97 protein-coding genes, 2 pseudogenes and 1 riboswitch are annotated in these 96,290 nt (G+C 73.3%); of the genes and pseudogenes, 55 read left to right on the plus strand and 44 right to left on the minus strand.

Features of this window, described 5'->3' with window-relative positions; translation table 11 throughout:
* Window positions 1–716, plus strand: a 716-nt coding sequence (locus tag IEY37_RS18645) for an integrase core domain-containing protein (protein ID WP_188944320.1), incomplete at its 5' end; no start/stop codon positions are given.
* On the opposite strand, the gene IEY37_RS18650 is transcribed toward IEY37_RS18645, so the two are convergent.
* Both IEY37_RS18650 and IEY37_RS18655 read right to left on the minus strand, forming a co-directional pair.
* A complete protein-coding gene (locus IEY37_RS18650; RefSeq protein WP_188944322.1) occupies window positions 705–878 on the minus strand; it encodes a LexA family protein in 174 nt (57 codons plus the stop codon). The two genes, IEY37_RS18645 and IEY37_RS18650, sit on opposite strands and share 12 nt — an antisense overlap.
* A gap of 77 nt (window positions 879–955) precedes the next feature.
* Entirely contained in the window at window positions 956–1,660 is a 705-nt protein-coding gene (locus IEY37_RS18655; RefSeq protein WP_229674639.1) for a tyrosine-type recombinase/integrase, read from the minus strand.
* A gap of 12 nt (window positions 1,661–1,672) precedes the next feature.
* Between IEY37_RS18655 and IEY37_RS18660 the strand changes: the two genes are divergently transcribed.
* The 5 genes from IEY37_RS18660 (at window position 1,673) to IEY37_RS18680 (ending at window position 4,786) form a co-directional block, all read left to right on the plus strand.
* Window positions 1,673–1,978, plus strand: coding sequence for an ATP dependent DNA ligase (locus IEY37_RS18660; protein WP_188944326.1), 306 nt, complete (start codon window positions 1,673–1,675; stop codon window positions 1,976–1,978).
* A gap of 316 nt (window positions 1,979–2,294) precedes the next feature.
* Window positions 2,295–2,498, plus strand: a complete 204-nt coding sequence (locus tag IEY37_RS18665; protein ID WP_188944327.1) for a hypothetical protein — start codon at window positions 2,295–2,297, stop codon at window positions 2,496–2,498.
* 73 nt (window positions 2,499–2,571) lie between these two features.
* Window positions 2,572–3,054 carry a hypothetical protein gene (locus IEY37_RS18670; RefSeq protein ID WP_188944328.1) on the plus strand — a complete coding sequence of 161 codons (483 nt, stop codon included), beginning with the start codon at window positions 2,572–2,574 and terminating at the stop codon, window positions 3,052–3,054.
* Between the two features lie 128 nt (window positions 3,055–3,182).
* Complete coding sequence (locus IEY37_RS18675) at window positions 3,183–4,322, plus strand: helix-turn-helix domain-containing protein (RefSeq protein ID WP_188944330.1); 1,140 nt, start codon at window positions 3,183–3,185, stop codon at window positions 4,320–4,322.
* A complete protein-coding gene (locus IEY37_RS18680; RefSeq protein ID WP_268238034.1) occupies window positions 4,319–4,786 on the plus strand; it encodes a DUF4411 family protein in 468 nt (155 codons plus the stop codon). Before IEY37_RS18675 ends, IEY37_RS18680 begins: the two co-directional genes overlap by 4 nt.
* Before the next feature lie 39 nt (window positions 4,787–4,825).
* On the opposite strand, the gene IEY37_RS18685 is transcribed toward IEY37_RS18680, so the two are convergent.
* Window positions 4,826–5,584 carry a hypothetical protein gene (locus tag IEY37_RS18685; protein WP_188944334.1) on the minus strand — a complete coding sequence of 253 codons (759 nt, stop codon included), beginning with the start codon at window positions 5,582–5,584 and terminating at the stop codon, window positions 4,826–4,828.
* A 179-nt stretch (window positions 5,585–5,763) separates the two neighbouring features.
* Between IEY37_RS18685 and IEY37_RS18690 the strand changes: the two genes are divergently transcribed.
* The 4 genes from IEY37_RS18690 to IEY37_RS18700 all read left to right on the plus strand — a co-directional run bounded on the left by IEY37_RS18690 (window position 5,764) and on the right by IEY37_RS18700 (window position 7,991).
* Entirely contained in the window at window positions 5,764–5,964 is a 201-nt protein-coding gene (locus IEY37_RS18690) for a hypothetical protein (RefSeq protein ID WP_188944336.1), read from the plus strand.
* Between the two features lie 91 nt (window positions 5,965–6,055).
* A complete protein-coding gene (locus IEY37_RS18695) occupies window positions 6,056–7,147 on the plus strand; it encodes a hypothetical protein (RefSeq protein ID WP_188944338.1) in 1,092 nt (363 codons plus the stop codon).
* Complete coding sequence (locus IEY37_RS22585) at window positions 7,144–7,269, plus strand: hypothetical protein (RefSeq protein ID WP_268238020.1); 126 nt, start codon at window positions 7,144–7,146, stop codon at window positions 7,267–7,269. Before IEY37_RS18695 ends, IEY37_RS22585 begins: the two co-directional genes overlap by 4 nt.
* Window positions 7,266–7,991, plus strand: coding sequence for a hypothetical protein (locus IEY37_RS18700; RefSeq protein WP_188944340.1), 726 nt, complete (start codon window positions 7,266–7,268; stop codon window positions 7,989–7,991). Before IEY37_RS22585 ends, IEY37_RS18700 begins: the two co-directional genes overlap by 4 nt.
* A 438-nt stretch (window positions 7,992–8,429) precedes the next feature.
* On the opposite strand, the gene IEY37_RS18710 is transcribed toward IEY37_RS18700, so the two are convergent.
* The 7 genes and pseudogenes from IEY37_RS18710 to dnaK form a co-directional block, all read right to left on the minus strand.
* The gene (locus IEY37_RS18710; protein WP_188944344.1) at window positions 8,430–9,458 is read right to left on the minus strand and encodes a toprim domain-containing protein; all 1,029 of its coding nucleotides are present in this window, start codon (window positions 9,456–9,458) and stop codon (window positions 8,430–8,432) included.
* Window positions 9,459–9,535: 77 nt separating this feature from the next.
* Window positions 9,536–9,628 (minus strand): annotated as a pseudogene (locus IEY37_RS22875) (hypothetical protein); the annotation flags it as partial.
* 121 nt (window positions 9,629–9,749) lie between these two features.
* The gene (locus IEY37_RS18720; RefSeq protein ID WP_188944347.1) at window positions 9,750–9,923 is read right to left on the minus strand and encodes a hypothetical protein; all 174 of its coding nucleotides are present in this window, start codon (window positions 9,921–9,923) and stop codon (window positions 9,750–9,752) included.
* An 80-nt stretch (window positions 9,924–10,003) separates the two neighbouring features.
* The gene (locus IEY37_RS18725) at window positions 10,004–10,498 is read right to left on the minus strand and encodes a heat shock protein transcriptional repressor HspR (protein ID WP_188944349.1); all 495 of its coding nucleotides are present in this window, start codon (window positions 10,496–10,498) and stop codon (window positions 10,004–10,006) included.
* Entirely contained in the window at window positions 10,495–11,697 is a 1,203-nt protein-coding gene (dnaJ, locus tag IEY37_RS18730; protein ID WP_188944351.1) for a molecular chaperone DnaJ, read from the minus strand. Before dnaJ ends, IEY37_RS18725 begins: the two co-directional genes overlap by 4 nt.
* A gap of 166 nt (window positions 11,698–11,863) precedes the next feature.
* On the minus strand, window positions 11,864–12,592 hold the full coding sequence (gene grpE, locus IEY37_RS18735) for a nucleotide exchange factor GrpE (RefSeq protein ID WP_229674640.1): 729 nt from the start codon (window positions 12,590–12,592) through the stop codon (window positions 11,864–11,866).
* 32 nt (window positions 12,593–12,624) lie between these two features.
* Window positions 12,625–14,493 carry a molecular chaperone DnaK gene (gene dnaK / locus IEY37_RS18740; RefSeq protein WP_188944353.1) on the minus strand — a complete coding sequence of 623 codons (1,869 nt, stop codon included), beginning with the start codon at window positions 14,491–14,493 and terminating at the stop codon, window positions 12,625–12,627.
* A 278-nt stretch (window positions 14,494–14,771) separates the two neighbouring features.
* On the opposite strand from dnaK, the gene IEY37_RS18745 reads away from it, so the two are divergent.
* Window positions 14,772–16,412: a TIGR03767 family metallophosphoesterase gene (locus tag IEY37_RS18745; protein WP_188944355.1), complete on the plus strand. Its 1,641-nt coding sequence runs from the start codon at window positions 14,772–14,774 to the stop codon at window positions 16,410–16,412.
* Between the two features lie 25 nt (window positions 16,413–16,437).
* Here IEY37_RS18745 and IEY37_RS18750 read toward each other — a convergent pair whose 3' ends face one another.
* The gene (locus IEY37_RS18750; RefSeq protein WP_188944357.1) at window positions 16,438–17,232 is read right to left on the minus strand and encodes an LLM class flavin-dependent oxidoreductase; all 795 of its coding nucleotides are present in this window, start codon (window positions 17,230–17,232) and stop codon (window positions 16,438–16,440) included.
* Window positions 17,233–17,551: 319 nt separating this feature from the next.
* Between IEY37_RS18750 and IEY37_RS18755 the strand changes: the two genes are divergently transcribed.
* Both IEY37_RS18755 and IEY37_RS18760 read left to right on the plus strand, forming a co-directional pair.
* Window positions 17,552–18,763: a Fic family protein gene (locus IEY37_RS18755; protein ID WP_188944359.1), complete on the plus strand. Its 1,212-nt coding sequence runs from the start codon at window positions 17,552–17,554 to the stop codon at window positions 18,761–18,763.
* 21 nt (window positions 18,764–18,784) lie between these two features.
* Window positions 18,785–19,489, plus strand: a complete 705-nt coding sequence (locus IEY37_RS18760) for a TIGR00266 family protein (RefSeq protein WP_188944361.1) — start codon at window positions 18,785–18,787, stop codon at window positions 19,487–19,489.
* Between the two features lie 15 nt (window positions 19,490–19,504).
* On the opposite strand, the gene IEY37_RS18765 is transcribed toward IEY37_RS18760, so the two are convergent.
* Genes IEY37_RS18765 through IEY37_RS18775 form a run of 3 tightly spaced genes read right to left on the minus strand, consistent with a single transcriptional unit; the run spans window position 19,505 to window position 21,309 of the window.
* Window positions 19,505–20,428, minus strand: a complete 924-nt coding sequence (locus IEY37_RS18765) for an oxidoreductase (protein ID WP_188944363.1) — start codon at window positions 20,426–20,428, stop codon at window positions 19,505–19,507.
* Window positions 20,429–20,461: 33 nt separating this feature from the next.
* Window positions 20,462–21,022, minus strand: a complete 561-nt coding sequence (locus tag IEY37_RS18770) for a DUF1697 domain-containing protein (RefSeq protein WP_188944365.1) — start codon at window positions 21,020–21,022, stop codon at window positions 20,462–20,464.
* Window positions 21,019–21,309 carry a hypothetical protein gene (locus tag IEY37_RS18775; RefSeq protein WP_188944367.1) on the minus strand — a complete coding sequence of 97 codons (291 nt, stop codon included), beginning with the start codon at window positions 21,307–21,309 and terminating at the stop codon, window positions 21,019–21,021. Before IEY37_RS18775 ends, IEY37_RS18770 begins: the two co-directional genes overlap by 4 nt.
* Window positions 21,310–21,391: 82 nt before the next feature.
* Here IEY37_RS18775 and IEY37_RS18780 point away from each other — a divergent pair, with 82 nt between their 5' ends.
* Both IEY37_RS18780 and IEY37_RS18785 read left to right on the plus strand, forming a co-directional pair.
* On the plus strand, window positions 21,392–23,449 hold the full coding sequence (locus IEY37_RS18780; protein ID WP_188944369.1) for a glycoside hydrolase family 15 protein: 2,058 nt from the start codon (window positions 21,392–21,394) through the stop codon (window positions 23,447–23,449).
* Between the two features lie 8 nt (window positions 23,450–23,457).
* The gene (locus tag IEY37_RS18785; RefSeq protein ID WP_188944371.1) at window positions 23,458–23,835 is read left to right on the plus strand and encodes a VOC family protein; all 378 of its coding nucleotides are present in this window, start codon (window positions 23,458–23,460) and stop codon (window positions 23,833–23,835) included.
* 4 nt (window positions 23,836–23,839) lie between these two features.
* On the opposite strand, the gene IEY37_RS18790 is transcribed toward IEY37_RS18785, so the two are convergent.
* Window positions 23,840–24,223, minus strand: a complete 384-nt coding sequence (locus tag IEY37_RS18790) for an ArsR/SmtB family transcription factor (RefSeq protein WP_188944374.1) — start codon at window positions 24,221–24,223, stop codon at window positions 23,840–23,842.
* A gap of 86 nt (window positions 24,224–24,309) precedes the next feature.
* Here IEY37_RS18790 and arsM point away from each other — a divergent pair, with 86 nt between their 5' ends.
* Together arsM and IEY37_RS18800 are read left to right on the plus strand one after the other, a co-directional pair.
* On the plus strand, window positions 24,310–25,101 hold the full coding sequence (gene arsM, locus IEY37_RS18795; RefSeq protein WP_188944376.1) for an arsenite methyltransferase: 792 nt from the start codon (window positions 24,310–24,312) through the stop codon (window positions 25,099–25,101).
* Between the two features lie 3 nt (window positions 25,102–25,104).
* Window positions 25,105–25,533 carry an arsenate reductase ArsC gene (locus IEY37_RS18800; protein ID WP_188944378.1) on the plus strand — a complete coding sequence of 143 codons (429 nt, stop codon included), beginning with the start codon at window positions 25,105–25,107 and terminating at the stop codon, window positions 25,531–25,533.
* Window positions 25,534–25,597: 64 nt separating this feature from the next.
* Here the strand turns inward: IEY37_RS18800 and IEY37_RS18805 are convergent, their stop codons facing one another.
* Window positions 25,598–26,428, minus strand: a complete 831-nt coding sequence (locus tag IEY37_RS18805; protein WP_188944380.1) for an ArsR/SmtB family transcription factor — start codon at window positions 26,426–26,428, stop codon at window positions 25,598–25,600.
* 126 nt (window positions 26,429–26,554) lie between these two features.
* Window positions 26,555–27,004: an Rrf2 family transcriptional regulator gene (locus IEY37_RS18810; RefSeq protein ID WP_188944382.1), complete on the minus strand. Its 450-nt coding sequence runs from the start codon at window positions 27,002–27,004 to the stop codon at window positions 26,555–26,557.
* 82 nt (window positions 27,005–27,086) lie between these two features.
* Between IEY37_RS18810 and IEY37_RS18815 the strand changes: the two genes are divergently transcribed.
* The 9 genes from IEY37_RS18815 (at window position 27,087) to IEY37_RS18855 (ending at window position 35,863) form a co-directional block, all read left to right on the plus strand.
* A complete protein-coding gene (locus IEY37_RS18815) occupies window positions 27,087–27,932 on the plus strand; it encodes an NAD(P)H-binding protein (protein ID WP_188944385.1) in 846 nt (281 codons plus the stop codon).
* A 94-nt stretch (window positions 27,933–28,026) separates the two neighbouring features.
* A complete protein-coding gene (locus tag IEY37_RS18820; protein WP_188944387.1) occupies window positions 28,027–29,022 on the plus strand; it encodes an NADPH:quinone reductase in 996 nt (331 codons plus the stop codon).
* Window positions 29,023–29,382: 360 nt separating this feature from the next.
* The gene (locus IEY37_RS18825) at window positions 29,383–30,462 is read left to right on the plus strand and encodes an ABC transporter substrate-binding protein (protein ID WP_188944389.1); all 1,080 of its coding nucleotides are present in this window, start codon (window positions 29,383–29,385) and stop codon (window positions 30,460–30,462) included.
* A 14-nt stretch (window positions 30,463–30,476) separates the two neighbouring features.
* Window positions 30,477–31,394, plus strand: a complete 918-nt coding sequence (locus IEY37_RS18830) for an amino acid ABC transporter permease (RefSeq protein WP_188944391.1) — start codon at window positions 30,477–30,479, stop codon at window positions 31,392–31,394.
* A complete protein-coding gene (locus tag IEY37_RS18835) occupies window positions 31,394–32,206 on the plus strand; it encodes an amino acid ABC transporter ATP-binding protein (RefSeq protein WP_188944393.1) in 813 nt (270 codons plus the stop codon). The genes IEY37_RS18830 and IEY37_RS18835 overlap by 1 nt, the downstream gene beginning before the upstream one ends.
* A 2-nt stretch (window positions 32,207–32,208) precedes the next feature.
* Complete coding sequence (locus IEY37_RS18840) at window positions 32,209–33,330, plus strand: L-tyrosine/L-tryptophan isonitrile synthase family protein (RefSeq protein WP_188944395.1); 1,122 nt, start codon at window positions 32,209–32,211, stop codon at window positions 33,328–33,330.
* The gene (locus IEY37_RS18845) at window positions 33,327–34,196 is read left to right on the plus strand and encodes an ROK family protein (RefSeq protein WP_188944397.1); all 870 of its coding nucleotides are present in this window, start codon (window positions 33,327–33,329) and stop codon (window positions 34,194–34,196) included. The genes IEY37_RS18840 and IEY37_RS18845 overlap by 4 nt, the downstream gene beginning before the upstream one ends.
* Window positions 34,193–34,990 carry a FadR/GntR family transcriptional regulator gene (locus IEY37_RS18850; RefSeq protein ID WP_188944399.1) on the plus strand — a complete coding sequence of 266 codons (798 nt, stop codon included), beginning with the start codon at window positions 34,193–34,195 and terminating at the stop codon, window positions 34,988–34,990. The genes IEY37_RS18845 and IEY37_RS18850 overlap by 4 nt, the downstream gene beginning before the upstream one ends.
* A gap of 111 nt (window positions 34,991–35,101) precedes the next feature.
* The gene (locus tag IEY37_RS18855) at window positions 35,102–35,863 is read left to right on the plus strand and encodes a 6-phosphogluconolactonase (protein ID WP_188944401.1); all 762 of its coding nucleotides are present in this window, start codon (window positions 35,102–35,104) and stop codon (window positions 35,861–35,863) included.
* A gap of 81 nt (window positions 35,864–35,944) precedes the next feature.
* On the opposite strand, the gene IEY37_RS18860 is transcribed toward IEY37_RS18855, so the two are convergent.
* On the minus strand, window positions 35,945–37,336 hold the full coding sequence (locus IEY37_RS18860) for a serine hydrolase domain-containing protein (RefSeq protein WP_188944403.1): 1,392 nt from the start codon (window positions 37,334–37,336) through the stop codon (window positions 35,945–35,947).
* Between the two features lie 230 nt (window positions 37,337–37,566).
* On the opposite strand from IEY37_RS18860, the gene IEY37_RS18865 reads away from it, so the two are divergent.
* From IEY37_RS18865 to IEY37_RS18925, 13 genes are all read left to right on the plus strand, one after another.
* A complete protein-coding gene (locus tag IEY37_RS18865) occupies window positions 37,567–38,328 on the plus strand; it encodes a FadR/GntR family transcriptional regulator (RefSeq protein ID WP_188944405.1) in 762 nt (253 codons plus the stop codon).
* Between the two features lie 79 nt (window positions 38,329–38,407).
* Complete coding sequence (locus tag IEY37_RS18870; RefSeq protein ID WP_188944407.1) at window positions 38,408–39,148, plus strand: SDR family NAD(P)-dependent oxidoreductase; 741 nt, start codon at window positions 38,408–38,410, stop codon at window positions 39,146–39,148.
* Window positions 39,145–40,215 (plus strand): ABC transporter permease, encoded by a 1,071-nt coding sequence (locus IEY37_RS18875; RefSeq protein ID WP_188944409.1) that lies wholly within the window; start codon window positions 39,145–39,147, stop codon window positions 40,213–40,215. Before IEY37_RS18870 ends, IEY37_RS18875 begins: the two co-directional genes overlap by 4 nt.
* A gap of 95 nt (window positions 40,216–40,310) precedes the next feature.
* Window positions 40,311–41,459, plus strand: a complete 1,149-nt coding sequence (locus tag IEY37_RS18880) for a sugar ABC transporter substrate-binding protein (RefSeq protein ID WP_229674642.1) — start codon at window positions 40,311–40,313, stop codon at window positions 41,457–41,459.
* A gap of 92 nt (window positions 41,460–41,551) precedes the next feature.
* Window positions 41,552–43,084: a sugar ABC transporter ATP-binding protein gene (locus tag IEY37_RS18885; protein ID WP_188944412.1), complete on the plus strand. Its 1,533-nt coding sequence runs from the start codon at window positions 41,552–41,554 to the stop codon at window positions 43,082–43,084.
* The gene (locus IEY37_RS18890) at window positions 43,081–43,821 is read left to right on the plus strand and encodes an SDR family NAD(P)-dependent oxidoreductase (protein WP_188944414.1); all 741 of its coding nucleotides are present in this window, start codon (window positions 43,081–43,083) and stop codon (window positions 43,819–43,821) included. Before IEY37_RS18885 ends, IEY37_RS18890 begins: the two co-directional genes overlap by 4 nt.
* A gap of 15 nt (window positions 43,822–43,836) precedes the next feature.
* Complete coding sequence (locus tag IEY37_RS18895) at window positions 43,837–44,595, plus strand: MBL fold metallo-hydrolase (protein ID WP_188944416.1); 759 nt, start codon at window positions 43,837–43,839, stop codon at window positions 44,593–44,595.
* Window positions 44,592–45,485 (plus strand): aldose epimerase family protein, encoded by an 894-nt coding sequence (locus IEY37_RS18900; RefSeq protein ID WP_188944418.1) that lies wholly within the window; start codon window positions 44,592–44,594, stop codon window positions 45,483–45,485. The genes IEY37_RS18895 and IEY37_RS18900 overlap by 4 nt, the downstream gene beginning before the upstream one ends.
* Window positions 45,482–46,453 (plus strand): 2-hydroxyacid dehydrogenase, encoded by a 972-nt coding sequence (locus IEY37_RS18905; protein ID WP_188944420.1) that lies wholly within the window; start codon window positions 45,482–45,484, stop codon window positions 46,451–46,453. The genes IEY37_RS18900 and IEY37_RS18905 overlap by 4 nt, the downstream gene beginning before the upstream one ends.
* Before the next feature lies 1 nt (window position 46,454).
* On the plus strand, window positions 46,455–47,480 hold the full coding sequence (locus tag IEY37_RS18910) for a thiamine pyrophosphate-dependent dehydrogenase E1 component subunit alpha (protein WP_229674643.1): 1,026 nt from the start codon (window positions 46,455–46,457) through the stop codon (window positions 47,478–47,480).
* Window positions 47,477–48,439: an alpha-ketoacid dehydrogenase subunit beta gene (locus IEY37_RS18915; protein WP_188944422.1), complete on the plus strand. Its 963-nt coding sequence runs from the start codon at window positions 47,477–47,479 to the stop codon at window positions 48,437–48,439. The genes IEY37_RS18910 and IEY37_RS18915 overlap by 4 nt, the downstream gene beginning before the upstream one ends.
* The gene (locus IEY37_RS18920; RefSeq protein WP_188944424.1) at window positions 48,436–48,675 is read left to right on the plus strand and encodes a biotin/lipoyl-containing protein; all 240 of its coding nucleotides are present in this window, start codon (window positions 48,436–48,438) and stop codon (window positions 48,673–48,675) included. The genes IEY37_RS18915 and IEY37_RS18920 overlap by 4 nt, the downstream gene beginning before the upstream one ends.
* A gap of 10 nt (window positions 48,676–48,685) precedes the next feature.
* On the plus strand, window positions 48,686–49,543 hold the full coding sequence (locus IEY37_RS18925) for a fumarylacetoacetate hydrolase family protein (RefSeq protein WP_188944426.1): 858 nt from the start codon (window positions 48,686–48,688) through the stop codon (window positions 49,541–49,543).
* 64 nt (window positions 49,544–49,607) lie between these two features.
* Here IEY37_RS18925 and IEY37_RS18930 read toward each other — a convergent pair whose 3' ends face one another.
* The gene (locus tag IEY37_RS18930) at window positions 49,608–50,306 is read right to left on the minus strand and encodes an alpha/beta fold hydrolase (RefSeq protein ID WP_188944428.1); all 699 of its coding nucleotides are present in this window, start codon (window positions 50,304–50,306) and stop codon (window positions 49,608–49,610) included.
* Between the two features lie 70 nt (window positions 50,307–50,376).
* Here IEY37_RS18930 and IEY37_RS18935 point away from each other — a divergent pair, with 70 nt between their 5' ends.
* Window positions 50,377–50,955, plus strand: coding sequence for a TetR/AcrR family transcriptional regulator (locus IEY37_RS18935; protein ID WP_188944430.1), 579 nt, complete (start codon window positions 50,377–50,379; stop codon window positions 50,953–50,955).
* A gap of 73 nt (window positions 50,956–51,028) precedes the next feature.
* Window positions 51,029–51,697, plus strand: coding sequence for a class I SAM-dependent methyltransferase (locus IEY37_RS18940; RefSeq protein ID WP_188944432.1), 669 nt, complete (start codon window positions 51,029–51,031; stop codon window positions 51,695–51,697).
* Window positions 51,698–51,713: 16 nt separating this feature from the next.
* Here the strand turns inward: IEY37_RS18940 and IEY37_RS18945 are convergent, their stop codons facing one another.
* The 3 genes from IEY37_RS18945 to IEY37_RS18955 all read right to left on the minus strand — a co-directional run bounded on the left by IEY37_RS18945 (window position 51,714) and on the right by IEY37_RS18955 (window position 53,713).
* Entirely contained in the window at window positions 51,714–52,271 is a 558-nt protein-coding gene (locus IEY37_RS18945) for a DinB family protein (RefSeq protein WP_188944434.1), read from the minus strand.
* A 91-nt stretch (window positions 52,272–52,362) separates the two neighbouring features.
* The gene (locus IEY37_RS18950; RefSeq protein ID WP_188944436.1) at window positions 52,363–52,956 is read right to left on the minus strand and encodes a GNAT family N-acetyltransferase; all 594 of its coding nucleotides are present in this window, start codon (window positions 52,954–52,956) and stop codon (window positions 52,363–52,365) included.
* Between the two features lie 82 nt (window positions 52,957–53,038).
* Entirely contained in the window at window positions 53,039–53,713 is a 675-nt protein-coding gene (locus IEY37_RS18955) for a Type 1 glutamine amidotransferase-like domain-containing protein (protein ID WP_188944438.1), read from the minus strand.
* A gap of 183 nt (window positions 53,714–53,896) precedes the next feature.
* Here IEY37_RS18955 and IEY37_RS18960 point away from each other — a divergent pair, with 183 nt between their 5' ends.
* Window positions 53,897–54,493 (plus strand): RBBP9/YdeN family alpha/beta hydrolase, encoded by a 597-nt coding sequence (locus tag IEY37_RS18960; RefSeq protein WP_188944440.1) that lies wholly within the window; start codon window positions 53,897–53,899, stop codon window positions 54,491–54,493.
* Between the two features lie 157 nt (window positions 54,494–54,650).
* Here IEY37_RS18960 and IEY37_RS18965 read toward each other — a convergent pair whose 3' ends face one another.
* A complete protein-coding gene (locus IEY37_RS18965) occupies window positions 54,651–54,905 on the minus strand; it encodes a CBU_0592 family membrane protein (protein WP_188944442.1) in 255 nt (84 codons plus the stop codon).
* Window positions 54,906–54,922: 17 nt separating this feature from the next.
* Window positions 54,923–54,990: riboswitch (guanidine-III (ykkC-III) riboswitch) on the minus strand.
* A 61-nt stretch (window positions 54,991–55,051) separates the two neighbouring features.
* Window positions 55,052–56,056 (minus strand): TetR/AcrR family transcriptional regulator, encoded by a 1,005-nt coding sequence (locus IEY37_RS18970; RefSeq protein WP_229674644.1) that lies wholly within the window; start codon window positions 56,054–56,056, stop codon window positions 55,052–55,054.
* A gap of 194 nt (window positions 56,057–56,250) precedes the next feature.
* On the opposite strand from IEY37_RS18970, the gene IEY37_RS18975 reads away from it, so the two are divergent.
* The 3 genes from IEY37_RS18975 (at window position 56,251) to IEY37_RS18985 (ending at window position 60,243) form a co-directional block, all read left to right on the plus strand.
* Entirely contained in the window at window positions 56,251–57,213 is a 963-nt protein-coding gene (locus tag IEY37_RS18975; RefSeq protein ID WP_188944444.1) for an ABC transporter ATP-binding protein, read from the plus strand.
* Window positions 57,214–57,246: 33 nt separating this feature from the next.
* Complete coding sequence (locus IEY37_RS18980; protein WP_188944447.1) at window positions 57,247–58,119, plus strand: ABC transporter permease; 873 nt, start codon at window positions 57,247–57,249, stop codon at window positions 58,117–58,119.
* A gap of 192 nt (window positions 58,120–58,311) precedes the next feature.
* Window positions 58,312–60,243 (plus strand): ABC1 kinase family protein, encoded by a 1,932-nt coding sequence (locus IEY37_RS18985; protein ID WP_188944449.1) that lies wholly within the window; start codon window positions 58,312–58,314, stop codon window positions 60,241–60,243.
* 160 nt (window positions 60,244–60,403) lie between these two features.
* On the opposite strand, the gene IEY37_RS18990 is transcribed toward IEY37_RS18985, so the two are convergent.
* The 10 genes and pseudogenes from IEY37_RS18990 to IEY37_RS19030 form a co-directional block, all read right to left on the minus strand.
* Window positions 60,404–61,306, minus strand: coding sequence for a substrate-binding domain-containing protein (locus IEY37_RS18990; protein WP_188944451.1), 903 nt, complete (start codon window positions 61,304–61,306; stop codon window positions 60,404–60,406).
* Window positions 61,212–61,526 (minus strand): annotated as a pseudogene (locus IEY37_RS22880) (LacI family DNA-binding transcriptional regulator); the annotation flags it as partial. The pseudogene IEY37_RS22880 and the gene IEY37_RS18990, both read right to left, overlap by 95 nt.
* Before the next feature lie 104 nt (window positions 61,527–61,630).
* Window positions 61,631–64,102 (minus strand): alpha-ketoacid dehydrogenase subunit alpha/beta, encoded by a 2,472-nt coding sequence (locus IEY37_RS18995; RefSeq protein WP_188944453.1) that lies wholly within the window; start codon window positions 64,100–64,102, stop codon window positions 61,631–61,633.
* An 11-nt stretch (window positions 64,103–64,113) separates the two neighbouring features.
* Window positions 64,114–65,517, minus strand: coding sequence for a dihydrolipoamide acetyltransferase family protein (locus IEY37_RS19000; RefSeq protein WP_188944456.1), 1,404 nt, complete (start codon window positions 65,515–65,517; stop codon window positions 64,114–64,116).
* Window positions 65,514–66,170 (minus strand): beta/alpha barrel domain-containing protein, encoded by a 657-nt coding sequence (locus tag IEY37_RS19005; RefSeq protein WP_188944458.1) that lies wholly within the window; start codon window positions 66,168–66,170, stop codon window positions 65,514–65,516. The genes IEY37_RS19000 and IEY37_RS19005 overlap by 4 nt, the downstream gene beginning before the upstream one ends.
* A 5-nt stretch (window positions 66,171–66,175) precedes the next feature.
* Entirely contained in the window at window positions 66,176–67,792 is a 1,617-nt protein-coding gene (locus IEY37_RS19010; protein WP_188944460.1) for a sugar ABC transporter ATP-binding protein, read from the minus strand.
* A 41-nt stretch (window positions 67,793–67,833) separates the two neighbouring features.
* Window positions 67,834–68,982 (minus strand): substrate-binding domain-containing protein, encoded by a 1,149-nt coding sequence (locus IEY37_RS19015; protein WP_229674645.1) that lies wholly within the window; start codon window positions 68,980–68,982, stop codon window positions 67,834–67,836.
* A gap of 162 nt (window positions 68,983–69,144) precedes the next feature.
* Window positions 69,145–70,251, minus strand: coding sequence for an ABC transporter permease (locus tag IEY37_RS19020; RefSeq protein ID WP_188944462.1), 1,107 nt, complete (start codon window positions 70,249–70,251; stop codon window positions 69,145–69,147).
* Window positions 70,226–71,695: a xylulokinase gene (xylB, locus tag IEY37_RS19025; protein WP_188944464.1), complete on the minus strand. Its 1,470-nt coding sequence runs from the start codon at window positions 71,693–71,695 to the stop codon at window positions 70,226–70,228. Before xylB ends, IEY37_RS19020 begins: the two co-directional genes overlap by 26 nt.
* Window positions 71,692–72,336 (minus strand): SIS domain-containing protein, encoded by a 645-nt coding sequence (locus tag IEY37_RS19030; protein ID WP_188944466.1) that lies wholly within the window; start codon window positions 72,334–72,336, stop codon window positions 71,692–71,694. The genes xylB and IEY37_RS19030 overlap by 4 nt, the downstream gene beginning before the upstream one ends.
* Before the next feature lie 102 nt (window positions 72,337–72,438).
* On the opposite strand from IEY37_RS19030, the gene IEY37_RS19035 reads away from it, so the two are divergent.
* The 4 genes from IEY37_RS19035 (at window position 72,439) to IEY37_RS19050 (ending at window position 75,928) form a co-directional block, all read left to right on the plus strand.
* Entirely contained in the window at window positions 72,439–73,380 is a 942-nt protein-coding gene (locus IEY37_RS19035; RefSeq protein ID WP_188944468.1) for a sugar-binding transcriptional regulator, read from the plus strand.
* Window positions 73,381–73,401: 21 nt separating this feature from the next.
* Window positions 73,402–73,872: a DUF1579 domain-containing protein gene (locus IEY37_RS19040; protein ID WP_188944470.1), complete on the plus strand. Its 471-nt coding sequence runs from the start codon at window positions 73,402–73,404 to the stop codon at window positions 73,870–73,872.
* 1 nt (window position 73,873) lies between these two features.
* The gene (locus IEY37_RS19045; protein ID WP_188944472.1) at window positions 73,874–74,611 is read left to right on the plus strand and encodes a copper homeostasis protein CutC; all 738 of its coding nucleotides are present in this window, start codon (window positions 73,874–73,876) and stop codon (window positions 74,609–74,611) included.
* A 99-nt stretch (window positions 74,612–74,710) separates the two neighbouring features.
* Window positions 74,711–75,928 (plus strand): enolase C-terminal domain-like protein, encoded by a 1,218-nt coding sequence (locus IEY37_RS19050; RefSeq protein ID WP_229674652.1) that lies wholly within the window; start codon window positions 74,711–74,713, stop codon window positions 75,926–75,928.
* A 99-nt stretch (window positions 75,929–76,027) separates the two neighbouring features.
* On the opposite strand, the gene IEY37_RS19055 is transcribed toward IEY37_RS19050, so the two are convergent.
* From IEY37_RS19055 to IEY37_RS19080, 6 genes are all read right to left on the minus strand, one after another.
* Complete coding sequence (locus tag IEY37_RS19055) at window positions 76,028–78,586, minus strand: sensor histidine kinase (protein ID WP_188944476.1); 2,559 nt, start codon at window positions 78,584–78,586, stop codon at window positions 76,028–76,030.
* The gene (gene kdpC / locus IEY37_RS19060) at window positions 78,583–79,185 is read right to left on the minus strand and encodes a potassium-transporting ATPase subunit KdpC (protein ID WP_188944509.1); all 603 of its coding nucleotides are present in this window, start codon (window positions 79,183–79,185) and stop codon (window positions 78,583–78,585) included. Before kdpC ends, IEY37_RS19055 begins: the two co-directional genes overlap by 4 nt.
* A 97-nt stretch (window positions 79,186–79,282) precedes the next feature.
* Window positions 79,283–81,370 carry a potassium-transporting ATPase subunit KdpB gene (kdpB, locus tag IEY37_RS19065; RefSeq protein WP_188944478.1) on the minus strand — a complete coding sequence of 696 codons (2,088 nt, stop codon included), beginning with the start codon at window positions 81,368–81,370 and terminating at the stop codon, window positions 79,283–79,285.
* The gene (gene kdpA, locus IEY37_RS19070) at window positions 81,367–83,031 is read right to left on the minus strand and encodes a potassium-transporting ATPase subunit KdpA (RefSeq protein ID WP_188944480.1); all 1,665 of its coding nucleotides are present in this window, start codon (window positions 83,029–83,031) and stop codon (window positions 81,367–81,369) included. The genes kdpB and kdpA overlap by 4 nt, the downstream gene beginning before the upstream one ends.
* A complete protein-coding gene (gene kdpF / locus IEY37_RS19075; protein ID WP_194510800.1) occupies window positions 83,028–83,123 on the minus strand; it encodes a K(+)-transporting ATPase subunit F in 96 nt (31 codons plus the stop codon). The genes kdpA and kdpF overlap by 4 nt, the downstream gene beginning before the upstream one ends.
* 243 nt (window positions 83,124–83,366) lie before the next feature.
* The gene (locus IEY37_RS19080; RefSeq protein WP_229674647.1) at window positions 83,367–84,089 is read right to left on the minus strand and encodes a FadR/GntR family transcriptional regulator; all 723 of its coding nucleotides are present in this window, start codon (window positions 84,087–84,089) and stop codon (window positions 83,367–83,369) included.
* 121 nt (window positions 84,090–84,210) lie between these two features.
* Here IEY37_RS19080 and IEY37_RS19085 point away from each other — a divergent pair, with 121 nt between their 5' ends.
* From IEY37_RS19085 to IEY37_RS19105, 5 genes are all read left to right on the plus strand, one after another.
* Window positions 84,211–85,794 carry an MFS transporter gene (locus IEY37_RS19085; protein WP_188944482.1) on the plus strand — a complete coding sequence of 528 codons (1,584 nt, stop codon included), beginning with the start codon at window positions 84,211–84,213 and terminating at the stop codon, window positions 85,792–85,794.
* Window positions 85,791–86,726 carry a dihydrodipicolinate synthase family protein gene (locus IEY37_RS19090; RefSeq protein WP_229674648.1) on the plus strand — a complete coding sequence of 312 codons (936 nt, stop codon included), beginning with the start codon at window positions 85,791–85,793 and terminating at the stop codon, window positions 86,724–86,726. The genes IEY37_RS19085 and IEY37_RS19090 overlap by 4 nt, the downstream gene beginning before the upstream one ends.
* On the plus strand, window positions 86,723–87,871 hold the full coding sequence (locus IEY37_RS19095; RefSeq protein ID WP_188944484.1) for an ROK family protein: 1,149 nt from the start codon (window positions 86,723–86,725) through the stop codon (window positions 87,869–87,871). The genes IEY37_RS19090 and IEY37_RS19095 overlap by 4 nt, the downstream gene beginning before the upstream one ends.
* On the plus strand, window positions 87,868–88,566 hold the full coding sequence (locus tag IEY37_RS19100) for an N-acetylmannosamine-6-phosphate 2-epimerase (protein WP_188944486.1): 699 nt from the start codon (window positions 87,868–87,870) through the stop codon (window positions 88,564–88,566). Before IEY37_RS19095 ends, IEY37_RS19100 begins: the two co-directional genes overlap by 4 nt.
* Window positions 88,567–88,657: 91 nt before the next feature.
* Complete coding sequence (locus tag IEY37_RS19105; RefSeq protein WP_188944488.1) at window positions 88,658–89,266, plus strand: hypothetical protein; 609 nt, start codon at window positions 88,658–88,660, stop codon at window positions 89,264–89,266.
* 49 nt (window positions 89,267–89,315) lie between these two features.
* Here the strand turns inward: IEY37_RS19105 and rox are convergent, their stop codons facing one another.
* The 4 genes from rox to IEY37_RS19125 form a co-directional block, all read right to left on the minus strand.
* A complete protein-coding gene (gene rox / locus IEY37_RS19110) occupies window positions 89,316–90,761 on the minus strand; it encodes a rifampin monooxygenase (protein ID WP_188944490.1) in 1,446 nt (481 codons plus the stop codon).
* A 196-nt stretch (window positions 90,762–90,957) separates the two neighbouring features.
* Complete coding sequence (locus tag IEY37_RS19115) at window positions 90,958–92,493, minus strand: class I adenylate-forming enzyme family protein (RefSeq protein WP_229674649.1); 1,536 nt, start codon at window positions 92,491–92,493, stop codon at window positions 90,958–90,960.
* A gap of 124 nt (window positions 92,494–92,617) precedes the next feature.
* Complete coding sequence (locus IEY37_RS19120) at window positions 92,618–93,394, minus strand: hypothetical protein (protein ID WP_188944494.1); 777 nt, start codon at window positions 93,392–93,394, stop codon at window positions 92,618–92,620.
* On the minus strand, window positions 93,391–93,798 hold the full coding sequence (locus tag IEY37_RS19125; RefSeq protein WP_229674650.1) for a hypothetical protein: 408 nt from the start codon (window positions 93,796–93,798) through the stop codon (window positions 93,391–93,393). Before IEY37_RS19125 ends, IEY37_RS19120 begins: the two co-directional genes overlap by 4 nt.
* A gap of 313 nt (window positions 93,799–94,111) precedes the next feature.
* On the opposite strand from IEY37_RS19125, the gene IEY37_RS19130 reads away from it, so the two are divergent.
* A complete protein-coding gene (locus tag IEY37_RS19130; protein WP_188944496.1) occupies window positions 94,112–96,229 on the plus strand; it encodes a TPM domain-containing protein in 2,118 nt (705 codons plus the stop codon).
* Window positions 96,230–96,290: the final 61 nt, after the last annotated feature.

The raw sequence follows: 96,290 nt of genomic DNA on the forward strand, positions 1-96,290 counted from the left end.
TGTCGGTGCGCACCGTCGGGCGGTGGTTGGCCCGGCTGGGCATCAACCACCGCCGCCACCTGGACATCGACGGCACTGACCTGCGCCGACCGGGCAGGATCGTGGCCCGGTTCCCCGGCCACATGATCCATCTGGACGTCAAGAAGGTCGGCCGGATCCCCGACGGCGGCGGCTGGCGCGCCCACGGCCGCGGCTCGGCCCAGCACCGGGCCACCGGCCGAGCCAAGACCGCCAAGAACGGCGGCGCCCGCGCCGGCTACACGTATCTGCACTCGGCGGTCGACGGGTTCTCCCGCCTGGCCTACACCGAACCCCTGGACGACGAGACCGCCGCGACCACCATCGCGTTCTTCGCCCGCGCCCGGGCGTTCTTTGCCGCCCACGGCATCGGCCGGATCGTGCGGGTCATCACCGACAACGGCCCCAACTACCGCTCCACCGCCTTCACCCGCACCGCCACCGCGCTGGCCGCCCGGCACCAGCGGACCCGCCCCTACACACCACGGCACAACGGAAAAGTGGAGCGCTACCAGCGGATCCTGGCCGACGAACTTCTCTACGCCCGCACCTGGACCTCCGAAGCCCAACGAGCACGAGCACTCTCGATCTGGAACATCCACTACAACTACCATCGACCCCACACCACAGCCGGCGGCCGACCCCCAGCCTCACGCCTCCGCGCCGGCGTCACCAACGTCATGGCCTCAAACAACTAGTGCGTGGTCGGCGGCCAGTGCGGTCAGGTGGTCGGCAACCGCGTCGGCGGGGACGCCGGATCGGCGTGCGAGCTCAGCGATCGATGGAGCTCGTCCCTGATGGTGCAGGGTGTCGTAGACCAGGTCGCGGATCAGGCGTTGGGTGGTCGGGCTGGAGGTCATCGCCCGATTGTCTCGTCGATTACCGTGGCCGCCCCGGTCGGGGACCCTCTTACCGGGCCCATCTGCCTGCGGGCGGATCAGACGCTTTGTTGCAGCTTGGATGTCATCTCACGTTGCCGACGGTGTAGGTGTTCTAGCGATTGCTCGAGGGCTGAGACCTCACCGAGCCAGTTCCGTTCTCGGGCTTCGACGAGCCTGGCTTGGGCGTTGACGGTCATGTCCTCGACCCGGCCGAGCTGGGCGGGATCGACGACCAGGAACGGGCAACGGGTGCAGGCGTGTTCGTGCACGCACGGGGTGCCGTAGGGGCGGTGGCAGTCGCCGAGTGCGACCTTGCGGAGCAGGAAGTGGTTCTCGAACTCGGTCCACTCGGTGTCGGTCGCCGGCCGGAGTTCACCGGCCGGCCGCTTGGTTCGGCGTCGTTCGATGAAGTGCTGGTGGGCGGTCAGGACCTGGTCGGGGAAGACGGCGGTGTAACCGCGGGTGGTTTCCAGGCTGAGGTGCCCGAGCAGGGTGGCCGCGATGTGCAGGGGTAGGCCGGCACCGACGATGTCGGTGGAGAACAGGCGCCGGAAGTCGTGTGGGGTGAAGCGGATGGGTTGGCCGGCGTCGGTCAGGGCGGCGCTGTCGGCGACCTGGTTGACCGGCCCGCGGGCATCGAGGGCATCGTCGCCAAGGCAGCCCACGGCACCTACGCACCCGGCGAGCGGGCCTGGATCAAGGTCAAGCAGCGGGAGACCGTCGAGGTCATCGTCGGCGCCGTCATCGGCCACATCGAGCACCCCGCCGCCCTCGTGGCCGGCCTCTACGTCGACGGCGAGCTGACCATCGTCGGCCGCACCGGCCAGCTCACCGACCGGCACGCCCGCGCCCTGGCCACCCACCTCACCCCCGCCGCACCCGGGCACCCGTGGCCCGACCGGATGCTGGCCAACCGATTCAGCCCTGGCCGCGACCGCGTCACCCTCACCAAGGTGCAACCGACCCTGGTCGTCGAGGTTGCCGCCGACTCAGCGCGTCAGGGCAACGGCTGGCGTCACGGGCTGCGCTACCTACGGGTCCGCACCGACCTCGCTCTGGAGGACCTCCCGGGCAGCTGACCATCGTCGGGACTCGGGCGTGTCGAACGTGTGTTCGACTAAGCTCCCGAGTTGCGATGCTGGGGGAGTGGCGGGACGGGCGGTGGGTCGAGCCGGGCCTGACCGGCTGTCCGAGCGGGCACCCGTTCGGGCCGCAGCGGGTCCTCGTCGGGTGGCGGGCGTGCCTGTGCCAGGGCGAGGCAGGGGTGTCCGGGCACCGCCTGTACTACTGCCGGACCTGCGCCGAGACGGTCTCAGTGCCGGAGTGCGTGACGCCGGAGGAGACGACGGTGGACCAGCAGGGGCTCCGCTCGCCCGGCGCGCGCGGCGGACCGCCGTGAGCTGGGAGCGAACCAAGCAGGTGACGTGCCGCGGCTGCGGGACGCTCATCGACGTGTCGGTGAGAGCCCGGCCGCGGGAGTTCTACTGCTCGGAGGACTGCCGGCCGACCTGCAAGCTGCCCGGGTGTTCGACGACGGCCAGGCCGATGAGCGACTGGTGCTGGCACCACCAGCCCTACATCCCCGGCTCCGGCGCCTGACGTCACCGAGCACGACGAGGTTGGCTCCCACCGAACCTAGGTCGCTGTCGGACCCCGACCCTAGGCTCAGACCATGATGAACCAGGAGGCGTTCACCGCAGCACACTCCGACGCGCTCCGGGAGTGGGCCCGCGGCCTGTACCCGCTCGAGGCGGCCACCGAGCTGCTGATCCGGGCCTGCGGCGGCCGCTTCGCCGCACCCGGCAACCCATGGGTGCACGTCGAGGACTCCGGTCGGGCCTGGATCGACTTCGACGAGTTGAGCCAGGCGGTCACGGCCGGCGGACCCTGGTCCGGCGGCGAGCGGCGCATCCTCGCACTGGCCGCGTCCTTCGGGTCGGACGACGGCCTGCTCAACGACAACCTGCCGGGCCTGGACCGCGACAACCTCGCCCTGGTCCTGGCCGCGGCCACGCCGGCGGCAGCCACGAGCACCAGCCCGAGGCGATCCTGTGGGACGAGAGCAACCGGCCCTACCGCAACCCCGAGACCGAGCGTCCCGGACCGCTGTACCCGTGGCCGGGGAGGACCCACTGAACCGGACAAACCCCCCTAACCTTGACATAACGTCCGTTATCGGCCTTCGCTGAACCAGTTTCCGTAGGCCCACCCGGCGGGACCCTCGCGTCACCTGATGTGATCCGAACAGTCCGAATCCCGTCAACCGCACCCGAAGGGAGGCCCGTGGCGGCAAGAGCACCGATCAACGGGTCGACCCTCCAGTGGGCACGGTCGGCCAGCCGCGTTCAACGCGAAGAACTGGCCAGGGCGGCCGGAGTGTCTGCTGATCGGATCAGTGAGTTCGAGGCCGAGCAGGCCGCTCCGACGTTTCGTCAACTCACCCTCATCGCCGCCCGACTGGATCGCCCGTTGGGCTTCTTCTTCGCACCACCTCCCGACAGGTCCGATGTTCCCGAAACCGCGGACTTCCGCGGACGCGATGGGACTGTGGACGTGCCAGCAGCGCTCGCACGAGAGATGAAGCGCGCCGAGCAGCACCGAGCGGCGATGCTCGACCTGGCGGACGCGCCCACCCGTGAGTGGCAGCTGACACCGATCACCTACGACTCTGCCCCCCAGGCAGCGGCTGAGCTCCGAGCAACTTTCGGTCTGACTGATCGATTCACTCCCCCGGAGGCGGCCCTCAATCAGGTTCTCAACTTCTGGCGCGGCTTAGTAGAGAGTCAGTCTTTCTTGGTTTTCCAAGCCACCGGGATTACTCTAGCCAGCTTCCGGGGCCTGTCGATCTATCACGAGACGCTACCCATCATAATATTAAACGGGGCCGATTCCCCCACCGCGCGGGTATTCACCCTGTTCCACGAACTCGCGCATCTTGCCAACCGGACCAGTGGACTATGCGGGCTTGACGACGACGTCAGCGAGGAAGCTGTTGCTAACAGGTTCGCGGCGAATTTCCTTATGCCTGAGGCCCTGGTCCGGCAGCACGTTGATCCTGAGACCTTCGCGGATCCGATTGAGCAAGCGGAGGCAATCGCTAACGCGCTAAAAGTGAGCCTGCTCGCGGCCGGAGTTCGACTCCGCACCCTCGGTCTTATCAGTCCGACAGACTTCGAGGCTATCAGGCAGCGCAGTGCGGAGCTTTGGCAAGCCGTGCGAGATCGGCAGAAGCAGTCGGAGGGCTTCGTACCGCCGTGGCGGCTGCGGTTCCGTGATCTCGGCAGCACTTACATCGGGACTATTGCGCACGCACTGGAGGACCAACGCATTGATGCGGTCGATGCGACCTACCTGTTAAATGCCCGCTGGCCGATGGTCGAACAGATGTTGCAGGAGTACTACAGAACCGGGGTAGCTGAGTGAGCAGCTCCTTTACCCTGGACACGAATATCCTTATAAACCTGATGCGCCTCTACCCTCGGGACATCTTCGCAACACTGTGGGACTCCATCGAAGCAGCGGCCGGCGCCAATGAAATATGTATCTGCGCGGCCGTTCTTTTAGAGGTCAAGCGTGGAGGCGACGACCTGCACGCCTGGGCGAAGGCCATCGACGGGTTCACTTGCGACGTAACGGACGAGGAGCTGCTGACCGTCGCCGAGATCGGCGCGATCCATCCGGACTGGGTGCGTGGCCAGGTGAACGAGGCCGACCCGTTCGTCATCGCGCACGCCAAGGCCGAGCGGTCGGTCATCGTGACCGAGGAAGTACGCAAGGGGCCAGGTACCTCGGAACACAACTTGAAGATCCCCAATGTGGCCGATGAACACGCGGTGCGTTGCATCAAGTTCTTCGACTTCGTCCGCGCTCACGGTTGGAGCTTCTAGCTCTCAGCTCACCGTGTCACCGTCAGCGGGCACGTTGGCTCAGGGGAGCTCGCGAGTGATTTCCTCGGCCTCGGCGATTTGCGCCTCCCAGTAGGAGTTGCTTTCGGTGGGCCAAGTCGGATGTCCCAGTTGCACTGCAATTTCTCGCGCATAGTTGAGGTTAAGCACCACCGAGTCTGCCAGCGTCCAGAGGTGGCCGCCCGGCGGCTGCCGATTCATGGCCTGAACGAGGACACCCCCGTCGACGGCATGGCCATCATGGCGCAGCAGCAATTGCGCTACGTGCTCGAGTTGCCACTGACTGGCGAGTAACAGCGCCCAGGTCTCGATGTATCTGGTGGCCGTCCACGTAGCCTTTTCATCGGTTGTGAGCCCGTAGAGCTGCGGTTCCCACATAGCCCGGTCCTGGCGGGTGTCGTGGTGCAGCTCATCCTCATCAATGGACCCGCCGGTCAATGCAGCTAGCAGCAGCTGGGCGACACCTCCAGCGTGTCGCACGACCCAGTCCTTCACCTCCGCGGACGATCCCGCGCCGAGCGGTTCCCATGGCCTGGCCGCCTTGACGATCTTCGGTTCCGCCTTCTCGGATTCCAGCTCCGGAAAGGTGAACTTCGTGTAGCCGCTTGGCTCGCCGGAGTCCTCGTCCGGCAGCAGGGCTGCCTCGAGGACGTTGGCACCGAGTTGGTAGGCGGCGACGACGTGACCGGCTTCGTGGAACGCATGGGACCAGTTCCGCGTGCTGTCGCTCGCGCATTCCGACTTGGTCAGATGGACGAAGGCTGGATCGACGTTGGCCATGGGTCGATCTTGCAACGGCGGCCCGGGCGACCTTCCTGCCGGCCGAGGTGCTGATCGTCGAGGCGGGCACCGCGGCCTTGACCGGCGACCGCCTTGCCGGGCGGCCCGCGGTTTGGCACCGTCGAGTGGGATAAGGGCAGGTCACGCCGACTGTCGGTGCATGGCGGTAGACCAGATCCATGCGTACGCAGCAGCTGCCGGCGGGCAGTCTTCGGATCGGTCAGCGGGTGGTCCGGGAGGGCCGTCCGTTGGTGGTCGCCTCGGTCCGCTTCGAGGGTGCTGGGGGCGGTGTGGTGTCGGTGCTGTTCGCCGGCGAGGCGGTCCGGGCGACGTTCGCGCCGGGCGAGGTGCTGGTCGTCGAGGTCGGCACTGCGGCCTGACCGGCGACCGCCTTGCTGCGCGGCCGGCGGTTTGGCACCGTCGAGCGGGGAACCGGCGCGGACGCCGGCCCGTGTGGAGATGGAGGCGGCCGTGACGTCGCTGGAGGGCGGACCGGAGCCGGTCGTCGGCCTGTTCGCGTTGCGGACGTTCCGGGTGTCGGCCAACGGCTACCTGCTGCCGCTGTCGTTCACCGGCGCGGACTGGGCGAGGGGGACGTGCATCGCCCGGTGCGGCCGCGGTCACGCGGCGCCGGCGGACGGCTGCACCTGCGGCATCTACTCGCTGCGGGACCTGCGGGATCTGCGGCTGCAGTACTGGTCGGCTCGCCGCCTGGTGACGGTCGTCGCCCTGGAAGGCCAGACCGTCGAGGGCTCTAAGGGCTGGCGCTCTCAGGCCGGCCGGGTCGTCGACGTCTGGACCGCCGACGGTCGTCACGGTCTGCCGACGGAGCAGGTCGAGCTGCTGCGGCAGCACCTGCCCGGCGTGCGCTTCCACACCGACCTGGACCGGATGCTGGCCGCCTACCCCGAGCTCGTCCCGGCGCGACGGCCGCGGTCGGCGGCGTTCGCGCGGGCCACCCGCTCGTGGTGGTCGAGCCTGACCCGCCCGCGCCTGCCGGGAGCTCGCCGAGCCGGGCTGTGGGCCGCCGCGGTGGCGGTGCTGACCGCGGTGCTGTGCGTCCTGGCCGCCGGGGCCGCTGCGGTGTCGGCGGCGGTCGTGATGGCGCAGCTGGCCGCGGTGCTGTTGGTCCTGGCCGTGGTGGTGATGCTGTGCGAGTCCCCGACGCACATGATCGCGCTGCTGGCCACGGGAGCCAGTCCCCCACTGCTGATCACTCCCCGCCGGCCGGCGCTCCGCCTGTGGCGGCCCGCCAGCGCCCTCCTGGCCGCCGGCACCGCCGCATCCGCGCTGATGGGCCAGTCGATCCCCGCCGCGGGCATCTCCACGTCGGTGGCGCTGTGGGCGCTGCTGCTGGGCATCGAGCGCTTCATGCTGGCCCTCGCCCCCTCGAGCGCGCCGACCCCGCTCGGAGCCGCCCGGGGCGCGCACCCGGGCCTGAGCGACCGGCGAGACTGGACACCTGAACGGCTGACCTCCGGCGAGCGCCGCCGCGGCCGCCGCGGTGTCGTGCCCGTCCTGATCACTCCCCCGCCTCCCCCCTCCCCGACGACTGGAGCGTGACCATGGCCGACATCGGCGAACCGCAGCGACGCATCGAGGTGCTGCCGACCACTGCACCGGTGCTGCCCGCCGAACCGGCCCCAGCCCCCGCCCCGGCGCCGGCGGAGCCGGCGCGGACGTGACGGCGCAGGACTCGCTGCGCGAACCGCTGACCGCCGCCCGCGGCGCCGGCCCGATCGAGGCCGCCCGGATCGGGTGGCGGCGAGCTCGGTCGTTCAACCTGCTCAACCGCGGGGCGCGCTCATGGACCGGGGCGCTGATCGCAGCGTGGCTGTGGCCGTTCGAGACGATGATCGTCGCGCTGAACTGGGGGCGTCTGCGCCGGCTGGACGGGGCGTCGATGACGCTGACCGACGGCACGTCGCCGCGGATGAGCCGGCCGGTGGTGCTGACGGCCGTCGCGCTGCTGCTGGCCCAGCTGGCCGTGGTCGTAGCCGTCGCGCTCCCGCTGACGGCGGCGTTGCTGGGTCCGCTGTCCGCGGGCTGGGCGACCGTCGCGGCCCTGGTGATCGTCACCGCCCCGCTGCTGCTCGAGCTGGGCGTGCGCCTGGTCCGTCTGGCGCGCAGCCCCGAAGTCCGGTCGTTGTCCGCCCGGCAGCGCCAGCTGGCCGCAGCCTCCGGGGCGCCGGTGTTGGTGATGTCGGCGTTCGTCCGGGCGCGGGCCGGTGAGGGCAGCCGGCTGCTGCGCGCGCTGCAGGAGGAGTGGCAGCGCACGGGCGCGGTGGTGCTGTTCAACCCGGCGAACGAGGCGGTGGCCGCCTACTACGAGCGCCACGGCGCCGTCGCCGACAGCCCGAGCCGGGCCGTCATGCGCTTCGACTACCGGGCCGGCGTCGCGGCGTAGCCCGGCCGCGGCGGCGTCGGACGGGTGACGTGGTTGTCGCTGCGACGGCCGCGAGCCGCCCGCGTCGAGTGGCGGCCGTGTGCAGCCGGGTCGTCCCTCAGCTCGGCCGCTGCCCACCACCGTGAGGCGTGCCAGCATCACCGCTGCGCGTGATCGGTTGGCTGGACGTGTCGGGAGGACAGCTCGGTGAGTGGCGGTGACCGGACAGGTCAGGGCGGCAGTGAGGGACCGGGTGGCTCCGTCGGCGGAGCCAGACGCGCGGGACGGGCGTGGCATCACTGGCCGACCAAGGGCGACCGCTACGCGGCGCTCGCGGAGCTGCGCTGGTCCGGTCACCTGACGCACGAGCGGTTCTCGGCGCTGCGGCAGGCGGTCGCCGCACTGCCTGCTGACCCGACGGCGCGCTGACCAGACCGCGGTCGGGACTGCGCCACGCGACTACCAGTCGGTGTCGGCGCCGCGGTCGACCTCGGCGCCGCGGTCCTCGTCGCGGCCGTCGTCGACGAACCGGCGACGGCGAGCCGCCTGCGTCGCGTCGCGGCGAGAGCCGATCGCGTTGAGGCGGGCCGCGTTGTCGGCCAACAGCTGTGCCCGCTGCCGCATCGCGCGGGGCGGCTTGGGCAGGCCCAGCGGCCCCTGCGGCTTGGGGTCGTAGGGGACGTGCGACTGGATGCTGTCCAGGACCTGGAACGAGTCCAGGTCGAGCGCGCGGGCCACCCGCACGGCCTGGCGCGCCCGTTGTTCGGACGGCATCCGGCCGACGACTCGGGCGGCCCTGCTGAGCGCCCACAGGCGCCCCTCGGCGCTGTGGTCACCGGGTCGCAGCGCGGCGGTCAGGACCTGGTCGACGACGAGGTCGGCCAGCGGTCGGCGTCGACCGATCGCGGTGGCCAAGGCGTCGACGCCGGCGGTGGCCAGGACGTCGGCGGGGTCCTGCCCAGCGGGCAGGTTCGGGATGCGCGGAACGGTGACCCCGGCCGCGAGCAGCAGGTCGTGGGCGGCAGCCGCCGCGCGTTGACCGGCCGGGTCGTTGTCGAGCGCGACGACGACCCCGCGGTCGGCCAGCGGGGCGATTCGGTCCAGAGTGGCCAACTGCGCCGCGGTCAGCGCGGTGCCCAGCGGGGCGACGGCCACCAGCTCCCGGCCGGCGTGCCGCGCCGCGGCGTTCACGGCTAGGGCGTCCATCGGCCCTTCGACGATGGCCAGACTCGCGCTACGGCGCAGCTTGTCGATGGTGTCGGGGGTCATCCCGTAGGGCAGGTCGGTCTTGCTGAACAGGTCGGTGGTGGCGCTGCCCTGGTACTTCGGGGTGCGCTCGTCGACCTCGCGGGGGTGCGCCCGGCCGATGAAAGCAACGAGGCGACCCGACTCATCGTGGATGGGCAGCATGAGGCGGTTGCGGAAAGGGTCGATGAGGTTGCCGCGGCTGGTCTGCCGGGCCAGGCCGGCGGCCAGCAGCTCCTCCACTCCGGGTGCGCGTCCTTGTGCGTCCGGCTGATGTGGTGGACGAGCTTGTCCAGGGTGTCGGTGTCCACCTGGTGCAGCGCGTCGTGCAGCTCCTCGGCGGCGGAGGCCTGCGGGGCCAGGCCGACGACGTGGCCGCCGCTGCACTGCCAGGCGCGGGCCAGGACGCCCATCACGGTGGTCTGCCGGTGCCCGCGGGCGCCAAGGCCATGTGCACTCGGCGGCCGCTGGTGGCGACCTCGTTGACCAAGGCGGCTGCCCGTGGTTGAGGGTGCGGCCCTCGTGGTTCGCCGACTACTCGAGCATCGCCACCTGCACGTCGGCGGCGGTGATGCGCCGGCCGTCGGTGCGGCCGGAGGCCTGCACCAGCCGGCGTTCGGCGTCCAGCACCGCCGGTGAGGTGTACCGCTGGCCCTTGGCCACCCGGTACACCGACGTGCCGTCCGAGCGACGCAGCGCCGTCGGCACCTGCCCATCGCGGGGCAATGCCGGTCTTAGGTCAACCGGCGGGATGCCGGAACAGCGCCGAGCCGGGTCGACAACCCGCTTCAGCGCGGCCGTCGGGCCGCCGGGAACGCGACCAGCGCGGTCGCCGTCTGCTGCCACGGCACCAGGTCGCGTCGCATCCCGGCGATGGCGTTCGCGGCCGCGTTGGCGGCATCCGACCGGGACTCGACCAGGTCGGCCTGCAGCTGGGCGACCTGCTCGGTGAGCTCGCCGATCCGCGAACGCAGCGCGTCGACCTGCGCCTCCAGCTCGATGATCCGGCGGATGCCGGCCCGGTTGACACCCTCGTCCTGGGACAGCTTCTGCACCTCGCGCAGCAGCTCGATGTCCCGCTGCGAGTAGCGCCGGCCGCCGCCCGAGGTGCGGCCGGGCGACACCAGACCCTCACGGTCGTAGGACCGCAAGGTCTGCGCGTGCATGCCGGCCAGCTGCGCCGCGACCGAGATGACGAACACCGGCGTGTCGATCTCGAACGCCGGGCGCGGCTGCTCCGGCGAGCGGCCGGACCGCCCGGCCGAGTCCCGGGGCGAGGTCATGACGTCTGCTCCGCGGGCTGCGACCGGGCGACCGCCCGGATGATCGCGGGCCGCGGGTCGGCCTGCTGCGCCGCCGCATAGGCGCGCAGAGCCTCCTGCGCCTCCGCCGACAGCTTCTGGGGCACGGCCACCTCCACGGTGACGATCAGGTCGCCGGTGCTGTCCTTCTTCTTCACCCCGCCGCCCTTGACCCGCAGCTTGCGGCCGGACGCGGTGCCCGGGGCCACCCGCAGGGTGACCGGGGCGCCGAGGGTCGGCACGGTCAGCGACGTGCCCAGCGCCAGCTCGTCGAAGGTCACCGGCACGGTCAGCGTCAGGTTGTCGCCGCTGCGCCCGAACAGCTCGTCGGGCGTGACGTGCACCAGCACGAACAGGTCGCCGGCCGGCCCGCCGTTCTGACCGGCCGCGCCGCGGCCGGCGAGCCGGATCCGCTGGCCGTCGGCGACCCCGGCGGGGATCCGGGTGGTCAGGGTGCGGGTGGCGAGCACGGTGCGCTCGCCGTGGCAGGTCGGGCAGGGGTCGTCGATGATCGAGCCGGTGCCGCCGCAGTTGGTGCACGGCTCGGAGAAGGCGAAGCTGCCCTGGTTCCGGGTGACCAGGCCGCTGCCGTGGCACACCGGGCAGTCGTGCGGGCTGGTGCCCGGCCGGGCGCCGGTCCCGTGGCAGGTGCCACAGGTCGTCCGCTCGGTCACCCGCAGCGGCAGCGTCACGCCGGCGATGGACTCGCCGAAGGAGATCCGCACCTCGGTCTCGACGTCCGCGCCGCGCCGGGCGCGCGGCGCCCGGGTGCCGCCGGAGCGGTTGAACAGCCCGCCCAGGTTGCCGAACAGGTCCGAGAACCCGCCGCTGCCCCCGGCCGCGCCGCCACCTCCGCCGGCCTGGCGGAACAGGTCGCTCATGTCGAACGTCTGGCCACCGCCGGGCGCGGAGCCCTGGCCGCCGAAGCCGCGGAACGCGCCGGACGCGGCGAGGCTCTGCGCCTCGTCGTACTCCTTGCGCTTGGTGTCGTCGGACAACACGTCGTACGCCTCGGAGACGTCCTTGAAACGCTCCTCGGCCTTGCGGTCACCGGGGTTCTTGTCCGGGTGCAGGTCCCGGGCCAACTTCCGGTACGCCTTCTTGATCTCCGCCGCCGTCGCCGTCTTCGGCACGCCGAGCGCGGCGTAGTAGTCCTTCTCGTAGTAGTCCTTGGCGCTCATTCGGAACCTCCTCCCGGAGCAGTGCTGGGGCGCACCGGGCCCGCCGGGGCTCCGGCGGCGGTGCGCGGGTGGGTCGGTCGGTCGGCCACGCGGCCCGTCTCGCTAGACCGGGCCGCACAGCCGGCCGACCCGGGCGCCGTAGCGCCCGGGTCGGCTCGGTGGGTCATCAGGCGCTGCCGCCCGCGGCCGCCGGACGGTCGCCGCCGCCGGCCGCCTGGTCGACGTCCTCGACCGCGGCGGAGGCCTCGGCCCGTACCGCATCCTCGTCGACGACCTCCTGGGCCGCCACGGCGTCGTCCGCACCGGGCTCGTCACCCGGGCCGACGACAGCCACGACCGCGACCCGCACCACCCGGTCGCCGACGCGGTAGCCGTGCCGCAGCACGGCCGCCACCGACTGCTCGGTCGCCGCCGGCGAGGTGGCGAAGTGCACCGCCTCGTGCAGCGCCGGGTCGAACGGCTCGCCCTCGGCGCCGAAGCGCTGCAGGCCCAGCCGCTGCGCGGTGGCCAGCAGCTTGTCGGCCACCGCCTTGAACGCGCCGGTGACGTCGCCATGGCTGTCCGCCCGGTCGATGTCGTCCAGCACCGGCAGCAGCTCGGTCAGCACGCGCTCGCGCGCGGAGGCCGACACCTGCTCCCGGTCGCGGTCCACCCGCTTGCGGTAGTTGGCGTACTCGGCGCTCACCCGCTGCAGGTCCGCGGTGCGCTCCGCGGCCTCCTGGCGGGCGGCCTCGAGTTCGGCCGACGGCTCCGGCGTGACGCTCAACGGCTGCGACGCCGCGAACGGATCACCCGGGTCGCCACCCGGCCCCGCACCGGGGCCGCCCGGGAAGGGACCCTCCCCGCGCAGCTGCCCGGTGGCCGGGTCGATGCGCCGCTTGTCGTTCACCACCACTCGCGGCTCTTCCTGGTGGTCGTTGCGCCCGATCACTTGTTCAGGTCCGGCTTCTCGTCGACGATCTCGGCGTCCACGATCTCGTCCTCACCGGCGGTGGTGCCGGCCGAGGTCGCCTGCTGCTCACCGGCCGCCGCACCGGCCGCGTCACCGGCGGCGCGCGACTGCTCGTACAGCGCGGCACCGAGGGTCTGCGACTCGGTGGCCAAGGTCTCGACCGCCGACTTGATCGCGGCCAGGTCGCTGCCCTTGAGCGACTCGGTCACCGCCGACATCGCGTCGCGGACGCGGGTCTTCGGCTCCTCCGGCAGCTTCTCGTCGTTCTCCTTCAGGAACTTCTCCGTCTGGAAGACGAGAGCCTCGGCCTGGTTGCGGACCTCGGCCTCCTCGCGGCGGGCGCGGTCCTCCTCGGCGTGCGCCTCGGCGTCCTTCATCATCCGGTCGATCTCGTCCTTGGACAGCGCGGAGCCGCCCGTCAGCTTGATCGACTGCTCCTTGCCGGTGCCCAGGTCCTTGGCGGTGACGTGGACGATGCCGTTGGCGTCGATGTCGAAGGTGACCTCGATCTGCGGGATGTTCCGCGGTGCCGGCGGCAGCCCGGTCAGCTCGAACATGGCCAGCTTCTTGTTGTACGCAGCCACCTCTCGCTCACCCTGGTAGACCTGGATCTGCACCGACGGCTGGTTGTCCTCGGCCGTGGTGAAGATCTCGGACCGCTTGGTCGGGATCGTGGTGTTGCGCTCGATCAGCTTGGTCATGATGCCGCCCTTGGTCTCGATGCCCAGGGACAGCGGCGTGACGTCCAGCAGCAGCACGTCCTTGACCTCGCCGCGGAGCACACCGGCCTGCAGCGCGGCGCCGACGGCCACGACCTCGTCCGGGTTGACGCCCTTGTTGGGCTCCTTGCCGCCGGTCAGCTCCTTGACCAGGTCGGTGACGGCGGGCATCCGGGTGGAGCCGCCGACCAGCACGACGTGGTCGATGGCCGACACGCTCACGCCGGCATCCTTGATCACCTGGTGGAACGGCGTCCGGGTGCGGTCGAGCAGGTCGGAGGTGATCCGCTGGAACTCGGCGCGGGAGAGCGACTCGTCCAGGAACAACGGGTTCTTGTCGGCGTCGACCGTGATGTACGGCAGGTTGATCGACGTCTGCTGCGAGCTGGACAGCTCGATCTTGGCCTTCTCCGCGGATTCGCGGATCCGCTGCATGGCCATCTTGTCCTTGGTCAGGTCGATGCCGTGCGCGGACTTGAACTTGTCGACCAGCCAGGTCACGACCCGCTCGTCCCAGTCGTCGCCGCCCAGCCGGTTGTCACCGGCGGTGGCCTTGACCTCGACGACCCCGTCGCCGATCTCCAGCAGCGACACGTCGAACGTGCCACCACCGAGGTCGAAGACCAGGATGGTCTGCTCCTTCTCGCCCTTGTCCAGGCCGTAGGCCAGGGCGGCCGCGGTCGGCTCGTTGACGATGCGGAGCACGTTCAGACCGGCGATCTCGCCGGCCTCCTTGGTGGCCTGGCGCTGCGCGTCGTTGAAGTACGCCGGGACCGTGATCACCGCGTCGGTGACGGCCTCGCCCAGGTAGGACTCGGCGTCCCGCTTCAGCTTGCCCAGGATCCGGGCGCTGATCTCCTGCGGGGTGTAGGACTTGCCGTCGATGGCGACGGTCCACTTGGTGCCCATGTGGCGCTTGACCGACCGGATGGTGCGGTCGACGTTGGTCACCGCCTGACGCTTGGCCACCTCACCGACCAGCACCTCGCCGTTCTTGGCGAAGGCGACGATGGACGGGGTGGTACGGGCACCCTCGGCGTTGGCGATGACGGTCGGCTCCCCGCCCTCCAGCACGGAGACGACGGAGTTGGTGGTACCGAGATCGATACCGACGGCACGCGACATGCGTTCCTCCTGCTTGCGGTTCTCCGCACGGTCGGGACGGCCGCGCGGCTCTGGGTTCGAGTCAAGGGTTGAGCGTCCTCGGCTCAAGCTGCTGCCAGCATGCCCACCGGGTGGTGGTCCTGTCAACTCGGCTTGAGCCGGAGCGGCTCAGGTTTACTGATGGAGAGAACGCACGGTGCACAGCACTATTCCTGGGCGCACCCGTCCTCCGGCCGTGCCCGTCCGGCCACCGGGGCGCGGCCGTTCCCGGTGGTGGGAGCGGCTGCGACAATCCCGGCGTGACCACCACGGACCGGTCGGAGATCGTCGGCGGCGCACCGGGACCGCAGGGCTACTGGCCGCTGGCCGCCGGGCCTGGCCGGCCGCACGCGCACCGGACCGACCTGCACCCCGCGCCCGACGTCCCGGGGACGCCGGTGTGCACCATCGCCCACCTGTCCGACCTGCACGTCTGCGACGCGCAGTCCCCGGCCCGCGCCGAGTTCCTGGACCGCTGGGCCGACCCGGACTCGCCGCTCAAGCACCTGATCGACGCCATCGGCAGCTACCGCGCGCAGGAGATGCTGACCGTCCAGGTCGCGGACGCCATGATCCGGGCGGTCAACCAGGTCGAGTCCGGACCGGTCGGCGGGCGACCGGTCGACTGGGCCGTGGTGACCGGCGACGTCACGGACAACGCGCAGACCAACGAGCTGGAGTGGTACATCGGCCTGCTCGACGGCGGTCGGGTGCTGCCGGACTCCGGCACGCCCGCCCGGTACGAGGGAGTGGCCGACCACGACCACTGGGACGAGTACTTCTGGCATCCCGAACCCGGCGAGTCCGTGCAGTCGGCCGACCCGCAGACCCGGGAGGCGGTCGACCGGCCGCGACGGCTGCACGGGTTCCCGGACGCCCCCGGACTGCTCGACGCCTGCCGCCGACCGGTGGTGGCCTCCGGCCTGTCCATGCCATGGCTGGCGGTGCACGGCAACCACGACCAGATGATCCAGGGCACCATCCCGGCCACCGAGGACTGGCCGCGCGCCGGCCTCGAACGCCTCAAGGCCATCGGCCTGCCGCCGTCCTGGTCGCTGGAGGAGGTGGCCCGGTTCTGCCAGCAGATCGACGCCAACGCCCCGGACGCGCTGGACCGGTGGCCGGAACTGGTGGTCCGCGCGGTGACGCCGGACCTCGGCCGCACGACGATCACCCGCACCCAGTTCCTGGCCGCGCACCAGCATCCCGGCGCCCGGCCACCCGGCCACGGCTTCGGGACGGTCGGCCCCGGTTCCGGGCGCGCCTGGTACCGCTTCGATCACCTGGACCTGGACGTGCCGGTCACCAGCCTGGTGCTCGACACCGTCAACCACTACGGCGGCTGGCAGGGCTGCCTGGATCCGGTGCAGCTGGCCTGGCTGGACGTGGAGCTGGCGGCGGCCGACCGCGAGGGCCGGTACGTCGTGCTGGCCAGCCACCACACCTTGGCGGACCTGGTCAACGGCACCGCGCCGGAGGGCGCCGCGCCGCGGGTGCTCGCCGACGAGGTCGCGGCGGTGGTCGACGCCCACCCGAGCGTGGTGGCGTGGCTCAACGGCCACCGGCACGTCACCGCGGTCGTCCCGCACACCGGCGAGCCCGGCGGGCACCCGTGGTGGGAGGTGACGGCACCGTCGCTCATCGACCACCCGCAGCAGGCCCGGATCGTCGAGCTGCTGCGCGGCGCCGGCACGCTCACCGTCGCGGTCACGATGGTCGACCACTGCGGCGAGCTGCCCTGGTCGGGCACCGTCACCACGGTCGACGCCATGGCCGGGCTGTCCCGGCAGCTGGCGGCGAACGCCTGGCAGGCGCGGGTGTCGGACCTGGACGGGCACCCGCGCGCGGGCGCGCCCGACAGCCGCAACGTGCTGCTGCACCTGCCGGACCCGTTCCTCTAGTCCGCGCGGCGGTCAGCCCTCGGAGTCATCCGAGCAGCGGCAGCACCTCGCGCCCGAGCGTCGCGACGAACCCGTCCACCGGGCTGTCGTCGCCGGGCATCAGCGCGACCCGGGTGGCGCCGGCGGCCGCGTGCTGCCGGACCAGGGCGGCGATGCCCGCGGCGTCGGTCCCGCCGGGCACGTCCACGAACACCACGACGTCGGCGTCGCCCTCGCGGCCGGCCGCCGCGCGGCCCTCGCGGTGCAGCCGCGCGGCCTCGGCGACCTGCTCGGGCGGCGTCCCGCCGGTGAGGATCACCCCGTCGCCCAGCTCGGCAGCCACCTGCATCGTGCGCTCTCGGATCGCCCCGACCAGCAGCGGCGGAGCCGGGGTGGGCGGCCAGTCCAGGGCGACCTCGCTCAGCTGCACATAGCGGCCCTGCACGGTGACCGTCGCGCCGTGCAGCAGGTCGCGCAGCGCCGAGGCGTACTCGCGTAGCAAGGTCACCGGCGACGCGGCGCGGGCGCCGACCTGCGCCATCCAGTCCAGGACGCCGTGACCGATGCCCGGCAGCAGGCGCCCGGGGAACATCCTGGCCAGCGTGGCGAGCTCCATGGCGGTCAGCGCCACGTTGCGCAGCGGCACCGGCAGCAGACCGATGCCGACGACGAGCCGCTGCGTCCGGGCGAGGATCGCGGCCGCCGGGGCGATGCCGCTCTCCTTGAAACAGTCCTCCCACAGCCAGACCTCGGCCAGGCCGGCCTGCTCTGCGGCCTCCGCGGCGGCCAGCAGGTCCTCGGGCGACAGGGTGGGCGGCAGGATGGCGGCGACGGTCGGCATCGGGCCATCCTGGCGGACCGGTGCACGCTCCGCCCGGAACGTGGGACACGCCAGAGTGGAGCCTCACCGTTGCCGCAGTTCGCGGCTCCGGGAGGTAGCTGCGGGCGTCACCGGCTTCGGCGGGTCCCCAGGGGCGGGATGCACGTCGCCAAGCGTTCTCCTCAAGGAGCACTTCGTGTCCACAATGTCCATGGGCAGGCGTTCGAGTTTCATTGCGATGGTGCCGTCCTCGCCGTCACGCCATCTGGATCGCCTCGCTGTTGTCGTGAACGAGCGATCTGAGCCCACAATGATCCTGATCAACCCATAGAGTTGCATTGTGGATCCGCAACTGTTCGGGGAGGGGACCGCCACCGGCATCCTTGTCCCCATCACCGGGACGGATCCGGAGCGCGGCCCGTGGGACCACCGTGCGTTCCTTCCAGATCCACTGCCGGACACCGCGCCGGACTCGCTGACCGGGACCACGTACCGGGCGGTCGCCAACGCTCGAGCGGCACTCGCAGCACTGGACAGCACTGCTCGCCACCTTCCCAACCTCCGACTGCTGCGCCGGCCGACCCTCCGATCCGAAGCACAGTCCACCTCGGCACTCGAAGGGACCTGCGAGCCGTTGGAGCGGGTGCTCACCGCGGCCGACGACCCCGCCGAGCCTCGGATGCGGGAGGTCATCAACTACGAGACCATGGCGGAGGAGGCGTTCGAATGGGCCGGTCAGGGTCGGACACTGACTGTTCCTGCACTAGCAGAACTGCAGTTGATCCTCGTGCGCGGCACCGCACTGGAGAAGTCGACTTCTGGAATGGTCCGGCCAGTCCAAGTAGTGATCGGTCGACGACCAGGGATATCCGACACCGAATTCCCGGTACGCGCCGCGCGATTTGTTCCGCCGCCGCCTGGTGTCGATCTCGAAGCTCGGTTGAGAGATCTGCTCACGTGGATCGCCGAGAGCGACGTGACAATGGTGGACCCGGTCGTGGCGGCGGCCATGGCTCACTACCAGTTCGAGACGCTTCACCCCTTCCACGACGGCAACGGACGTATCGGGCGCATGCTGATCGTGCTCCATCTGCTGGGCATGAAGACGCTCCACGAACCCACTCTCACCGTCTCGCCGTGGTTCGAGGCCCGGCGTGACGCCTACCAGGACGGCCTCCTTCGAGTCTCGACGCACGGTGACTGGAACAGCTGGATCCACTTCTTCGCCTTGGGTCTGGAGTCCTCCGCGAACGCCACTCAGCGCAGGATGCTCGGGCTCGTGGACACGCAGGCGGAACTCAAGGAGCGCGTCCGGAAGTCCCCCCTGCGCGCGGACAGTGCGCATTCGCTCGTCGATCTTGCGGTCTCGAGGATCACTTTCACGGTCCGGCAGGCAGCGGCAGAGCTCGGCGTGTCCTACCCGCGAGCGAACAAGTTGGTCACCGCCCTGATCGGACTCGATATCCTGTCGCAGCTCGGTGACCAGCCGTACAACCGTCGCTTCTTCGCCCCGCAGGTCCTCCGCGTCCTGGTCGACCGCGCGGGCGACTGACGTCCTCACTAGATTGTCGCCATGCAGGTCCAGCTCCGGCACAGCCCGTCGTTCACCGTCGCCCGGGCGTTCCTGTCCCCCGGCGAGTCGGTCCGCGTGGAGTCCGGCGCGATGATCGCCCACAGCTACGGCGTGCAGCTGTCCTCCCGGGTGGAGGGCGGGCTGATGGCCGGGCTGAAGCGGTCCGTGCTGGGCGGCGAGTCGCTGTTCGTCTCGACCTACACCGCGCCCGCCGAGGGCGGCTGGGTGGACATGGCCGGGGTGCTGCCCGGCGACGTGATGAGCATCGACATCACCCCGGATCGGCCGTTCTACCTGGCCCGCGGCAACTGGATCGCCAACTCCTCGGGCGTGCAGATCGACTCGCAGTGGGGCGGCATGGCCAACCTGTTCGGCGGCGAGGGCGGCTTCGGAATCCGCGCGACCGGCCACGGCCAGGCCCTGGTCAGCGTGTACGGCGCCATCGACGTCTTCGACCTCCTGCCGGGGCAGCCGGTGGTGATCGACACCGGCCACGTCGTGGCCTACGACCTGGGCATCAACTTCCGGATGCGCCGGGCCGTGGAGGGCCGCTCCATCCAGTCGCTCAAGTCCGGCGAGGGTTTCGTCTTCGACTTCACCGGCCCCGGCCGGGTGCTGCTGCAGACCCGCAACCCCGAATCGTTCGCCGAGTGGGCCCGCTCCCCCGCCGCCGGCAAGAACCCGCGCAGCGGCATCTTCGGCTGATCCGCACCGCGCCGCTCAGCGCGGCAGGTCGTAGCGGACCCCGGTGAGTTCCTCGCTGACGTCGAACAGCCGGACGGCCGCGGCACCGTCCCGGGCAGCAGCGGACGTGCCGACGCGGACGGGCGCGCCGCGGGTCTCGCGGAGGCCTCGCGGCCCGAAGTAGTCGTCCGGCGCGACGTCGGGCATGGTCGCGGCGTACAGGATCGGCAGCGCGCCGGCCGAGTCCGGTTGCGACATCAGCCGGCTCACCGGGGCGACCAGGGCGCCCAGCAGCGGATTGCCGCCGGTGAAGCCCTGGAGCAGCGCGGTGTCGGCGGTGCCGGGATGGGCCGCGGCGGCGATCACCCGGGACCCGGCCAGCACCAGCCGCCGGGACAGCTCGCGGACGAACAGCAGGTTGGCGAGCTTGCTCTGCCCGTAGGCGCGCCAGCGGTGGTACCGGCGAGTCGACTGCAGGTCGTCGAAGTCGATCCGGCCGAAGCGGTGCGCGTTGCTGGACACGGAGACCACGCGGCCGCGCGCCGCCTCCTGCAGCCGCGGCAGCAGGCCGCCGACGAGCGCGAAGTGCCCGAGGTGGTTGACGCCGAGCTGCCGCTCGAAGCCGTCCGCCGTGGTGCCGCGCGGCACGGCCATGATCCCGGCGTTCGCCACCAGGATGTCCAGCGGACCCTCCCAGCTCTGCGCGAACCGGCGCACCGACGACAGGTCCGCCAGGTCGAGCAGCGCGAGATGCGCGGATCCGCCGTCCGTCTCGCGACGCACGCGGTCGACCGCGGCGGTGCCGCGGGCCTCGTCCCGGCAGGCCAGGGTCACCCACGCACCGTGCCGCGAGAGCTCCAGGGCCGTCTGCAGCCCGAGGCCGCTGTTGGCTCCGGTCACCACGGCCCGCAGACCGGTCAGGTCGGGGATGCGGTCGGCGGTCCAGTCGGCTGCGCTCACCCGTCCCACGGTAGGCGCACCGGCGGTACGGGGTCAGCCGGCCAGCAGGTCGCGCAGCTTGGCGGCCGTGCCCCAGTTCCGCATCGTCACGGTCACGCCCAGCAGCCGGTCCCAGTCGACGGTGGCGAAGACCGACTCGTGCACCGAGGACGCGCACCACAGGTGCACGTGGTCGCCGACCATCACGTAGCGGTCGTCGCTGTCCTTGCCGCCGCGGGCCTGCCGGCGGCGTACCGCCTCGTCCAGTGCCGCCACTGCCGCCGCGGCGGGCGTGGCGGACAGGAAGCCCAGCAGGTGGCGGGCCGGATCGGTGGCGACCTCGCCCAGCGGGTCCTCGTCCATCGCGGCCGCGAACCGGTCACCGGTGCGCACCACCACCGGGACGTCGACACCCGCGGCGGCCAGCCCGCGACGTACCCCGTCGCACAGCTCGGCCCCGGACAGCGAACTGTCCAGCACCGCGTTGCCGCTCTGCAGCACGGTCGTCACCCGCTCCGCTCCGAGATCGGCCAGCAGCGATCGGAAGTCGGCCATCTTGATGCGGTTGGCCCGGCCCACGTTGACGCCCTTGAGCAGGACCACCCAGCGCGTCACGACCAGGACGCCGAGGACGGCGGCGGCTCCACCCGCGGCGCGGCCGGCTGGGCGGGGCCGGACCGGCGGTCGACCGTCTCGGCCGCCCGCTCGAGGTCCTGCTGCGCCCGCAGTGCCAGACCGCGGGCCGTCCACGCCTCGTCGGCCACGCCCCCGGCATCCCCCTCGGCAGCCCTGGCCGCGGCCCGGTCCGCGTGTTCGGCCGCGTCGCGCAGCACCTCGGCGGCCGCGCGCAGGGCGTCGACCAGCGGCGACAGGTCGGTGCTCGGGGCGGGATCGGTGGCCACGGGCACAGCGTGCCATCCGTCGCGGCCGCGCGCCGGGCCGGGCCGGGCGGGTGTGCGCCGCTCGTCGTCGTCGCAGGTGACAATGACCGGCGTGATCGACACCACCCCGCAGGTACCCGCACCGCCCTGCGGCGACGGCGCCTTGTCGCCGCAGGGCGGCCCCGCGTCGCAGCCCGCCGAGCAGCTCGATAGTCCGCACGCCTCGCAGGAGACGGTTTCCAGCGCGGCGACCGGCGGGGTGCCGCTGCAGGTGGGTTGGTCGACGGCGACCTTCCCCAACATCGCCGACTACGCCTTCCTGTCCGACTGCGAGACCAACTGCCTGGTGGCGCCGTCCGGCTCCGTCGAGTGGTTGTGCCTGCCGCGGCCGGACTCGCCGAGCGTCTTCGCCGCGCTGCTCGACCGGGCCGGTGGCTGCTTCCGGCTCAACCCGTTCGGTGTGTCCGTGCCCGCCGCCCGCCGCTACCTGCCGGGCACCCTGGTGCTGGAGACCACCTGGCAGACCCCGACCGGCTGGCTCATCGTGCGGGACTCGCTGGTGATGGGTCCGTGGCACAACATCGAGGAGCGGTCCAGGACGCACCGCCGGGCGCCCACCGACGTCGACGCCCGGCACGTGCTGCTGCGGACGGTCAAGTGCATCTCGGGCAGCGTCGACCTGTCCGTGGACTGCGAGCCCCTGTTCGACTACGCCCGGGTCGGCCCGACGTGGTCCTACGTCGGGGACGGCTACGGCGAGGTGACGGCCACCGCTCCGGGACAACCGGCGCTCCGGCTGACCAGCTCGCTGCGCATCGGGCTCGAGGGCCGCTCCGCGGTGGCCCGCACCAAGATGTCGCTCGGCGACTCGCACTTCGTCGCGCTGAGCTTCTCCGAGCTGCCGCCGCCGCAGACCATGGCGGAGGCCGAGGACGCGATGTGGCGCACCGGTGAGTACTGGCGGGAGTGGCTGACCCGCGGCACCTTCCCGGACCACCCGTGGCGGACCTACCTGCAGTCCTCGGCACTGGCCCTCAAAGGGCTCTCGTACGCCCCGACCGGAGCCCTGCTGGCGGCGGCCACGACGTCGCTGCCGGAGACGCCGCGTGGCGCGCGCAACTGGGACTACCGGTTCTCGTGGATCCGCGACTCCACCTTCGCGCTGTGGGGCCTGTACACGCTCGGCTTCGACCGGGAGGCCAACGACTTCTTCTACTTCATCAGCGACGTCTGCCGGGACAACCCTGGCGACCTGCAGATCATGTACGGCATCGGCGGCGAGCGGACGCTCACCGAGTCGGTGCTGGACCACCTGTCCGGCTACGACGACGCCAGCCCGGTGCGCGTCGGCAACGACGCCTACGACCAGCGCCAGCACGACGTCTGGGGCGCCCTGCTCGACTCGATCTACCTGCACGCCCGGTCGAGGGACCAGATGCCCGAGGATCTCTGGCCGATCGTCAAGGCGCAGGTCGAGCAGGCGGCGGCCCGCTGGCGGGAGCCCGACCAGGGCATGTGGGAGGTCCGCGGCCCGGCACAGCACTTCGTCTCGTCCAAGATCATGTGCTGGGTGGCGCTGGATCGCGGGGCGCGGCTGGCCCGGCTGCACGACTCGGACGCGACCGCCGACAAGTGGCAGGCCGTGGCGGACGAGATCCACGCCGACATCCTGGCCCACGGCGTCGACGAGCGCGGCGTGCTGGTGCAGCGGTACGGGAGCACCGCCCTGGACGCCTCGCTGCTGCTGGCCCCGCTGCTGCGGTTCCTGCCGTCGGACGATCCGCGGATCCGCGCCACGGTGCTCACCATCGCGGACGAGCTGTCGCACAACGGGTTCGTGCTCCGGTACCGGGTCGACGAGACCGATGACGGCATGTCGGGCGAGGAGGGCACCTTCACGATCTGCTCGTTCTGGCTCGTCTCTGCCCTGGTGGAGATCGGCGAGGTGGACCGCGCGCACGCGCTGTGCGAGCGGCTGCTCTCGCACGCCTCCCCGCTCGGGCTGTACGCGGAGGAGCTGGATCCGCAGACCGGCCGACACCTGGGCAACTTCCCGCAGGCCTTCACCCACCTGGCACTGATCAACGCTGTCACGCACGTGATCCGGGCCCGGGAGCAGACCACCGCCTTCGGGTTCACCCCCGCGAACCGGGCAGGCTAGGAGCGAGCGTGCACCGGGTGCTGTTGCGGGAGACGGTGATCGACGTCCCGGCCGCGGAACTGACCGAGGCGGCCCGGTTCTGGGCCGAGGCGCTGGCGGCGCAGGCGCGGCCGGTGGCCGCGCACCGCGAGTTCGTCGCGCTCGACCATCCGGCCGCCCTGTCCGTCATCGGGCTCCAGGGCCTGGCCTCGGGTCCGGCCCGGCTGCACCTGGACCTGGAGACCGACGACGTCGAGGCGGAGGTGCGGCGGCTGGTCGGGCTCGGCGCCCGCGAGCTGCGGCGGCACCGCAGCTGGGTGGTGCTCGGCGACCCGTCGGGCATCGAGTTCTGCGTCGTGCCGGCCGAGTCGCCCGACTTCGCCGAGCGCGCCCGCACGGTGAGCTGACCGGTCAGCCGGTCGACCGTGCGACGCCCGCCGGCGCCGCGCTGCTGCCGAGCACGGCGGCCAGCGCGTCCAGTGCCCCCGGCACCAAGGCGTAGTACGACCAGATGCCACGCCTGTCCCGGGTCAGCAGACCGGCGTCCACGAGCACCTTGAGGTGGTGCGAGACGGTCGGTTGACTCAGGCCGAGGGGCTCGGTCAGGTCGCAGACACAGGCTTCCCCGCCGTCGTGGGCGGCGACCATCGACAGCAGGCGGAGCCGCGCAGGATCGGCGATCGCCTTGAAGGCGTGGGCGAGTTCCGCGGCCGTGTCGGCGTCCAGCGGCGCCCGGACCAGTGGCGGGCAGCACGCGGCATCCAGCAGCGGCAGGGATTTCGGGACAGCGACCATGGACTCCATCGTGCGCTTCTCATTGACATGTGTCTATGCGTGCGTCAGGGTGAGGCATCGACATCCGTCTATGAGAGGTGGGCACCGTGGCACCGACCGATGCCGTGCGGGATGAGGTTCGTGACCGGTACGCCGCGGCGGCCCGTGCCGTCGGCTCGAACCCGGGCGCCGGCTGCTGCGGCCCCGGCGACGCCCTGAGCGCGGTCGGCGACCGGGACGAGTCCGAGATCTTCGGCGCCGCGCTCTACCGTCCCGGCGACACCGGGGACCTTCCGGCCGAGGCGGTACTGGCCAGCCTGGGCTGCGGCAACCCCCTGGCGGTCGCCGAGCTGCGGCCCGGTGACCGCGTCCTGGACCTGGGCTCGGGCGGCGGCATCGACGTCCTGCTGTCCGCGCGGCGCGTCGGCCCGACAGGTCGGGCGTACGGCCTGGACATGACCCCCGAGATGCTCGAGCTGGCCCGGGCGAACGCCGCGCGGGCCGGAGCCGCGAACGTCGAGTTCCTGCAGGGGCAGATCGAGGCGGTACCCCTCCCGGACGCGTCGATCGACGTGGTGATCTCGAACTGCGTGGTCAACCTGTCGACCGACAAGGCGGCGGTGCTGGCCGAGATGTTCCGGGTCCTGGTGCCCGGCGGGCGGGTCGGAGTCTCCGATGTGGTGGCGGAGGACGACGTCTCGCCCGAGGAGCGAGCGCGGCGGGGGTCGTTCGTCGGCTGCATCGCCGGCGCCCTGTCCCGCGCCGAGTACCTGGCGGGTCTCGCGGCGGTCGGCTTCACCGACATCGAGGTGGTCTTCACCCACGAGGTCGCACCCGGCATGCACGGCGCCGTCGTCCGTGCCACCAAGCCGGGCGACGCGCGAACTGCGGGACGGTGACCGATGCCCGACACGCCCAGCGTCCTGTTCGTCTGTGTCCACAACGCCGGCCGCTCGCAGATGGCCGCGGGGTTCCTGGCCGCCCTCGCCGGTGACGCCATCCGGGTCCGCTCGGCGGGGTCCCTTCCCGCCGAGCGGATCAACCCGGTCGCCGTCGCCGCGATGGCCGAGGTCGGCATCGACATCACCGGACGGGTCCCGGCGCAGCTGTCCGCCGACGCCGTGCACGCCGCCGACGTGGTCGTCACCATGGGCTGCGGCGACGCCTGTCCCGTCTTCCCCGGCAAGCGCTACGAGGACTGGCAGCTCGACGATCCCGCCGGCAAGGATCTGGACCGCGTCCGTGCCATCCGGGACGAGATCCGCACTCGCGTCGCCCATCTCGTCGCCGAGCTGACCACCGCACCGACCGTCGCCCCCCACGGAGGGTAGGACGACGGGGAGACGCCGCCGGCGGCTGCCGGATGACGCGGCCCGCGGCGGTCCCCACCCGCGGTCAGCGATGCACCGGGTCCATCTCCCACGGCGCCTGCGGGAGCACGTCCCCGGTCTCCAGCAGGCTCTTCAGGTTGGCCAGCACCGCCGGCCAGCCGTGCGAGATCTCACCGAGAGCGGTTGCATCCGCGAGGTTCTCGTGAGTGACGGTGAGCCGCACGATGTCCGCGTGCGGCTCGACGAGGAAGGTCACCACCGACGGGCCGCCGGGTCCGCCCGTGTCGCCGAAGGTGACGACGAGCCGGGTCGGCGGTTGCACCTCCAGGACGCGCCCGACCAGGTCGACCTCCCCGGATCCGTCGGTGCGCCGGTGTTCCCAGACGGATCCGGGCTGCCAGTCGGAGACGTTGGCGTGTCCCCAGTACCGGGCGGTGAGGTCGGCGTCGGTCAGCGCGCGCCACACCTGTTCCGCGTCGGCCCGGATGTAGGTGACGTAGACGTAGGTCGGCACAGGGGTCGACCCAGGGGTCGGCTCGGCAGTGGTGGGTACGGCGGTCCCGGTCATGGCATCCCTCTCAGCAGTGCGGCGGATGGTGGCGAGTGCGTGCAGGCGGGCCTGTTCGAAGTCGGCGATCCAGCGCTCCTGGATCCGGTGGATCGGCACCGGGTTCAAGTAGTGCAGTCGCTCCCGTCCCCGGCGCAGGACGGTGACCAGCTCCGCCCGCACGAGGACGTCGACGTGCTGCGTGACCGACTGTCGGGCCATGGCCAGGTCGGCGCACAGCTCGCCGAGCGTCTGCCCGTTGCGCTGCCGGAGCCGGTCGAGCAGTCGGCGCCGGGTCGGGTCGGCCAGGGCACGGAAGGCCGGGTCGAGGGCTTCGTCGTCCGGCACCGCCCAATCATGCAGGCATTTACCTGCCTATGTCAACGGGACGGGACGCGATGCGACAGCGGGACGCCGGGGTGAATGCAGCAGACGCGCGCCGGTGCCGGTGACGGCCGATCGGGTCCGGTCCGGTCAGCCGGTCGGGATCGGCGCGGCGACGCCGGCGGCGCTCTCGTCGAGGACGTCCTGCACCGTGCGGCGGCCGAGCGTGGCCTCCACCGCCGCCGCCACCTCGCGTTCGTACCCGGACAGTGCCGCCCCGATCCGCCGGCCGATCGGGCACCGCGGGTCCGGTCCGTGCAACCCGAGCACCGGGTCGTCGCCCTGCAGCAGTCGCCAGACCTGACCGAGCGTCACGTCCGCGGGACGGCCGCGGAGCACCCACCCGCCGTGGACACCCGGTCGGGACGCCACCAGACCGGCCCGCCGCAACGGACCGAGGACCCGGCGGACGTGCACCGGGGTGACCCGGGTGCTCGCGGCGAGTTCCGTGGCGCCCACCGCCCGGCCGTCGCCCGTGGCCGCCAGGTAGGTGAGCACGTGGACAGCCACCGCGAACCGGGTCTTCAGGGGCGTGGCCATGACCCCATGGTCCCACGACCGTCATCGGTGTGGTTATGGTTGGTCCGAACCGCAATCAGCATGATGACGGATGGAGACGGGCATGACCTACGCAATCACCGGGGCGTCCGGCCAGCTCGCCGGCCTGGCGGCCGAGCGGCTGGTGCAGGCCGTGGACCCCGCACAGGTGGTGCTCATCAGCCGCGATCCGGCCGGTCTCGACCGCTTCGCCGGCACCGACCGCCGTCACGGGGACTTCTCCAGGCCCGACACGCTGCCCGCCGCCTTCGCCGGGGTGGACACCCTGCTGCTGGTCTCGACGGACGCGGTCGGCGTGCGGCTCGCGGACCAGCAGGCCGCCATCGCCGCGGCGGCAGCGGCCGGGGTCTCCAGGATCCTCTACACCTCGGTGCCCCGACCCAGCGCCGACAACCCCGCGGGCGTCGTCCCGGACCACGCCGGCACCGAGTTGGCGCTGCGGGAGAGCGGCGTCGCCTGGACGTTCCTGCGCAACAACCTCTACGCCGACATGCAGGTCGACGCGGTCCGGCAGGCGGCTGCCGCCGGGCGGCTGGTCACCAACGCCGGCGCGGGACGGACCGCGTACGTCACCCGCGCCGACTGCGCCGCCGCCGCCGTGGCCGCCATGGTGCAGGACGGGCACGCGAACCGGGCCTACGACATCACCGGTCCGGAGGCGGTGTCGGCGGCGGACCTCGCCGCATTCGCGGCCCGGGTGTCCGGTGCCGAGGTCTCCGTCGTCGACCTGGACGACGCCGCATACATCGCCGGTCTCGTCTCGGCGGGTCTGCCCGAGCCGGTCGCCGACCTGCTGGCATCCTTCGGCGCAGCCACCCGCGGCGGCTACCTGGCCGAGGTCAGCACCGCCGTCCACGATCTGACCGGACAGGCCCCCACGTCGCTGCGGACGGTGCTCCAGCCGGCCTGACCACCCTCGGCTCCGGCGGGGACGCCGGCCCGGGAACCGCACGACGACGGATGCCAGGACGGCAGCCGCACCCCGCTCGGCAGGAGGTACAGGCATGCGCGCCGTCTGGTACGACCGGCAGGGTCCGGCCGGAGAGGTCCTGCAGGTGGGCGAGCTGCCCGAGCCGCAGCCGGGCCCCGGCGAGATCCGGGTCCGGGTGCGGTTCTCCGGCATCAACCCGGGCGACACCAAGAAGCGCCGGGGCTGGCTGGGCAGCACCATGCCCTACCCGCGGGTCGTCCCGCACAGCGACGCGTCGGGCGTCGTGGACGCGATCGGGGACGGCGTCGGCGGGGACCGGGTGGGGCGCCGGGTCTGGGTCCACGGCGCGCAGTCGTACCGGCCGTTCGGCACGGCGGCGGAGTACGTGGTCGTGCCGCAGGCACTGGCCGTCGACCTGCCCGACGACGTGCCCGACGCGCTGGGCGCCTGCCTGGGGATCCCCGGTATCACCGCGCACCGCGCGGTCTTCGGGGACGGGTCGGTCCGCGGCGCCACGGTTCTGGTGCAGGGCGTGCTCGGCGCGGTGGGATCGCTGGCCGCACAGCTCGCGCGCTGGGGCGGCGCGACGGTGATCGGCACCGTCCGGCGCTCCGGAGACCTCGACGGCGTCCCGGCGGTGTCGCCGGATCACGTCGTCGGGCTGGACGGGCCGGACCCGGCGGCCGCCATCCGCGAGATCGCGCCGGCCGGCGTCGACCGTATCGTCGAGGTGGCGTTCTCCGACAACATCGACCTGGACGCCGCCGTGGTGCGCAACGGCAGTGTCGTCGCCGCCTACGCGACCCGGCAGGACCGGCCCGACCTCCCGTTCTGGCCGCTGTTGTTCGACAACGTCACCATCCGTCTGCTGGGCAGCGACGACTTCCCCGCCGAGGCGAAACTCCAGGCGGCGCAGGACCTGACGGCTGCGGCGGCCGCCGGAGCGCTGGCCGTCCCGATCGGCGATCCGCTGCCGCTGGAGCAGGCCGCCGAGGCGCACGACCGTGTCGACGCCGGGGCGAAGGCACGGGTGCTGCTGGCCGTCCCGGCGGACCTGCCCACTTCTTAGCGCCGCCGGCCGCTTCGTCCGGTCCAGCCGGCCGGGCAGGGTGCCGTCGTCTTGCTCCGTGCTGCCCGCCGGGACCGCCGCCGCGCAGGGTGGTGCGGGCGGGCACGAACCATGCCCGACCCGTGAACCGCCGCCCGTCGACGCGCACCGTCCGGCGTGCGCCTCGGTGCCGGATGCGGCCCGCCCGTCCCGTCTCCGGCACCGCCGACGCGCAGGCACCGCCGCGCACCCACATCGGCTGGTCGGAAGCGAGGGCTTGACCAGAAGGGAAAAAGAGTTACTGTTTTGCCGTTCAACCAGCGCGCGACTCCGTCGATCGGCTCTTCCGGTTCCCCTCACCCGGCCTAGGAGGCCCTCCGCATGATCCGGACCACCCGTGTCCGTGCCGCACTCGCGGCCGGAATCTGCTGTACCGCACTTGTTCTCGCCGGCTGCGGCTCGTCCGGCTCGGCCGGTTCGTCCACCTCGGCCAGCTCGTCGACCACCGGCGCACCCGCGACCTCGGCCGCAGCGAGCAGCAGCTCGGCCGCCCCGTCCTCGTCCACCTCCGCCGGCAGCGGAGCCTCGTCGTCCGCGGCGAGCGGCGCGGGATCCGCGAGCGGTACGGCCACCAGCTCGTCGGCCATCGAGGACGTCGCCAGCGCGCCTGCTGCACCGTCGCAGACCGCCTCGCTGCCCGCCGACATCAAGAGCAAGGGCTCCATCACGGCCGCGACGACCGACGGCAACGCGCCGTGGTCGTTCTACAAGACCGGCAGCAACACCCCGAGCGGCGTCGACTACGACCTGATCACCGAGGCCGCCAAGCGGCTCGGGCTGACCGTGGACTGGCAGAACGTCCAGTTCACCGCCGGCATCCCCGGCGTCCAGAGCGGCCGGTTCGACCTCTACGTGAGCGCGATGGCCGACTCCAAGGCCCGCGAGAAGGTCGTCAGCTTCATCGGTTACAGCAAGGAGGGTTCCGGGGTCATCGTCAAGAAGGGCAACCCCGAGAACATCCAGACGATGGCCGACCTGTGCGGCAAGAAGGTCAGCATCGTCACCGGGTCGATCTTCCCGGACCTGGTCAAGGACCTGAACGCCACCACCTGCAACGGCAAGGACGTCCAGCTGTCGGAGACGGCCGACCAGACGGCGCCGTACCTCGCCGTCGCGTCCGGGCAGGCGGACGCCTCGATGAACACGTTCGGCGTCAGCAACTACGCCTTCAAGACCGCCACCAACGGTGTGCAGGCCCAGCTGGAGCTCTCGCCCGTGCCGCTGTTCGCCCCGGCCATCCAGGGCATCGCGTTCGACAAGAACAAGTCCGCGCTGATGCAGGCCCTCGGCGGTGCCCTGCAGTCGATGGTCGCCGACGGCACCTACCAGAAGATCATGGACACCTGGTCGGTGGGCGACGGTGCACTGACCGCGATCCTCTACAACGCCCCGACCTTCTGAGCGCGATGCCGACGATGACCGAACCGAGCGCGGTGTCCGCGATCCGCAGCCGCCTGGCGGCGGACTCCGACATCCAGCTGCACAAGCGGTGGAGTCCCAGGATCCTCACCGGTGCCGCCGCCGCGGTGGTCGTCCTGGTGGTGGGCATCCTCGCCTACACGGTGATCGCGGGCGGGACCCTGCACTGGGACGTGGTGCTGCAGTACTTCTTCTCCGGCGAGGTGATCAAGGGCGTCGGGGTGACGCTGCTGCTGACCGGCGTCTCGCTGGTCGGCTCCGCGATCCTCGGATCGGTGCTGGCCACCATGCGGGTCTCGCACAACGTCGTGCTCAAGGTCATCGCGTCGGCGTACGTCTGGTTCTTCCGCGGGACGCCGGTGCTGGTGCAGGTGGTGTTCTGGTTCAACCTGGCGCTCTTCCTGCCCCGGATCGCGGGCTGGGACACCAACCAGCTCATCACGCCGATGACCGCGGCATTGCTGGCGCTGCTGCTGAACGTCAGCGCCTTCATGTGCGAGGTCATCCGTGGCGGGCTGCTGTCCGTCGATCCGGGGCAGGTCGAGGCCGCGCTCTCGATCGGCATGACGCCGCGGCAGTCGCTGCTGCGGATCGTCATGCCGCAGGCGATCCGGGTGATCCTGCCGGCCGCCGGCAACCTGGCGATCGACCTGCTCAAGGCCACCTCGCTGGTCTACGTCATCGGCACCAGGGAGCTGCTGGGCACGGTGCAGTCGATCTCGTCGCAGACCTTCTACGTGATCGAGATGCTGATCGTCGCCTCGCTCTGGTACCTGCTGCTGGTCAGCGTGGCGTCGTTCCTGCAGGCGCGGCTGGAGGCGCACTTCGGTCGCGGTGCGGGCCGGCAGGCCCTGTCCCGACGCGAGCGGCTGCGTCGCCGCGCCATCGCCCACACCGAGGAGAAGGTGATCTGATGACCGCCCCAGCAGTGGACGGGGTCGCGGACGTCCCGGTCGTCAGCCTGCGCGGCGTGCGGAAGAACTTCGGCGACCTCCAGGTTCTCGACGGCATCGACCTCGACGTGCACGCCGGCGAGGCGGCGTTCGTGATCGGCCCGTCGGGATCCGGCAAGAGCACCATGCTCCGGTGCGTCAACAGCCTGGAGACGTACCAGGGCGGCCAGATCTGGGTCGGTGACTACCTGGTCGGCGCCGAGCGGAAGGGCGACCGGTGGGTCGAGGCGGCGCCCAAGGTGACCGCCGCCCGCCGGGCCGACATCGGGATGGTGTTCCAGCGCTTCAATCTGTTCCCGATGATGACCGCGCTGGACAACGTGGTCTCCGGGATGCGGATGGTCGGGGGTGTGCGGAAGCAGGCGGCCGAGCGGCGGGGCATGGAACTGCTGGACCGGGTCGGGCTGTCCGCCCGGGCCGGCTTCTACCCCTCCCAGCTCTCCGGCGGCCAGCAGCAGCGGGTGGCCATCGCCCGCGCCATCGCCGCCAACCCCCGGTTGGTCCTGTTCGACGAGCCGACGTCGGCGCTCGACCCCGAGCTGGTGGGTGAGGTTCTCGACGTCATGCGGGATCTCACCCGCGAGGGCATGACCATGATGGTGGTCACGCACGAGATCGCCTTCGCGCTCGAGGTCGCCGACTCCGTCTACTTCATCGACCACGGCGTCGTCGTGGAATCCGGGCCACCCAGCCAGGTCATCCGCGACCCGCAGCACGCCAGGACCCGGGAGTTCCTGACCCGGGTCCGCAACGATCCCCACGAGGAGCCGTGACAGTGCCCACCACCAGCACGCCCACCAGTCCGTACATCTACGTGAACGCCCAGCTGCCCACCGTCTGGGCGCCGCCGGTCGTCACCGACCGCGCGGAGCTCGACCCCGCCGAGCTGCACGGCTTGCTGGCCGGCAACGACGTGACGATCACCCCGCCGTCGGCGGGATCGGTCGAGGAGCGGCTGCTCGCCGTCTTCACCGACCCCGAGGTGCTGTTCGGCGACCCGGACTTCATCCCGGCCCACACCGCCGAGTGGATCGAACGGTTCTCCCGGTTCACCGCGGTCGGCGAGCCGATCGAGTTCGTGACCATGGCCTTCCCCTACAAGGTGCCCAACCCGCTGAAGACCGACCGCCGGGCACCGGATCTCGGCGAGGCGCTCATGCTGCGCCGCTTCCAGGCGGTGCTCGACGCCGTCGGGCAGGTCTACCGCCCCGGCGCCCGGCTCACCATCCTGGAGGAGGGCATCCTGGGTCGCTGCCAGGGTGTCGACCCGCGGCGGATCGCCGCCTACCGCGTCGGCATCGACGCCATCACCGAGCTGTCGGGCGTGGACCGCGACCGGGTCGGTTTCCACAGCCTGGACGACATGGCCGAGCTCGTCCCGAACTTCGAGGCGCGCTGGATCTTCGAGCAGGAGCGGCTGCGCGAGCTGTGGGACACCGGCGACCCGGTGGTGCGGGCGGCCTACGCGACGACCAACGCGGCGCAGCGCACCTCCGTCCCGACCTGGGACTACGACCCGGCCGTGCTGGCCCGCGCCTACGACCCCGACCAGACGGGCTCGGAGCTGCGGTACGCCCGCGACTACATCGACAAGGTGTCGCACCGGCAGTTCTTCGCCTACCGGGCGGCGCTGGGGCTGCGGGACGCGGGCTACCTGGAGCAGATCGCGCCGGGCGCGCTGAAGCTGACGGTCTCGCCGAAGCCGGAGAACCTGGCGGTCGTCCCGGTGAACCGGGTCTCCAGGGTGCTCCCCTACCACGGTGTCCCGGTGCTGTTCCCGGACGGCCGCTGGGAGGTCCGGTATCTCGGCGGCCTGGGCGAGCTCGGGCCGGTGCAGGCCCTGCACCTGGCGGCCGACCCGGATCCGGCCCCGATCGGGTACCGGGTGACCGGGTGAGCCGAGCGCTCGGCATCGACATCGGCGGGACGAAGATCGCGGTGTGCCGGCTGGACGACGACCTGGCGCCGACGGCCACGGAGAAGGTCCCGACCGCCCTGCTGCGGCGCGGGACGGTGCGGTTCGCCGACGACCTGGCCGTGCTCATCCGCTCCCGTCTCACCCCGGGCGTCGCAGCCGTCGGGGTCAGCCTCAACGGCGTGCTGTCCGGTCAGCAGGTGGTGTGGAGCTCGCTGATGGGTGGCCGGGTCGACTTCCCGTTCGGCGACTACCTGTCCCAGCACGTCGGTCTGCCCGTGCACGTCGACGACGACATCCATGCGATGACCGTCGCCGAGGCCGAGCTCGGTGCCGGTCGCGACGGCCGCCCGTTCGCGATGCTGAACCTCGGCACCGGGATCGGGGTGGGCTGCTACGACGGCGGCGTGCTCCGCGGCGCGTTCGCCGCCGGGCTGATCGCCGAGTTGCCCGTGTCGGTGCCCGCGATGGGTGGGTGGCGTTCGCTCGACCGGACGGTGTGCGGCCGGGGCATCCGGGAGATGTACCTCGAACGCACCGGCCGCGCGGTCGACGCGGTCGGGGTGTTCCGCCGCGCGGATGCGGGGGAGGAAGCGGCGGCGGCGGTGGTCGACATCTTCGCGCAGCAGCTGGGTGCCGTGCTGCAGATGGTGTCGAAGTTCTACCACCCGGTCCGGATCGTGCTGAACGGGTCGATCGCGCTGGCGGCGTCCCAGTTCCTGCCCCGGGCGCTGTCCGTCTACCGTTCCGGATTGGACGAGATCTTCCTCGGCGAGGTCACGGTGTCCACCGTGGCGCACGCCGCGGAGCGGGGGACGGTCCTGCAGTCGGCGGGCCGTCGGGGATGACGGGGGCGGTGGCGATGGCCGAGCCGGCCAACGAGCGTGGGACCTGGTCGTCGCACGTCACGTTCGACGAGATCAAGGCGCACCGGACCTTCGAGTCGGTGATCGAGCAGATCACCGACCAGATCGATGCGAACGGGTTGGGGGCCGGGAGCCGGCTCCCGCACGAGTCCGTGATGGCGGAGAAGATGTCCGTGTCGCGGCCGACCGTGCGACAGGCGCTCAAGATCCTGCAGGCGTCCGGCGTCCTGGAGATCCGGGCCGGCAAGTCCGGCGGGGTGTTCGTCGCCAGCGACATGATCCCGGTGAACCTCTTGGCGCAGAACATCGCCCACGAGGTCGACCACGTCAGCGAGCTGGTCGCCACCCGGCGGCTGGTCGAACCGATCGTGGTGCACCTGGCGGCCGAGAACGCGTCCGCGGACGAGCTCGACCGCATCGAGGCCACCATCGGGATGATGGGGCGGCACGCCGACAACCCGGTGATGGTCGAACGTGCCGACGGGATGTTCCACCGCCGGATCGCGCACGCGGCCGGCAACAAGATCCTGCTGCGCACCATCAGCAACATCTACAAGCAGCTGATCCCGATGCGCCACTCGCTGTCCTACGAGGTCGGCGACGCCGAGCGGATGATCGCCGTCCACGGGCGGCAGATGGACGCCCTCCGGGCACGCGACCACGTGCGACTCGACGAGGTCCTGGGCGACAGCTTCGTGACCATGGAGGAGGAGCTCGGCGTGCAGGTGCACCACAGCCTGCGCTGGGTCACCGAACGGGGACCCACCGGCAGCTGAGGACACGCGGCACCGGGACCTCCCGGTCGTCGTCCCGATGGTCTGTTCCACCGACCGCGACCCGCGGCCGGTCGTTGAAGCGACGGCGGAGTGGTCCGCCGCGGAGAGGAAATGATGCAGGAGCGCACGTACGGCGAGTTGGCGGTCTCGATCGCCGACACGCACACCGAACTGGGTGAGGCGGCGGCGGCCCAGTTCGCTGCCGCGGTCCGGGCCGAGCTCGCCGAGAAGGACGAGATCGGCGTCATCCTCGCCCTGGGCGCGGCCCAGGACGCGTTCTTCGGCGCGCTGAAGCGGCGCACCGACATCGAGTGGGGGCGCATCACCGTCCTGCACGTCGACACCTACATGGGCATCGGCTGGGACAGCCCGGCCAGTGGCGCCCAGCGGATGCGCAAGCACCTGTTGGACGAGGTCGGGCCCAAGGAGTTCCTGCCGATGGACGGCGCGGCGGAACCGGTCGAGGACGAGCTCGCGCGATACACCGAGATCTACAACCGGTTCCAGCCGGAGGTCTGCATCGTCGGCATCGGCGAGAGCGGCCACCTGGCCTTCAACGACCCGCCGGCCGACTTCGACACCCGGGACATCACCCGGGTGGTGCTGCTCGACCAGACCACCCGGGGTCAGATCAGCAAGAACGGCATCTTCCCGTCCATCGACGAGGTGCCCACCTACGGCATCTCGCTGACGATGCACGCGCTGCTCAAGCCGAAGACGGTGATCGCCCTGGTGCACGAGGTCGACAAGGCGCCGGTGGTCAAGAAGATCCTGGAGGGGCCGGTGACCTTCATGGTGCCGGCGTCGATCCTGCAGCAGCACCCGAACGCCCACCTGTACCTGAGCCAGGAGACGGCGTCGCTGCTGGACTGATCGGTGCGCAGCGGCCGGCGCGGGTGGGCGACCGCCTCTCGCGCCGGCCGCTTCCCGGTGTCGGGACCGGGTGGTGGAGGCTCAGGCGCCGTCGAGCGCCATGCACACCGCCGCCAGCTCCGCCCGCTGCAGGCCGGTGAACACCGCCGCGTCCTGATCCTGCGACTTGTCCGTCCGTTGCAGGTTGATCGACACCGTGGCCGACCGGGTGCCGTCCGGGGACGCCGCGATGAACTGCGTGTACCCGACGGTGTTGCCGGTGTGGCCGTACACCGTCCCGCACTCGGTCTGGTAGCGGAACAGGGCCATGCTGGCCGAGTTGAACCCCGGCCCTGGCGGTCCGGACTCACCGGCCGGGATGAACAGGTCCTGCTGGGCGGCGCGGACCTTGCTGCCGAACAGCTTGCCGCCGACGTAGGCGCGGACGAACGTGGTCAGGTCCGCGGGGGTCGAGACGACACCGCCGGAGGCCCAGGCCCACCCGGGAGCCAGACCGCCGGTGACGTCCTCCAGCGGGGCCGGCGGTGCCCAGTCGTACCCGTGGATGTAGGGCGCGGGCAGTTCGATCGCGCTCGGCAGTGACGTGTGCGCCAGGCCCAGCGGCCGCAGCACCCAGGTCGAGAGCGCCTGTGCGTACGGCTGTCCGGTGACCCGCTCGATCATCAGCCCGACCAGGATGTTGTCGCTGTTGGAGTAGGCGTACCGGGTGCCGGCCGGGAACGCCAGCGGCTGGTCGGCGATCGTGGCGATCAGTGCGGCCGGCTTGGCGGGGTGGTCCGGGTCGCGCTGGTAGAGCTCGGCGAACTTCGGCGACCCGAGGAAGTCCGGCACGCCGCTGGTGTGGCTCAGCAGCTGGCGCAGGGTGACCGCGGACCAGGCTTTCGGCTGCTGGGGCAGGACGCGGCCGAGGGTGCTGTCCAGCGAGAGCTTGCCCGCCTGCACGAGGGCGAGAGCGGTGGCCCCGCTGAAGGCCTTCGCCACGCTGGCGATCCGCATGCTGTCGTCGGCGGTCGGCCGGGTCTTCTTCGCGACATCGGCGTAGCCGGCGGTGTGCACGGTGCGCCGGTCACCGACCTGGACGACGGCGATGGCGCCGGGCGGGCCGCCCGGCATGGCCACCAGTTCCGCCAGCGCCTGGTCGAGACGCGCTGCGCGGTCCGGCCCCTGCGACGGCGGAGTGCCGGCCGAGGACGCCGGGGTGGACGAGGACGCCGGGGTCGACGACGGCGTGGTGGCCGACGACGGAGAAGTGCCCGACGAGGCAACGGCCGGCGAGGAGGCCGGAGCCGAGGACGCCGCCGACGAGGAGACCGTGACGGACGCCGAGGATGCCGTCGACGACGATGCGGTCGTGGTGGCGGCGCCGCTGTCCTGGGTGCACCCGGAGACGAGGCCGAGGACGGCCGCGGTGGCGAGCGCCGCCGCGGCCCGGCGACCCGGGCGGCGGGCGGACCTGGTTCGACCTGCCTGCACGGCGACTCCTGCTCCCTCGACGTCCCTCTACCAGAGCCGAACGGCGCCAGGATGACGCCTCCGGCAGGTCCGGCGACATAGACCTAGGTCGTCAGCCCGGCGGCCGACGCACGGCCCGGCCGGGCCCGGCGACGACGGAGATGCGCAAAGCTGTCTGACAGGTACAGTGCCGAGCAACAGGCGCGGGCCGTGCCAGCGGTCCGGCACGATGTCAGGTCACGGGAGTAGCGATGACGGAACGACGCCTGACCCGGGTGACCCTGCTCGACGGCCTGGTGGACGCACTGACCCGACAGATCCAGGACGGCGAGCTACCGCCGGGCACCCAGCTCCCGGGCGAGGCGGCCCTCGGGGAGCAGTGGGGCGTCAGCCGTCCGGTGGTGCGGGAAGCACTGGCACTGCTGCGGGACCGCGGGTACCTGCATACGGTCAACGGCAGCGGCACCTTCGTCCGGCATCCGGATGTCGGCCACGTGTCCGCGGCGCTGGAGCGGCACATGAGCCTCACGGAGCGCGAGGTCCTCACCGTCGACCATCTCTACGAGGCTCGGGAAGCCATCGAATCGGCAGCGGCGCGGCTGGCCGCCCTGCGGTCGGACGAGCAGGACCACCTGTTGCTGTCCCGGTATCTCGAGGACATGGGTCGGAGCCGTGGCGACAAGGCCGCCTATGCCGCTGCGGACGTCGGCTTCCACGTAGAGCTGGCCAGGGCGAGCAAGAACCCCATGCTGCCGGCGCTGCTGCTACCGCTGGTGCGGACCATCGTCGAAGGTGTGATGGAGAGCCATCGGTCACCGCGGGGTGTTCCGCTCGGCCTCGAGGGCCACGGAATGATCCTCACGGCCGTCGTGGAGCGGGACGCCGAACGTGCGGCGGCGGCCATGGCCGCCCATCTGGCCGACAGCCGGAAGCTCTTCCCACCAGATGTGTTGCTGCGCAATTTCAGTCATCCGACGCTCGGCGGCGCGACCACCCCCTCGACCCGCCACTGATCCGGCCTTGACACCACCGCGCCGATGACTGATAGTCGCTACCTGTCAGGCAGCTAGGCAGCAGCGGAGCGGAGCGGACGTGCAACGAGGCGCGGTCTTGATCACCGGGGCGACGGGCGGCATCGGTCGTGCCGTGGCGCGGGCGGTGCACGGCACCGGTCAGGACGTGAGCCTGCTCGACCGGGAGGACTCCCGGTTGCAGGACCTGGCCGCCGATCTGGCCGCCATCGGGTCCGGTCGGGTCACCGTCAGCGCCGGCGACGCCGCGGACCAGGCCGATGTCACCGCCTGGGTGCAGCAGGCCCGAGCCGACCACGGTCAGGTCGTCGGCCTGGTGAACGTGGCGGGCCTCTGGCGGTCGACCGCCTTCGACGAGCTCGACATGTCGGAGGTGGACGACGTGATCACCGCCAACCTGCGGACGGCGATCGTCTGCTGCCGGGTCGTCGCGGACGTCATGCTGGCGCAGGGCTTCGGCAGCATCGTCAACTTCGCCTCGACGGCCGGGGAGTACGGCTCCATCTCACCGGCTGCCCACTATGCCGCGGCGAAGGGCGGGGTCATCGCGCTGACGAAGTCGCTGGCACGCGAGCTGACCCCCAGGGGGGTCCGGGTCAACGCCATCTCGCCGGGGCCGATCGACACCGCGGGCCTGGCCGCCGGCAGCTCCGCCACGGCGGACCAGGTGGCCTCGCGCACCCTGCTGGGTCGACTGGGCACCCCGGAGGAGATCGCCGACTGCGTGCTCTTCCTGCTGGGCACCGGATCATCCTTCGTCACCGGACACGTGTTGCGCGCCAACGGAGGTAGCCTGCTGTGAGCACCGCACGCTCCCGTGGCCGCGGCACCCGCCACCGCGTCCTGCGGGTCCTGGCGGCCGGGGAGGCCGGCGTCATCCTGGCGCTGGTCATCCTGTGCGTGACGTTCCAGCTGATCCAGCCGGCCTTCGGGTCCGCGGCCGACGTCCGGGCCATCCTCTCCGCCCTGTCCTACCTCGGCATCATCTCCGTCGGCCAGATCATCCTGCTGATCGGCGGGGAGTTCGACCTGTCGGTGGGCTCCACGGCCGGTCTGAGCGCCATCGTCGCCGCCGATCTGATGGCGCACCACGACATCCCGGTCGCCGTGGCCGTGCTCGGCGGGCTGCTGGTCGGCGCGCTCATCGGGCTGGTGAACGGCGTCGTCGTCGTCCGGCTGCGCATCCCCGCCTTCATCGCCACCCTCGGCATGCTGTTCGTCGCCCAGGGCGCGACCCAGGTCATCACCGACGGTCAGCCGATCTATCCCCTGCCGCAGGTCGTCTCGGACATCGGCCAGGCCACGCCGCTGTTCGGGCTCGGTTGGTCGTTCGCCTTCTTCGTCGTCGTGGCGATCCTCGGCGACCTGTTCCTGAGGGTCACCGTGCCGGGCCGGACGATGTACGCGGTCGGCGGCAACCCGGTGGTCGCCCGGCTGTCCGGGGTGCGGGTCGAGCGGTACAAGATCGGCGCCTTCGTGCTCTCGGGGACGCTCGCCGCCGCCGGCGGACTGTTCCTGATGGGCAACCTCGGCTCCGGCACCACCTCGATCGGCCAGGGGTGGGAGCTGCTGGTGATCGCCGGTGTTGTCGTCGGCGGCGTCAGCCTCTTCGGTGGCGTCGGTTCGGTCGTCGGTGGCGCCGTCGGCATGTTGCTCCTGCAGGTCGTCCAAAGCGGCCTGGTGGTCGTGGGTATCAGCCCCAACTGGCAGACCATCGCCGTCGGTTCGATCATGGTCCTGGCCGTCGGGCTCGACGTGTGGCGACGGCGGCTCCCCGACACCGAGCCCACGGAGCAACCCACGGCCACCGCGGCCGCTTCCGCACCCGCCCCCGAAGCAGCCGACCGAGCGGCGACCGGCGAGACCTGACCGTCCCGCCCGTCGCAGCACGACGGACGGCGCTCCACCCCCATCTGTGCCCATCGCTGTGATCCCGCGTGTCCTGTCCAGAGGAGGACAAAGCAATGAAGCTCTGTATCGCAGGTCCGTTGGCAGCGGCGGCCGCCGTCGTCGTGCTCGCCGGGTGCGGCTCGAGCACCGCCTCGTCGGGAGCGTCGAGCTCCGCGTCCTCGGCGTCCTCGGCGTCCTCGGCGTCGTCGACGACGTCGGAGGTGGCCACCTCCGGCTCGACCGCGTCGGCGACCGGCGGGAGCTCGGCCGCCACGGCCTCCGGCGGCGGCGGCGGCGGATCAGCGGCGTCGTCCGGCAGCGACACGGCCACGGCCTCCGGCAAGCCCGTGTCGATCCTCTGGGTGCAACCGCTGTTCACCCACCCCGTGCACAAGATCATGCAGGCCGGCTTCACCGACGCCTGCAACCAGCGTCACTACACCTGCACGCTGGTCGGCAATCCCAGTGCCACCAACTACGACATCTCCGCGACCGTCGCCCTGGCCGAGGCGGCGATGGTCAAGACCAAGTTCGACGCGATCGCGGTGTACGACGCGGATCCCGGCATCGACAGCTTCATCGCCAAGCTCGGCAAGGACGGCTACCCGGTGGTGACCTGGCACGTCATCCCGCCGGAGGGGTCGGTGCCCGGCCTGAAGGCCGCGGCGGCTGAAGACATCCCGACCGCCGGCGCAAATGCCGCGGACGCCATCGGCGCCAAGATCAACGGCACCGGCACGGTGGCGGTCAGCGAGGGCAGCTCGAACACGGCCGAGAACTTGATGGCCAAGTCCTTCACCGACGAGATGAAGAAGAAGTACCCGAACGTCAAGGTGCTGGACCCGGTGCTGGAAGGCTTCGACCCGGCCGCCGCGCAGGCCAAGGCGGTCGGCGTGATCCAGGCGAACCCGGACGTGGTGGCGGCCTTCTCGACGACCGGCGGCGGACCGGCCACCTGGGCCGGCGCGCAACGGACGGCCGGCAAGAACCTGTCGATCATCGGCATGGACTACACCCGCCAGAACCTCGACCTGGTCAAGGCCGGTCAGGTCTACGGGCTGGTCGCCCAACCGCTGTTCGCGGAGGCGCAGAAGGACGTCGAGCTGGCGGGCGCGCTGGCCGACGGGCAGTCCGTGCCCTACGCCAACGTGCTCCCGTCCCCAGTGATCACCAAGGACGGCCTGGCCCCGTACTACGAGATCCTCGACAAGGCCGGCGTCTGACCGGGTCCGGGACGGGCCCGGCCGGGTCCGTCCCGGGCCCTTGATCCGCAGTACCGAGCGCCGATGCGCACCGATGCGAGAAAGGAGGGGTGATGACCGACCGTCCGGCGCTGCGGGTGACCGACGTCGTGAAGTCGTTCGGATCCACCACCGTCCTCAAGGGCGTCTCGCTGGAGCTGGAGCCAGGGTCCATCCACGGTCTGCTGGGTCAGAACGGCGCCGGCAAGTCGACGCTGGTCAAGATCATGACCGGCGTCCACGGTGCCGGCAGTTTCACCGGTGTGGTGCAGGTCGACGGCTCGACGGTACAGCTGACCCGCCCGCAGGATGCCCGACAGCTGGGCATCGGGTACGTCCCGCAGGAGATCGACGTGGTCGAACACCTGACGGTGACCGAGAACGTGCTGGTCGGTGATCTCGGCAGCGGGCTCCGCTTCGACCGTCGGGCCGCCGACCGGCGATGCCGGACGCTGCTCGACCAGCTGGGCATGACCATCGCGCCCCGCACCCGGGTGTCGGTGCTGTCGGCCGCCCAACGGCAACTCCTGATGATCGCCAGGGCGCTCGCCCTGACGCCGAAGGTGCTCATCCTCGACGAGCCGACCACGTCCTTGACGGACACCGAGGCCGTGGCGCTCGGGCACATCCTGCGCCGGCTCGCCGCGACCGGCCTCGGCATCCTGTACATCACGCACCGGGTGCGTGAGGTGCTCGATCTCTGCGACGGGGCCACCGTGCTGCGCGACGGGCGCGTGGTGGAACAACTCTCGCGCAGCGACCTGACCGCCGACCGGATCGTCACCGCCATGGCCGGCCGCCAGGTCAGGGACCTGTTCCCGGGCCGCCGGTATCCGGGCGGCCGTACGGCACTGTCCGTCCGCAACCTCGGCGTCCGCCCCGCGCGCGGGTCGTCCGCCCGGGTCGAGGACGTCTCCTTCGACGTCCACCAGGGCGAGATCCTCGGCATCGCCGGGCTCCTGGGCGCCGGCCGGAGCGAGCTGCTCGCCGGCGTCTTCGGGGCCGTGCCGCGCACCGGCACCGTGACGGTGGGCGGCCGGGAGGTGCGGCCGGGCCATCCGCGGCACGCGAGGTCTGCGGGCATCGGCATGCTCACCGAGGAGCGCAAGCGGACCGGCCTGCTGTTCAACATGTCGGCACTGCGCAACATCACCATCGGGTCGCTCGGGTCGGTCTCGCACCGCGGCTTCCTCGACTTCGCCGGAGAGCGCCGGGTGGGTCGGCGGGTCATCGGCGACCTGGAGGTCAAGACCCCGGGCATCCACAGCAGCGTCGAGCACCTCAGCGGCGGGAACCAGCAGAAGCTGTTGATCGGCCGGACGCTGCTGCCCGAGCCGTCGGTCATCCTGCTCGACGAACCCACCAAGGGCGTGGACGTCGGCACCCGGGCGCAGATCTACCGACTGGTCAACACCCTCGCCGAGCGCGGCGCCGCTCTCGTCGTCGTCTCCAGCGAGCTGGACGAGCTGCTGGGCATGTGCGACCGCTTCCTGGTCCTGGCGGCCGGTCGGCTGGTGGACGAGTTCACCAAGGGCGACGGCAGCGAGCAACGCATCCTCGCCTCCATCGCCCGGGTGACCCCGGCCGACGAAGCGATCACCACGTGAGCCGGCCGCACGTCCTGGTCACCGGCGCAGCCACCGGCATCGGCGCAGCGGTGACGCGCACCCTGGTCGGTCGTGGGACCACCGTCACCGGTGTCGGCCTGGACGCCGCCGACGGGCACCGCCTGGCGGCGGAACTGGGCGGCGCGCTGGACTACATCGAGTGCGACGTGACGGACGAGGGCTCCGTCGGGGCCGCCGTCGCCACCCTCGACCAGCTCGACGGCGTCGTCGCCTGCGCCGGCATCTATCCCCCGGACCGCCGCCTGGAGGACGTGTCGCTGCAGGACTTCCGCCGGGTGCTCGACGTGAACCTGGTGGGCGCGTTCCTGACGCTGCGGGCCACCCTGCCCCTCGTCCGCGCCGCCGGCGGCGGTGCCGTGGTGACCGTCTCGTCGGTGCACGCCGTGGCGGGCGCACCCGGACAGGGCGCCTACGCCGCGAGCAAGGCCGGCATCGCGGGTCTCACCCGCCAGGTCGCCGTCGACTACGCACGCGACCGCATCCGGGCCAATGCCGTCCTGGTGGGATCGGTGGACACCCGGATCACCCGGGACGCCCTGGCTGCGGCCGGCTCCCCGGATGCGTTGGGACTGACCGACGACCTCACCCGGCTGGGCCGGATCGCCGCTGCCGACGAGGTCGCCGAGGTGGTCGCCTTCCTGCTCGAGGCGCGGTCGTCCTTCGTGACCGGCGCCGCCCTGCTCGCCGACGGCGGCCTGACCGCCCGGATCCTCTGAGCCGAGGAGTGGACAGTGTCCGACCTCTTGTCACCCACGCTGCACTGGCTGGGCCAGGCTGGTTTCGCCCTTCGCTCGGGGGAGACCTGCGTGCTGTTCGACCCGTACCTGAGCGACCTGTGCCTGCGCGTCCACGGTCTGCACCGGACGGTCGAGGCGCCGGTCCGTCCGGCACAGCTCGGCGCCGACCTGGTACTGGTCTCGCACTGGCACGAGGACCACCTCGACCTGGACTCGGCCGCGGAGTTCGTGGCGGCCGGTGCCCGGTACCTCGTCCCGCCGTCGTGCGCAGCGCGGCTGATCGGCGCCGGCATCGATCCCGCCGCGGTAGGGGCGATCCGTGCCGGGGAAAGCGTGCGTCACGGCGACGTTTCGGTGATCGCCGTGCCGGCCCGGCATGCCGTGCCGGGCTTCCTGACCGAGGACGCCGTCGGGTTCCTCGTCGACCTGGCCGGCACCCGCACCTATCACAGCGGCGACACGGACTACGACCGGTCGGTGGTCGCCGCCGCCGGTGGCGAGCCGATCGATGTCGCGCTGCTGTGCGTGAACGGTACGGGCGGCAACATGAACGCCTGGGAGGCTGCTGCCCTCGCCGCCCAGCTGGCACCGCGACGAGCCGTACCGATGCACTTCGGCATGTGGTCCGCGAGCGCGTACGGGCCGGGGTCGACGCTGGACCCGGAAGTGTTCGCGGACCTCTACCGGCGGCTGCGGCCGGGCGCCGACGTCGTGGTCCCCCGTCTCGGGCACGAGTTCGCGGTGCGCGGATGACTCCCGACGGCACCGCGACGGTGCTCGACAACGGCCGGTTGCGCGTCGAGGTCGCCCGCACCGGAGCGCGGATCACCGACGTCCGGGATCCCGAGGGGACGCACTGGCTGGTCCGGACGGACCGCCACGAGCCCGATCTCGAGGAGTTGCCGCCCGACCGGATCCGGTTCACCGCCGGCACCCGGGGCGGCTGGGACGAATGCCTGCCGTCCGTCGCCGCCACCCCGGTCACCGCGGACCACGGCGACTTCTGGTTCCGGCCATGGACGCGGCTCGAGGCGGGCCCCACCGCCGCCACCTGGACCTGCGCACCGGACGGTCATCCGCTGCGGGCGAGGAAGACCGTCCGTCTCGCACCCGACCGCGCCGCGGTCCGCGTCGACGTCGAGGTGCATCACGGCGGCGGCGCACCGACCCCGGTGCTCTACAGCGCCCACCCGCTGTGGCGGTGGCCGGCGACGGCACGGATCGGACTCCGCGACGGCAGCGACGTCCGCGGCGCGTTCGGGGACCGGTGGACGCCGGACACCTCGGGTCGGTGGCCCCGGCTGGGCGGTGCGGACCTGAGTCGTGTCGACCGGACCGGCCCACCGGAGAACTTCAAGGTCTTCGTGCGCTGGGGCGGCTGCGCCACGCTGACCTTCGACGGCCTCGGCCGCGAGGTGGTCGTTCGGCGCGTCGGCGGACCGCTGGAGTGGCTGGGCATATGCGTCAACCGGGACGCGTGGCCCGCCGACGGGCCCGGTGACCCGTGGATCGCCCTGGAACCCACCACCGCGCCGACCGACTCGGTGGACGACGCCGTGCGGGCGGGGACGGCAGCCGTACTGGCGGCGGGCGAGACGCTGCAGTGGTCGACCGAGACCGAGATCCGGGAGGTGGGCGGGTGAACGCCGACGTGCTGTGGGCCGACGCCGACCGGTTCCCGCCGTCGGACGACGACGTGCGCCGCGTCCGCGAGGCCGGGTTCGGCTTCGTCCCGGTCGACGGCCACGAGGTGGCCACGTTCCGCCGCTGCGGGCGGGACGCGGAGGCGGTCGTCGCCTGGGGCGGCCGGTACGACGCAGCGGTCTTCGACGAGCTGCCCCGGTTGCGGGTGCTGGCCCGCTGCGGCGCCGGCTACGACAACCTGGACCTGGCCGAGCTGGCGGCCCGGCACGTGGTCGCCACCTACGTACCGGGCGGCTCCGACGACGAGGTCGCCGAGCACACCATCGGCCTGCTGTTCGCCGTGGCCCGCAAGGTCGTCGCCAGCGACCGTGCGGTGCGGACCGGAGCGTGGCCCAGTAGCAGGGACCTGGCACCGATGGCGCGGGTGCGCGGGTCACGGCTGGGGCTCATCGGCCTGGGCCGGATCGCCAGAGCCGTGGCCTGGCGCGCCCGCGCCCTGGGCATGCAGGTCGCCGCGGTCGACCCGTTCCAGGATGCGGAGGTGTTCGAGACCGCCGGCGTACAGCGGCATTCGGACCTGCCGAGCCTGCTCGAGTGGTCGGACTGGGTGTCGCTGCACGTGCCTGGCGTCCCGGGCGGACCACCGGTGCTGGGCGCCGCGGAGCTGGCCGCACTGCGGCCCGGCGCCGTCCTGATCAACACCGCACGCGGGTCGCTGGTCGACACCGGGGCGCTGGTCGGCGCGCTGCGCTCCGGGCGGCTGGGCGCGGCCGCCCTGGACGTCGCGGATCCCGAACCGTTGCCACCGGACCACCCGCTCCTGCAGTTCGACCAGGTCGTCGTCACACCGCATTCGGCGGCGTTCAGCGTCCCGGCGCTGGCCGGCATCCGCCGGCAGGCGCTGGACAACGCCCTCGCCGTCCTCACCGGACACCCGCCGCTCACACCGATACCCGCCGAGGACTGAAGTGGACACCACCGAACTGATCCGCGCCTACCAGACCATGCGCACCATCCGGCTGTTCGAGGAGACGGTGGTGACCCTGGTCAACGCCAACGAGATCCCGGGCGTCACCCACGAGTACATCGGCCAGGAGGCCGTGGCCACCGGGATGTGCGCCGCGCTCGGCCCGGACGACGTGCTGACCTCCACCCACCGCGGGCACGGGCACATCATCGGCAGGGGCGCCGACCCCGGGCGGATGTTCGCCGAACTCATGGCCAGGGTCGACGGTCTCAACCACGGCCGAGGGGGATCGATGCACGCAGCCGACGTGTCGCTGGGCATCTACGGCGCCAACGGCATCGTCGGCGCGGGCGCCCCGTTCGCCGCGGGCGCCGCCTGGGCCTCCGGTGCCCCCGGCGCCGCCGGTGAGCCGACCACGGACCGGCGGGTGCGCCGGGTGTCGGTGGCCTTCTTCGGTGACGGTGCGATCAACCAGGGCGTGTTGCTGGAGACCTTCAACCTGGCGGCCGCCTGGGAGCTGCCGATGGTCTTCTGCTGCGAGAACAACGGGTACGCGGTCACCACCCCGGCCGCCGCCTCCGCAAAGGTCACCCCCTCGGAGCGGGCGACCGGGTTCGGCCTCGCCGTCCGCGAGGTCGACGGCATGGACGTCGAGGCCGTGTACGAGGCGGCGCAGTGGGCGGTCGACCACGCCCGGTCCGGACGCGGTCCGGTGTTCCTGGACTGCCGGTGCTACCGGTTCGTCGGGCACAACACCGGCGAGCACATGCTGGGGCTGCAGTACCGGACCCACGACGAGATCGAACTGTGGCGCGGCCGGGACCCGATCACCGCCGTCGCCGACCGGCTGCGCGGGCACGGACTCGCGGACGCCGACCTCGCGCGCCTGGACGACGAGGTCCAGCAGCACATCGACGCGGCGGTGACCTTCGCCCGCGCGTCCGCCTCCCCGGAGCCCGCCACCGCCATGGACTACATGTACGCCACCCCGACCCTGACGACTGCTACCCGATGGGGACACCGATGACCGTCATGCGCTACCAGAAGGCGCTGGCCACCGCCGTGCGCGACGAGATGGCGGCCGACCCGTCGGTCTGCTACCTCGGCGAGGACGTCGTGCACTCGCTCCGGGGGGTGAGCTCCGGGTTGGCCGCCGCCCACCCCGGACGGGTCAAGGACACCCCCATCTCCGAGGCGGCCTTCACCGGCTTCGCCACCGGCGCCGCCATGGCCGGCATGCGGCCGATCGTCGAGTACCAGATCCCGACGCTGCTGTACGTCGCCTTCGACCAGATCGTCAACCAGGCGCAGAAGATCCGGTTGATGACCGGCGGACAGACCCGGGTGCCGGTGACCTACCTGTTCCCCGGCTCCGGGGCCCGGCTCGGCCTGGCCGGGCAGCACTCCGACCACCCGTACACGCTTCTCGCGCACATGGGGGTCAAGACGCTGGTGCCCGCCACGCCGCAGGACGCCTACTCGCTGGTGCGGAGCGCCATCCGCGACGACGACCCGGTCGCCGTGTTCCTGCCGGCCAACTGCCTGCCCCGCAAGGGGGACGTCGACGTCGCCGTCACGGTACCGATCGGGCCGGCGGCGATCCGGCGGGAGGGCACCGACGTCACCGTGGTGGCGATCGGCCACCTCGTGCACGAGGCGCTTGCGGTGGCTGACGATCTCGCCGACCAGGTGGACGTCGAGGTGATCGATGCCCGCGCAGCCCACCCGTTCGACTGGCACACCCTGACCCGGTCGGTCACCCGCACCGGCCGGCTGGTCGTGCTCGACGACACCAATCGGACGTGCGGCTGGGCGGCGGAGGTCGCCGCCACGGCTGCGGAGGAGCTGTTCCACCACCTGCGGGCCCCGGTCCGGCGGGTGGCGCGGGCCGACGTGCCGATGCCGTTCGCACCGGTCCTGGAACGGGCGGTCGTCCCCGACCGCGAGGCCATCACCGCCGCCATCCTCGAGACCGCGAAGGCGTGACCGTGCACGAGATCCGCATCCCCAAGTTCGGCATGTCGACCGTGGAGGTCGACGTCACCGCCGTGCACGTCACGGAGGGCCAGGTCGTCGCCGTCGGCGACCCCATCGTGGACGTCGACGCCGAGAAGACCGCAGCAACCATCGACGCGGACGTCGCGGGCACGGTCGTCGACATCCGCGTGGAGACCGACGGCACCTACCAGGTCGGCGACGTCGTGTGCGTCGTCGCGGAATGAGGGACCAGCCGTGAGACTGATGCGCCTGGGACCGGTCGGCCAGGAGGTCCCGGTCGTCCTCGACCAGGACGGTCGACACCTGGACCTGCGGCCCCTCACCGCGGACATCGACGGAAGCTTCCTGTCGACAGGTGGCCTCGCGCGGGCCGCGGACGCGGTCGCGGCCGGCACGCTGCCGGGCTTCGACGGCAGGGGGCTCCGGGTCGGCGCGCCGATCGCCCGGCCCCAGGCCGTCGTGTGCATCGGGATGAACTACGCGGCCCACGCCGCCGAATCGGGCAGTGCGCCGCCGACCAACCCGGTGGTGTTCCTCAAGACTCCCAACACCGTGGTCGGCCCGCACGACGACATCCTGCTGCCGCCGGGATCCGGGACCACCGACTGGGAGGTCGAACTGGCCGTGGTCATCGGGACGCGCGCCCGGTACCTGTCCTCACCGGCCGAGGCCGCCGCGGTCATCGCCGGATACACCATCAGCAACGACGTCTCGGAGCGGACGTACCAGATCGACCGGTCCGGAGGGCAGTGGTCGAAGGGCAAGTGCTGCGAGACGTTCAATCCCCTGGGTCCGTGGTTGGTGACCCCGGACGAGGTCGGCGACGCCGGGGACCTCGGACTGCGTTCATGGGTCAACGACGCGCCGCGGCAGTCGTCCCGCACCGCCGACATGATCTTCGGGGTCGACCACCTGATCCGGGACCTGAGCCAGCATCTCGTCCTCGAACCCGGCGACGTCGTCAACACGGGCACACCCGAGGGTGTCGCCCTGTCCCGCCGCTTCCCGTACCTCGGCGACGGCGACGTGGTGACCCTCGAGATCGACCGTCTCGGGCGGCAGTCCCAAAGGTGCCGGCGCTCCACCGGGTGACCGCCCGACCCCCGACGGACCGTGGGCTGCAGCCGCCGGAAGGCCGTCGACCCCGTCGACGCCGTCAGAGTCCCAGCAAGAGGTCGCGCACCGCGTCGGGCCGGGTCAGGAACGGGTGGTGGCCGGCGTCGATCTCGACGACCGCGTCGGCGCGGCGGGCGAAGTCGCGTTGCCGCTCGGCCGGGGTGCCGCGATCCGCCGAGCACACCAGGTAGGTGGTCGGTACCTCGCGCCAGGCCGCCGCGCCGACCGGCTGCCCGGTGACCCGCAGGCTCTGCCGGGCGAGGTGATCGGCGGCCTGCACACGGATCTCGTCGTCGCAGTCGTGCAGGAAGGTGTCGACGAACATGTCGGCCCGCACGCCGAAGGTGCCGGCACCCGGGTCGACGTCCAGGAACGAGGCCGGTTCCCCGCCGCCGGTGAAGTCGGACAGGCTCTGCCCGACCTCCGGCAGGTAGCTGGAGACCAGCACCAGGTGGCGGACCGCGGCGATGCCGGCCGCTGCCTCGGCGGCGACGATGCCGCCGTAGCTGTGCACCACCAGCACCGTGGGCTCGTCGCCGTCGGCGAGGACCGCGCGGACCGCCGCGACGTCCTCGGCCAGGCCCGCGCCCTCCGTGCCGCCCGGGACGCCGGTCTCCCCGCAACTGGGCAGCCCCGGTGCGACGCTCGGCATCCCGTTCTCCGCCAGCAGTTCGGCGGTGCGGTGCCACCACCACGCACCGTCCCGCACGCAGGCCCCGTGCACGAACACGACCCTCATCGCCACCTCCGGTTGTCGCCGCCCCGCACCGACGGTAGACGTAACAAGCGTTACGCGAAAAACTGGAGCAGTGGGTCGACACGAACAACCGGAGATCAAGCAGCGGCTGCTCGACGCCTGCACCGACCACGCCCTGCAGCACGGACTTCCGGAGCGGCTGCAGCCCTTCGTCGCCGCGTCCGGGGCGTCGGCCCGGATGTTGCTCTACCACTTCGGCACCAGGGACGCGTTGCTCCGCGCGGTGCTCGGGCAGGCCCGGAACCGGCAGCTCGACCTGTTCGGCGAGCTGCTCCGGTCCCGGCCGGGCGAGGCGTACACCGTCACCCTCGACCGGGCCTGGACCACGATGACCGGCCCCCGCGGCCGGCCCTACCTGCGCATGTTCGGGCAGCTGCGGGAGAGCGGCGAGCAGCGGTGGTGGCCGGGTTTCCGGCGCGAGGCGACGACGGACTGGCTGCCGCCCCTGGAGCAGGGCTTGCGGAGCGTCGGCCGGCCGGAGTGGGCCACCCTGGTCCTCGCCGTGCTGCGGGGGCTGTTCCTGGACCTGGACGCGACCGGAGACACCGACCGCGCCGACCGGGCGTTCCGGGACTTCCTCGAGCTGCTCGACGCCACCGCCGCCCTCGCCCCGCCGGCCCGGGGCCACTGACCGGGGCACCCCGGTCGCCGGACCCGATCGCCGGGCCGCACCGCTGTCGGACCTGCGCCGTACCGTCCCCGCCGTGACCAGCGCTCCGCACCTCGACACGACACGCCGCGGGTACGACGAGTGGGCGCAGGCCTATCGCGACCACGTCGCCGAGGTCTTCGACGGCGAGATCCTCGACCGCGCCGTGATCGACGCCTTCGCGGAGCTGGTCCGGCGCAGCGGGTGTGGCACGGCCGTGGTCGACGTGGGCTGCGGGCCCGGCCACGTCACCGGCCTGCTGTCCGGCGCGGGTCTGGACGCCCGCGGTGTGGACCTGTCCCCGGCCATGGTCGGGTTGGCCCGGCGGGCCCTCCCGGAGCTGGTGTTCGAGGTGGGATCGGTGCTGCAGCTCGACCTGCCGGACGGCGCGGTGGCCGGGGTGCTGGCGCACTACTCGCTGATCCACCTGCCGCCGGCCGACGTGCCGCGGGCCGTCGCCGAGTGCGCGCGGGTGCTGGCCGCCGGCGGGTACGTGCTGGTGTCCTTCCAGACCCACGACGAGCCAGCGGTCGCCACCGTCCCGTTCGACCACCGCGTCGCTCCCGCCCACCGGTGGTCGATCGACGCGCTGGCCCTGGAACTGGCGCGGGCGGGGCTGGTGGAGGTGTCCCGGATGCGGGAGAGCGCCGACGACCGGCACCGTTTCCCGGCCGGGCACGTGCTGGCCCGCAAGCCCGGTGGCCCCGCTCCCGCGGCGCCGTGACGGCGAGGTCCGCAGGTCACCCGGCGGCCCGTCGCGCCGCCTGCTCGATCCGCGCGCGGTGCTCCGCCCAGTCCTCGGGCGTGCCCGGGGCGTCGGCACCTCCGGTGATCCCTTCCCGCAGGATGTCGGCGTGGCCGGCATGCCGGTACGTCTCCGTGAGGACGTGGACCAGCACGGCGAAGAGGGTGACCTGCGGACGGGGCCACCACGGCACCTGGCCGGGGGCATCGGCCGGCAGCGCCGCGACGGAGGCGTCGGCGTGCGCGCACGCCCGCCGGTAGCCCGCGACGACGTCCGCGCGCGTCTCGTCGTGCCGCACCCACAGCGAGTCCCGGTTGCGGTAGCCCGGGTCGCCGTAGCGCGGGTGTCGCTCCGGGAAGGGCCGGCCCAGGACGTCGCCGAGGTACACCACCTCGGTCAGGGTCAGGTGCCGGACCAGGCCGAGCAGGTTGGTGCCGGTCGCGGTGAGCGGCCGCCGGACGTCGTACTCGGACAGGCCGTCCAGCGTGTCCAGCAGCGACCGGCGCACCCACTGCAGGTCCTCGTGCAGGTGTCCGATGGCGTCGTCGATCACCGACCCACCGTGGCAGCCCGGCGGCCGCGTGGCGACCCGACGCGGTCGGGCACACAGCGCGCCGCGCCGCACGCGCCGTCGCCGGCCAGCGTCACGACGCCGAGGTGGACACGGTGCGGGGCGCGAGGTCGCGCCACTCGCGGGCGAGCACCGCCCAGCCGTCCAGCGTCGTCCACTCGCCCTTGAACCAGTCGGCCTCCAGCTGCCGCGACTCGTGCCGCATGCCCACCCGCCGGAGCAGGCGGGACACCGGGAGGTTGCGCGCATCGCAGGACGCGACCACCCGGTGCGCGCCGGCGTCGTGGAACAGCATGTCCAGCACCGCGCGCAGGGCCTCGCCGGCGATGCCGCGTCCCTGGGCCGCCCGGGCGAGCGTGACGCCGAGCTCGAACGTGTCCGGTTGGCCGGCACACCGGCGCACCGCGACGTCGCCGTGGAGCGGGCCACCGTCGACCGGCCGCACCGCCAGCTGCAGCCACTCCCCGGCGCCCGGGAGCCGGTCGACCGGCTGACCGGCCACGAGCGCCAGGGCGTCGGCGACGCGGTAGTCGGTGTCCCAGGACTGCCACCGCGCCACCTCGGGGTCCTGGCGGTAGCGGACGAAGTCGTCGACGTCGGCCGCCGCGAGCGGCGTGATCCGCAGCCGCGGACTGCGCAGCGGGTAGGGCGCAATCTCTCCGGGCACCACGATCGCCTCCTTGGGCAGCGCTCGGGACCTGCAGACGTCCGACGCCGAGCCGCGTCCCGGGACCGTCCGGCCCGCTGCATCACGGACGCAACAGCGTCCAGCGTCCCTCGGACACCACGTCCACCGCGCCGTCGACCACCCGGAACGCGGTCTCGTCGTCGACGGCGTAGGCCGTGTTCGACAGCCGGGCGGCCCACTTCTCCGCATTCGCCAGCGTGTTCGACGGCAGGTCGGGATGCTCCAGGTGCGGGAACATCGAGAAGTCGACGAGGCCGAGAGTGCTGTCGTCGGCACCGTCGGGCGGCTGCCAGCCGACGAACTCCTCCCCGATCCGGGGCGTCATCACCATGCTGCCGCCGCTCATCCCGACGTAGACGGTGTCGGTCAGCTCGGGCAGCAGATCCGTGAACCCGGACCGGCGCAGCCAGTGGTGCAGGTAGAGCGCGTCGCCGCCGGACACCAGCAGGACGTCCGCCTCGCGGACCAGCGGGACCCACCGCTGCGCGGCGATGTCGGGCAACGCCGTGAGCTCCAGCAGACCGACCGACCGCCAACCCAGCTCGGTCATCGGGTTCTCCGAACGACCGCTGACGAACCGCCACACCTCCTCGCCCGGACCGGCGTGCGGATGCCCGTACATGGCGGTCGGGATGCACAGCGCCGTGCACTCCCCGATCGGCCGACCGAGCAGATCGAGCAGTGCCCGGTGGATCGACGGGTTCTTGACGCCCGCGGACGTCAGCAGCAGCCGCACCTGGCCCTCCGTTCGACGACGATCCCTCCCCGGCCGCGTCGGGGTGGGGCGGATGCGGCCGGGGCGCCGCGACGGGAAAGGTAGCGCCCACCGGCGGGGATGGCGCGTCGACCCGTCCGCCGTCGGCCGAGCGTGACGACCGGGCAGCACGGTGCACCGAGTGGCCGCTGTTACGGTGCGCCGATGTCCGACCCCGAGACACCGCCGCCCCGCCGGGCTGTCGTCGTGCACGGCTACCAGGCGGCGCCCGACCGGCACTGGTTCCCGTGGCTGGCCCGCGAGCTCGGCGCCCAGGGCATCGCGGTGACCGTCGTGGCGCTGCCGGACAGCGACCACCCGGACGTCCGCTCCTGGTCCGAGGCGGTCGCCGCGGCGGTGGGCCGGGTGGACGCCGGGACCTGGCTGATCGGGCACAGCCTGGGCTGCGTCACGGTGCTGCGCCACCTCGGCGGGCTGGCCGGGCCGTGGTCCGCGGCCGGGGTCGTGCTGGTCGCCGGGTTCGCCGAGCCGCTGGCGTCGGTGCCGGAGCTGGCCTCGTTCCTCGCCGAACCACTCGCCCCGGACGCGTGCCGGAGGATCGCCGACCGGGTGCCGGTGCGGCGGATGATCCGGTCGGACGCCGACGTCTTCGTCCCGGCCGACGCCTCGGACCGACTGGCCGCCGCGATCGGAGCGCCGGTCACCGTCGTGCCGGGCGCCGGCCACTTCATGGGCTCGGACGGGGTCACCGAGTTCCCACTGGTGCGTGACCTCGTCAGCGGCCGCGAGCGGTCGCTCTAGCTGGTCGTACCCGGTTCGGCAGGACAGCTCTCGGCCACCGGTGCTCGGGACCGCCATCCACCGCCACGGTTCCGCTCGCACTCGCGCGACACCCGCTGCCGGTCGGCAGCTGTGCCGAGCTGTCGGACGAGCCCGGTGGCTCCGCCGCCCGGCGTCCTCAGTGCCCGGTCGGGCGCGGCGACCGGCCGCGCAGCACGGCGACCAGACCCGCGGCCGACACCAGCGCCCACACCCCTTCGAGCAGCAGGAAGCCCCACTGTCGGGTCAGCACGGCCTCGACGGCCAGGATCGACGAACCGGCGACGTTGAGCACCAGGTACCGCCTCGACTGCGGGTCCATCCACCCGCGCTGCGCGGCGGCGAAGGCGACGAGCACCAGCAGCGACCCGACGACCTGCACGAGCTGTCCCACGACGGCATCCCTCCAGGGGAGCGTCGTCTTGGCGGACCGGGTACGGCGCACATCTCGTCCGGGACCGCACGAACCGTGGGTCCGGCCCAGGATCCCACGGCCCGGCAGCCCCGGCGGGGAGACACCGGTCACCGCGGCGCACGGCGTCAGCGCGCCGAGCGCCCCTCCTCCGCCGCCGCCCGCTCGACGGCCCGGTCGATGCGTTCCCGCTCCTGACGCTGCAGCTCGCGCAGTCGGTGCTCGGCCTCGCGGCGCTGCTGCACGGCGGCGCGCACCTCCGGATCCTTGGCCGCCGCGCGCAACTGCTGCTCGGACGGCGCCCGACCGCGCCGGCCGCCCTGCCCACCGGCCGCCACGGACACCGCGGGCGACCCGACCGCCCGTCCCGCCTCCCGCTCCGCGACGACGTGCTCGACCCCGTCCAGCAGGCGCTCGACCCCGAAGTCGAACTCGGCCTGCATGACGGCCCCGCCGGGCGACCCCTGTCCGCCGCCGCCGTACCCACCGGCCCGGACGACCGGCGCCAAGGCGGGGAACCGCTCGTCGGTGATGAACGAGCCCAGCGCGGCCGGCGTCAGCGGCGGCTCGGCCCCGGCGGCCCGGCCGGCGACGATCTCGGCCTCGTACCCACCCAGGATCCGCGCGAGCCCGGTGAGCGACAGCAGCGCCGCCAGCTTCTCCTCGGTGGTCAGCGGCAGCGGCGCCATCGCGGTTAGGGTGTAGTCGACGAACCACAGGTTGTTCGGAGTGAGCGGCACGCCGCGGATCGGGCTGCGCGCCACCCACGGGTGCGCCCGGACGACGGCCATGCAGGCGTCCACCAGCGCCCGCATCGCCGGACGCCACGGCGCCCCGACTTCGGGGCGACCCAGTCCCGGGACCGCGTAGACGGCGTCCTCCATGAGCAGCAGGAGGTCGTCCTTGCTGGTCACGTACCGGTACAGGGACATGGTGGTGAAGCCCAGGGCCGACGCCACCCTGGCCATGGACACGGCGCCGAGCCCGTCGGTGTCGGCGATCTCGATGGCCGCGTCGACGATCCGCTCGATCGTGAGCTCCCGCTTGGGCCCCCGCTGCGGGGCCTCGGCCATGCCCCAGGTCAGCGCGATGGCGTGCGGCAGCGCGACCTCGTCGCCGTCCTGCTCGGTCACGCCGCCTCCCCCGCATCCACCACCGCGACCCCCGGAACGAGGGCCGGCTCCGCGCCGAGCCTGCCAGGCCCGCGGCGGGCATTGACAGCTCCCCGGGAAACTGTGTAAGACTGACACAGTGTGTATGCCCTACACAGTGGACGCCGTACACACTCATCCGTCGCTGCCCCACGCCGCCGTCGATCGGAGTCCCCGTGTCCGTCCCGTCCAGCACCGCGTCCCGTCCGGCCGTCGAGATCCGGGGACTGGTCAAGTCGTTCGGCACGCAGCCGGTGCTCGCCGGCGTCGACCTGGCCGTTGCACCCGGCGAGGTCGTCGCGCTGCTCGGCCGCAACGGCGCCGGCAAGACCACCCTGCTGTCGATCCTGGCGACGCTGCTGCAGCCCGACGCCGGCACGGCCACGGTCTGCGGGCACGACGTCGTCACCGACCCGGTCGCCGTCCGCCGGTCGCTGAGCCTGACCGGGCAGTTCGCCGCCGTGGACGAGGTGCTCACCGGCGAGGAGAACCTCCGGATGCTCGCCGAGCTCGCCGGCTGGTCGACCCGGGACGCACGGCGGGTGGCAGCCGCGGCGCTGGACCGCTTCGGCCTCGCGGACGCCGGCCGGCGGCGCGCCGGGACCTACTCCGGCGGCCTGCGGCGACGCCTCGACCTGGCGCTCGGCCTGGTCTCCCAGCCGACCGTGCTGGTGCTGGACGAGCCGACGACCGGGCTCGACCCGGCCAGCCGGCGGGACGTCCACGAGCAGGTCGAGCAGCTGGCGGCGGCCGGGACCACGGTGCTGCTGACCACCCAGTACCTCGAGGAGGCCGATCGGCTGGCCGACCGGGTGGCCGTGCTCGAGGACGGGCGCATCGTGGCGGAGGGCGCGCCCGCCCAGCTCAAGTCGCGGGTCGGCACCGAGGTGGTCGAGCTGCGCGACGCTGCCGGCCGGGTGGTCGCGGAGCGGCCGTCCGACGGCACCGCCGGCGACGTCCGGCGGATCCTGACCGACTGCCTCGGCGGGACCGGCGCTGTCGGCGGTCCGGACCGCGAGGCCGCGTACCGCGTGGACATCCGCCGCCCGTCGCTGGACGACGTCCTGTTCGCCCTCACCGGCGACCGCTCCGCCGATCCGGCACCCGCACGTGCCGGACACCCCGCACCGGTGGCCTGACGCCGCCGGCCCGATCCCCTCGAGGAGACCGCCGTGAGCAGCCTGTCCGTCCCGCCCCCGATCCCCTTCCGGGCCCCGACCGTCGGGCCGCTGCGCAGCGGCTGGGTCTTCGTCCGGCGCAGCGCCCGGCACTCGCTGCGGAACGTCGAGACCCTGCTGATGGGCCTGATGCTGCCCGTGGTGCTGATGCTGCTGTTCACCTTCGTCTTCGGCGGGGCCTTCGACATCGGCCCCGCCGGCCCGGTCGGCTCGGTCGGCTCGGTCGGCCCGGTCGGCTCCGGCGCGGGTCACCGCGAGCTCTACGCGACCTACGTCACGCCCGGGATCGTCCTGCTGTGCGCCGGTTTCGGTGCGGCGGGCACGGCGGTCGAGGTGGCGCAGGACCTGTCGACAGGATGGGTGGACCGGCTGCGCACCCTGCCCGTCCGGAGCGCCGGCGTCGTGACCGGTGCCGTGGTGGCCAGTCTCGTCCGCAACCTCCTGGCCACCGGTGTGGTGGTCGGGGTCGGCCTGCTCGTCGGGTTCCGGCCGACGGCCGGCGTCCTGCACTGGCTGGCGGCCGTGGGCCTGATCGCCCTGTTCGTGCTGGCCATCACCTGGCTCTACGCGGCGATCGGCCTGGTGGCCGGCAGTCCCCAGGCAGCCAGCGCGTACGGGTTCGTGCTGCTGTTCCTGCCCTACCTGTCGAGCGCCTTCGTGCCCACCTCGACGATGCCCGCGGTGCTGAGCTGGATCGCCGACCACCAGCCGGTGACCCCGGTGATCGACACGCTGCGGGCGCTGCTCACCGGCGCCCCGGCCCGCGCGGGATCCGGGTGGGTGGCCGTCCTGTGGTGCGTCGGCATCTCGGTCGCGGCGGCCCTGTGGGCCGGGTGGCTGTTCCGGCACCGCGCGGGCCGCCGCTGACGATCCACCCGCTGCACCCCTGCGCCGGTGCCCGGCGGGCCCCCGCACCGATCGCGGTCCGGCGCGCGGTGGGGCAGCGGCTGCAGCGGCTGGGGTGACTGGGGCGACCGGGGCGGCTGCGGCGGCTGCGGCACCACCGGCCGCCGCGGTCGATCACTGGACTTCACCCGCTCGGCCACTCACAGTGAATGCATGTCGCTCTGGGACGCCGTCTTCGGCATCATCTTCCTGCTGGTGGTCGGGTTCCTCTCGGGCCGCATCCTGGGTGTGCGACGCGGCGCGGTGCGTTCCCTGGTCGCCGGTGTCCTGGGTTCGCTGATCGGCGTCACGGTCGCCGGCGTGGTCGTCGAACACGCCCGGACCGCCCGGGCCATCGCGGATCTGGACATCGCCGACTTCGGGTTCGCGCTGCTGGCCACGATGGTGATGAGCATCGTGCTGGAGGTGTTGCTGCGGCCGCGACGGGACCGCAAGCGGCTGTCGACGCGGGCGCGCCTGCGGGCCGCCGTCACGGTGGGCGGGCGGCTCTGGGAGGTGTCGCGGATCGCGCGGCGGCACGGGCTCGCGGGACGACGGGTGGTGTCCCGCAACACCGCGGCCACCCCGGAGACGGCCCTGCGGGTCCGGCTGTTCCTGGAGGACTGCGGCGGGATCTTCGTCAAGTTCGGCCAGATCGCGTCGACCCGCTCGGATCTGCTGTCCGCGCCGATGGTCGCCGAGCTGGCGGAGCTGCAGTCGTCGGTGCGGCCGATCCCCGTCGACGACGTCCTCGAACAGATCCACCGCACGCTCGATGCACCCGTCGCCCAGACCTTCGCGCGGTTCGACCGCGAACCGCTGGCGGCGGCCTCGATCGGCCAGACGCACACGGCCGTCCTGCCCGACGGGCGCCCCGTCGTCGTCAAGGTCCGCCGCCCGGACGTCGAGGTGGGCCTGGCCCGGGACGCCGCGGTCCTGCGGTGGGCCACCCGGGTCGTCAGCCGCCGATCGGCGGCCGCCCGCACGTTGGGGCTGGAACGACTGGCCCAGGAGCTGGTGCAGTCCGTCGAGTCCGAGCTCGACTTCGTCCACGAGGCGGCCAACGGCCGGGCGTTGCGAGCGGTGCCGGCGCCGGACGGCGTCAGCGTCCCGGCGGTCGTCACGGAGCTGACCTCCGAGGCCGTGCTGGTGCTGGAGCGGGTGGACGGCCGGCCGCTGTCCGACACGGCGGCGGTGGACGCCACGCCGGTGGCCCGCCCGGTCCTCGCCGACCGGCTCTTCCAGTCCTTCTTGACACAGATGCTGCAAGCCGGCGTGTTCCACGCGGACCCCCATCCCGGCAACATCCTCATCGACCGCGCGGGGACGCTGTGGTTCATCGACTTCGGGGCCGTCGGCATCCTGGACCCGATCACCCTGGAGGCCGTCCACCTGATGGGCGCCGGCATCGGCACCGGCGAGCCGGCCCTGGTGGCCCGGGCGCTCCGCTCGCTGGCCGGGCCCGCCGGTGAGTCGCTCGACCTGCAGGCGGTGACCGTCGAACTGAGCCAGTTGCTCTCGGAACAGTTGCACGGCGGCGGGTTCGACCCCCGGAGCCTGCAGCGCATCATCGAGCTGATGGGCCGGCACGGCATCCCGGTGCCGCCGGCCCTCACCGTGCTGGCCCGCGCGCTGCTCACGCTCGAGGGCACCCTGCGGGTGCTGGACTCGCGATTCCAGCTCGCCGGCGCCGCGGCCGCGCACCTCCGTGGCGCCCTGGACGTGTCCGCCGGCAGTCTCCGCAGCGTGCTCGAGCGGGAGGCCATGCGGACGCTGCCGTCCCTGCGGGCCCTGCCGGGCCTGGTCGAGGACATCGCCCTGCAGGTGCGGTCCGGTCGGCTGGCCGTGCAGGTCGACCCGCTGTCGGCCACCGCACGGCACGCAGCCACCCAGTGGGTCGACGGCATGCTGTTCGCCGCGGTGGCCGCCGTCGGGCTGCTGTCCTCCACCGCCATGCTGGTCGGCGCGGTGTTCGCCGGTGACCGGTCCGGCGTCGGCGTGCTGCAGGCCGTGGGCTACATCGGGCTGGTGCTCTCCTCGGTCATGCTGATGCGGGTGGTGGCGCAGATCCTGCGCCGGCGCGACGAACCACCGCCCGCGCGCTGATCCGGGACCGTCGCCGCGAACCCGGACGCCGGGTCGCCGGGCTCCGCGCCGCGGACCTGTTCCCGCCGCCGGGACCCGAGATGTTCTGACCGGCACGCTCTGCGGCAGACGGCGGACCGGTGCGGCCCGTCCGGGGCGCCGACCCTGGGGTACCGATCCGTCACGGCGCCGCCGGCGGCCGCGAGACCGACGCACGCTCGACCAGGCGTTGCGGGAGCACGACGACCCGCGGGTCGGCCACCGCACCCTCGATCCGGTCGATGAGCAGAGCCGCCTGCGCGCCGATGTCGCGCATGGGCTGCGACATCACCGTGATCCCCGGCGCCGCGACGTCCGTCCAGTCGGCATTGTCGAACACCACCAGGGACAGCTGTCCCGGTATGTCCATCGACAGGTCGCGAGCCGCCCGGAACAGGGCCAGACCGATCCGGCTGTCCGAGGCGATGACGGCCGTCGGCCGGTCGGACCGGGTCAGGAAGGTGCGGGCATCGGCCTGGATGCTGGTCCGGTCGACCTTCAGCCGGACCATTCCGTCGACAGAGGGCAGACCGACCGCCGCGAGCGCGTCCAGGTACCCGCTGACCCGGTCGGCCACCGGGGTGGACGGGATGAAGTCGCCGGCGCGGTACCGCCCGTCGAAGGGCAGCGAGGACAGGAAGCCGATCGCCCGGTGGCCGTCGTCGAGCAGCACCGAGGTCAGCCGGCGTGATGCCTCCCGGTCGTCACTGATCACGGCATCCGCCGCGACGCCCGGGACGAGCCGGTCGATGAGCACGACAGGTCGCCCCGATCCTGCGATCGTCTCGACCGCACGGTTGCGGTGCGCCGCGAGGGGGGTCGGGGCGATCAGGTGGCCGTCCACCTGCTGACCGAGGAGCACGCGCACGGCAGGTATCTCCTGCTCGGCGTCCTCGTCGGAGTTCGACAGCAGCAGGTTGTACCCGCGCCGCCGCGCGCTGCGCCGCCGACACCACGCGGGCCCTGGTGACTTCGCTGACGTGGCCGTCGTTGCCGAGCACGCGGGCGGCCGTCGCCTTCGACACCCGGGCAGCCGACGCGACATCGCTGACCGTCACCGCCCCGGACTCCGAGCCGACCACGCCGCGCCCCCATCGTCCGACCGAGCACGAGACCGGTCGCAGCGGAACGGCCGACGCACCGCTGACGTCGGGACCCCAGGCACCCCGGTCAGGAGTGTTACGCGCCGGGTACGACGCGGACGTGATCGCGGTGACGGCCGACCCCGTCCGGGACATCTCGGTGCTGTCCACCCCGGCGAACATCGCACAGGTCCGGAAGGGCGGGCAGGCGCAGAAGCAGCCGGCGCTCCCGGTGGGTGAGACCGGCTGGCGTCGGTGCCGGCGCCCTGCGCGGACCGCCGCCGCTCTCACACGCCGCGGCGCGCCCGGTCCAGCAGTGCCCCGGCGCCGGCCCGGCGGTGCGGCACGTGTCCGGGCAGCGGCACGATGTGCTCGCTGACCGCATCCAGGATCGCCGGGACGCCCGGGAAGAACGCCGATTCCAGCTCCGCGGGCGGCGTGATCCAGTTCGGCGCGCCCACGACGACCGGTGGGGCGTCCAGGCTGTCGAACGCCACGGTGGTGACGTCGGCGGCCACCGTCTGCAGGAAGCTGCCCCGGGTGCACGCGTCGGACACGAGCACCAGCCGGCCGGTGCGCTCGACGGACGCGACGACGGGTGCCAGGTCCAGCGGGACCAGCGAGCGCGCGTCGATCACCTCCGCCGAGAGCCCGAACCGCTCCTGCAGCACCTGGGCCGCCTCCAGGACGCGGCCCAGCACCGCGCCGACGCTCAGCACGGTCAGGTCCGTGCCGGCCCGCACGGTGTGCGGCGCACCGATCGGGATCCGGTAGTACCCGGCCGGGACGCCGTCGGGTCGCAGGGTCTCGACCGTGTCGTAGAGCCGCTGGCTCTCCAGGAAGACGACCGGGTCGCTGCCCGACAGCGCGCTGGACAGCAGGCCCTTGGCGTCGTAGGGCGTGGCCGGGTAGACCACCTGCAGCCCGGGGACGTGCGCCGCCATCGCGCTCCAGTCCTGCGAGTGCTGCGCGCCGTACTTGGACCCGACGCTGATCCGCAGCACCACCGGCATGGCGAGCTGGCCCCCGCTCATCGCCTGCCACTTGGCCAGCTGGTTGAAGACCTCGTCGCCGGCCCGGCCGAGGAAGTCGCTGTACATCAGCTCGACGACCGGCCGGGAGCCGGCCATCGCGGCGCCCACCGCGGTGCCGACGATCGCCGCCTCGGAGATCGGCGCGTTGAACAGCCGGTGGTAGGGCAACAGCTCGGTGAGCCCCCGGTAGACCCCGAAAGCGCCGCCCCAGTCGCGGTTCTCCTCGCCGTAGAGGATCACCCGGCCGTCCGCGGCGGCGTGCGCGGCCAGCGCCTCGAACAGGGCGTCGCGGAACTGCACCGCCTTGGTGCCGGACAGCACCGCACCGGCCTCGCCGCCGCCGGACCGGGACTTGCGGGCGATCGCCCGCACCCGTGGGTTCTCCGCGAGCGGCGCCGACAGGTCGCCGGGCGCGGTCACCGACAGGTCCGTGGTGCGTCCGGAGAACATCACCCGCTCGACGGCGGACGGGTCGGCCGCGAGGTCCAGGCGGGCGGACGCGGTGGCGTCGACCACCAGCTCCACCACCTCCGCCAGCCTGCGGTCCGCGTCCTCGGCCAGCCGGCGGTCCTCGTCGGGCGTCAGCACCCCGGCGTCGACCAGCTCGCCGGCGTAGCACCGCAGCGGGTCGACGTCGCGCCAGAGCTGCACCTCCTCGGGCGTCCGGTAGGACGAGGCGTCCGACGGCGAGTGGCCGGTGAAGCGATAGGTCTGGCAGTCCAGCAGCACCGGCCCGTCGCCGGCCTCCAGCACCGCCCTGGCGCGTTCGACGGCGTCGAGGACGGCGAGCGGGTTGGTGCCGTCCACCGTCTCGGCGTGCATGGCCCTGGGGTCGACGCCCAGCGCGACGCGGGCGACCCGGTCGTACCCCATGGTTTCGCCGGCGGTCTGACCGCCCATGCCGTAGAAGTTGTTGTTCACGAAGAACAGCACCGGCAGGCCGCCGCGGTGGCCCGGCTCCCACAGCGTGCGCAGCTGCCCCATGGCCGCGAAGTTGAACGACTCCCACACCGGTCCGCAGCCGGTGGCGGCGTCCCCGATGTTGGCGACGGTGATCCCGGGCAGCCCGGCGACCCGGCGGTGCAGCGCCGCCCCGGTGGCGATCGGCGCGGAGCCGCCGACGATGGCGTTGTTGGGGAAGATGCCGAACGGCACGAAGAAGGCGTGCATGCTGCCGCCCAGTCCGAGGTTGAAACCGGTTTCCTTGGCAAAGATCTCGGCGAGCAGCCCGTACAGCAGGAACTGCTCGGCACGCTCGTGCTGGTCCCGGGCGGCCAGTCGCGCCGCGACCGGCGCCAGCACGGCGCCGTCGCGGTACCCGGTCATGATCTTGTCGAGTTCCGGCTCGTCCAGCGCGTCGATGGCGGCCAGGCCCTTGGCGATCACCTCGCCGTGGCTGCGGTGGCTGCCGAAGACGTGGTCGTCCACCAGCAGCCCGCGGGCCTGGCCGACCGCGGCGGCCTCCTGGCCGATCGACAGGTGCGCCGGACCGGCGTGCGTGTAGCGCAGGCCGTGCCACTCGCCCTGCCGCTTGACGGAGTCGAGCATGGTCTCGAAGCCGCGCACCAGGTACATGTCGCGCAGCACGCGGACGAGCCGGTCGGCGCCGCGGCGCTCGATCTCGTCCGCCAGCGGCCGGGCGTAGGCGTTGACCGGGATCTCGGGTGCGACCAGCCGGCCGCCGGCGCGGACGACGGCCGGGTCGACCAGCAGGTCACGGGGCATCGATCGGACTCCTAACGGGCGAGGGTGGTCTCGGGCGCCGCGAGGGCGAGGCACAGGTCGGCCAGGAAGGCGGCCGCCGGGGCACCGTCGACCGCCCGGTGGTCGACGGTCAGCGAGAGGTGCACCGCGGGTGCGATCTCGCCGGCGTCGCCGGGCGGTTCGCCCGGCACCGGGACCACCGCCGGGACGATGCCGCCGACGCCGAGGATGGCGACCTCCGGCGGGTTCAGCACGGGCGTGAAGAAGGTGACCGGGCCGGCGCCGAGACTGCTGACGGTGAACGTGGACCCGGTCAGGTCCGCGGCGGCGGACCGCCCGGCACGGGCGGCGGCCACCGCGTCGGCGCGGGCGGCGGTGAGACCGGCGAGCCGGTGCCGGTCGGCGTCGCGCAGGACGGTGACCAGCAGCCCGCGCTCGGTGGCCACCGCCAGCCCCAGGTGGACGGCGGGCCACCGGGTGAGGCCGGCCGGCGTCAGGTGCGCGTTCAGCGCGGGGTGGTCGGCCAGGGTCCGCACGCAGGCCAGCGCCACCAGGTCGGTGACGGTGACGCGGTCCAACCTGGCCCTGGTGCCGCCGGCCCGCAGCACCGCGCGCAGCCGCTGCAGCGGCCGGGCGTCGGCGACGGCCATCAGGGTGAACTGCGCCGAGTCCCGCAGCGACGCGGTCATCCGGTCGGCGACCACCCGGCGGATGCCGGTGAGCGGCACCGGCGCCGGCGGATCGGCCGGCGGCACGTCCGGGACGGACACCGTGGGCACCGGGGACGGGGTCGTCACCGTGGGCGGCGCGGGCGGAACGGCCGGGAGGGACGGTGCGGTCGCGGCCGCCCGCGGCGGCGGCTGTCGCTGATCACCGGCGGACTCCGGGGCGGGCGCGGACCCGGCACCGGACGGCCAGCGCCCGGCCGCGTCCAGGACGTCCTGCACGAGCACCCGGCCGCGCGGTCCGGTACCGGCGACAGCGCCCAGGTCGATGCCGCGCCGGGCGGCGATGACCCGGGCCCGGGGGCTGGCGGGCACGGGTCCACGGGGCAGGCGCCGGGACGGTGCCCCGGCACCGGCACCGGCACCGTCCTGAGCTTCGAGACCGGGGTGGGCGACGGCGGTCCCGGCACCCGTCGCGACACCGTCCGGGACGGTTCGCGCCGTCCTCCCGGGATCGGCCGCGCCGCCGGCTCCCACCGGCTCGACGAGCACCACCGGGGTGTGCACGGGGAGTTCCTCGCCGGGCCCGTGCAGCACCGACACCACCGTGCCGGCCGCCGTCGACTCGACCTCGTAGACCGCCTTGGCCGTCTCGATCGAGAACAGCCGCTGGCCCGCCGTCACCGCGTCGCCCACCGCGACGTACACCTCGGCCAGCACGCAGTCGCCGTCGTCGTTGCCCTGCACCGGGACTCCGACCTCGACGGTCATCCGGCACCTCTCTCGTCCACCGTTCCGGTGCCGGGCGTGCACCGCCGGCGCAGCTCCTGCACCCGGGTGGCCAGGTCGCCGGTGAACAGGGACCGGCCGCTGACCACGCGGGTGGCCCCGGCGGCGACCACGGCCGCGGCCTCCGCGGGCCCGACGCCGCCGTCCACCCCGATCTCGGTCCAGCCGGCGGCGCGGGCGCCGGCGACCCGCCCGACGGTCGCCGGGTCGAAGCGGGCGGTGCGCGAGCCCGGCGGGATGGCGACCAGCAGGAGGCCGTCCGCGTCCGGCGCGGGGAGCGGTCGGTCCGGTCCCACCGCCGTCCACAGCGCGACGCCTCGGTCGCGTGCGGCTGCGGTCAGCGGGCCGGATCCGGTGTGCACCAGGAGCGTGTCCGGCCCGGCGTCCAGCAGGGCTTCGACAAGGGCGGCGGGGGCGACACCCATGACGTGCACCTCCACCGGCCCGAGCCGGCACAGCTCGGGCAGCAGCCCCGGGTCGATCCCGGTGCCGCGCCCGTCCGCGGCGTCGATCACGTCCACGTGCAGCCGCAGGGACAGGGCGGCGGCCCGGGCCGCGGTCTCCAGCAGCGCCCGGGGTGACGGGTCAGGGGCGGCCAGCAGGCTGACGGCGAGGGCCGCGCCCGGCGTCGTCACCCGGGTCACGTGCCGGCGGGAGTCGCCGCAGCGGCCGGCAACGCCAGCCGCCGCAGCGATCGGACGTCCAGGTCCGCCGGATGGTGGGCGTGGCCGTCGGTCCCGCCCTCGGTGAAGATCACGATCCGGTCGGCGGACCCGAGCACCTCCTCCTCCTCGGAGGAGACGACGAGCACGCCGATGCCCTGCTCGTGCGCCATGGTGCGGATGAGGTGGTGGATCTCGGCCTTGGCGGCGATGTCGACGCCCTTGGTGGGCTCGTCGAGCACCAGCAGCTGCGGGCGGCACATCAACGCCCGGGCGATCATCACCTTCTGCTGGTTGCCCCCGGACAGCGATGCGACCGGGAGCGTGACGTCGCCCCGGACCCCGACCGAGCGGAGCACCTCTCCCGCTCCGCCGGCCAGCGCCCGCCGGGAGAGCACGCCGCCGCGGGTGAACCGCTGCAGCACCGACACCGACGCGTTGATGCGGGAGTCGAGCTGCGGCAGGATGCCCTCGCGCTTGCGGTCCTCGCTGACCGCCGCGATGCCCGCACGCACCGCGTCGGCGGGACCGCGTGGGCGGAAGTGCCGGCCGTGCAGTTCCAGCCGGCCCGCCCGAACCGGATCCACCCCGAGCAGGGCCCGGACGAACTCAGTCCGGCCGGCCCCGACCAGCCCGTACAGGCCCGTCACCGCTCCGGCCGGGACGTCGAGGGTGACCGGTCCGCAGAAGTCGGTGGTGAGCTGCCGTGCCGACAGCACGGGCGCCTCCCCGGCGCTGCTGACCGCGACCCCACCTGCGGCGCCCCCGGCGGCGGGCCGTCCTTCCTTGGCGAGCTCCACCGGTGCGGCCGTTCTCGCGCTGGACGCGGCGGGGGCGTCGTCGACCTCCCGCCCGACGATGGCCGTCACCACGTCGTCCCGGGAGACCTCCGCGACAGGCGCCGACAGCACCACCCGGCCGTCGGCCAGGGCGACGACGCGGTCGGCCACCGCGAAGACCTCGTCCAGCTTGTGGTCGACGATCGCCACCCCGACGCCGCCGGCGGCGATACGCCGGACCGTGCGCAGCAGGTGGTCGATCTGCTCCGCCTCCAGCGCGGTGGTGGGCTCGTCGAGCAGCAGGAACCGCGCACCGCGGTCGAGACCGGCAGCCACCTCGAGCATCTGCTGGTGCGCCACCGGCAGGTCGCCGGCGATGGTCAGCGGTCCCGCCGGGATGCCGAACTCCTCGCACAGTTCCGCCGCCCGCCGGCGCATCTGCCGGCGGGCGAGCTGGCCACGCTGCACGGTCTCGCGGCCGAGGAAGATGTTCTCGGTGACGGTCAGCGCCCCGATGATCCGCAGCTCCTGGTAGACGGTCACGATGCCCGCGCCGAGCGCGGCCGTCGGGCTGCCGAGAGTGGTCGGCATGCCGTCGATCTCGACGGTGCCGACATCGGGCTGGTGCGCGCCGGCGAGCACCCGCAACAGCGTCGACTTGCCGGCGCCGTTGTGCCCGACCAACCCGAGCACCTCACCGCGGGCGAGGGACACCGTGACGTCGGCCAGTGCCGCCTGGCCGCCGAAGAACTTCGACACGCCGCGGACGCCGATGCCCGCTGTGCCGGTCGCCGCCGCAGATCCGGCTGACGTCACGGTGCCTCCCCTCCCCTGGTCCTACCCGTCCCGCTCGACCGTCAGCCGACCTCGCCCTGGCCCGGCGTCTGACCGGCGGTGAAGACCTTGAGCGGCTGCAGGATCTCCACCGGCACGCCCTTGCCGCCGATGTAGGTCTTGGCCTGCTCGACCACGATCCGGGCGTAGTCGGCCGGTTCCTGCGCGGCACAGGCCTTGTAGGCGCCCTCCAGCTTGGTGTCCGCGGCGCAGAAGCCGTAGATGGCGACCTTGTCCGCCTTGTTCAGCGCCTTGACGGCCTGGATGGCCCCAACGGCGCCAGGGCCGGTGTCGGCGAACACGACGTTCATCGACGGGTTGCCCTGCAGCATCTCGGTGGTCACCTGCAGCGCGATGTTCGGGTCGACCTTGCTGTTGACCGTCGGGCCCACCTTGGCGTTGGCGTTGGACTTGATCGCGTCCGTGAAGCCCTGGTCGCGCTGGTTCGTCGGGATCTGGTCCGGGTCGCCCACGATGCCGGCGAACACCGTGGCGTCGGCACCCATGTCCTTGAGCAGCTGCTCGCCCATGACCTTGCCGCCCTCGACCTGGTCCGCGCCGACGTACTGGACGATCGTGGCGTTCTGGGCCTGCAGCTCCTTCGAGTCCACGATCACGTTGACGGTGAAGACCGGGATGCCGGCCGCGTTCAACGCCTTGACGCTGGAGACGCCCGGCGCCGAGTTCACCGCGTTGAGCGCCACCGCGCAGACCTTCTGCGAGATGAACGACTGCACCTGCGACAGCTGGTTGGAGTCGCTGTCGTTGGCGATGGCCACCTTCACGTCGAAGCCGGACGAGGCGCCGTTGTCCTCGAAGCTCTTGCGCATGGCGACGTAGTACGGGTTCACCGTGTTCGGCAGGGCGACGCCGAGCACCGGCTTGTCGGTCTTGCAGGACGCCGGCAGGTTGGCCGGAGCCGGGCCGACGGACCCGCTGCCGGCCGAGCCGCTGGCTCCGCCCGACGACGCGGAACCGCTGCCGGAGGAGCCGGCGGCCGAGGAGCCGGCCGCCGCGGTGTCCGTCGCGCTGCCGGCCGCGCTGGACGACGACGACGAGGACGAGGACGAGGACGACGAGGCGTTGTCCGTCGCCGGGTTCGAGCAGGCCACCGTGACGGCGGCCAGGCACGCCAGGGCGGCGGCGGCGCCGGCCTTGCGGTGTGGGGACACGTGACTCTCCTTGAGACGGTTCTCGGGCGGTGCGGGAGCGTTGCGGGTGGTGCGACGGACGGGTGGTGCGGGGGTGCGGGTGCCGGGGACGGGACGGTGGTGCGGGCGCTGCGGGTACCGGGTCGGCGCCCCGGCCGGGCGGCCCCGCCCGCCCGGCCGGGGTCAGTGCGGTGTGGTGGCGGGTGGGTGCACCCCGGTGCCGGCGGCCGGGCCCGGCTCCGATCGGGACGGTGGCGCGGCGTCGGGCGGCGCACCGGAGCCGGTGCCGGTCGACGGCGCGGTCGGACCGGCACCGACCCGGGCGGCCCGCCGCACACCGCGGGTCACCGAGCGGCGGTAGGTGTCGACGGCGACGCCGACCAGGATGATCAACCCGATGACCAGGGACTGCCAGTAGCTGCTCACGTTCAGCACGTTCAGGCCGTTGCTGACGGTCGCGATCAGCACCGCGCCGATCATCGCCCCCCAGACGGACCCGATCCCGCCGAACAGGCTGACGCCGCCGACCACCGCCGCGGCGATGGAGAAGAACAGCTCGTTGGCCAGGCCGGTCGCCGGGAAGCCCACCATGAGACGCGATGTCGAGATGACGCCACCCATACCGGCGCAGGCGCCGCTGATCCCGTAGACCAGCAGGGTGGTCCGGCCGACCGCCACGCCGGCCAGGCGGGCCGCCGCACGGTTCCCACCGAGCGCGTAGATCCACAGCCCCTGCCGGGTACGGCGCAGGAACAGCGACGCGACGACGACGGCGATGACGAGGAGCACCACCGGCACGGGAATGCCGGCGATGTAGCCCTGGCCGATGAACGAGTACTCGGGGTCCACGACCGTCACGGAGTTCGCCCCGGTGATGATCAACGGGATCGACGAGGCGACGCCCATCGTGCCGAAGGTGGCGATGAACGGCGGGATGTTCAGAAAGTGGATCAGCGAGCCGTTCACCACGCCCAGGGCGGCGCCGGTCAGCACCGCGACGATCGCCGCGAGCCACCACGGCATGCCGCCGCGCATGTACAGCGCCACGAGCACGCCGGACATGGCGATGTTCGCGCCGGTCGACAGGTCGATGCCGCCGGTCAGCAGGACGAAGGTCTGCCCCAGCGCCAGGAACGCGATCACCGCGCCGTTCAGCAGCAGGATCAGGGCGTTGTCGATCGAGCGGAAGGCCGGCGACAGGAACGCCAGCACCGCCACCACCACGACCAGGACACCGAAGATCCCGAGTTCGTCGGGGACGGTCCTACGCCGCACGGGTCGCGTCGCCATCGAGGTCCTCCCTTCCACTGAGCGTCCGATACCGGTCCACCAGCGCCGTGCGGTCGACGCCGCTGGGTCGTGCCACCACCTCGGTCGGCGGTCGCCAGCGCGCCACCGTGTCCGCCACGTCGCGGCCGGCGGCCACCGCGGCCGCCTGCACGCAGGCGCCCCGCGCGGACGACTCGCGGACGTCGGCCACGTGCACCTCGGCCGCGAACAGGTCGGCCACCACCTGCCGGTAGGCGGACGATCGGGCGCCGCCTCCGGTGAGGATCAGCCGGCCGGAACGGCGGACACCGAGCTCGGCCATCCGGCCGTAGCCCATCAGCAGGCCCAGCACGGCGCCCTCGACGGCCGCCCGCGCGATGTGCCCGCGGTCGGTGTCCGTCCGGAGCCCGTGCAGCAGGCCCGTGGCGTGCGGCCGGTTCGGCGTCCGCTCGCCGTCCAGGTAGGTGACGAAGGTCAGCCCGGAATCCCCGGCCGGCGCGGCCATCGCCAGGTCCGACAGCTCGGCGACGGTGACACCCAGCCACCGGGCGGCGGTGTCGGTCACCTTGGCCGCGTTCAGCGTGCAGATCAGCGGGAGGAAGCCGCCCGCCGCGTCGGCGGTGCCGGAGACCCAACCGGTCTCGTCCGCCACCGGCTCCGTGGACGGCGCGAACACCACTCCGGACGTACCGATGGACACCACGACGTCGCCGGGCTGCGCACCGAGACCGAGTGCGCCGGCGTGCTGATCGCCCGCGCCCGGGCCGATCAGCACGTCCGGACGCAGCCCGAGCCGGGCGGCGACGTCCGCCCGGAGCGTGCCCGCCGCCTCCGCCGGGGCCAGCACCTGCGGCAGTTTGGGGAGCCAGTCGTCGGGCGCGACGGCGTCGAGGAAGTCCGGCAGCCAGACGTTGCCGACCGGGTCGAAGTACCCGGTGCCGGAGGCGTCGGAGCGGTCGGTCACCGCCCGGCCGCCGAGCCGGAACGTCAGGTACTCGTGCGGCACCAGCAGGTGCCGGGCGCGGCGCAGCACCTCGGGCTGGTGCTCCTGCGTCCAGGCCACCTTGGAGATGGTGAACGCGCTCGTCGGCACGGTGCCGCAGCAGCGGGCGAAGCGCTCGGCGCCGATGCGCTCCACGAGGGCGGCGGCCTGGTCCGAGGACGTGGTGTCGTTCCACAGCTTCGCCGTGCGCAGCGGGTCGCCGGCGTCGTCGAGCAGCACCAGCCCGTGGCACTGCGCGTCCACGGACACGGCCCGGACCCCGGCCCGGTCCACCCCGGCCAGCGCGGCGTCCGCGGCCACCAGGAAGGCCTCCCACCAGGCGCGCGGATCCTGCTCGCTCACCGGCGGTGTCGTGGCCGGGTGCGGCGCACTGCCCGCACCGAGCAGGGTCCCGTCGTCGGCGTCCCGGACCTCGACCTTGCAGGACTGGGTGCTCGAGTCGACGCCGATCACCGACGTCACGGCGCGGGCTCCGCGGCGGGCACCGGCAGCGGCTCGAGATCGGCCGGTGGGGTGGCGATCTGGCCGACGGCGCCGGAGGGATGGGTGAACAGCACGTCCGACCAGCGGTATCCGCGGGCCCGCATCAGCACCAGGGCCAGCGCGTCGCTCCAGGCCGACACCGCGACGGTGCTGCCCATGGCAACCACCTCGCCCGGATCCGCCCCGGCCGGCACGTCGACGTCGACGACCACGTGGGCGGCCTGGGCGAAGTGCGACTGCGGGGTCGCGGTGACGGCGACGACCGAGGCGCCGCGGGCGAGGGCCCGGTCGACCAGGTCGTTGACCTCGCGGGACCCGCCGCCCTTGGACAGCGCGATCAGCACGTCGCCGGCCACCAGGGCGCCCAGGCTGCCGTGCAGGGCGTCCGCCGGGTGGAGGTAGAACGCCGGCGTCCCGCACACGCTGAGCAGGTGGGCCATCCGGCGGGCCACCGCACCGGACGTCCCCGATCCGGAGGTCACCACCCGGCCGGTGCACCCGAGGATCAGCCGCACGCAGGCGTCGAACTCCGGGCCGACCTTGTCGGCGATGGCCGCGACGGCCTTGGCATCGGCGTCCAGCACCGCTCGGGCGGCCTGTTGCAACGGCGAGTCGGTCAACGTCCAGCCTTCTCATCTGAGCGCACCACCACTCCGAGGTGCGGTGGGGCGACCGTAGGACCGGTCGTGGACATCTGTCAACCAACATGCTCAAATGAGCGCATGCCGGCCGAGCGCCCCGTCCAACACCTGACGTGGGCCCTCATCGCCCGCCGCTTCTACCTGGACCAACGGACCAAGGTGGAGATCGCCAAGGAGTTCGGGATGTCCCGGTTCCAGGTGGCGCGGATCCTGCAGCAGTGCCTGAGCACCGGCCTGGTGACGATCCACATCGACGCCCACCCGTACCTGGACGTCGAGCTGTCCGAACGGCTCCGCGCCGCGTACGGGCTGCAGCAGGCGGTCGTCATCCGGCCGCAGACCGAGGACCACGACGGGCTGCTGCACGCTCTCGGCGCGACGGCCGCCGACCTGCTCGGCGAGTCGGTGCAGTCCGGGGACGTGATCGGGGTGACGTGGGGCCGCACCCTCGACGCGATGGCGCCCGCACTGCCGCACCTGCCCCGGTGCGACGTCGTGCAGATGACGGGCGTCGTCGGGATGGCCGCCAACTCGGTGGAGCTGGTCAAGCAGATCGCCGCGGTGTCCGGCGGCGCGGCATACCCGATCTACGCACCGCTCGTCGTGAGCACCGCGGCCGCCGCCCGGTCGCTGCGCCAGCAGCCGATGGTGGCGGCGGCGATGGACCACTGGGGAGCGGTCACCCGGGCCGCGGTCGCCGTGGGCAGCTGGTCCCCGGCGGCGAGCCAGTTCAAGGAGCTGCTGACGCCGGCCGAGCAGCGCGAGCTGGTGCGGACGGGGGTGGTCGCCGAGATCGGGTCGACGATGATCGACGACCGGGGTGCCGTGGTCGCCTCGGCGGTCGGCGACCGCTGCATCTCGATGACCACCGAGCAGATCCGGGCGATACCGTCGGTCGTGGCGGTGGCCGGCGGGGAGGCCAAGCGCCGGGCCATCCGGGCCGTGCTGCGCAGCGGCATGCTCACCGGGCTGGTCACCGACGGCGCGGTCGCCCGGTGGGTCCTGCAGCACCAGGACGACTGACCGGCAGGAGGGAGCGCAGCGGTGGAGCTGCCCGAGGCGTTGCGGCCGCTCGCCGCCCTGGTGGGGACCCTCAGCGGGCCGGAGCAGGTGCATGCGACACCGTGGGCGCCGGCCGGCACGGCCTGGGCGCGGGTGTCCGGCAGCTGGCAGGTGGACGGACGGGTGCTGGTCCAGGAGCAGCTGCAGGAACGTGACGGCAGCCCGGCCTTCCGCGCGGTGAACGTCTTCTCGCTCGACCCGGCGACCGGCGAGGTGCTGCTGTACGCGTTCGACAGCCTCGGGTACCCGCCCGATCCGCCGGCTCGCGGCCGGTGGGCCGACGGGAGCCTGGTGCTCGAGCGGGCAACGGCCCGGGGAGCCAGCCGGACCAGCTACCGACCGACGGCATCGGGCTACCGGTGGGCGAAAGTGTTCCGCTCGGGGCCGGGCGCGCCCTGGGCGCCGTTCCTGGACGGGGAGATGTCCCGCGACGACGGCACAGCGGGCGGCTGACGTGCCGGGCCGTCCCGACACCTCCCGCCGGACACCGGTCGTCGAGGTGTGCGTCGACTCGGTGGCCGGCGCGGAACTGGCCGCGGCCGCCGGCGCCGACCGCATCGAGCTCTGCGCCGCGCTGGAGACCGGTGGCCTGACGCCGTCCGCCGGCCTGATCGCCTGCTGCGTCGACCTGCTGCCGACCTCGGTGCTGGTCCGGCCGCGGACCGGCGACTTCGCCTACGGCGCCGGTGAGCTGCGGGTGGCCGTCGAGGACGTCGCCCGGGCGGCCGGCGCCGGCGCGGCCGCCGTGGTGGTCGGCGCGCTGACCTCGGACGCGGCCGTCGACCGGGACGCGCTGGACCGGCTGGTGGCCGCGGCCGGCGGCGTCCCCGTCGGGTTCTCGCGCGCCTTCGACTCCACGGCGGCGCCGCTCGCGTCGTTCGACGTCCTGCTCGAGGCCGGTGTCGCCCGGCTGCTGACCTCCGGGGCGGCGCCGGTCGCCGCCGAGGGCACCGACCTGCTCGCGGAGCTGGTCCGCCGCGCCGGCAGCCGGGTGGAGGTCATCGCGGCCGGCGGGCTCACCCCGGGGACCGTGGCCCGGGTGGTGGCGGCGACGGCCGTTCCGGCCGTGCACTTCTCGGCCACCCGCCCCGGTGCGCCGGTGGCCGGCACCGGGATGCCGCAGCTCCCGCCGCTGCGGGTCCCGGACCGGGGCCTGCTGGCCGAGCTCGTGGCGGCCGCGCGGTCCGGCTGAGCCGGTCCGCACCGAGGTCGGGCACGCGCCGCCCGCCGCACCGGCCGCTGGCTACCATCGCCCGATGCCCGACAGCGCAGCGGTGCAGCACCGGTGAGCATGGACTTCCCCGTCGGCGACCTGCTCGCGCCGCCGTGGCCGGACGACGGCCCGCGGATCACCGGGGTCCGCGCCGTGGTGACGGCACCCGAGGGCGTCAACCTGGTGGTGGTGCGCGTGGACACCGACGTCGACGGGCTGTACGGGCTGGGCTGCGCGACGTTCGCCTACCGCTCCGCCGCGGTCGCCCTGGTCGTCGAGGAGTACCTGGCGCCCCGGCTCGTCGGCCGGTCGGCGGGGCACGTCACCGACACCTTCCACACCCTGCGGCACGGTCCCTACTGGCGGGACGGGCCGATCGGCAACAACGCGCTGTCCGGCGTGGACATGGCCCTGTGGGACCTCAAGGGCAAGGTCGCCGGGTTACCGGTGTGGTCGCTGCTGGGCGGCCGCTGCCGCGAGGTGCTGCCCGCCTACACCACCGTCTACGCCCCGACGGTGCCCGCCATGGCCGAGGCCCTGGCGCCCCGGGTCGCCGCGGGCGACACCCGGTTCCGTCCGCTGGTCACCGCCGGCGAACCGCCGGGGCGGCGGCTGCCCGACCCCGCCGGGACGGTCGACGCCGCGGTGGATCTGGTGACCCGGCTCGCGGCGGAGCTGCCCGGCCCGGCCCGGTTCGTCGTCGACGTGCACGGCCAGCTGCCCTACCCGGCGGTCGCCGGCCTCGCCGCCCGCCTGGAGCCGTTGCCGCTGCTCTACCTCGAGGACCCGGTCGCCGTCGAGGATCTCGGCTGGCTGCCGGTGCTGCGCGGGCGCACCTCGCTGCCGATCGCGATCGGTGAGGTCTTCACGTCGGTGAACGAGTACCTGCCGCTGCTCGCCGGTCGGTCGATGGACTACGTCCGGTGCCACGTCTCGGCGATCGGCGGCATCACCCCGGCGCTCCGCCTCGCCGCCACGGCGGAGCTGTTCGGCGTCCGGACCGCCTGGCACGGGCCGCTGGACCTGTCACCGGTGGGGCACGCCGCCAACGTGGCGCTCGGGACGGCCGCACCCAACTTCGGCGTCCACGAACACCACGAGCCGGCCTCCGTCACCCGCGAGATGTTCCCGGGCGCACCGGTGCTGGAGGCCGGCGCGGTCCGCCCGTCCGCGGATCCGGGGCTGGGCGTGGACTTCGACGAGGCGCTGGCCCGGCGCTTCCCGCCGGTCGCCGCGGACCGGCTGTTCGGGCTGGAGGGCCTGCGACGCGCGGACGGCGCGGCGCAGCGTCCCTAGGAGCGTCGACGCCCGTCCGGTGGCGGACTGCCGGGGGCCGAGCCGGCGAGGGACCGGCCGGGGATGTCGAGACACTGGTCCGTGTCCAGCGTCTCGACGTCATACCTCGACGGCCGGCACCGGGGCCGGTGACGGTCGGGTGGCGGCCACCGGCACGGTGACCATCACGGTCAGCCCGCCACCGGGTGTGTCCTCGACCTCGAGGACCGCGTCGACCGCGTCGGCCAGACCACGGGCCACCGCCAGCCCCAGACCGAGCCCGGTGCCGGCGGGCACGTCACCGAGCCGTTGGAACGGGGTGAACAGGGCGGGCCGGTCCTTCTCGGGCACGCCCGGCCCGTGGTCGACGACGCGGATCTGCACGCCGCCGCCGCGCCCGTCCTGCACCCGCCCGGCGCACAGCCGCACCGGCCGCCCGGCGGGCGTGTGCCGGACCGCGTTGGAGACGATGTTGGCCAGCACCCGTTCCAGCAGGCCGGCGTCGGTGTCCAGCAGCGGCAGGTCGTCGGGGATGTCGTCCCGGATACTCCCGGCCGGCACGCCGACCAGCGCGCCGTGCACCACCTCGTCCACCGACACCGGCCGCCGGATCGGCGTCAGCACCCCGGTGTGCAGGCGGGACAGGTCGAGCAGGTTGGTCAGCACGGCGTCGAGCTGGTCGGCGGCGTCGGCGGCGGACCCGAGCAGCACCCGCCGGTCCTCGCCCGACAGGCCGCCCGCGCCCGGGACACGGCCGGCGGGCGCCGCCGCGGTGCGCAGGCCGGCGAGGGCGGCCTTGATGGTGGCCAGCGGGGTGCGCAGGTCGTGGGACAGTGCGGCGAGCACCGCGGTCCGGACGGCGTCGGCCTGGCGGAGCCGATGCGCCTCCCCCGCCTGCCGAGCCAGGTCCCGGCGGTCCACCGCGACGGCGGCCTGGACGGCGAAGACGTCGACCAGTGCCTGGTCCGCCGCCGGCAGCGGCCGCCCGTGCAGCGCCAGCTCGTGGAACCGGCCCGCCGGCACGACCAGGTCCGGTGGCCCCGCGGGATCCGGACCGGAGACCTGGACCGGCCGGCCGGTGTCGACCTCGCGCAGCGTCACGGAGCCCATGCCGAACCCGACGCGGGCGCGGTCGAGCACCGCCAGCACCGCGTCGTCCGCGGTCACGGTGTCCGTCACCACCGCGGCGAGCAGCTGGGCCTCGGCCCGGCCGCGTGCGGCGGCCCGGGCGCGCAGCGCCGAACGGTCCACGATGCTGGCGACCGTGGCGCCGACCGCGACGAACACGGCCAGCGCGAAGACGTTCTCGGGTGCGGCGATGGTCAGCGAGCCGATCGGCGGCGTGTACAGCAGGTTGGCCAGCACCCCGGCGACCAGCGCGCCGACCGTCGCCGGGACCGCGCCGCCGATCAGGCCGTTGGCCAGCACGCCGACCAGGAAGACGAGCAGCACCGACGACAGGCCGAGCCCGCTGCGGAACGGCAGCAGCGCCGCGGCCAGGACGACGGGCACCAGCAGGGCGGCCGCCCAGACCAGCACCGTGCGCGGTCGCGGCGCGAGATCCCGGCGCAGCGACCGGCCGCGACGCCGGGCGCCGGCCGCGGGGTGCGTCACCACGTGGACGTCGACGTCCCCGGAGTCCCGGACGATGGCGGTCAGCGTGCTCGGGCGGACCAGCTGCGCGATCCGGCCGTGGGTCGAGGCGCCCACCACGATCTGCGTCCCGTCGACACTGCGGGCGAAGTCCAGGACCGCCGCGGCGATGTCGTCGCCCACCACGAGCTGCAGGCTGCCGCCCAGCTTCTCGACGAGCAGCCGCTGCTTCTCCAGCTCGGCGGGATCCGCTGCCCGAGCGGCACCGTCGGCGCGGACGACGTGCACCGCGATCAGCGTCCGACCGGCCACCCGGCCGGCGATGCGGGCGCCGCGGCGCAGCAGCATCGCCCCCTCGGGGCCGCCGGTCAGCGCGACGACGATCCGCTCCCGGGCGGCCCAGGTGCCGGTGATCCCGCGCTCGCTGCGGTAGCGCTCCAGGCCCTCCTCGACCCGGTCGGCCAACCACAGCAGGGCCAGTTCCCGCAGGGCGGTCAGATTGCCCTCGCGGAAGTAGTTGCCCAGGGCGGTGTCGATCCGCTCGGCGGGATAGATGTGGCCGTGCGCCATCCGCCGGCGCAACGCCTGCGGGCTCATGTCGACCAGCTCGATCGCGTCCGCGGACCGGACCACCGAGTCGGGGACGGTCTCGCGCTGCCGCACCCCGGTGATGGCCGCCACCACGTCGTTGAGCGACTCCAGGTGCTGGACGTTCACCGTGGTGATCACGTCGATGCCGGCGTCCAGCAGCGCGTGCACGTCCTGCCAGCGCTTCTCCCGGGCCGACCCGGGAGCGTTGCTGTGCGCCAGTTCGTCGACGAGCACGACCTCCGGTCGGCGCTCGAGCACCGCGTCGACGTCCAGCTCGGCGAGCTCGACACCGCGGTGCCGGACGACCAGCCGCGGCAGCACGGACAGGTCCGCCACGGCGGCGGCGGTGTGGGCCCGGCCGTGGTCCTCGACGATCCCCACGACGACGTCCGTGCCGCGGGATCGGCGGCGGAGGCCCTCGGACAGCATGGCGACGGTCTTGCCGACGCCCGGCGCCGCCCCGAGGTACACCCGCAGCCGTCCCCGCGCGGTCATCGGCCCAGACCCGCGAGCGCCAGGTTGAGCTCGAGGACGTTCACCCGGTCCTGTCCCAGGAAACCCAGCGCCGGGTGCTCGACGTGCGCCTGCACCAGCTGCCGGACCCGGTCGACCGGCAGGCCGCGGGCCTGCGCCACCCGAAGCACCTGGATCCGGGCGTACTCCGGCGAGATGTCCGGGTCCAGACCCGATCCGGACGCCGTCACCGCGTCGTCCGGGACCGCCGACCCGGGGACCCCGTCCCGCCGGGCGATCTCGGCGCGCCGCTGCTCGACGGTGGTGACGAGCTCGGGACTGTCGGCCGCCAGGTTCGAGCCGCCGGAGGCCATCGCGTCGTACCCGTCGCCCGCCGCCGAGGGCCGCCCCACGAACCACTGCGGGCCCTCGAACCGCTGGCCGAGGAGCGCGGACCCGACCGTCCGGCCCGAGGCGTCGGTCAGCAGGGACCCGTCGGCCTGCCGGTGGGCGACCAGCTGCCCGATGCCCAGCACCGCCAGCGGGTAGAGCACGCCGAGCACGACGGTCATCGCCACCAGGAACCTGGCGGCGATCCACAGCTGCCGGCCGGTGACCGCGAGGGTGGCGCCGGCGGACATGCGTCTTCCACCGACGGAGGTGCCGTCGCCCGGGGACCTGCGGTCGGTGCTGGTGTCGGTGCCGGTGTCGGTGGTGTCGATGTCGTGGACGGTCATGTCAGGCCACTCCGGGGATGAGGCTCACGACGAGGTCGATGAGCTTGATGCCGACGAACGGCACGACCAGTCCGCCGATGCCGTAGAGGAGGAGGTTGCGGCTGAGCAGCTTCGAGGCCGACGTCGGGCGGTAGCGGACCCCGCGGATGGCCAGCGGGATCAGCGCGATGATCACCAGCGCGTTGAAGACGACGGCCGAGATGATCGCCGACTGCGGTGAGCCGAGTTTCATGATGTTCAGTGCCGCGAGCCCGGGGTAGGCCACCTGGAACATGGCCGGCAGGATCGCGAAGTACTTGGCGACGTCGTTGGCGATCGAGAAGGTGGTCAACGCGCCACGGGTGATCAGCAGCTGCTTGCCGATCTCGACGATCTCGATCAGCTTCGTCGGCGACGAGTCCAGGTCCACCATGTTGCCCGCCTCCTTGGCGGCGGTGGTGCCGGTGTTCATCGCCACCCCGACGTCGGCCTGCGCCAGCGCCGGCGCGTCGTTGGTGCCGTCGCCGGTCATCGCGACGATGCGGCCGCCCTCCTGCTGCGTGCGGATGTAGGCCAGCTTGTCCTCCGGCGTCGCCTCGGCCAGGAAGTCGTCGACGCCGGCCTCCCTGGCGATGGACCTGGCGGTGGGCACCGAGTCGCCGGTGATCATCACCGTCCGGATGCCCATGGCCCGGAGCTCCGAGAAGCGTTCCGCGATGCCCGGTTTGACGACGTCCTTGAGGTGGAGGACGCCGAGCACCCGGGCACCGTCCCGATCGGTGCGGGCGAGCAGCAGCGCGGTGCCGCCGTCGGCGGCGATGGCGTCGGCGTCGTGGGTGCTCTGCCCGGGCACCGTGCCGCCGTGTTCGGCGACCCACTGGGCGACGGCCGTCACGGCGCCCTTGCGCACCTGCACACCGTCCGGCAGGTCGACGCCGCTCATCCGGGTGCGGGCCGAGAACTCCACGGTCCGGCCGGCGGTCGGCACGGCCGGGTCCAGCCCGTACCGGGACGCGCAGAGCTCGACGACCGAACGGCCCTCGGGTGTCTCGTCGGCAAGGCTGGCCGCGAGCACAGCCTCGGCGAGCGCGCCCTCGTCCACGCCGGGGGCGGCGAGGAACCGGTCGGCGCGGCGATTGCCGAAGGTGATGGTGCCGGTCTTGTCCAGCAGCAGCGTCGAGACGTCACCCGCGGCCTCCACCGCCCGGCCGCTCATCGCGAGCACGTTGCGCTGCACCAACCGGTCCATCCCGGCCACGCCGATCGCCGACACCAGCGCACCGATGGTGGTCGGGATCAGGCAGACCAGCAGCGCGACCAGCACGACGACGGACTGCGGTGCCCGGGAGAACGACGCCATCGGCTGCAGCGCCATGGTGACCAGCAGGAAGACGATGGTCAGCGACGCCAGCAGGATGTTCAGCGCGATCTCGTTCGGCGTCTTCTGCCGCTGCGATCCCTCGACGAGGGCGATCATCCGGTCGACGAACGAGTTCCCCGGTTCGCTGCGGATCTCGACCACGATGCGGTCGGACAGCACCCGGGTGCCCCCGGTCACCGAGGACCGGTCACCGCCGGACTCCCGGACCACCGGGGCGGACTCGCCGGTGATGGCGGATTCGTCGACCGCCGCGACCCCCTCGACGACCTCGCCGTCGCCGGGGATGACGTCGCCGGCCTCGCACACGACCCGGTCGCCCCGGTGCAGATCACCGGCGGCGACGCTGCTCTCGCGGCCGTCCCGGTCGATGCGCCGGGCCGTGGTGGTGGCGCGCCCGGCCCGCAGCGACGCCGCCTGGGCCTTGCCGCGGCCCTCGGCGACTGCGTCAGCCAGGTTGGCGAACAGCACCGTCAACGAGAGCCAGATCGTCACGGACAGCACGAAACCCGAGTACTGGGTGACGCACAGCACGGTGCACAGCACCGACCCGACCTCGACCACGAACATCACCGGGTTGCGGACCATCCGTCGCGGGTCGAGCGCCCGGAGCGCGGTGGGCAGCGCGGTCAGCAGGCTGCCCGGCGAGAACACGCCGGCACCGATCCGGCCGGGCGGTCGGGGTGGCTGCTGCTCCGCGGTGGGGCGGTCGGCCAGCACGGACGCGGTCATGCGGACAGTCCTTCTGCGATCGGGCCCAGCGCGAGCGCGGGCAGGTAGGTGAGCCCGGCGACCAGGATCACGACGGCGACGAGCAGCACGACGAACTGCGGCCGGTGGGTGGGCAGCGTGCCGGAGTCCGCGGGGCGGACGGGCTGCCGCGCCAGGCTGCCGGCCAGGCCCAGCACCAGCACGATCGGCAGCAGGCGCCCGACGAGCATGGCGAAGCCCAGGACGACGTTGTAGAAGTCACTGTTCGCCGACAGGCCGGCGAAGGCGGAGCCGTTGTTGTTGGCAGCGGACGCGAAGGCGTACGTGATCTCGGACAGCGCGTGCGGGCCGCCGTTGAGCACCGCCCCCCGCGCCGAGGGCACCAGCAGCGCCACGCCGAGGCCGAGCAGCACCACCGCCGGGGTGGCGAGCAGGTAGGACGCCACGAACGTCATCTGCCGGCCCCCGATCTGCTTGCCCAGGTAGGTCGGGGTGCGCCCGACCATGAGCCCGCCGATGAAGACCGTGACAACGGCCAGGACGAGCATCCCGTACAGGCCGGAACCGGTTCCGCCCGGCGAGATCTCGCCGAGCAGCATGTTCAGCATCGCCACTCCGCCGCCGAGGCCGGTGTAGGAGGAGTGCAGGGAGTCGACCGCGCCGGTGGAGGTGGCGGTGGTGCTGACGGCGAAGAGGGCGGACAGGGGGATGCCGAAGCGGGTCTCCTTGCCCTCCATGGCGCCGCCGGCGGCCTGCAGCGCGGCACCGGGGTGGGCGTTCTCCACCACGAGCATCGTGGCCAGGGCGCCGACGTACAGCACCGCCATCGCGGCGACGATCGCCAGCCCCTGCCTGGCCGATCCCACCATCCGGCCGAAGGTGCGCGGCAGCGAGAACGGGATCGCCAGCATCAGGAAAATCTCAAACAGGTTCGTGAAGCCGTCGGGGTTCTCGAACGGGTGCGCGGAGTTGGCGTTGTAGTACCCGCCGCCGTTGGTGCCGAGCTCCTTGACCGCTTCCTGGGAGGCGACCAGCCCACCGGGGACGGTCTGCCGGCCGCCGGCCAGCGTGGTGAAGGTCTGCGGGGCGTGCAGGTTCTGGACGACCCCGGACACGACGAGCACGAGCGCGGCGAGGAACGACAGCGGCAGCACCAGGCGCAGCGTCAGCCGGGTCATGTCGACCCAGAAGTTGCCCAGCCGGTCGGTCCGGCTGCGGGTGAGCCCGCGGATCAGGGCCGCCACCACGGCGATGCCGACCGCCGCCGACAGGAAGTTCTGCACGGTCAACCCGATCGCCTGCACCGTGTACCCGAGCGCAGATTCACCCGCGTAGGACTGCCAGTTGGTGTTGGTCACGAAACTGACGGCGGTGTTCCAGCCCTGCGCCGCCGGCATGTCGGGCGTGCCGTTGGCCCACCCGAGGTGCCCCTGGAACGAGAGCAGCAACCACAGCACGACGACGGACACCGCCGAGAACGCGGCCACGGACAGGGCGTAGACGGTCCACCGCTGGTCCGCCTCGGGGTCCACCCGCAGCACCCGGTACAGCCCGCGCTCGACCCGGCTGTGGCGGGTGGGCGTCAGGACGCGTGCCACGTGGTCCCCGAGTGGCACGTGCACCAGTGCCAGGACCAGCACCAGGGTGGCGATCTGGGCCGCGGCGACCCATCCGCCGCTCATCGGAACCACTCCGGCCGGATCAGCGCCACCACCAGGTAGCCCAGCACCAACACGCCGACAACGGCGGCGACCACGGTCATCCCACGCTCCACGACTGCGACTGGAAGTACCAACGGTCGCGAACCTAGGAGCGTCGCGGGCCCTCCTCCGGCGTCCTTGACGGCTTCTTGACGCCGCCCGCGCGCATCTTCACGACTTCTTGACGGCGGGGGTGACCTGGCTCACCGCGAGCGCTGGACGGCATGCACCGCGAGCCGGCCGCGGTGACGCCGGGACGGACCCGTGCCGGCCGGCATCCGGGAGGCGCACTCCCGCGCCGCGACCGGCGGCGCGGCTCAGGCCCCGCGGTCCGCCATGGCGGCGTCCAGCCGGCGCCGGATGTCGACGAAGTGGTTGCGCATGGCGTCCGCGGCGGCCGCCGACTCGCCACCGACCAGGGCGTCGACGATCGCCCGGTGCCGCTGCGCCGTGGTCGAGGCCTCGTTCGGTGCCGGGTCGGAGAGCTGGTGGTGCGCGACGTGGTAGGCGTCCCAGAACACATCGACCAGCTCGCCGACGAGCGGGTTGCGCAGCCGCGCGTACAGCGCGCGGTGGAAGCGCCGGTCCAGGGCGGCCCGCGGTTCGTCGCCGCCGCTCTGGTCGGCCATGGCGTCGCACAGCGCGTGCAGCTCCTCCACCTGGTCGGCCGGCAGCCGACCGGCCAGGTCCGGCATCATCGCGACCTCGAGCCGCTCACGGACCTCGACCAGGTTCGCCAGCCCGGCCAGGTCGTCGGGACCGCCCGCCACGGCCCGGAAGACCAGGGACGGCGCGAGCGACCGCAGCGACGGTTCGGCGACGAACGTGCCGTGGCCGTGCCGGACGTCCAGGATCCCGAAGGCGCGCAGCTCGCGGATCGACTCGCGCAGGGTGTTGCGGGCGATACCGAGGTCGGCCATGAGCTCCAGCTCGGTCGGGATGGCGTCCCCGGCCTTGAGGCCGCGCTGCCGGATCAGGTCGAGGATCCGCTCCGCGCTCGTCCCGGGACCCCGCCGGTCGACGACTCGCTCCGACGCCACGTCGTGTCCCCCTGCCACCCGGTTGGTCGTATCCGGCGCTCACTCTACGGTCTACAGTCATCCGACGTTAGACATTGGACGTTGGATGTCTGTCGAGCCCCTCCGAGCAGAGAGCAGACCGATGACCGTGGGCACCGTCGCCAGGCCGTGGTACCGGGAGATCTCCCCGGCGCAGTGGAAATCGTTCGTCGCCTCGTGGCTCGGCTACCTGCTGGACGGCTTCGACTTCGTCCTGATCACCCTGGTGCTCGCCGAGATCGGCGCGGAGTTCCACCTGAGCACCGTGCAGAGCGCCAGCCTGGTGTCCGCGGCCTTCATCAGCCGGTGGTTCGGCGGCCTGGTGATCGGCGCCCTCGGTGACCGGTACGGCCGGAAGACCGCGATGGTCACCAGCATCCTGCTGTTCTCGGTGGGCAGCGCGGTGTGCGCCGTGGCACCGGCGTACTGGGTGCTGTTCGTCGCACGCCTGGTCGTCGGCCTCGGCATGGCCGGCGAGTACGGGGCGAGTTCCACCTACGTCATCGAGTCCTGGCCGGTGCGGTTGCGGAACAAGGCCAGTGGCTTCCTGATCTCCGGCTACTCGATCGGGACGATCATCGCCGCGCAGGCGTACCGCTTCGTGGTGCCGCACTTCGGTTGGCGCGCACTGTTCGTCATCGGGCTGGTGCCGATCGCCGTGGCGATCTGGCTGCGGCGCAGCCTGCCCGAGTCCCACGACTGGACGGCCGCCACCGCGGACGGCCGGGAGCGGCCGCGCTCGATGGTGCAGGTGCTGTTCACCGGCCGGCTCGCCGCGCTGAACGTCGTCAGCGCCGCGGCGGCCTTCGCGGCGCTGATCCTGATCTTCACCAAGCTGGTGGGCTCGGGCTGGGCGGTGACCGGCCTGGCCGTGCTGCTCGCCGCGGTGTTCGTCTCGTACATGGTGCAGTTCACCGGGCGGCGGTGGCCGGTGGGTGTGATGGTCATGATCATCGTCTTCACCGCCTTCCTGTACTCCTGGCCGATCCAGTCGCTGTTGCCCACCTACCTCAAGACCGACCTGCACTACGACCCGGCCCAGGTCGGGAACACCCTGTTCTTCGTCGGTTTCGGCGCTGCGGTGGGCTGCTGGGTGGCCGGCTTCACCGGTGACCGGTTCGGCACCCGGCGGGCGTACTGGACGAGCCTGCTGATCTCGCAGCTGGTGATCTTCCCGGTGTTCCTGGTCGGCGGCCGGAACCTCTTGCTGCTGGGTGTGCTGCTGTTCCTGCAGCAGGTGTTCGGGCAGGGCATCTCCGGCCTGCTGCCCAAGTGGATCGGCGGCTACTTCGAGGTCGGCAAGCGGGCCGCGGGCCTGGGCTTCAGCTACAACGTCGGCGCGCTCGGCGGTGCGGTCGCGCCGATCCTCGGCGCCAGCCTGGCGTCCACCATGACGCTCGGCACGGCGCTGGCGGTGCTGTCGTTCAGCCTGACCTTCGTGGTGATGATCCTGATCGGCATCAACGCACCGGCGCTGGTGCAGCGGCTGCTGCACCCCGAGGCGCTCTGGCCCACCGACGCCACCGACGGCGCACCGCCCCGCCGCCGGGGCGTCGACCCGGCGGGCGCGGGCGCGCTCGCCGCCTCCGACCTGCAGGCACCCGGCAGCGCCGGCCGCACGGACCCGGCCGGCACCGGGACGGCACCGACCACCCTCCGCTCCGACGAGGCAAGGACCCGCTCGTGACCACCACCCCGCTGCCCGCGCCGCTGCGCGGCGTCGTCCCCCCGCTCGTCACGCCGCTCACCCCCGACCGCGAGGTCGACACCGACTCGCTGCGCGACCTGGTCGACCACCTGCTGCGTGGCGGCGTCGACGCGCTGTTCGTGCTCGGGTCCAGCGGCGAGGCCGCGCTGCTGCCGGATCGCCAGCGGGACACCGTGGTCGCCACCGTCGTCGACCACGCCGCCGGTCGGGTGCCGGTGCTGGCCGGCGCCATCGACATGTCGACCGCCCGCGTGGTCGACCACGTCCGGCGGGCGGCCGATCTCGGTGCCGACGCGGTCGTCGTCACGGCGCCCTTCTACACGCGGACCCACCCTGCCGAGATCGACGGCCACTTCCGGGCGGTGGCGGCCGCGTCCCCGGTCCCGGTGTTCGCCTACGACATCCCGGTCTCCGTCGGCACCAAGCTGCCGGCCGAGCTGGTGCTGCGGCTGGCCGAGGACGGTGTCCTCACCGGGGTCAAGGACTCCAGCGGCGACGACGCCGGTCTGCGCGGGCTGGTGCTGGGATCGCGGCACCTGCCGGCCTTCTCGGTGCTCACCGGGTCGGAACTGACGGTGGACGCGGCCCTGTCGTCCGGCGCCCACGGCGTGGTCCCCGGGCTGGGCAACGTCGACCCCGACGGGTACGTCCGGCTGGCCCAGGCCGCCGCGGACGGCAAGCCGGACGAGGCCCGTGCCGAGCAGGAGCGGCTCTACCGGTTGTTCGGCCTGGTGCAGGCCGGCCGGCCGGACCGGATGGGCCGCGGCTCGTCGGCGCTCGGTGCGTTCAAGGCGGCACTGCAGCTGCGCGGGGTGCTGGCCCACCGCACGACGGCGCTGCCGTACCTCCCGCTGGACGCCGACGAGGTCGCGGTCGTCCGCCGGTACCTGGAGGAGGCCGGCCTGCTGTGACGGTGATCGGCGTCGACATCGGCGGGACCAAGATCGACGCGGGCGTCTTCGCCGTCGACCGCGCCGCCGGCGGGCACCCTCGCTGGACCCTGCTCGACCGGGTCACCGCGCCCACCCCGCGGACCGGCGGCCCCGACGTGCTGTCCGGCGTCGCCGGTCTGGTCGACACGCTGCGGGACCGGCACGGCGACTGCCGGGCGGTCGGGGTCGGCGCCCCGGGCGTCGTCGACGGTGACGGCACGGTGCGGGTGGCCAGCGCGGTGCTGCCCGGCTGGGCCGGGACACCCGTGGGTCGGCGGCTGCGGTCCCGGCTGGGCGTCCCGGTCGTCGTCGACAACGACGTGCGAGCCATGGCCCGGGCCGAGGCGAGCATCGGCGCGGGCCGTACGGGTCGGGTGCTGCACCTGTCCGTCGGCACCGGCGTCGGTGGCGCGGTGAGCCAGGACGGCCGGGTGGACCGGGGGCCGCGAGGCACCGCGGGGGAGGTGGCCCACCTGACCGTCGCCGCCACCGGTCCGCTGCCGTGTGGCTGCGACGCCCGGGACCACCTCGAGTCGGTCCTGGCCGGTCCGGCGCTGGCCGCCGCCTGGCGGTCGCGGACCGGTCGCCCCGACGGTGACCTGTGGGCGGCGGCGGCCGGTGGCGTCGCCGGCGGGGTTCCGGACGCCGCCCTGGTGCGACAGGTGGCGCTCGAGGTGGTGGCCGCGGCCGGCACGCTCGCCGGCCGGGCGCTGGCCGGGCTGGTGTGCGCCGCGGACCTGGACCGGATCGTCGTCGCGGGCGGGGTGGCCCGGCTGGGCGAGGTCCTGCTGGGGCCGTTGCGGGACGGGCTGGCGGCCGCGGCCTGGCCGCGGGACCGCCGCACCGCCGTGGTCCCCGCGGCGCTGGGCGACCGTGCGGCGCTGGCCGGGGCCGCGCTGCTGGCCGCATCCGCGGTCCCCGAGCGGGACGGCGGCCCCGACCCGGCCTCCCGGACGGGCGGCAGCGTCGACGACCTCGCCGTCGAGATCGCCGTCGGGCTCGGTACCGGGAGCGACGGTGGCGGCGCGGACGCCGTCGCACCCGACCCGCCGGGTACCGCGGTGGAGACGGGCGCCGCCCGGACCCTCGGCGCCCGGGTGCTCCACGCGGGGACGGCGTCGTGACCGTGCTCGACCGGCTCGCCGGCGGTCTGGTGGTGTCGTGCCAGGCGCCGGCCGGGCACGCCCTGCGGGACGGCGCGGTGCTGGCCCGGCTCGCCCGGGCCGCCGTCGACGGTGGTGCGGTCGGGATCCGCTGCGGAGGCGTGGGCGGCGCGCCCGACGTCGCCGCGGTGCGCCGCGCGGTGCGGGTGCCCGTCATCGGCCTCACCAAGGACGGCGACGGCGACGTGTACATCACCCCGACGCTGCGGTCCGTGGCGGCGGTGGTGGACGCGGGGGCGGAGGTCGTCGCGGTGCAGGCGACCGGGCCGGCCGACGCCGCGCGCCCGGACGGCAGCACGCTGGCAGACCTCGTCGGCGCCGCACACCGCGCCGGCCGCGCGGTGATGGCGGACGTGTCGACGCTGGACGAGGCCGTCGCCGCCGCCGGGGCCGGCTGCGACGCGGTCGGCACCACGATGGCCGGCTACACCCGGTGGACCCGCGACCGGGTCCGCGGTCCGGACCTGGACCTGCTGACGGCCGTCCGGGCCGCGCTCCCGCAGGTCTTCCTCGTCGCCGAGGGGCGCTACCACACCCCGGACGACGTGCGGGCGGCGTTCGACCGGGGCGCCGACACGGTCGTCGTGGGCACGGCCATCACCGACGTCTCGTGGGTGACGGCCCGCTTCGCCGCCGCGGCCGCCGGTCGGGGCTGACCGCGCGGTCACCGCGTCACCTGCGCCGCCGGTCGCACGCGGAGCCGGCTGCGCGCTCGGCACCGCGGACCCGCCGCCCTAGCCTGCAGCGGTGACACCGGACGGGTTCAAGGACTTCTTCGTCGGCCTGGTCGGCGCCGACGGCGCGCTGATCGGGCTGCTGTTCGTGGCGGTGTCGCTGGCACCGCGACGGCTGCGCGACCCGGTGACGGCGCCGGTCGCCCAGGCGGAGGCCGCGTCGGCCCTGCTGATCTTCACGAACGTCCTGGTGATCGGCCTCTTCGCGTTGATGCCGGTGCCGGACATCGGCTGGGCGACGATCGTGCTCGGCGGCCTGGGGATCGCCTACGCCCTGGCCGTCGGGCGGGTGGCGCTCGCGCAGCGACGGGTGGCCCGGCCGGTCGCGCGGTCGCTGCGGCGGATCTCGATCGGCTGCCTGGTGCTGTGCGGATGGCAGGTGTGGGCCGGCATCGAGGTGGTCCGGGCCGCACCGGGCAGCCCGGCGGGGTTCGACGTCATCGCCATCACCTCGACGGTCGGCCTGGTGTTCGGCATCTCGCGGGCCTGGGAGCTGATCGGTCTGCCCGGCACCGGCTTCCTCCGCGCGCTGCACGTGCTGCGCCATCCCGAGCACGGTCTCGCCGGCCGCCACCCGGCGGCCGGCGAGACACCGGCGGAGAGCGACGATCCCGAGCGTTGACCGCCACCCGGCCGCGACACCGGCGCCGCCCACCCACCGGTGCCGCCGGTCACCGCGGGCCGGCCGCCGCGAGGGCGGACCCGAACCAGCGCTCCAGGTGCCGGAGCAGGTCCTCCTGGTCGTCGCCGAGCCAGGCGACGTACCCGTCCGGCCGGAGCAGGACGGCCGGCACGTCGAGCGCCACCCCGGGATCCGCGACGAGGTCGACGCGGTCCGCCCACCCGGCCAACGACAGGGTCCCGGTGCGGTCCAGCAGCAGCCCCCGGGCGCGGTGGGTGCGCTCGTACAGACGGCCCGAGGAGAGCCGGATGTCGCGCAGCCGCCGGCCGAGCAACGCCGGGCCGTCGCCCAGGTCGTAGCGGATGCCGATGCCGGTGATCTTCTCGGCGAGCAGCCTCCGCACGTCCTCGAGGTCCATCAGTTCGGTGAGCAGCCGGCGCACCGCCTGCGGGCCCGGTTCGGGTGAGATCAGCTCGCTCTGCGCGCGGGTCAGCGTGAGCACGTCCCGGGCCACCGGTCGGCGCTCGGTCTGGTAGGTGTCGACGAGGTCGGTCGGGGCCCACCCAGCGACCTCGGCAGCCAGCTTCCAGCCGAGGTTGACGGCATCCTGGATGCCGAGGTTGAGGCCCTGCCCGCCGAGCGGCGGGTGCACGTGGGCGGCGTCGCCGGCGAGCAGCACCCGGCCCATCCGGTAGTGGTCGGCGAGCCGCGTGGCGTCGCCGAACCGGGAGAGCCAGCGCGGCGTGTGGGCGCCGAAATCCGTTCCGGCGTAGGTCCGCAGCTGTGCCCGGAACTCGTCGAGATCGGGCGGGGACGACCGGTCCTCGATCACCGTGGCGGCGGGGACCACGGCCCGGTACCGGCCGTCGCCGACCGGACCGATGCCGAATCCGCGGTGCGTCGCCCGGACGCGGGCGGCCACCTCGGCCAGCTCGTCCGGCGGCGTGGTCACCTCGACCTCGCCAAGCAGCCACTGGGTGGTGGCGGGCTCGCCGGGGAACTCGACGCCCAGCAGCCGGCGCACCCGACTGCGTCCGCCGTCGCAGCCGACCAGCCAGCGGGCGCGCACGCTCGTGCCGTCGGCGAACTCGACGTCGACACCGTCGGCGTCCTGGTGGAACCCGGTCAGCTCGCAGCCCCGTCGGATCCGCGCACCGAGCTCCGTCGCCCGCTCGGCGAGCAGCCGGTCGGTCACCGGCTGCGGGATGCCGAGCACGTAGCCGTGCGCGGTGTCCAGATCGGCCGGTGCGGGCCGGTCGATGCCGGCGAACCGGCCCACGCCGCCGGCATGGCGCTGGCCGTGCGCCAGGAACCGGTCGAGAACGCCACGCTGGTCGAGGATCTCGATGCTCCGCGGATGGAGGCCGAGCGACCGGACCGCGGCGGACGGCTCCCGGTCCCGCTCCACGACCAGCACGTCGACACCGTGCAGCCGCAGCTCCGCGGCCAGCATCGTCCCGGTCGGACCCCCACCGCTGATCAGTACGTCGACCACGTCGATCTCCCCTGCACACGTCGCGAGCGTTGGACCCGCGACACCGTGCCGACCTCCGGCCGGGCCGCCAGTGCCGCGGCCGGGCATTCTGCCTACGGTCGGTGGTCTTGCGGCAAGCCCCGCCCCCGGCGCTACGGTGGAGGTGGCGGGCGCGCCGGCGCTGCCGGCGCTACCGGCGCTACCGGCGCTACCGGCGCTACCGCGTCCGGTGCTGGGCGAGCGCCGCGAGCGCGACCCGGTCCGGCTTGCCGACCGGGTTGGTGGGCAGCTCGTCGACGGTCCACAGCCACTCCGGACGCTGGTATTCCGCGAGCCGCCCCTGCAGGGTGCGTCGCACCGCGTCGAGGTCGATCGCGCCCGGTCCCCGTGGCACCAGGAAGGCGGCCACCCGCTGTCCGAGCCGGCGGTCGGGAACCCCGACGACCACCGCGGCGACGACGCCGGGCGCGGCGAGCAACGCGGCCTCCACCTCCGCGGGGCTGATGTTTGAGCCGCCCCGGACGATGATCTGCTTGCGCCGACCGACGAACCACAGCCAGCCGTCCCCGTCGAGCCGGCCGAGATCGCCGGTGGCCAGCCAACCGTCCACCAACGTCTCGGCGGTCGCCGCCGGGTCGTCCCAGTAGCCGGCCATCACCGACGGGCCGCGCACCCACAGCTCGCCCACCTCGTCCGGGCCGAGCACGGCTCCCGACCCGTCCCGCACCTGGATGGTGGTGCCGGGGGCGGGAACGCCCACGGAGCCGGGACGGGTGGGGCCGGTCAGCGGCGTCATGGCGTAGTCGAAGCACTCGGTCATCCCGCACACCTGGCTGACCCGGCAGCCGGTGAGCGCCTCGAAGCGGGCCTGCACGTCCACCGGCACCGCGTCGCCGCCGGCCACGCACCCGCGCAGGGGCCGGGCGGACGGTGGTGCCGCCTCGAGGCGGTCGACCAGCTCGGCGAGCTGGCCCGGGAGCAGCTCGAGACGGGTGACGGCTGCCCGGTCGATCTCCGCGGCGACGGCGTCGGCGCGGAAGCCGTCGTGCAGCACCAGGGTGGCGCCCACCGCGAGTCCGGGGAGGACCTGGCCGAGCAGGCCGGCGACGTGGCAGAAGGCCAGGCTGACCAGCAACCGCTCGCCGGCGGTGAACCGCCGCTGCGCCACCAGCTGCTCGACCGACGCGGTGACGCTGCCGAGGGTGTGGGTGACGCCCTTGGGGTGTCCGGTGGTGCCGGAGGTGAACAGCAGCACCGCCGGCCGGTCCGCCGGCCGCGGCTCCGGCGGGCGGACCGCGACGGGCAGGTCCCGCCAGGTGTCGGTGTCCGGGCCGACCACCCACTGCGGCCGGGCGTCGTCGGCCGGGAGCCGGCCGGCGAAGCGGCGGTGCACCACGACCGCCGCGGCGCCGGCCCGGTCGAGCACGTACCGCACCTGCGCGCCCTCGTACCGGGTGTTCACCGGGACCGCGACGAGACCGGCACGGAACGCCGCGAGAAAACCCACCACGAGCTCGACGCAGTTCGGCAGGAACAGCCCGACGCGGTCGCCGGGTCGGAGCCCGTCCGCCCGCCATGCGGCGGCCACCCGGTCGGCCAGGTCGTCCAGCTCGCCGTAGCTGGTGCGGCGCCGGCCCTCGCGATCGACGACGGCCACCGTGTCGCGCCACCGGACCGGGAACGGTCCGCCGACGGCGGCCCGGACCGGCACAGCGTCCTCGCCGAGCGGCACAGCGTCGTCGCCGACCGGCACAGCGTCCTCGCCGACCGGCACAGCGTCCTCGGGTCTCTCAGCGTTCCCGGGCGGCGGCGCTCCGCCTTCCGGAAGCGGCGCGGCGGTGGCCATGCCGGCACCCAACCACGTCGGGCGGGCGCCGTCAGCGGTTCTGCGGCGGGCAGGCGACCGCAGGGAACCCGGCGCGGTCGACGCGGTGGCGCACGGTCCGCCCGTCCTCGAAGCGGCTGTACTGCACCGTGCCGGCGTCGAGTGTCCTGAGGTCGGCCACCGACCAGTCCACCTGCCACAGCTCACCGTCCCGGCCGCGACCGGAGCCGATCTGCAGGACGTCGCCGTGCGCGGTGGCGGGATCCCACGCCAGTTCCGTGATCCAGCCGGGCGGAGGCCGGCGCAGGTCGACGGACACCGGCGTCCCGATCGGAGCGGGGCTGCGCAGCGCGGCGCGGCGCTCGTTCGGGACGGCGCCACGGTTCGGCCCGACGACGGTGACCCGGTCCACCGATCCGCGGCAGACCTCCAGCACCAGCACCGGTGATCCGTCAGCGGCGACGGTGACGCCGACCTGCCCGCGCACCGAGCCGCGCCAGTCCCCGGCCGGGAAGGCGAACCAGACCGCCAGCAGGGCGCCGAGCGCCACGACGTCCAGCACCCAGGCAACGAAGCGAACCGGGGTCGGCCGGGACCTCCGTTCGAGCGCCACGTCGGCGATGACCAGCCCCAGTCCCAGCAGGCCGACCGCGGCGGCCAGCAGGGAGAGTGCACCGCCGCCGATGTTCGGTCCGCCCCAGGACCGCGGCCGGTAGTGCCGCAACAGCCTGTCGGTGATCAGCCACCCGACGCCGCCCACCAGCAGCAGCTGTGCCGTCCACCAGGGACCGCGACGCCGGCGCCGGACGGGCAGCCTGCCCGCCGTCACCGCCCGAGTCCGCGCCGGATCTCCTCCAGGCGGCGGGCGGCGGCCTCCTCCCGCTGCTGCGCGAGGAACCGTTCCCGGGCCTCGTGGTCCTCCGCGGTGCCCTGGCCGTCGGCCCCCTCCGCGAGCTCGGCGGCCGCGGCCCGCTGGGCGACGCGCTGGCGGACGTACTCGAAGGTGGGCACGCCCGCCTCGGTGTACCCCGGGACGAACACCGGCGGCAGCACCGTCGGGCCGCCGCCCGGCGCCGGTGTCGGGACGATCTCGGCCTCGGCGATGCCGTCGTCGATGTCGTCGGCGGCGGCACCGCCGGCGGTCCCGGCGGTGGCCGTCGGCGACGGCTCGTCGACCAGCTCGGCCTCGGCGACCGGCTCGTCGGACCGCGCGGACTCGTGGCCGGTCTCCATGCGTCCTCCTGACCTGCGGCGGTGTACTGCCGGCGACGGTGGGGGCGGCGGGCGTCCCCGTCCCGCCCACGGTAGGGCCACGGGCCCGGAGCCGCAGGGGACGCCTGCGCCGGCTGCCGCCGACTGCCGCCGACTGTTGCAGCCGGACCGGGTGCGGCGCCGCTGCATCCCACCGCGGGTGGTCGGGAACCGCGGAGCCGCGCCGGGAGTCGACTGGGTACCGCGTGCGACCCCGCGGCCGCGACGACGCGCGCCGATAGGGTCGCCCCAGTGCGCCGGACGGCGCCCGTCGTGCCTTGGAAGGGCCACCACCATGAAGGTTCTCGGTCGGGCGATCACCGCGCTCGCCCTGCTCACGGTCCCGGTGCTCACCGCCGCGCCGGTGTCCGCCGGCACTGCAGCAGCCGGTCCGGCTGCGGCCGTGGCACCCGCGGCGGCGTCCGCGCGGCCCGCGGCTTCAGCGCCCGCCGCTCCGCTGGCCATGGACGCGCCGTTCCGGCTTCCCGGCCGGATCACCGACCGGAACGGCTCGTTGAGCTCGTCGGGGCGCAGCTCGGTGCAGTCGGCCGTCGACCGGCTGCAGTCCGAGGACAACCTGCAGCTGTGGGTGGTCTACGTCGACAGCTTCGACGGTGCCTCGGCGTCGAACTGGGCCCAGCGGACCTTCCAGCTGTCCAGCCTGGGCTCCAACGCGGCCATCCTCGCGGTCGCCACCGTCGACCGGGCGTTCTACCTCGGCGCGAACTCGAACTTCCGGGTCAGCAGCAGCACCTTGAACTCGATCGGCAACGGCGCGGTGACCAGCGCGCTGTCCCGGGGCGACTGGGCAGGGGCAGCCGTCGCCGCGGCCGACGGCATCCGGTCGAGCGCGGGCGGCTCGTCCGGCTCGAAGTCGGGCCTGATCTGGGTGGCCGCCCTCATCGTCCTCGTGGTTCTCGGCGTGGTGCTCTGGTTGCGGTCGCGGCGCCGGGCCAAGGTCGCGGCCGGCGACGGGTCGGGTGGGGTCGCCGGCGAGCAGCCCGGGCAGCCGCAGGGCGCGCCGCTGGAGGACTACGACCAGCTGTCCCAGCGCAGCGTGCAGATCCTGATCGACACCGACAACGCGGTGCGGACCAGCGAGACGCAGCTGCAGCTGGCCGAGCAGACCTTCGGCGCCGCGTCCATGACGGACTTCCGCGCGGCCTTCGAGCAGGCCAGGACGTCACTGGCGGAGGCGTTCCGGCTGCGGCAGCAGATCGACGACGACGAGCCGGAGGACGAGGCGACCCGCCGCGCCTGGATGGCGCAGATCATCGACAAGTGCACGGCGGCCGACCGCGCCCTGGACGCGCAGAGCCAGCGCTTCGACGAGCTGCTGGACGTCCGCAACCAGCTGCCGGCGGTGCTGTCCTCCCTGCCGGCGCAGGTCGACCAGCAGGCCGGCCGGATCCCCGCGGCCACGTCGACGCTGCAGCGGCTGTCGCAGACGTACGCCCCCGGCGCCTTCTCGGCGGTCTCGACCAACGCGACCGAGGCCGCCAGCCGGCTGGAGCTGGCTCGGTCGTCGCTGTCCCAGGCCTCGGCCGCCACCGACCCGACGGCGGGCGCGGTCGCCGCCCGCAGCGCCCAGGAGGCGGTGGGCCAGGCTCGCACCCTGCTCGACGCGGTCGACAAGCTGGATCACGACCTGTCGGCCGCGGCCGCGCAGCTGCCGGCCCAGCTGGCGCCGGTGCAGGCGGAGCTGGGCGCCGCCCGGGCGGCCGTCGCCCGGTCCGGTGGCGGTGACCAGGCCGGCCTGACCGCCCGGCTCGACCAGGTCCAGGCCGCGCTGGACGCGGTCGCCGGGCCGGCCGGCCCCCGGGATCCGCTGCTCGCCCAGCAGCGGATCCGCGAGGCGGACGAGGCCCTGGACGTCATCCTGGCGGACTCCCGGACGGCACAGCAGAACGCCGAGAAGGCGGCGTCGGCGCTGGCCGCAGCTCTGGACTCGGCGCAGGCGAAGATCGCCACCGCTACCGACTACGTGACCACCCGCCGCGGCGCCGTGGGCAGCACCGCGCGGACCCGGCTCGCCGAGGCGAACCGGCACTACGACGCGGCGGACCGGTTGGCCGCCACCGACAGCGCCGCGGCGCTGGCCGAGGCGCACCGTGCGGAGAGCCTGGCGGACGAGGCGATCGACCTCGCGCAGAACGACGTCGGCGGCTTCGGCGGGTTCGGGGGCGGCTACGGGGGCGGCTACGGGGGTGGGTACGGCAGCAACGTCGGCGCGAACATCGGCGGGGCCGTGCTGGGCGGCATCCTCGGCGGGATCCTGTCCGGCGGCGGCAACCACCGCAGCTACGGCGGCGGGTGGGGTGGCTTCGGTGGCGGGAGCGGCGGCTTCGGCGGCGGGGGTGGCGGTTTCGGCGGCGGCGGCGGCGGCTTCGGCGGCGGGGGCGGGCGCTTCTAGCTGTACTGCTCGGAGAGGTTGGTTGAGCGGGTGTGATGACACGATCTGATTGATCTTGTTC

Origin of the sequence: Nakamurella endophytica, assembly GCF_014646215.1 — a bacterium.
Taxonomy (GTDB): domain Bacteria; phylum Actinomycetota; class Actinomycetes; order Mycobacteriales; family Nakamurellaceae; genus Nakamurella; species Nakamurella endophytica.

Bases quoted from the DNA above. Each gene is read 5' to 3' on its own strand.
- IEY37_RS18835 (WP_188944393.1), top strand. From the start codon at position 31,394: ATGACCGCCCCAGCAGTGGACGGGGTCGCGGACGTCCCGGTCGTCAGC.
- IEY37_RS18865 (WP_188944405.1), top strand. From the start codon at position 37,567: ATGACGGAACGACGCCTGACCCGGGTGACCCTGCTCGACGGCCTGGTG.
- IEY37_RS18960 (WP_188944440.1), top strand. From the start codon at position 53,897: ATGTCCGACCCCGAGACACCGCCGCCCCGCCGGGCTGTCGTCGTGCAC.
- kdpA (WP_188944480.1), bottom strand. From the start codon at position 83,031: ATGAGCGGCGGATGGGTCGCCGCGGCCCAGATCGCCACCCTGGTGCTG.
- IEY37_RS19130 (WP_188944496.1), top strand. From the start codon at position 94,112: ATGAAGGTTCTCGGTCGGGCGATCACCGCGCTCGCCCTGCTCACGGTC.
- IEY37_RS18995 (WP_188944453.1), bottom strand. From the start codon at position 64,102: ATGCCCCGTGACCTGCTGGTCGACCCGGCCGTCGTCCGCGCCGGCGGC.
- IEY37_RS18685 (WP_188944334.1), bottom strand. From the start codon at position 5,584: ATGGCCAACGTCGATCCAGCCTTCGTCCATCTGACCAAGTCGGAATGC.
- IEY37_RS19020 (WP_188944462.1), bottom strand. From the start codon at position 70,251: ATGGCGACGCGACCCGTGCGGCGTAGGACCGTCCCCGACGAACTCGGG.
- IEY37_RS18855 (WP_188944401.1), top strand. From the start codon at position 35,102: ATGATGCAGGAGCGCACGTACGGCGAGTTGGCGGTCTCGATCGCCGAC.
- IEY37_RS18900 (WP_188944418.1), top strand. From the start codon at position 44,592: ATGACTCCCGACGGCACCGCGACGGTGCTCGACAACGGCCGGTTGCGC.
- dnaJ (WP_188944351.1), bottom strand. From the start codon at position 11,697: ATGAGCGCCAAGGACTACTACGAGAAGGACTACTACGCCGCGCTCGGC.
- IEY37_RS18810 (WP_188944382.1), bottom strand. From the start codon at position 27,004: ATGGCCACGCCCCTGAAGACCCGGTTCGCGGTGGCTGTCCACGTGCTC.
- kdpB (WP_188944478.1), bottom strand. From the start codon at position 81,370: ATGACCGCGTCCGTGCTGGCCGACCGCCCCACCGCGGAGCAGCAGCCA.
- IEY37_RS18650 (WP_188944322.1), bottom strand. From the start codon at position 878: ATGACCTCCAGCCCGACCACCCAACGCCTGATCCGCGACCTGGTCTAC.
- dnaK (WP_188944353.1), bottom strand. From the start codon at position 14,493: ATGTCGCGTGCCGTCGGTATCGATCTCGGTACCACCAACTCCGTCGTC.
- IEY37_RS18760 (WP_188944361.1), top strand. From the start codon at position 18,785: ATGCAGGTCCAGCTCCGGCACAGCCCGTCGTTCACCGTCGCCCGGGCG.
- IEY37_RS18815 (WP_188944385.1), top strand. From the start codon at position 27,087: ATGACCTACGCAATCACCGGGGCGTCCGGCCAGCTCGCCGGCCTGGCG.
- IEY37_RS18880 (WP_229674642.1), top strand. From the start codon at position 40,311: ATGAAGCTCTGTATCGCAGGTCCGTTGGCAGCGGCGGCCGCCGTCGTC.
- IEY37_RS19125 (WP_229674650.1), bottom strand. From the start codon at position 93,798: ATGGAGACCGGCCACGAGTCCGCGCGGTCCGACGAGCCGGTCGCCGAG.
- IEY37_RS18830 (WP_188944391.1), top strand. From the start codon at position 30,477: ATGACCGAACCGAGCGCGGTGTCCGCGATCCGCAGCCGCCTGGCGGCG.
- IEY37_RS18885 (WP_188944412.1), top strand. From the start codon at position 41,552: ATGACCGACCGTCCGGCGCTGCGGGTGACCGACGTCGTGAAGTCGTTC.
- IEY37_RS19050 (WP_229674652.1), top strand. From the start codon at position 74,711: ATGGACTTCCCCGTCGGCGACCTGCTCGCGCCGCCGTGGCCGGACGAC.
- IEY37_RS18800 (WP_188944378.1), top strand. From the start codon at position 25,105: ATGCCCGACACGCCCAGCGTCCTGTTCGTCTGTGTCCACAACGCCGGC.
- IEY37_RS18790 (WP_188944374.1), bottom strand. From the start codon at position 24,223: ATGGTCGCTGTCCCGAAATCCCTGCCGCTGCTGGATGCCGCGTGCTGC.
- IEY37_RS19085 (WP_188944482.1), top strand. From the start codon at position 84,211: ATGACCGTGGGCACCGTCGCCAGGCCGTGGTACCGGGAGATCTCCCCG.
- IEY37_RS18820 (WP_188944387.1), top strand. From the start codon at position 28,027: ATGCGCGCCGTCTGGTACGACCGGCAGGGTCCGGCCGGAGAGGTCCTG.
- IEY37_RS19000 (WP_188944456.1), bottom strand. From the start codon at position 65,517: ATGACCGTCGAGGTCGGAGTCCCGGTGCAGGGCAACGACGACGGCGAC.
- IEY37_RS18825 (WP_188944389.1), top strand. From the start codon at position 29,383: ATGATCCGGACCACCCGTGTCCGTGCCGCACTCGCGGCCGGAATCTGC.
- IEY37_RS18780 (WP_188944369.1), top strand. From the start codon at position 21,392: ATGACCGGCGTGATCGACACCACCCCGCAGGTACCCGCACCGCCCTGC.
- IEY37_RS18690 (WP_188944336.1), top strand. From the start codon at position 5,764: ATGCGTACGCAGCAGCTGCCGGCGGGCAGTCTTCGGATCGGTCAGCGG.
- IEY37_RS18985 (WP_188944449.1), top strand. From the start codon at position 58,312: ATGTCGCTCTGGGACGCCGTCTTCGGCATCATCTTCCTGCTGGTGGTC.
- IEY37_RS19035 (WP_188944468.1), top strand. From the start codon at position 72,439: ATGCCGGCCGAGCGCCCCGTCCAACACCTGACGTGGGCCCTCATCGCC.
- IEY37_RS19055 (WP_188944476.1), bottom strand. From the start codon at position 78,586: ATGACCGCGCGGGGACGGCTGCGGGTGTACCTCGGGGCGGCGCCGGGC.
- IEY37_RS18750 (WP_188944357.1), bottom strand. From the start codon at position 17,232: ATGCCGACCGTCGCCGCCATCCTGCCGCCCACCCTGTCGCCCGAGGAC.
- IEY37_RS18850 (WP_188944399.1), top strand. From the start codon at position 34,193: ATGACGGGGGCGGTGGCGATGGCCGAGCCGGCCAACGAGCGTGGGACC.
- IEY37_RS18990 (WP_188944451.1), bottom strand. From the start codon at position 61,306: ATGTCGCGTCGGCTGCCCGGGTGTCGAAGGCGACGGCCGCCCGCGTGC.
- IEY37_RS18725 (WP_188944349.1), bottom strand. From the start codon at position 10,498: ATGACCTCGCCCCGGGACTCGGCCGGGCGGTCCGGCCGCTCGCCGGAG.
- IEY37_RS18670 (WP_188944328.1), top strand. From the start codon at position 2,572: ATGATGAACCAGGAGGCGTTCACCGCAGCACACTCCGACGCGCTCCGG.
- IEY37_RS18915 (WP_188944422.1), top strand. From the start codon at position 47,477: ATGACCGTCATGCGCTACCAGAAGGCGCTGGCCACCGCCGTGCGCGAC.
- kdpC (WP_188944509.1), bottom strand. From the start codon at position 79,185: ATGTCCGCCGGCGCCACCCTCGCGGTCACCGGCCGGCAGCTGTGGATC.
- IEY37_RS18930 (WP_188944428.1), bottom strand. From the start codon at position 50,306: ATGAGGGTCGTGTTCGTGCACGGGGCCTGCGTGCGGGACGGTGCGTGG.